A 113,375-nucleotide genomic window follows, 5' to 3' on the forward strand; every position below is an offset into this window, starting at 1 on the left:
CGCATACCGTGGACAACAAAGCTATCCGGGTCCAGCCCTCTGGTGCACCTGCCGAGATATCGGAGCAGATTGCTGAAAACAGGACCCACTCCCGCGAGTCGTTGGGGAAGTCAGCCGCAGTCCCTAGTCCGAAACTTGATTCGACCACAGTTCCCCCTAGCTATGTGACCCGCTCGATCTCGGACGTGGCAATCCAGCAATCCGAAGGGAGTCTACAGAATTCGCCCGACACCGATATCCGCTCATGCTGCTACCCGGGCGTTGGTCAGCCGTCCAAACGAGTTGGCCGACAGTGTTTCCGGTGCGCGGTAATAGCGCCAGTCGAGTGCGCTGCGGCAACCGAGCTGAATCGATACCGTGTGCTCGTGTATTGGGATCCTTTGCCGACTGTGGCCATCTCGCATGCTCTTCCGATCGCGGGCGGGAATCCAGCGAGTGTGTTGGGGCGGCCGAGTGAGTATCTGCTTGGTGTGTGGAGCGAGCGGGATTGGCGCAACGTTCCTGGTCCTTTCTATGGCGCGCAAACAGATTCGTGTGGGACGGGTCCGCTCGCCGCTCGCCTCTTCGGTGCGCGCCTATCGCCACTATCTGGAGCACGGGCTCGAAAGCGATCTGCTCGAGTACGGGTTCTGGCTCGAGCATCGCCGCGCGATCACCGAGGTGGAGACACTGCCCGAACTCGAGCTGTAGCCGGTGGGGTTCGCTTTCTCACACCGGAGTCATCGCACACCATGCTCTTACCGCCCGAGCCGGTCAGGTCCGGGCGGCGGGAAAGTCAAGGGGCTGTGCTGGTTTGAGGTCGCTCGCGTAGGATCGGCTGTCACCCTGGGCGGCCCAGCGGGCGATCGAGTACTGGCGGACCTCCGGCACGAAATGGCGGTCCGTGGCCTGGTTCGGCGCACTCGCCTGGGCCTGCTGCCCATCGCCCCGGCCATCCTGCCCGTGGTGGAGCACCCGCCCGCACCCCCCTTCTTCACCGATGGTACTGTGCGACAGCATGTTTCGGACGGCTCGGTGGTGATGGTGCCACCGTCCACCGCGGTCGACGTCATTGTCTTGCGTCGGCAACTCGACGCCGATTTCACCTTCCCCCTTGTCGGCGGCTATTTCGTCGGCCCGGCCGCCGCGGACAAGTCGGCCCACCACGGTGCCGAGCCGAGCCCACAGTGAACCAGCTCATCCTGGTCCGGATGTTCAATACGGTTCCGGTGATCGACCAGCCCGCCCGCGGCAGAACCCGCGCGGACCTGCGCTACTGGCGCGCCGACGTGCTGGTGCTGCCACCCACCGACAACAGCGATGCCCTGCGTGCCACCGTGGATCAACCGCTGGGTGGACGGCGTCTGGCTGTGGGACGTGCGCGGCATCGACTACGGGAGCGGTCCGGCAGGATTCGAGGATCCGTTCGCGCTCAGGGGATCTGGCGGATCGGGTCGGGTGTCGGCCGGGGTTCTCCGGGCCGCAGCGCACCCATTATTTCGTCGGCGAGCAGGAAGCCTGCCAGGCCGTGGCCGTGCTTTTCCCGGCGCACCAGAGAGACGACGTTATTGCTGAAAGCGTCGCGAACCTGCCGGAAGGCGAGTCGGCCGTCGCGCAGTTCCTCGGCGATATCGAACTCGCTGAGAAAGGCGATGGCCTCGCCCGAGATGGCGAGCCGTTTCATCGTCTCGATCGAGTTGGTGTGAAAGGCCGGTTCGACATCGAGACCGGCATTGGCGAAGGCTTCGGCGACAATGCCGTGAATCACCATGGAACGGTCGGCGTAGATCAGCGGGTACGGCGTGCACTGGGCGAGCGGAATCGTATCCATCTGGGCCAGTGGATGATTCGGGGAGACGACGACTCCGAGCCGGGTGTTCAGCTGCCAGCAGACCTCGATCTGCGCCGATGCCGGGATATTGAAGCCCAGACCAAGATCGGCCTCACTGTCCTCGATCGCCCGCACGATGTCCAGCGTCGTCATGGTGCGAATCGATATCCGGACCTGCGGATGGCGGGAGCGGAAGGTCGCGGCCGCGGTAGCGACGACGCTGCTGGCCAGTCCGGTCATCGTGGCGATCACGACTTCGCCTCTGCCGAGGGCGTGGAGATCGCGAATGTCCGCGACCGTCTCACGGTATTGCTGAAGCGTTCGCCGAATATGGGCGAGCAGCGCTTCGCCGGCCGGGGTGGGGCGCATACCGCGCGGTAGGCGCTCGAACAGCTGCTGGTCGAGTTCGGCTTCGAGAAGCAGGATTTGCCGGTTGATCGCCGAGGGCGCGACATGCAGCGCGGCACCGGCCGCGCGGATGGACCCCAGCCGTGCGACCTCGTCGATGTACTGCAACAACCGTGAATGGAGCACGGGGCACCTCCTCGGCAGAGTGTACGAAAATTCAGTACGCATTGTGCAAAAACGGATGCTTGTCAGCAACGGTGCCTATCGCGTTCCATCAATGCAAGGCACAACGGGCCGGGTATATCGGGCCTCGTTCGGTTGCCGAGTACGTGCGAAAGAACGTGAGGAACGCAATGCCAGAACATGATTCGATTACCGGCGCCGCGCGCACAGCAGCCGATGACGTGGCCGCTCAGGATGATCACGTGCGGACGATTTTCAGCATTCTGGAAGGCGAGCAGGAAGCCGATCTGCTGCTGCGCAATCTCAACATCCTCGATGTGCACAGCGAAACCGTCTATCCCGGAACGCTATTGGTCCACCGGCAGCGCATTATCGCGTTGAACCCAGACGAATCGATCGCGCGATTCCGCGAAGTCTTCGACGGTGAGGGCCTCTACGCCATTCCGGGCCTGATCGACGCGCACCTGCACTTCGAATCCCAGCTCGCGCATCCGGCGGCGTTCGGCGAGGCGATCGTGCCCAGCGGAACGACGACGGTCTTCGGTGAGACCCTCGACTTCGCCAGCGCGGCCGGCGACGAGGCGGTCGACGCGGTCCGAGCGCTCTTCGCCGATCATGACAAGCTGCCGTACCGACTCTATGCCTTCGCACCGGGGAAGAAGACCTCGACGGAAGTCACCGAGGCGATGCTGGCAATGGATCCGGTCATCGGGCTGGGCGAGCTGGCCCACCTGTCCTATATGACCGGCAACGCCGACGATTTCCGCAAGTCCGCGCTCGGACGGGCGAATGCGGGATTCGTGAATTGCCACTGGGGTGTCACCTCGCTGTCGGACATGCTGCTGAATTACATGCCCGCGATCGGTGTCGACAACAACCACGACGTCTGGAACGAAGACGATATCGAGAAAAGCATTCGCTACGGCCTGAATACCCAGATCAAGTTCGGCGTAGGCAGTCCCGAGGTCATTCGAACCATGTTGCGCGCCATAGTGAAGCGCCGCTGGCCCGCCGAGAACTTCCAGCTCTGTGCCGACAATATCTCGGTGGATCGCGTGCTGCGGCAGGGTCATATCGACTGGGTCATCTCCCTGGCCGTCGAAATGGGAATCCCGCCGATCAAGGCGATCAAGATGGGCACGCTGTACACCGCGCGCTCCTTCCACAAGGACCGCGACCTCGGTTCCCTGAGCCCGGGACGATTCGCTGACATCGTCCTCACCGACAGCCTGTCGAAGATCAACCCCCGCTACGTGTTCAAGGGCGGCAAGCTTGTCGCCAAGGACCGCAGGCTGCTCGAGCCGGTCGGCATCGACTACTCGGTCCTGGCCAGGGAACCCGAGCCCGGCCTCGGCGATCTGCGTGCCGAACAGCTCGATCTCACTCCGATCGACCTTTCGCCCGACGGCACGCAGGCGAAGGTGCTGCTGTTCGACGTGTACGGCCGCGGGCATGCCAAGTTCGCGCAGGAGGTGTGGGTGCCGTACCGCGAGGGGGCGGTCGTACCCGAGTACGAAGGGGTGCGGCTGAATCGGATCTCCATCGTGCAGCGCTACGCCGACGGTGCGCGGCATACGGTGAACGGACTGTTCAAGGGCGTGTCGATCGATCGCGGCGCGGTCTCCACGTTCTGGCCCGCGCCGTCGGCCTATTTCGTGGTCGTCGGCGGCGACAGCGCCGAGATGCGCGACAACCTGATGCAATTGGACGGTTTTGTCGGCGGCTGCCTCGTGACCGCGGACCGGGAGGTGAAAGCCGTTCTGCCGCTGGACTTCTACGGCGTGATGGCCGATATGAACCTCACCGAACTCGTCGATGCCACCCGTTCGATCGACGATGCCCTGCTGAAGCTGGGCAACCACAACGAAGGCGAACCGGTGGTCAACAAACTCCTCACCCTGTTCATCTCGCTCGACCGCTTCGGGTTCATGAAGTAGCCGGGCTGCTTCGGACTAGGGATGCGATCGTTATGCAGCAGGACAAGGACGCGGGAGTCATCGACACCGGAAACAAGGTGCGACGCTCGGTCACCTATATCGCCGGAATCTACATCCTGACACTGGGTCTGAGCCTGGCCGTCAGGGCGGGGATCGGCATATCCCCGCAGAGCAGTCTCACCCGCACCATGACGCTGGTGATTCCCTCGCTCAGCCAGGGCACCTTCAACCTCATACTCGAGGTCATCATGCTCATCCCGACCTTCCTGATCAGGCCCAGGGCATTTCGGGCCCGCAGTCTGCTCTCGCTGGTTCCGGCATTGATCCTGGCTTCGCTGCTCGACTTCAACCTGGGGCTCACCGAGGGGATCCGATTCGGGGCGTACCCGGCCAATGTCGCGCTGTTGTTCTGGGCCGACGCGATGCTGGCCTTCGGCCTCTTCCTCATGATCCGCGCCAACCTGGTATTGATGCCGATCGACCTGTTCGTCAACACCATTCAGCAGCGGACGGGCCGGAAGTGGGGGAACATCAAGACCGTTTTCGACTGCACCCTGCTCGCTCTCTCCGCGGGTATCGGCCTGTTGTTCCTCGGCGCACCGCATTTCATTCGCGAAGGCACGCTCATCAACGCGGTCCTCGTCGGACAGTACGTGAAGCTGTACTTCTTCCTGTACAAGAGGTTCGCGGTGCGGAAAGGACAACCGGCTCTTCCCGGCATGACGCCTTTGGTGTGATCGGCTGTCGGGCAACGTATTTCGACAGCGGCCCGGAACCATCAGGTTCCGGGCCCTTCGTCTCGGTGCCGAACTACTCGCCCGGGGCGGTCAGGCGGGTTTCGAGGTAGACGCGTTCGACGGGGGAGTCAGCCGTAGAGCCGAACGAACCGGTCGAGGGAGCGTTCGACATCGCCGCGCAGGGCACGGGCGACCGCCGAGCCGATCGGGCCGAACAGGGGTGCGCCGCCGAGTTCGAAATCGGCGGTGACCTTCGAGCCGGTCGCGATGGGCGCCACCCGGAGTTCGATGCCGAATTTGGTGCCGCCGATGCCGGAACCGTGCAGCACCAGGCGGTTCGGGGGTTCGGCGGTTTCGACCGTCCAGGTGACCCGATTACGGAAGCCTTTGACGGTGGCCACGCCGATGAGCCGGGTGCCGGGGGTGAGCTCGGCGGGAACGGGTCCGCGCCAGCCTTCGTGCAGGGTCAGCCATTTATCGAGTTCGGGCAGATCCGAGGCGTGCGACCAGGCTTGGTCGGGCGGGATCGGGACGTCTACGGATACCTTGAGCTTGGCCACGTCGCGATGGTATCCGTTACATGGCGTAGCGCTAAACCGGGCGTCCCCGGAACTATTCGAGACGTTTGGGCTCGATTGCCGAGGGCACGCCGCGCTCCTGCGCGAAGTTCGGGCTCGCTTCCCAGCAATCCATGAGCAGTCGCGGTGTCGTGTGGTGTGTGACGTGGTCGCGGTGGACCGTGGACCCGAAGATGGAGAGGCTGGTGATCGCCGTGGCGGCGCACGCGCCACCGGCAATCAGGGCCCAGCCGGCATATCCGCTGGCCGCAGCGGCCAATGCCATCGCGCAGGTCCCGAACGAGACGAGTATTGACGTATATCCGAACCAGGCGGCAAAGCTATTCCGTCTGACCCAGCCTGGGTTGGGGGGCATCCACCCAGCATACTTCTTTGTGCGCTGCGTCACACCCGGCGAAACGGGCGTGGGCTCACCGTGGCGCGAGCACGCGGTCGGAGAAGGTGCGGGCGACCCGGGCCCGACTGGTGCTTGCACCGCTCGGCGGTCTGCTGAACCGAACCGACTGATCGTCTCGCGGCGTGACCGGCGTTACAGTGGGGTGGGGAAGGTGAAGGACGTCGATTGAGCACTGTCGCGCAGGGCAGCCCGTGGGTTGCGGTCCGGCCGGATGACGATGTCACGCGGCTGGCGGAGCGGGTTTCGCTGGCGCACAGGTCATTTCTGGAGGGGGTGGATCGGCTGCCGGTGATTCGGCCGGATGGTCGGTCGGTGCGCTCGGTGGTGCTGGATTCGTGGCGGCGCAGTCGTAGCAGCGGGGTCGATCCGGATGGGTTCGGTGGGGCCGTGGATCTCGAGGGCCTGGAATTGCAGCGGTACCGGGCCGCGCATCCGACCGCGTCGATTCGGCCGGTGGTGCGCAAACTGCTGGTGGAGGATGCGGCCGAGGCCGGCCTGCTGGTGGCCATCAGCGATGCGCGCGGGCGGCTGCTGTGGGTGGAGGGCGATCCCAAGGTCAAGGATCGCGCGGTGGGGATGAATTTCGTGGAGGGGTCGGATTGGAGTGAGGAGCGGGTCGGGACCAATGCGCCGGGAACGGCGCTGGCACTGGATCACTCGGTACAGATCTTCGGAGCCGAGCATTTCAGCCGGGCCGTGCACGAGTTCAGCTGTACCGCCGCACCGGTGCATGATCCGTTGAGCGGCAAGACCATCGGCGCCATCGATATCACCGGTGGTCCGCGCGTCGCGGGGCCGGAGGTGCTGTCGCTGATCCGGGCCACGGTGCTGGCGGTGGAATCGGAGTTGCGCCTCGGTCTGCTCGGTGCGCCGGTGCGCAACGATTCGCCCACGGCGCATTTGCGGGTGCTGGGTACGGGACGGCCGGTGCTGATTCGCGGCGGTGAGCGAATTCGCCTGTCGCAGCGGCACGCCGAGATTCTGTTCCTGCTGGCCGATCATCCGGAGGGCTTGAGCGCGGACCATCTCGCCATGCTGCTCGACGAATCCGAACTCGATCCGGTGACCGTGCGGGCGGAGCTGTCCCGCGTCCGAAAGCTGGTGGGTGCGAACGGTTTCGGATCGCGACCGTATCGGCTGCTGATGGATGTCGAGACCGATGTGACCCGGGTGCGGCGCGCGCTCGCCCGGGGTGATGCGGCGGCCGCGCTGTGCGAGTATCCCGGACCGATTCTGCCGCGTTCGCTGGCACCGGGTATCGCCGAATTGCGTGCCGAACTCCACGGTCGGCTGCGCGCGGCGCTGCTCGCGGCGGGGGATCGTCGCCTGCTCGCGCGCTGGACCAGCTCGGTCGACGGCCGCGACGATATTGCCGCGTGGAGCGCGTATCTCGGTTCGCTGGACCGTAATTCGTCGATGTACGCGCAGGTGGAAGCCCAATTGTCGCTACTCGACCGCAAACTGGGCATCTGACCGACTTCTTGCAACGGTGCTGCAACAGCCGCGGCCATAGTGTCCTGGATCACATCTGACCGAAGTTTGTCAGCAGATCGAGGAGTATTCGATGACTGTCTTCGCCCGCCCCGGCACCCCCGATGCGGCCATGTCCTTCCAGTCCCGCTACGACAACTGGATCGGCGGCGAATGGGTCGCACCCGTCAAGGGGCGGTACTTCGAAAACCCGACTCCCGTTACGGGACAGACGTTTTGCGAGGTCGCCCGCGGCACCGCCGAGGATATCGAACTCGCCCTGGACGCCGCGCACGCCGCCGCACCCGCCTGGGGCAAGACCTCGGTCGCCGAACGCTCGGTGATCCTCAACAAGATCGCCGACCGTATCGAGGAGAACCTTCCGGCCATCGCGCTCGCCGAGACCTGGGACAATGGCAAGCCGATCCGCGAGACCATGGCCGCGGACATCCCGCTCGCCATCGATCATCTGCGCTACTTCGCGGGAGCCATTCGCGCACAAGAGGGTTCGCTCTCGGAGATCGACAGTGACACCGTCGCCTACCACTTCCACGAGCCGCTCGGCGTTGTCGGACAGATCATTCCGTGGAACTTCCCCATTCTGATGGCCATCTGGAAGCTCGCGCCCGCCCTCGCCGCCGGCAACGCGGTGGTGCTCAAGCCCGCCGAGCAGACCCCGGCCTCGATCCTGTACCTGATGGGCCTGATCAGCGATCTGCTGCCGCCCGGGGTGGTCAATATCGTGAACGGCTTCGGTGTCGAGGCGGGTAAACCGCTGGCCTCCAGCCCGCGGATCAAGAAGATCGCGTTCACCGGTGAGACCACCACGGGGCGTTTGATCATGCAGTACGCCTCGCAGAATCTCATCCCGGTCACCCTGGAACTGGGTGGTAAGAGCCCGAACATCTTCTTCTCGGATGTGCTGGCCGCCAATGACGATTTCCAGGACAGCGCCCTGGAGGGCTTCACCATGTTCGCGCTCAATCAGGGTGAGGTGTGCACCTGCCCGTCGCGGGCGATCATCCAGGCAGATATCTACGACGAGTTCCTCAGCGCCGCCGTGGTGCGCACCAAGGCTGTGCGCCAAGGGGATCCGCTGGACTCCGAGACCATGATCGGCGCGCAGGCCAGCAATGATCAGCTGGAGAAGATCCTGTCCTATATCGAGATCGGCAAGGGTGAGGGCGCGACCGTGCTCACCGGCGGTGAGCGCGCCGACCTGGGCGGCGATCTGGCCGGTGGTTACTACGTGCAGCCGACCATCTTCACCGGCAGCAATTCCATGCGGATCTTCCAGGAGGAGATCTTCGGCCCGGTCGTCTCGGTGACCTCGTTCGCGGATTACGACGATGCCATCAAGATCGCCAATGACACGCTGTACGGGCTCGGCGCGGGCGTCTGGTCGCGCGATGGGTCGGTGGCGTACCGGGCCGGACGCGATATCCAGGCCGGTCGGGTGTGGACCAACACCTACCACCAGTACCCGGCGCACGCGGCCTTCGGCGGTTACAAGCAGTCCGGTATCGGCCGGGAGAACCATCGCATGATGCTCGACCACTACCAGCAGACCAAGAACCTGCTGGTCAGCTACGCGGGCAAGGCCCAGGGCTTCTTCTGATGCCCACCCCCGCTCCCCGGCGGGTGCGTGCCACCGCGGCGGCGATGGATCTACTCCGTCGCCTCCGCGCCGCGCACGGCCCACTTATGCTGCACCAGTCCGGCGGGTGCTGCGACGGCTCGGCCCCGATGTGTTATCCCGCAGGCGAATTCGTCATTGGCGATCGAGACGTCCTGCTCGGAATGCTCGACCTGCGCCTGCGCACCGGGGAACGGCCCGCCACCGACCCGCCACCGGAGGATATCGCCCAGGTGTGGATCTCCGGGCCACAGTTCACCGCCTGGCAGCACACCCAATTGGTACTCGACATGGTCCCGGGTCGCGGTTCGGGATTCAGCCTGGAGTCGCCGGAGGGCTTCCGATTCCTCAGCCGCGGAAGAGTTTTCGAACCGGCCGAACTGGCGGCCCTGAACGACATCGACGTGATCACCGGCGCGGATTTCGAACGCGGTGAACGCCCCGCCCCCGCTACCGAACCGCAGGTGGTCGCGGAAGCGGTCGACGCCTGCCCCGTCCCGGGGCGCTAGACCCGCCCTTCTGTCTCGGATCGTCGCCGGGGACGGGCGTGCCGGGCATACCCGGATGACGGCGGGTGCTGGGGTGGGACAAATGGTGGTGCCGGGGTGCGGGTCGACATGCTGGGGCGGTATCGGAGGTGCCGTGGGTGTCCGGAATGTCGTGCCAGACTGTGGGCGTGAGCGAGCCAGTGAGTGATAACGGCGGCGATGACTTCACCACGTCTTCCGGCGGGGATACGGCCGGGGCGGCCTCGGACCGGGGTGTGGTGATCGGTCAGGGGTTGATCTGGCTGGCGAAGTGGTCGCTGTGTCTCGTCGCGATCGCGGCGGGGGTGTGGGTGCTCGGGCTGGTGCTCGGGAAATTGTGGGTGGCGGTGCTGCCGGTGTTGCTGGCGCTGGTGGTGTCGACCGTGCTGTGGCCGCCGACGCGGTGGCTGGTGGGGCGCGGGGTGCCGCCCGCGGCGGCGGCGTCGATTACGACGGTGGGTTTGCTCGCGCTATTGGCGGGGGTGATCGCGGGGATTGTGCCGTCCGTGGTGGATCAGTCGCCGGAGTTGGCCGACCGGGCCACCGAGGGTGTGCATCGGGTGCGGGATTGGTTGCACGGTCCGCCGCTGAATATCGGTGACGAGCAATTGAATTCGGCGGTCGACGCGATCGTCGGGAAGGTGCGGTCCAGCGCGGAGCGAATCGCGTCCGGGGTATTCGCGGGGGTGAGTTCGGCGACCTCGGCGATTGTCACGCTGTTCCTGGTGCTCATGCTGACCTTCTTCTTTGTCAAAGACGGTCCGCGGTTGCTGCCGTGGCTGCATTCGGTGCTGGGCCGCCGGAGCGGACGGCATGTCGAAGAGGTGCTGAACCGGGTATGGGTGATGCTCGGCGGATTCATTCGCACCCAGGCGTTGGTGAGCCTCATCGATGCCGTGCTGATCGGCGGCGGCCTTGTGATTCTTCGGATTCCGCTGGCCGCGGTGCTGACCGTGCTCACCTTCCTGGGCGGTTTCGTCCCGATCGTCGGGGCCTTCGTCGCGGGTGCGCTGGCCGTCCTGGTGGCCCTGGTGACCAAGGGGTTGACCAGCGCGCTCATCGTGCTCGCCATCATCGTGGTGGTGCAGCAGCTGGAAGGTAATGTGCTGCAACCTATTCTGCAGAGCCGCAGTATGCAGCTGCACGCCGTCGTGGTGCTGCTCGCCATTACCGTCGGCAGTGCGCTCTACGGAATCGTCGGCGCGTTCCTATCCGTTCCCGTGGTGGCGGTGGCCGCGGTGGTACTGCGCTATCTGGGCGAGCAGATCGACGCGCGCAGCACGCGGAGCGGAGGAGGCGCGGATCTCGGGCCGAGCGTCGAATAGCTTGCCGGGCGCGCCTTTCCGGTCCTCGATGACATCGATCAGTTGCTCCATACTCGGGCCGGGTCAGCGCCGACCTGATCCGCGACCGCGACCCCGTCATCGAGACGACCGCATTCCGGAAACCACGGTCCGGACCACCTATGTGCAAGGGCGGCGGATGTATTCGCGAGTTCCGGTCCTCGCGGTCCGGCGTCACAGCCTCGCAGACCGCCCGGCCCGACTGGGCCGCCGCGCTACGGTGATCGCGGCGGCCCAGATCGCGAAAGGGTCTTCGCCCGAAGGGGTTTCGGTCAGATGGCCGCGACGGCGTCCGGGATCGGGGTTTCCCCGCCGATCAACTCCAGAACGCGGCCCGTCCCCGCCCCGGAAATCACTAGTTCGGCCAGCACACCCGCCACATCCGAGCGCGGAATACGGCCCGCCGGAACACTTTCCGCGAGTCGTACCCGCCCGGTGGCGGCCTCGTTGGTGAGACTGCCGGGTCGCAGAATCGTCCAATCCAGTGCGCGCCCGCGAAGATCATTCTCCGCCTGCGTCTTCGCGTCGATATAGGCTACCCACGACTCATCCCCACCGGCGGCGGGCTGCCCCGCGCCCATGGTCGAGATCTGCACGAACCGCCCCACACCGGCCTGCTCCGCCGCATCGGCGAGCAGTACCGAACCATCCCGATCCACGGTGTACTTGCGCTTCGGCCCGCTTCCCGGTCCGGCGCCGGCCGCGAACACCACCGCGTCGACACCGCGCAAGGCCGAGACCAACTCGTCCCGTCCCCCTTGTTCCAGGTCCAGTACAACCGGCTCCCCGCCGGCCGTCTTCACATCCCCCGCGTGCTCCGGATTCCGAATGACGCTCAGCACCCGGTCACCCCGTCCGGTGAGCACCCCGGTGAGTGCGAGTGCGATCTGCCCATGTCCGCCGATGATTGCGATTCGCATGGCTACGAGCCTACGACGACCCGCCGCGGCAGCGGCCGCACCTCGCCCGGCGAGGCGGTGCCGCGTGCGGTGACCACGACGGCGATGGTCAGCACGAATGCGGTCAGGGCACAGGCTGTTCGGGCGAAATGGAATATTTCCCAGCGGTGCAGGATGGCGGCGTAGTCGGCGGGCGGGCCGCTGACGGCCCAGACTTTGATCTTCTGGTTGATGGGGACATTGCCGAGCCTGGTGATCAGGAATGAGCCGATCGCGAGAACGGACGCGGTGGCGGCGAGCCATCGATACCGGCCCGTGCGGTGGATGGCGAGTGCGAGGGTGCTCAGGACGGTCAGGGCCATAAGCGATTGCATGACCGGGCCGTTCACGCGCATGAGGGCGGTGTGGAAGGTGAATCGGACATCGAGGGGGACCTCGCGGAAGGCGTAGAGGACGTTGACCGCGCCATAGCCGAAGGCCCCGGCGAGCAGGCCGGGGAACAGCAGTGCCGCTGCTGGAACGACTCTCGACAGCATGGGTGACTCCCGTCGTTGACTATCGCAACATCATGTTGCGATACTGTCGAGCATGCCCCACCGCATCCAATATCGCACCAAAGAGTTGCAATGAGTCCTGGCGCACCCCTGGGGCGCGGACCCAAGGTCCGCGCCGCCGTATTGACCGCGGCCGTCACCGAATTGGCCGAGCAGGGGTACGCGGGATTCACCGTGGAGAATGTGGCGCGCCGCGCGGGCGTGCACAAGACCACCGTCTATCGGCGCTGGCCGGAGCGGGACGCGCTCATCACCGACGCGCTCGCGGACAGCGCCGAAGCCGAAATCCCCATCCCGGACACGGGTTCCATCGAAGCGGACTTCGACGCTCTCGCACAAGGTCTGGTCGCCTGGGTGAAAAGTCCGGGGGGACAGGCGGTCCTGGCGGTCATGCACTCCGAGACCGCGGGTTCGTCCCGCCCCCCGGACACGGTGCGCCACGTCTTCCGCGACCGTATCCGCCAGGCCCTGCCGGTGGTCGTGCGCGCCATCGAGCGCGGTGAACTACCCGCGGGCACCGATCCGGCGGAATGCGTCAAAGCCCTGGTCGCCCCGATCTACTTCCGCGCCTTGATAACTCGCGAGAAACTGACAGCCGACACCGCCGCCAACGCCGCCCGCCTGGCACTCGCCGGAGCCCGCGCGGGCGTATTCGGCTAGTCGATTGTCCGGTGCCGTCAGAGGGTGCGGCCGATGATCAGTTTCATGATCTCGTTGGTGCCGCCGTAGATCTTCTGGATGCGGGCGTCGGCGTACATGCGGGAGATGGGGTATTCGGCCATGTAGCCGTAGCCGCCGAAGAGTTGCAGGCATTCATCGGCCACCTTGCACTGCTGCTCGGTGAGCCACCATTTGGCCTTGGCCGCGGTCGGGACGTCGAGTTCGCCGCGCAGGTGCTTATTGACGCAGTCATCGGTGAAGGACCAGGCGATGGACTTGATGGTGTCGCATTCGGCGAGGGTGAACTGGGTGTTCTGGAAGGCGAAGACCGGCTTGCCGAAGGCTTCGCGTTCCTTGGTGTAGGCCAGCGTGACCTCGACGGTCTTCTCGATCGCGGCGGCGGCGATGACGGCCAGGATGAGCCGCTCCTGCGGGAGCTGCTGCATGAGCTGAATGAAGCCGATGCCCTCCGCGCTACCGAGCAGATTCGACCGCGGCACCCGGACATTGTCGAAGAACAGCTCGCAGGTGTCCTGACCGTGCTGGCCGATCTTCTCCAGATTGCGGCCGCGGCGGAAGCCCTCGCGGGCGGTCTCCACCAGGATGAGCGAGACGGTGTCCGCGCCCTTGCCCTCGGAGGTCTTGCAGGCCACGATCACCAGATCGGCCAGATAGCCATTGGTGATGAAGGTTTTCGCGCCGTTCAGGACGTACTCGTCGCCGTCCTTGACGGCCTTGGTCTTGATGCCCTGCAAATCCGATCCGGTGCCGGGTTCGGTCATCGCGATCGCGCCGACGATCTCGCCGGATGCCATGCGCGGCAGCCAATTCCGCTTCTGCTCCTCGGTGCCGTACGCGTTGAGGTAGTGCGCGACGATCCCGCTGTGCACCGGATTCCCGAGGCTGGGGGACAGGCCGCGCACCTGTTCGGTCAGCACCACGGCCTCGTGCGCGAACGTGCCGCCGCCCCCGCCGTATTCCTCCGGAATGCTCAGGCACAGCAGGCCCAATTCCCCTGCGCGATTCCAGATTTCGCGATCGACATGGTGCTGGCGGGCCCACTTGTCCTCATTGGGCGCGCATTCCTTCTCGAAGAACTTGCGCGCTAGATCGGACAGCGCGTCCAGGTCCTCATCCATCCACGGCGAGCGGTGCAGGGCCACGAGTGAACTCCTCTGTTCTAATCGGCTCTGCCGCGACGGTAAGTCGATTCGCGGGCCGCAACCATGACCGCCTCGCTCGACTTCTTGACCGGAACGCTCAGCGGGCCGGTTCAACGCTGATAGGAGCCCGGTGCGCTCCCGGTCCAGCGGCGGAAGGCGCGGGAGAAGGCGCTCGGTTCGGAGAAGCCGAGTCGGCGGGACAGCGCGGTCACCGTCTCCTCACCGCGCACCAGACTCGCGATGGCGGCATCGCGCAGAATCTGCTCGCGAATCTCCTTGAGCGAGGTGTGTTCCTCGCGCAGTTTGCGGCGCAGTGTCGGCGGGCTCATGGCGAGTTCGGCGGCGATATCATCCGCACCCGGCCAATCACCGTCCAGTCCGCGCTGGAGAATGCGCCGCACCCGCGCGGCCGGGGAGATGGAGTAGTCGCGCGGTCCGAGCACACCCGAGGGCGCATTGCGCAGGAACGCCTGCAACTCGTCCTCGCTGCGATCGATCGGCTGCTCCAGCAGCGCGGCATCGAAGACCAGCGTCGGGTCCGCGGCCGAAAAGACAACGGGCGCACCGAAAACCACGTCGTAGTCGTCGACTTCCGGATCGCGCGGGTACGGCACCTCCACCCGCCGCAACAGCAGCCGCCCGCCGATCGTCCACGCCATGAACCGATGCGTAATGGTCAACATGGTGTCGATGACAATGCCCGGCGGGCGGCCCGCATCGCTCATATCGAAGCTGACGCGCGCCTCACCCTCGTCTTGGGTGAGCCGCAACCGCGGCAATCCGGGCAGTGACCGCCGGAAACTCTCGAACCGGCGAATGGCCGCCCCGAGCGTGGGGGCACCCACCAACCCGAAACACACCAGCCGCAATGTCCCACGCGGCATCGGCCGCAAGCCGAGCCCCAGCAATTCGTCATCGGTGGCCCGCCACAACCCCTGCACCATCCGCACGGTCTGATCAATGGTGACCCGGGATCGCCCCTCCGCCAACAGATCCGGCGAAATCCCGGCCTCGGCCAGCAACCCGCCGATATCCCACCCACGCTGTCCGGCGAGTTCGACAATGGCCCGAACTCGCTGGATGGGCAGGGTGCTTCCGGCCTCGGCAGACATCCGCCCGACCGTATCAATCCGCCCCGGGCCGCCCGCCGAGCGGCTCACCGCACCGTATCCCCGGTGAGTCCCGCCGATAGCGACCGGTTTCCAAGCCTCAATCGGCGAGCCCCGAGCCCGTTTTGGTGTATCCGTCCCGCCCGTGTACTGTTCTGTTCACACCGACGCGGGGTGGAGCAGCTCGGTAGCTCGCTGGGCTCATAACCCAGAGGTCGCAGGTTCAAATCCTGTCCCCGCTACAAATGAGGGCGGTCCTGACCGGTAGGTTTCAGGACCGCCCTCAATCTTTGTCGAGTTTTGCGGCAACGAATTTGACAACCGTCCCGTATCTCGGTGCCCAGCGGCACCACGAAGACTGCGAAATCCATCGCTACCAGTTGTTCTCCGATGGACGCAGCGGAACGCATGGGACGACTGCGTTCGCTGGGGTGCCAGCCCAACGGTCATAGGACGCGGCGACGGCGACCCTTTCCTTGGCTGTTTGCTTGCACGAGGGTGTGGGTGTGGGGATCGGTGTCGTCGTGCTCGGCGACCGGCATGATCGTCTGTCGATCACGCGGCTGAACTCTTGCTTTGGGGTCGATCGTGGAGTCGGACGGGCAGCAAACCGTTCCGCAATTGTGTGGATAGTTCGGTCAATTGGTTCCGATTCTCGACGCCCAGCTTGGCGTAAAGCTTCGTGAGATTGTTTCTAACGGTCTTCTCGGCTATGCCGAGGGAGTTGGCGATCTGCTGGCTGGAATGACCTGTGCTGACCAGATCGAAGAGCGCCAGTTCGCGGGTGGTCAGTTCGCGCAGGGCTTTGCAGACCGTGGTCGATTGACGGACATGCCTGATGAGAACCTCGGTGACGCGCTGGTCGAAGGCGAGCTTTCCGGCGGCGACCGAGCGTATCGCCTGGGTGATGACCTCACCGGGCAGATTTTTCGTGAGACATCCGGCGGCGCCGGCCAGCGCGGCCTGCGCCATGGTCTCGGGATCGGCCGCCTCGGTGAATATGACGCACTTGATCCCCGGGGAGATCATCTGTATCCGGCGGCACAGGTCGATTCCGCTTCCGTCCGGCAGATTCAAACCCACGATGGCGATGTCGACGGACCTCGGATCCATCGATTCCAGTGCTTGTGCGGCCGCGCTCGCTCCTCCGACCACTGTCAGGGAAGGGGTGTTCTCGAAGAGGGATTTGAGGCCGAATCGGGCGATGTTGTTGTCGGCAATGAAAATTCGGATCATCTCTACTGATCCCTTCGGTTCTCCAGTGCGTGCGGTGGCAGGCCGAGTTCTTGTTCGGCGGTCGCGAGGACGAAGTCGGCTATGCGAAGGAATTCTTCGTCGTTCTGCAGGACGGCTTGGATCGTGACGGCGTGGGCGGTCGCGAGTATCCGGGAGGCTGATGCGTTGGCGTTGTCGGTCGAGAACTGGCCCGCTGCAACGCCTTCGGCAATAATTTCGGTCACGATGGTCTGGGCGTAGGTCATCTGCCGGACCACCTCGTCGCGCATGCGGGGCTCGCTGTAGGAGGCCTGCCAGCCATCGACCCACAGCAGTGGGACGGGGAATTCGGTGCGGTGGCGGCGGTAGTCGAGCAGGCGGCGAAGTTGGCCGAGGGGGGTCGATGCGACGCGGGCGTGTGCGCGCCAGGCGTCGAGTGAATTCGTGGACGCATGCGCGAATCCTTCGGTGACCAGATCGTCGACGGAAGCGAAGTAGTGGCTGATGAGTCCGGTGGCGACGCCCAGTGCGTCGGCCACGCTGCGGAGGGTGAGGCTGCGGATGCCGTGGGTGGCAATCAGTCGGCCGGCCGTGTCCACGATCTCGGTTCGTCGCTGCTCGGGTGGCAGTCGTCGCCTGCGTGGTTTCGTTGCGTTCGGAGGTGGGAGGTCCTTCGGCATCGTGCTCCTTATTGGCTGGGCAACCAATAAGGAGCACGCTATCAGCTATTGGTAGGGATGCCAATAGCGTTGGAAAATGCGTCGCCGGTGGAGCGTGTCGATGCCGTGGTTACCATGTAGCATCTGCCGAAAAGTTACTCATCGGTGATAGGAATGTGATCGCGTCGCGGCCTCTGCTGATCTTGACCGCTGCTGTGCTGGCAGCTGTGACGTTGACGGGTATCGACCGCACGGGTGCCGCCGTCGAGCGGAACGACTTCTACCTCAGTAACTCCGGCGATGACAGCGCCGACGGTCGCACCCCGACCACCGCGTGGCGGACGCTGGACCGGCTCGATCATCAGCCGCTGCGGCCCGGCGCTCGGGTGCTGCTCGATGGCGGAGACACCTTCGCGGGCACGCTGCGGGTCGGTGCGGGCGACGCGGGTGATGCGTCCCGGCCGGTGTGGATCGGGTCGTTCGGAAACGGGCGCGCGATCATCGCGGCCGGCGGCGGTCCGGGAGTGCTGATCCAGGACACGGGCGGAGTCAGGGTCGGAGATCTCGCGATCACCGGCGGTGGCGGTGGTACGGCCGACGGGGTCACGGTCTACACCGATCGCCCCGGAACCCGCCCTTCGGGAATCCTGGTCGAGGATCTGGAGGTCAGTGGCTTCCGCAACGGCGTTTCGATCGGCGCCACGTGTCCCGATGCCGGGTATCACGGCGTGCAGGTGCGCAAAGTGGTCGCCCGGGACAATCGCGAGTCCGGTGTCGCGACCTACGGACCGACCTTCGACGCGGGCCGCCCGGTGTACGTCAATACCGACATCACCGTGTCGGAGGTGGTCGCGTTCGGCAACGCCGGAGATCCGGCCGCGCACGTGAACACCGGCAATGGCATCGTGCTCGGGAGTGTGTCGGGCGGCCGAGTCGTCGGATCGGTCGCCTACGAGAACGGTGCGCACTCCCTGGCCCCGGAGGGACCGTATGGCATCTGGACCTACGATTCGACCGGCGTTGTCATCGAGCGCAATATCTCTCATCACAATCAGACCGGCGCTGCCGATGGTGGGGGATTCGACCTGGACCAGAACACCTCGAATTGTGTTCTCCAGCACAACCTTTCCTACTCGAACGACGGACCCGGGTATCTGCTGTTCAGCAATGTCGCCAACCGGGCCAATACCGGCAATGTGATTCGCTTCAACAGCTCCGTCGATGATGGGCGGCGCGGTGACTTCTACGGTGGCATCACGATCATGGGCGGCCTGTCGGGTCCGGCATCCGCCACGGGCGTGTTCGACGCTCAGGTGTACGGCAATACGGTGACGGTGTGCAGGTCCGCGGCGAAGACGCCTCCGGCGGTCCGGATCACGGGCACCCTGGGCGGAATCATGGTGCACGACAACGTGTTCACCGCGCGCGACGACGCTGAGCTGGTGTCGGCCGAGAACTTCACGATGGCGGGAATCATGCTGCGGGACAACGCCTATCACTCGCCTTCTCCGGTGGTGGGCTGGGCCGGTGGCCGGTTCACCACGGTGGCCGACTGGCACTCGGCCACCGGGCAACACTGACCGGTGGCCGAGCCGACTCGGAACGCCGGGTCAATGGCGTCCGAGGCCGCGATAGGTCCACCCGGCCGCGGACCAGAGCTGGGGATCCAGGCAGTTTCGGCCGTCCAGCACGCGGTTGCCACGGACCAGCCCGGTGAGGTCGGCGGGATCCAGCTCACGGAACTGCTGCCATTCGGTGAGCACCAGCACGGCGTCCGCGCCCTTGCACGCCTCGGCCACGCTGGTGGCGTAGTCGAGGGTGGGGAACAGTGCACGGGCATTGTCCATGGCATGAGGGTCGTAGACAGTGACACTGGCACCCTGCAATTGGAGTTGGCCCGCGACGTTGAGCGCGGGGGAGTCGCGGACATCGTCGGAATCGGGCTTGAACGCGGCGCCGAGCACCGCGAGCCGGGCGCCGATCAGCGAGCCGTCGAACACCTCACGAGTCAGCTCGACCATGCGGGTCCGCCGACGCATGTTGACATTGTCGACCTCGCGCAGGAAGGTCAGTGCCTGGTGCGCGTGCAATTCGCCCGCGCGGGCCATGAAGGCGCGGATGTCCTTGGGCAGGCAGCCGCCACCGAATCCCAAGCCGGCGTTGAGGAATCGGCGGCCGATGCGCGCGTCGTATCCGATCGCGTCGGCGAGCACGGTGACGTCGGCGTCGGCGGCCTCGCACAGTTCGGCCATGGCGTTGATGAACGAGATCTTCGTGGCGAGAAAGGAATTGGCGGCTACCTTCACCAGTTCGGCGGTGGCCAGGTCGGTGACGAGGAACGGGGTCTCGGCGGCGAGGGCGGTGGCGTAGATCTCCCGGGCGAGTTGCTCGGCTCGGCCGGGTCGAACCGGGTCGATGCCGATCACCAGCCGGTCGGGGCGCAAGGTGTCGCCGATCGCGAAGCCCTCGCGCAGGAACTCCGGATTCCAGGCCACTTCGAGTTGCTCGCCTGCCGGAGACAGCGCCCTGGCCCGATCCCCGAGGCGAGCCGCAGTGCCGACCGGGACCGTCGATTTGCCGTAGATGACGGCCGGTCCGGTGATGTGCGGCGCCAGTTCGTCGATGACCGACTCCACGTAGCGCAGATCCGCGGCGTACTCGCCGCGCTTCTGCGGAGTGCCGACACACAGGAAATGCGCGGTGCCCCAGGCAGCGGCCTCCCGATACGAGGTGGAGAAACGCAGCCGCCCGGCTTCGATGTTGCGCCGCAGCACCTCCTCGAGTTCGGGCTCGAAGAACGGCACCTGCCCGTCCTGAAGCTTGGCGATCTTGCCCGCGTCGACGTCGACACCGAGCACCTCGTGGCCGAGTTCGGCCATGCACGCCGCATGCGTCGCGCCCAGATATCCGGTTCCCAGGACTGTCACCTTGGTCATGCTCACTCCTCAGACAGCGCTCAGCGCTTGGTAACCGTGCGGGTTGGCACGGGTGAATTTCCATGCGTCGCCGCACATTTCGGTCAGGTCGTGACGCGGCTGCCAGCCCCATTCCCGGCGGGCTCGACCGGCGTCGGCGATGAGGGCGGCCACGTCGCCGCGTCGTCTGCCGCGCAGCAGATAGGGGATTCGCCGGCCGGTGACCATTTCGGTGGTCGTGCGCAATGCCAGCACCGAGGTGCCGATCCCGGTGCCCAGATTGATCACTCGGTGCCCAGGTATGTCGTCGAGATGATCCAGTGCCACCAGGTGGCCATCGGCGACATCGCAGACGTGGATGTAGTCACGCACCGCTGAGCCGTCGGCGGTCGGGTAGTCCTGCCCGAACACGGTCAGCTGGGCGCGCTGACCGGCGGCCACCTGCATCAGATAGGGCATCAGATTGCGTGGCTCGCCGAGCGGGTCCTCGCCGAGCAGCCCGCTGGGGTGCGCGCCGACGGGGTTGAAGTACCGCAGGCTGATCGCGCGCAACTCCGGATGGAACAGGCAGCCCTGGGCGATCACTTGTTCGCAGGCCCATTTGCTCCAGGCGTACGGATTGGTCGGGCGTGCCGGCGCGGTTTCTGCCAGGGGAGTGCCGTCGGGTGCGCCGTCGCCGTAGATGGAACAGGAGGAAGAGAACACCAGCCGGTGCACCCCGTGCTCGTGCATCACTCGCAGCAGGCTCGCGGTGCCGCCGATGTTGACATCGAAGTACTCGAACGGGATTTCGGTCGATTCGCCTACCGCCTTGCGGGCGGCGAAATGGATCACCGCGTCGATCCGATGCATGCTGAACACCCGGTTCAGCGCACCCCGATCGTTGAGATCGAGCGAGTACAGCAGCGGCCGGACGCCGCTGACCTCCGCGACCCGGTCGAGGGCTGCCGGTGAGCTGGTCGAATGGTCATCGACCACGATGACCTGAAGACCGCGCTCCTGTAGTGCGACGACGGTATGACTGCCGATGAATCCACCGCCACCGGTGACGAGAACGTAGCTGGGTGTCATGCCGAGAACTCCTTCAATGCGAAGACCGGAAAAGCGCCGAGGGTGAACGAAATGAGCGGTACCGCAACGGCGACCGCGAACAGCGGGCGCCAGATCAGAACCGAGCCGGTGCGGGTCGCGCCGACGAGCCGGGCGGCCTCGCGGGCGTGCAGGCTCACTACCGCCGCGCTGACGAGGAAGTAGGCCATCGCGCCGAGTACGCACAACCCGATGTAGCCGACTGGTCCGCCGGTCCGCATGCCGATGTTCGCCGCTGCCGCCAGCAGGCTTGCGAACAGCAGGTACGGAGCTGCCAGTCGTAGCGGCATCGACTGCACCGCACCGTCTTTCGGGGTGACCTTGAAGTCCAGGGGGCGCGGGCTGAAGCGCTGCGCCACTGCGGCGAGGACGCCCCAGGCGTTGAACGGCCATTTGGCGAAGATGTAGAGGGCCTGCTCCCAGCTCAGTAGCGGGGCGCGCACCGGTCGCAGCAACCGTGAGCGGCGGACTACTGCGACGATGCTCAACAGGCATATCCCCTGCGCCACAATGAATCCGATGAATGCGCCGTAGTTGATGCTGACCCACGATTTTCCGGTCACCGCCGCGACCGCGGGCATCAGCACACCGGCCGCCGCGGCGAGAACCGACAGTGGGTAATACAGCAGGGCGAAACCGAAGCGCACGCGCAGCCCCCACGGCAGCAGGCGCAGGGTACGGGGCATGAGTTCGAGCAGTTCGGTGGTCAAGCTGCGGGACCATTGGAATTCTTGGGTCAGCATGGCGGCGAAGGTGGGCGGACCTTCGCCGTGCGCCTCGGCGTCGATCGCGAACGCGCTGGACCAGCCCGCGATCGTCAGCAGGTAACTGGTCGAGAAATCCTCCGCCAGTTCGGGTCCGAGTCCTCCGATGCTCTGTAGTGCCGCGGTGCGCACGGCGTAGTGCGAGCCGATGCCGACCGGGGAAAGCCCGCCGTTGTGGCCCAGCTGATGCGGACCGTGGAAGGTGGCTTCGTGGAATAGCCGCCCGCGCACTGCCCAGGAGGTGCGGGCATTGGAGTCGCAGATGCTGGGAGCCGCGACATAGCCCACGGCGGGATCGGCGAACGGGCGCACCATCGCGGCGAGGTAGCCGGAATCCGGAACGTGGTCGGCGTCGAGCTGGCTCACCACGTCGTAGTCGCGGTAGCCCCAATTGTCGTAGAACCAGGCCAGGTTGCCTTCCTTGCAGCGCCTGCGCCGAGGCCACTGGGTGCGCTGGTATTCCCGCACCCCACGGCGGGTCGATATCCGAATCCCGTGCAGTCGTGTCCATTCCAGCACTTCTGGCTGCGGGTCCTCATCGGCCAGCCAGATGTCGAACCGGTGTGGATAGCGCTGGGACAGCATGGCCTGCAAGGTCTTTCGCACCATAGGCCACGGTTCGGAGGGAGCCTTGGTGACCACCATCGCGACTCGCAGCGGCGGCACGGCCCGGCCGGGCCACACCCGGCGCAGCCGATTGACGGTGAGCAGGAAATACATCGGCAACAAGGTCACGTAGGCCACCAGCACCGTGGTTACCACGAATCCGAAGAGCCCGAGTCGGTGCTGCGGCCGCATCCACCACATCCAGAACAGCACGATGACGATCGACCAGGCCAGACTGCCCACGGCCACGGCAAGCCTGGAGCGGATCCCGAGGGCGGGTTCGAAGGTGCGCCGACGGGTGCGCTGCCGCGCCGGAATCGGTTGTGCGAAAACGGGTCCCGACGGTTCGATCGTACGGACGAGGCCGCCCGAGATCCGCCGCACATAGGATTCCACGGACTCCGCCGCAGACGCCGAGCTGAGTGAATTCGTCATGACGATCCGATCAGCTCGCCAGCGGAATTGTGGCCGGGCGGATCGGGGCGGTCCGATGATTGCCGCGCTGCCACGCGATGGTCCGGCCGATGCCGTTCACCACCGAGGTCCTCGGCTGCCAGTCGAGTCTCTCGGCGGCGCGGGTGATGTCGGGCCGACGCCGGACCGGATCGTCGGTCGGCAGTGGCAGCCACTCGAGGCGTGAGCTCGATCCGGTCAGTCGCAGCACCAGGTCCGCGATCGACCGTACCGACATCTCGACCGGGTTGCCGAGATTGATGGGTCCGCGCTCGCCGCGGGCATCGATCATCGCGATCAGGCCTCTCACCAGGTCGTCGACGTAGCAGAGGCTGCGTGTCTGAGTGCCGTCGCCGTAGATGGTGAGCGGGCGCTCTGCGAGCGCTTGAGCGATGAAATTCGACACCACCCGCCCGTCCTCGGGACGCAGGCGGGGGCCGTAGGTATTGAAGATCCGGACGATCCCGGTATCCACGCCCTGACTGTCACCGAACGCGGTGGTCAGAGCCTCGGCGTAACGCTTGGCCTCGTCGTACACCGCTCGGGGGCCGACGGAATTCACATTGCCCCAATAGTTTTCGGTCTGTGGATGGACCTCCGGGTCGCCGTACACCTCGCTGGTGGAGGCCAGCACGACGCGGGCGTTCTTGCGTGCGGCGAACTCCAGCACCTGCTGGGTGCCGAGCGCGCCGGTAGTGAGCGTGAACACCGGACGGCGCAGGTACTCGGGCGGGGAGGCCGGACTGGCCAGATGCGCGACCGCATCGAATGGACCGTCCAGTAGGAGCGGAGCCCGGACGTCGGCATCGACGATCGTGAGACCGGGGCGCGGTGGGAGCAGGTTGGCTGGATTCCCGGTCGACATGTCGTCCAGGACGACCACGTCGTCGCCGCGGGCGAGCAATGCGTCGGTGAGGTGCGATCCGAGAAAGCCGGCTCCGCCGGTAACGAGAATTCGCATGAGATCCTCCGGATTCGAAATTGGATGGCGATTGGATCCAGAGTTTCAGGCTGTCCTGGCAACTGCTGGTATTCGCTCATCGAACTCCTGAACAAATTCGGTGGCAACGGAATTCGGTCGCCGTCACACGAAAGGGGGAGTGTGGCCTGAATAACTTCTCGGACCGATGGGAATTGGATGTACCAGGCCTCATCTAAAGGGGATGAGGATATATCTGAAACAGGAGTGACCCCGCGTGATGAAAACGTTAACAATGAGCTTCGAGTACGTCCCTGATTTGAGGACATGCCATTGTCGGCAACACATTTGTGGCTTGTAATGGAAATGTTCTGCCATATCTCAGAAGATCGAAAGAAAGGTCGTCCGCAATGTCGAACATCCGAGGAAGGACAGCCTGCCGCTGGATCGTGGCCGCAGCGGTCGTGGTCACCGGCGGGGTCGTCGCGACGGCGACCGCCGGATCATCGTCGGCGGACGCGGTGGCCGACAAGTCCCGCACCATTGTTACCGAGGACGGCTGGTCACTGACGGTATCCAAACTGGGCGAGACCGTGGACCGCTACCCGAACCTGGCCGCCACCCCGTTCACCAGAGAGGGCTTCGTCTCATTGCAGGCGGTCGGCGACATCGCCGGGAAAGGTAAATCCGACATCAAATGGGGAGTATTGGACACCGGCTATCAGATCGGCTGTCAGGTCGATGTATCCAACGGACTCCATCTGGGCCTCGGTTTCTCCATCGGCCCGTCTGTAGGACTCAGCATCATCGGCCCTGACGTCGGGGCGCACGCATCGGTCAGCCCTAATGTATCGACAACCCTCAAGCCCGGCTCGATTCAAACTGTTTCGTTCGCAAAAAAGTCGGTGATCGACAAGCGCGCTTCGATATACGACGATCAAGCGGAGGTCAAAGTCGACAATTGTATGGGGCCGGTTACTTTACGTTCGTTCGCGACCATTACCATATCCACCGACACGGCCGACAATGCGACAACTGTATACGGTGACCCCATTTGGCTGTAGTTATTTTTTGTCCGATTGGAGTGTAGGTCCGGAACTCGCCGTTCCGCAAAAGATCGAGACCGTTTGTCCTGCTATGAGGGACGATTTGTCCCGGAACTAGGGACATGCCCCGCGATCTGCGCGACATTCCCGACGGTGGTCGCGACCGTAGTACACCGTTGCAGCATCTCGGGAATGGTCACTTCGTCGAGGTGGCGTTGGTACCAACCCACCAGAGCTGACAGGATGCCCAGCCACACGTCGGTGAGGATCTCTCGATCCACCGGATCGACCGGGCCCCGAGGTCCGAGCAGCGCGTAGGTCCCATCCATGGCGAGTGAGCGGATCGCCGCCCGATAGGCCAAGGCGGCCTGGCCGCCATCGGTGGTCTCCGCGACGGTCGTGTCGTGTAGGAGTTCCCAGTCGTAGCGCCGCTCCCGCAACGACTCGAAGATGCATCGCAACGTGTCGGAGGCCATGAATTCGGCTGGGCTGGTCGCGATCACCCGGGTAATCGCGGACACCAGGACCTCACCGGCCTCTTGCACGCAGCGCAGATGCAAGCCGTCCTTGCTTCCGAACAGACTCAGGATCAGCGCCTTGGAGATATCGGTCTCTGCGGCAACGGCTTCCATCGAGGTTCGCCGATAGCCGTCGGTGCCGAAACGCAGGGTGGCCGCGGCCAGTATCCGTCGCTCCCGTTCTTGACGGGGCACACCTTTGGTCCCTGCACCGGTTGCGTGACGCACCGCCCGAGCCTACAGTCGGCGCACGGATATGACCGCACGGTCATATCCGTGCGAACGAATGGGGAGACATCGTGCACGCGCTGATCGGCTGGTTCGAGAACCTGGTCACCGCGACATTCCATGCCGCGTTTCTTGCTCCGCTGTTCTCGTACCTGCACTCGGCGGTCGACTATGTGACCGAGCCGATCGCGTGGGCGTTGCCGTTCTTCGGACTGTTCATCCTCATCGAATACGTCGGACTGCGCTGGGTTGCCCGTCATCACGACCCCGGCTCCGAAACGGGCCGGACTGGCGCTTCGCTGCGAGACTCCGCGACCAGCGTCTCCATGGGGGTCGGCTATCTGGGTGTGGCGGGACTGTTCCACGCCGCGTCGCTAATCGGGTACAGCGCCATCTACGAAGCGGTTCCGTGGAAGCTGGCGGCCGATGCCTGGTACACCTGGCTGTTGCTGTTCTTCGCCGTCGACGTTCTCTGGTATGCGGTGCACCGGTTCTCGCATCGCATCCGGATCGCCTGGGCGGCGCATCAGGCACACCACTCCAGTGAGCACTTCAACTTCTCCACCGCGCTGCGCCAGAAATGGAATCTCTGGTTCGAGACGCTGGCCTGGACGCCGCTGCCGCTGTTGGGGATTCCGCCGTGGATGATCTATGTCGGTTTCTCGCTCAACCTGATCTGCCAGTTCTTCGTGCACACCGAGACCGTCGACCGCCTCCCTCGGCTGGTCGAGTTCGTGTTCAACACCCCCTCGCATCACCGCGTGCATCACGGCAGTGACCCGGAGTACCTCGACAAGAACTACGGCGGCATTCTCATCATCTGGGACCGGATCTTCGGTACCTACGCCGAGGAGAAGCAGCGGCCAACGTACGGACTGACCACTCCGGTGGGTACGCACAATCTGCTGAGACTCCAGTTCCACGAATACATTTCGATCGCGGGCGACCTTCGGCGCGCCCGCACGCTGCGCGAAGTCCTCGGGTACACCTTCGGTCCCCCTGGCTGGAGCCCCACCGATGGCCGCGATCCGTCCTGACCGGCGACATCGTCAGGCGCTGATGCAAACGACCGAAAGGCTTATCCCGGTGATGAATTCGACCATCACGCCCGCCAGCTACTTCGAGCGGGTCGGTGCGCATCGCTTCGTGCCGACCGTGCACGCGCGGGGTGCGTGGGCGGTCGATGAACAGCATTTCAGCCCCCTCGGCGGGCTGATCGTGCACGAGATCGAACGGATGCGAGCACGCGAACGTTGTGCCGGGTTGCTGGTCAGCCGCATCAGTTTCGATATTCTTGGCCGAAACACATTTGAGGAGTTCGACATTCACGTCGAGGTCATCCGACCCGGCCGGACGATCGAACTTGTCGGGGCGACGGTCGTCATCGCGGGCCGCAGCACCGTTTCGGCCAGGGTCTGGCTCATGGCGGCCGAAGAGACCGGCCTCGTCGCGGGCGGTGAGCCCGATGGGATGCCCGCGCCGGAAACCTTGTCCTCGTGGCCACTCACTTCGGTGTGGCCTGGCGGGTACGTCGGCTCGCTCGACACCCGGCCGATCGGCATTCCGCAGCCGGGGCGCACCGCCGCGTGGCTTTCCACGCCGCATGGGCTGGTCGCAGGCGAACAGGCTAGCGGCCTCGCCTCGTTCGTGGCTCTAGTCGACACCGCCAACGGTATTGCCGTCCGCCAGGAGCCTGCCAAGTGGATGTTCCCCAACCTGGATCTGACGATTCATCTCTACCGTCAACCGGAGGCAGGGTGGACCGGACTCGACACCACCGTCACCTTCGGCCATGCCGGCCAAGGGCTGACGAGCACCGTCCTGCACGACATCCACGGCCCCGTCGGATCGGCCCAGCAGATTCTCACCGTTCGACCACAGCACGACGGCGGGAGGTGATGGATCAGCGGGCTCGCGTGCCGACCGGGTGCTGGTGGTCTCCGTCGTTGCCGCGAGCAGGGTGTCGGCGACCTGCTGGCAGACGGACCGGAGGCCGGTTCGCCGACTTCGACTACGGACCCGTGCTGCGCTCCATCCAGGCGGTGGTCGCTGATGCATGGTCGGGATGCTGTTGGACAACCCCGGTCGCTACCGCACGCTGCGCATCGTTCCGCTCGACCGCCCGGGGCGAACCGGAGTTGAATGCGACATCGCGGCGATCGAACGAGATCATGACCGCGGCAACGACACCAAGGTCCGTGTGACACGGTCTCTGCGAGTGGGCGCTATTCGCTGATCCGTGACCGAAGTCGGTGCACCAATTCGCGGTCCACCTCGACCGGTCACGTACGAACGGATTGTTGAATGTTGGCGGCCATCCGTCGGATTTGGCAACGGATTCGGCAACCAGACACGGCGGAATTCAACATGGCGGGTGGGGTGAAGGGACGAGTCCATTGACGGGCCCGTCCGTTCGGAAGCCGATTAGGGCTAGCTCTAGCAACTCAAGTGCACAGTATTGCCGATGTGCGGTGACACCGGCTGGGGTTACGCACCATTCGGGCGTCGGACTACGAAGACGTATTCTCGGATGTCCTCGGTCGAGGCGTTTGCGCGCCGCGGCGACCTAACCGCGGCCTTACAGCAATTCTGGTGCGAAATAGGTGGCGGCCAGGGCGACGAAGATTTTGGCATCCTCCTCCGATACGGCGTATTCGGAGGAGACGCGGCGGGCCACGAAAACTTGTGTCAGGCCGCGGTCGCTATCGGGATGGGCGGCGATTTCGGTTCGCAGGTCGGCGACGACGGCTTTGCCGAGGTCCACGCTTTCTCGCCGGTACTTCCACGCCATGACCGAGAGTCGGCCGTCGTAGGAGTCGAGCCCGTCGAGGAACAGCTTCTCCTCGGCGGTGTACTGCTGGATGCGCGGAATTCGGTCGCCGTAGACGTTGAGGGTCAGGCCCGCGGAGAAGCCGAGCGAAGCGCCGAAGAGGACGGCCGCCGCGGTGATGAGGAGACGACGGGTACCTGGTGAGGCTGTGATCACCTACCGAATGGTAATGAGTGACGGCGGGGGACCGAAGTCGAGTTGTAGCGGCTTCCTGGCGATCGCGGGTTCTGCTGTGCTGGGTCACGGCCGACACCTGTCGTGATTCGAGACGTCCGCTTCTGCCGATGACCGAGCAGTTGAATGGCTTTGCGTGAATCTTGGCGAGGGTTCGGGTGCACGGGCTGATCGTGGGGGTCGTCAACGACACGTGCGGCCGGTAGGAACAGCGGTATGGATGGGGAGACGAGTGGGCTGTATCGGCGGTTCGCGGAGTTCGAGGCTCGGGGTAGTTCGTCGTGTTATGAGTTGTGGGCGTTGGGGATTGCCTCGGATCCGGAGCTGGTGGGGCTGATCGATCAACTGCCGCTGGAGAAGCGGCAGCCGAACCTGGTGCTCACGGCCGCCCGCTTCCTCGGAGTCGGCGAGGTGTCGTTTGCCGAGTTCCGAGCATGGGTGGGGCGGCATTGGGATGCTCTCGTGCCGGAGATTCTGACGCGTAGGACGCAAACCAACGAGGTCGGCCGGGCTTCGGTGCTGTTGCCAGTATTGGCGCAACTGCCCGGTCCACTGGCGTTGATCGAGGTTGGTGCGTCAGCCGGATTGTGTCTGTATCCGGATCTTTTCAGTTATCGCTATGACGATCGGATCGCGCTCGACCCGATCGGTGGCGTTTCCGATGTGGAGTTGCGGTGCGCGACCACGGGTGAGCCGCCGGTTCCGGGTCGATTGCCCGAGGTGGTGTGGCGGGCCGGTGTGGATTTGAACCCGCTCGATGTCACCGATACCGAGCAGATGCGGTGGCTCGAATACTTGGTATGGCCCGGGCAGCCCGAACGGCTGCAGCGACTGCGCGCCGCAGTGACCATCGCTCAGAGGCAGCCTGTCGGTATCAAGGCCGGTGATTTGAACGAGACTGTGGCAGAACTGGTTTCCGCTGCTCCGGCCGAGGCGACGGTGGTGGTCTTTCATAGCGCTGTGCTGGCGTATCTGAGTGTCGAGGAGCGCGACCGCTTCGAGCGGATGGTTCGTGGGCTGCGGTGTCATTGGGTGTCCAATGAGGGTTGCAGTGTCATCGGTTCAATCGCGGAGCGACTTCCGGTGCCTGCCTCGGAGACGCCCGGCCGGTTCGTGGTGGCGCTGGATGGGGTTCCGCTGGGCTATGCCGGCGCTCATGGCCAGAGTCTGGATTGGTTCGCGCCTGCGCTTGCGTGGTGATGTGCAAGGACCAGGTTCGAGCGTCGCCCGCGCCAGACTTGAAACTGCGAACGCACCACCCTGCCGTGACCCGCGCGTTCCGATGCGGCCAGCACCGCGCCTCGGAAGATCAACGGCCAGAGGTGAACTCGATCCGTTTCAACGCACGCACATGCCGAGCGCGCTCGATGCGGCCTAGCCGGCTGGGACTGCTGCAAGATCAGGTGGCGGGTTGACACCTATTCCTGCGCCAGTCCCGGAGTCTCGGTAATTGATCGAGTGGCCGGATGACGGTTTGTGGTGATTCTGGGGGTCAGGGCTGCCAGTCGTATTTGGTCCAGGACGTGGGTGCCGTTTGCACGGATTGCAGAAGGCTCCAGTCGAACCGTGCCCAGTAGATTCGATCGTGGCCGGTGGCGGGGTCCTTGGCCGCGATGGCCGTGACGTCGCCGATTGAGCCGAGCCCGTCGACGTGAGCGAACGGTCCCAGAGTCGCACTGTCGTGGAACTCGAAGTAGGTGCACGACCAAGGAATCAGGTCGGTGACGGTTTCCAACTTCGGACGTGACAGCTCAGGTCGTCGCATGAACTGCCGGGATATCACTCTGGACTGATTCGGAATCTCGATCAACTCGACATAGAATGCGGGCCAGAACGTCAGATTCCATCGGGCATAACGGATTTCGGACCCGCCTCGGTTGACGGTCTCGGTGTGGTCGGGACTGCCCCAGCCCAACCCCTCGTAGTCCTCGACAGTCTTGGGCCGGTCGCTGTCTCTCAGCCAGGCGACCCAACGGCGTTCGGCCTCGGCGGCGTCGGAGCGAGTAGCGCCGATAGCCTGCAACAGCCGTGCCGCATGGTCGGGAGCGCTGTCGCACATCGGATGCAGCGTCGCAAGCTGATAGTCGTGCAGTGTCACTCGAGCGTTGCCGCTTGCCATTCGAACTCCCCCGCCAATCGGTTCGAATCGAACCTACCAGCGTCATCGGTGCCTGTCGCGTCTCCGAGGACCCCGGACGGTCGAGATTCGAACGCACTCATCTACCGCGTTGAGATGCGCTATTCGTCCGTTCGAGTTCAGTTCAGGTATGGATCTGTCAGCAGTACTACGCGGTCAGCGGCATGGTCGAAACCGGTGTCGGCCCATTGGTCCTGGGCGGTTGCTCAGGCTGAGTTTCGTTGACGTACATGATCTTTCGGGGCTGGGGGGCTTTCCGGTCGTCTCGCAAGGTCGGCGCGGTCAATGGCGCTGCGACTGACGAATCATCCTCGGCTTTCGGTGACGGGCCCGTGCGGGGCGGCTGCCACCGCGGCGAGCGCGGTCGCAAGCTCCTTGGTGGGGTCCGGTGGCGCGGTTGGGGTGCGCCAGGCGATGTAGCCGTCGGGCCGGATCAGGGTCGCGCCGGTGGATTCGATGCCGTAGGCGTCCTCTAGCGTATCGGGTTCGCTGATCTTGATGTTGGTGCCGATCTGCTTGAATTCGATTGCGATACCCAACTTTTCGCTTACGGCGGTGGCGGCGGTGTGCCAGCGGTCATCGCGGGCCAGCAATACCCAGTCGTGCCGGATGAGATCGAGCGTCGAGCGCTTTTCACCGTCGAGTGTGACCCATAGGTGCGGTGCGCGAGTACCGGGCTGGCCGGCCCACTGCTCGGGCAACGCGGCCGGCGGCAACGACGCATCCGCACCCAGGACCGCCGCGGAGCGGTAGAGCTGTCCCAGTTCGATCGCGGAATCGTCGAGCACCGAGGTGTCCGATGCCGGACCGGTCAGGTATGCCTTGTAGTCGGCGCGGGCGAACAGTTGGTCGTGGCGCAGGTCCGCGATCGGGCGGCGCTCGGCGTCGTAGGTATCCAGCAGCCGCGGGTCCGACCGCCCGGACAGTACCGCCGCCAGTTTCCAGGCCAGGTTGTGCGCATCGTCGATGCCGGTGTTCGCGCCGAATCCGCCACGGTTGGGCGGTAATTGGTGTGCGGCGTCACCGGCGAGGAAGATCCGCCCGTCCGAGAAGTGGTCGGCGATCAGGGCCGCCAGATTCCAGCGGCCGGTGGTGATCAGCTCGATCGGTATGTCGGTGCGGCCGAGCGCGCGCCGCACAACCTCGATCTGCTGCCCGGTGTCACGTTCGACATCGTCGGACAGCATCAGCACCCATCGGCCATCGGAGTAGGTGGTCAAAAACGCCCGGAAGTCCGGCTGTTCGATCTCGAACTGGACCACTCCGTGCTGCAGGTACTCCTCGAGCGGCGCCCGGAACAGGATGCTGCGCTGCACCGACAGCGGGCCGACGCCGTGACGCTCGATACCCAGATCGGTGCGCACGGCACTGTCGGCGCCGTCTGCGGCCACGACGTACTGTGCGCGCAAGCGGTATTCGCGTCCGTCCTCGCGGCGCCGGAGCATCGCGGTGACGCCCTCGTCATCCTGGGTGAGTCCGAGAAGCTCGGTGCCCAAACGCAGTTCGGCGCCGAGTTCGCGGGCCCGGTCGCGCAGCAGCGGCTCGAGCCGATCCTGCGTGATCGCGATCGCGTGCACCGGCGACTGGTCGGCGCCGTAGCTGCCGTCACCGCCGGGACTCCAGGGATATTCTTCGATCCAGGTCCCGGTCAGGCTCTCCACGCGGGCTCGGCGCGGCGGCTTCATGCCTTGCAAAGAGGCGGGTACCTCGACACCGACCTGGCGGAAGTGCTCGATCGTGCGGGTGGTGAATCCGATCGCCCGCGGGTGCGGCGAGCTGCCGTAGTGCCTGTCGATCACCACCACGGGCACGCCCTGCCAGGACAGGAACACCGCCGCGGACAGGCCGACGAGGCTCCCGCCGACGATGAGAACCGGTGTCGTGTCGTCGTTTTCGATGTCGAAGGTCATCTCGATCATCCCTCTCGGAGGTCTCGGTGGTTCGCGGACACCACTAGAAAAACATGACCGGATAAAATATGCAACTCGATTAGAATTATTAGTGAGTTAAGTCATGTGATAAGGTGAGCGCATGCCTGCTGAGCAGCCCGGACGCCGAGAACGCAAGAACGCCGAGACCCGCCGGGCTCTCGCCGAGGTGGCCGAGCGATTGTTTCTGGAGAAGGGTTACGACCAGGTCGGCATCAGGGAGATCGCCGACGCGGTCGACATCTCGGTCCCGACGATGTTTCGCCATGTCCCCGACGGCAAAGAGGCGCTGATATTCGACGACGGCGTCGAGCGCCGCGAGAGCCTGCTGGCGGCCGTTCGTGGGCGACCGGCGGATCGGTCGCTGCTGGCGGCCCTGCGCGAATTCATGGCCGGTCGGGGCCCGTTTCTTACCGATCCGAGTCCGGAGGTCCGCCGACGCACCGAGCTGATCATGGACACGCCCGCGCTGCGCGAATACTCCCGCCGGTTGTGGATCCGCTGCGAGGAACCCTTGGCCGCGGTCATCGCCGCCGAGCTCGGCCGCGAGCCCGACGACATCACCGCCCGCGCCATTGCGCGCTACGTGCTCGAGATCCCCCAATTCGTCGGTGGTGAGCCCGATCCCCGCGCCGCCCTCGACGCCGTCTTCACCCTGCTGGAACACGGCCTGCCCGGCACGAATTGACCCTCTGCCCAACGCAGCGCTACACGCCGCTTGCCGCAGGGTCGGCGCTGTGGTCGTTCGACCGCCCTGGGTAAGCCGGATGTTTGATCTGCGGTTGAATCGTTGTAGCAGGGAAGACCGACGCGGTCGCGATCATCAGGGCCAGTGAGCTTCTTCAGCGGCGATACCTCGGGCAGCCTCGCCGCTTACGACCGCACCGCGGGCTCAATTCATTCGGACTGCGTTGTGGGCGACGAGACGGTCGACAGGGCGGCAGCCACGAACGACGCGACCAGTGGTCGGCGATCGTGTTCGTTCCAGGCGAGGACCAGGCTGCTGGGTGGGGCGTCGGTCACCGGGACACACACCAACCCGGGCGGGACCGACTCGACCAGTGAGCGGGGTAGCACTCCGATCATCCGGCCCAGGGTGATCATGTGGAACAGCTGAACCGCATCAGCGACCTCGGGGCCGGTGCCGTCGCCGCCCGGGATGCCCTTCCAGCGGGGCAGCGTTTCGCCCGACAGCTCGGACAGTCGCACCGAATCTCCGGCGGCCAGCCGGTGTCCGGCCGGGACGATGACCACGCGTTCCTCGGTGTGCAGCGTCTCGTGGGCCAGGCCGTCGAGATCGTCGAACGGTGCGTAGAGCAGGCCGACGTCGGCGCGACCGTCGCGCAGGAAATCGGTGCGATCGGCGGGGCCGCTGAACAGGATGTCCACCCGGCGAGCATCCGGTTGGTGGGCGTACTCGGCCAGGATCGGGGACAGCAGCCCGGCGTCGCCGCCGGGCTTCAGCACCAATCGCAGGTGGGCCTGGGCGTCGGTGGCGCGCCGGGTGTTGCGGACGGCGACATCGACCGCGTTCAGCGCATGGCGCCCGTGTTCTCGCAGCGCCATCCCGGCCGGAGTGAGTTCGACGTGCCGGCTGGAGCGGACGAATAGCGGCGTTCCGAGCCGGGTCTCGATGCGCCGGATCGCTTTCGACAGCGCGGGCTGGGCGATCGAGAGCCGGACCGCAGCCCTGCCGAAGTGCAACTCGTCGGCGACCGCGAGGAAGTATTCGAGCTCGCGAGTCTCCAGTTCAATCATGCCTACAGGTTATCGCCGAATGTCGAATAGGTCTTGGACGCTTGCACACGAGGGCAAGAAGAATTGCTGCATGATCTACCACACGATGATCGTTTCCTTCGATCGACCGCTGCCGGATTCTGAACTGAATCAGTATCTGTCAGATATCGAACAGGTCATGGTCGACACCGGTTTGGTGCAGTCGTTCGCGGCCCGCCGCCATCTCCCCGTCCCCGGTGAGGAGGCCATTCCGGCGCTGATCGCCACCGCGATCGTGCATATCGGCGTGGCCGATATGGACACGCTGGCGAAGGCGTTCACCGCGCCCGGCCTGCACGAGGCCATCGGCCGGTGGCAGTCGCGGCACCCGTACCGGGTCGCCTGGGCGAACCACGAGGTGCTGGCATGAGCGGCACGGCATTCAACGACGGCGCAGTTCGGAAAGTGGGACTGGTCACCGGCGCCGGCAGCGGGATCGGGCGCGCGGCGGCAATCGAGTTCGCCCGGCAGGGTGCCGCGGTCGCGGTGCTCGATATCGACGTGAGTGCGGCGGACGAGACCGTCGAGATGATCGGTCGAGACGACGGGGAAGCAGTGGCGATCGCCGTCGACATCGCCGACGAAGAATCCGTGCGTGCGGCCGTGGCGCGCGCGGTCGCGGCCTACGGTGGTCTCGACTTCGCCGTGAACAACGCCGGTATGGCATCGCATCACCGGCGGCTCGACCAGATGACGTTGGACCAGTTCGAACGCGTGGTGCACGTCAACCTGGCCGGGACGTTCCTGTGCATGAAATACGAACTGCCCCTGCTGAAATGCGGCGGCGCGATCGTCAATATCGCCTCCAATGGCGGCCTGTACGCGATTCCGACCGCCCCCGCCTACGTGGCCGCCAAGCACGGCATCGTCGGGCTCACCAAGGTCGCCGCGGTCGACTACGCGCCCAACGGCATTCGGGTCAATGCCGTCTGTCCGGGCCCGACCCTCACGCCCGGGTTCGAGAAGGTGGCGGCAGCCGCGCCGGGCATCGACTTGATCGCGATGCAAGCGTCGACCACCCCGCTGGGCCGGCTGGCGACGCCGGAAGAGGCCGCCGCGGCGGCGGTCTGGCTCTGTTCGGACGCCGCGTCCTTCGTCACCGGGATTGCGTTGTCGGTCGACGGTGGGCGGCGAGCATGACGCGGGCCGGAAGCGTCGAGACCCTTCGATGGATCGCGTCGTCGACCGACGATCACCGAGGCTCGGGTCATGCGCCATGGTGAGCCTCGAGCAGCAACTTCGTGGTGAGCTCGATGTGGTCGCGAAGCGCTTCGACAGTGCCCGGTGGAACCGCGAATGTGCTTGGAGCCAGCGTTCATTGATCGCGCCGTTCTCGTCGCTGTATGGCGCGCGGGCCAGATTGTGATGCGCCGCAAGCAGATCGGACTCCCACTCCACCGTCCCGTGCGCCAGAGACTCGCGTACGACGTGCGTTTCGATAACCACGCGAGGCCGGGCGATCACTCCACGAACGGGGGCCGCCGCCTCCGTCGTTCATCAACCCCGAAGACCTTGCCGCGTACATGACCGGTGCGCACACGGAAATCAACTGAGCGCTACCCGATAGAAAGGCAAATGTCTTGGGCCTCATTGCGATAGAAGAAGCCTTCGGCATCCCTGAGCTGATGGGCAGGTACCCGGCACCCCGGACGATCACAGCCGCCGACTGGATCGAGGACTGGGCGAAGCGGCTGTGTGACTACACGACGTACCGACTGCCCGACATGGACGAGCACGGCATCGACATCCAGGTGCTCTCGCTCACCGCTCCCGGTATTCAGGGCGTGACCGACTCCCGGCATGCGATCACGGACGCCCGCATGGCCAATGACCATCTGGCCGAGGTGATCGCCGCCCACCCGACCCGATTCCGTGGCCTGGCCGCGCTGCCGCTACAGGATCCCGAGGCCGCCGTGACCGAACTCCATCGCGCCGTCGGTTCGCTCGGGCTCAGCGGCGCACTGGTCAACGACCACACGCACGGCAGCTATCTCGACGATCCGCGATACGACACGGTGTGGGCGGCTTTCGAGGAACTGGATGTCCCGCTGTATCTGCACCCGGGTGCCCCGCCCGCCGAGCCGTGGGGTGTGCTCGCCGGTCGTCCGGAATTGCAAGGGCCCCTGTGGAGTTGGGGTGCCGAGACGAGCGGGCATGCCCTCCGGATCCTGTTCGGTGGGGTGTTCGATCGCCACCCCCGTGCCAGGGTGATCCTCGGTCACATGGGCGAGTCTCTACCGTTCCAGCTGGCGCGGCTCGACTCGCGCTACGCCCCGCAGGCGGACCGGACGCTTGCCCGGAAGCCCTCGGCGTATTTCGGCAGCAACATTCTGATCACCACCAGCGGCGTCTGTTCACCGGCGGCTCTCGCGGGAGCGGTCCTGTCGATCGGTGCCGACGCCATCATGTTCGCCGTCGACTACCCATTCGAAGACACCGGCGAGGCCGTCCGTTTCCTCGACGAGGCCCCGATCAGCGACACCGACCGCGCGAAGATCGGCCACGGCAACGCCGGGCGAGTACTGCACCTGTCGGCGCGTCACAACCGACCGTGACCCGAACAGCAAAGGAATCGTCCGTGGGCACACCACAATCCAGCGAATCACCAGAGGGGCTGTCGGCCCTGCCGTGGAAAGCCTTGGTGATCGGGCTGGCAGTCATGACGCTCGAAGGCTACGACCTGGTCGCGTTCGGCGCGACGACGCCGCTGTTGCTCCGCTACGAGCGGTGGCATCTGTCGCTGTCGGAAATCGGCATGCTCGGCAGTCTCACACCCGTGGGAATGCTGGTCGGCGCGCTCCTCGTCGGTCAGCTCACCGACCAGTACGGGAGACGACGCATCACATTGGTCAGCCTCGCGGTCGTCTCTCTGGGCATGTTCGGGTGCGTATTCGCTCCCGCCCCAGAGCTTTTCGGCATCGACCGATTCATTGTCGGCCTGGGGGTCGGCGCGGTCTACCCCGCGATGGGACCGCTGATCTTCGAGCTCGCACCCGCGGCGCGAAAGAACCTGAGCGCGGCGATCGTTCAGTGCGGCATCACGATCGGTGGATCGCTGGCGGCTCTGGTGGCCAACGTCTTCCTGCACGGGCACAACTTCAGGCTCGAGTACCTCGCCGGCGGTTGCGTCGGGCTGTTGCTGGTACCGATGGCCTACCACTGGCTACCCGAATCACCGGCATACCTACCTAGCGCGTCCGAAGAGCCGAACGCACTCCGCGACGGTGGAATACGCCTCGTGCTGCGGCCACCGTACCTGGGAACGACAGCACTGTTCTGTGGCATGGTGGCCTGTTCGTTCCTGCTCATCTTCGGGATCAACACCTGGTTACCGCAGTTGATGCAGGCGGCGCACTACCCATTGGGTTCCTCGCTGACCTTCCTCATGCTGCTGAATCTCGGGGCGACCATCGGTGGGCTGGTGATCGCGGTGCTCGCCGACCGCATCGGATCCAACGGGCCGATCATCGCGTGTTTCGTCGTCGCCGCCGTCGCCGTTGCCGGGCTGAGCATCAAGTCCCCGACAGCGATTCTCTACGCGACAGTGATGATCGGTGGCGCTGGCGCGCTCGGTGTGCAAGGGCTCATCAACACCTACATCGCACGCACCTACCCGACGCGCGCCCGGGCCAGCGCCATCGGCGTCGCGTTGGGAATCGGCCGGATCGGCGCCATCGCCGGACCCACACTCGGCGGCTGGATCCTCGCCGCCGACTTCCCGCCGAGATGGAACTTCGTGCTCTTCGCGATACCGGCACTCCTGGGCGCGATCCTCACTCTTGCCAACCGCCCGCGAAAGTCCCTGGCGCACAAGCGTGATGCCCACATGATGCGGCCCGACAAGTCGGCTGAACCAGCACTATGAGAGAGGCCCTCATGCACACATACGACATCGCGGTTGTGGGCTGCGGACCGGTAGGACTGGCTCTCGCCCGGCTGCTGAGCGCGAAGGGGCTGCGGGTCGCCGCGATCGACCCGAACCGGATCGTCCGCCACCATCCGCGCGCCACCCACCTCGACGAGGGAATCGATGCGCACCCTGCGGGCGCTGGGCGCGGCCGATATGGAGCGGCAGTTTCTGCGCCAAGCCGGATGGACACTACAGCGGCCGGGCGGTGCGCCGTTTCTCGAATTCGCCACGCCCAAGGAGGAATCCGACCGGGGCTGGCGCACCGACTACCAGTTTTGTCTGCGGCGCGCGGATAACCTCGGTTGTGGACCCGGGCGATGGTTCTGCTGTCGAGCCGCGGACAGTGATGCGGTTCGCTTGGAAGGCGTCATCGGAACGTCATAATATCGGGGTCGTAATGCGCCGCTCCGTGTTCTCTTTCGAGAATTCATTCAGGAAGCGGTGCTGATCCGGGTTCGCAATTTCTCGGCGAAAGTGCGCGCTGCCTCCAGATCCACTGTATTCGGCCGTCCCTTCCGAACACCGCCGACGATCATCAACGGCAACCAGGTGTCGTATCCGAAACAGGAGAAGGTGTCCACCACCTCGAAGCCCTTTTTCTCGACCAGGTGCGTAAACATGCGCCGGTAGGGCCGGAACGGCGGCTCCGGGAATCCGCTGGTATTGAAAACGAATGCCTTGCGCCGTTGGTTTCCGGGCAGCGACTGAACGAATTGGCGCAGCTCGCGATAGAAGGTCATATTACGTACCCCCGAGCCGAATCCCACAAAATCATACTCTGCCAGTTCGGCCGCACTGATCTCGGCAGGATCGACGACTCGCGCGCCCAGGACCTCACCGATGACGTCGGCAACTTTCCTGGTGTTGCCATGGGACACCGACCTGCACACGATGATCGTTTTCATGCAATCCCCTTGTTACCTCTTGGTTCGGCCTCGGACGGTACACCAAACCTACTGACATTCAAGCAGTTCCGCGGTCAGTGTCGCCATGGCACCACGAGGTGGACATCGGCGGTGACCGGCTCGTCTCGACAGCGATGGACGTCGTTCTCGGTGGTAATCGCCATCTGGGACGGGCGTGCTGGCAAGCTACTGCTAATTCTGTTGTGAGCATTCGGATTCGGCGCTTCCGCCGGTATCGCCGGTCACGGTACGGCAGGGGCGAATTCGACAATGCCCCTGCATGTCGTTGCCACCTGGTCTGGAAATCGTGCGGCTTTGGCAGCCGATTGGAAGGCGCCGCAGCGAAGGTGAAGAAAATGGCTGACCGACGAACTCGAGCGCGAACCCATCACCGCCGATTGCGCGGCCATCATCGATGAGCTGTAGCGATAGCGAACCAACCGATACACGCGTTCGATCACAGGGCGATCCGCGTCAAGGTGTGCAGGGTCCACGCCTCGGGGTCGTTCCACGCTTGGGCCGGTGCCCTGATGACGTGGCGGCGGTCCGTCGACCATCGTCATCTTGCCGCGCTGACACCGGTCTCTCCGAGCCGGTGGCGATGCGGGTGTTGTCGTGCGCGGGTGTCGGTGCGGTTGGGTAGCGTCCCGGGTGTGGAAATTGGGGAACGTATTCAGGAGCTGGCGGGCCGGGTCGTGGAGTTGCGCGATGCCTACTATCGGGGGTCGCCGCTGGTCGCGGACGCGGAGTACGACGTGGTGGAGGATGAGCTGCGGGCGTTGATCGCGGCGCATCCGGAGCTCACGCCCGAACCCAATCCCTTGGATCAGGTGGGGGCACCCGCGATTCTGCATGCGCCGATTCGGCATTCGCGGCCGATGCTCTCGCTGGAGAAGGCGACCAAGCCCGAGCAGGTCGAGGCGTTCTTCAGCCGGTTTCCGGGGCAGTCGGTGGTGGTGATGCCCAAGCTGGACGGGTTGTCGCTGGCGCTGGTGTTCGAGGAGGGCCGACTGGCGCGGGCGGTGACCCGGGGTGACGGCACCACCGGTGATGACGTGACCATGCTGGTGCGGGCGCTCGTGGACGGCATTCCGGAGCGGATCGAGGTGCCGGGGCGGGTGGAGGTGCGCGGCGAGGCGGTGATGCTGCGGTCGACCTTCGTCGCCTACAACACGGCGCATCCGGACAAGCCGCTGATCAATCCCCGCAATGCGGCGGCGGGCACGCTGCGGGCGAAGGATCCGGCCACGGTCGCCGAAAGGCGGTTGCGGTTCTTCGGATTCGATCTGGATATCGCAGCGGGCGAGACCGCGATGGATCTGGAGGAGGGGCTGCTCGCGCTCGGGATCGCGGGAGCGCGGATGCGGCACTGCGCCGATGCCGAGCAGGCACAGGCGGCGATCACGGCGATCGAGCAGGGCCGCAATGATCTCGACTACGACCTGGACGGCGCCGTGCTGCGGCTGGCCGATCGGGAGGCGTACGCCGCGGCGGGGACGCGCTCGAACTCCCCGCGCGGCGCGCTGGCCTACAAGTTCGCCGCCGAGGAGAAGACCACGCTGCTGCGCGAGGTGATCTGGGATGTCGGCAAAACCGGCAAGATCGTCCCGGTCGCCTGGCTGGAGCCGGTCTTCGTGGGCGGCACCACCGTCACCAAGGCCACGCTCGCCAATCAGGAGGTGATCCGCGCCCGCGATATCAAGGTCGGCGATACCGTGCTGGTGCGCCGCGCGGGCGATGTGATCCCGTTCGTGGCGGGCGTTCTCGACGCCTCCAAGCGCACGGGCCAGGAGATCGAGATCCTCGCGCCGACGGTCTGCCCGTCCTGCGGACAGCCGGTCACCGAACAGGGCAACAGCCGAGAACTGTTCTGCACCAACGTGTCCTGCCCCGCGCAGACGGTACGCAGGCTCATCCACTGGGCCTCGCGCGCGGCCGCGGACATCGATGCCATCGGCGGGGTGTGGATCGAGCGCCTGGCCGAGGCGGGCATCCTGGAGAGCCCGTCCGACTTCTACGCCCTGACCAAGGAACAACTGCTCGAATTCGATCGGGTCGGTGAGGTCTCGGCCGGGCGCATGATCGAATCGATCGATGCCAGCCGTCAGGTCGGCCTGCGCCGCGCGCTCATCGGCCTGGCCATTCCGATGGCCTCCGACGGCACCGCAGCCCGTCTGGCCCGCGCCGGTTTCGGCTCGCTCGAGGAGGTCGCCGACGCGGGCGAGGAACGCCTGCTGGCGGTGGAGGATATCGGTCCGAAGGTCGCCGCCTCCCTGGTCGCTCATCTCACCCGGCTGCGCCCGGAGCTCGAGAAGTTGCGCGCGGCAGGGGTTTCCCTGGATGTGCGCGCGGAGGACCTGCCCCCGGTGATCGCCGCAGGGGCGCCGCTGGCGGGTAAGACGGTGGTCATCACCGGTGCGATCAGTGATCCGCGCTCCGGCGAAAAGGTCGCTCGCCCAACGTTTCAGCGCCTCTGCGAACAGGCGGGCGCGACGGCGGCCTCCTCGGTCTCGGCCAATACCGACATGCTCATCACCGGCGCGGGCGTCGGCGACAGCAAGCTGGCCAAGGCCGAGAAGCTCGGCGTCGAGGTCGTCGATCAGGGCGAGATCTGGAATTTGCTGATCGAAGCCAAGGTCGTCTAGCGGCTCGGCTCGCATCGTCGGCAGACCCGGCGTGGGGCGGGAGGTGTAGCGGCAGTGGATCGCTCACCTATTGGGCGAGGGGTGACGTATCGCTCGCAGTCGGACGACGTACCAATACGCGAGTGGTGCCGCCGTCCTCTTCTTCGATATCTCGGACGCGCTCGAAACCGATGCGGTCCAGCAGGGTCAGTGACGCCTTGTTCGGTGCGGCCACGGTGGCATACACCTCGGTCAGTCCCAGCGCGTCGAAGCCATAGGCGACGATTGCCTCGGCCAGTTCGGTTCCCAGACCGACCCCCCAGGCCGTCGGCACCAGAGCGTAGATGATCTCGTGGCCTCCGACGGCGTCGGTCGGCTTGATCTCGGCATGCCCGACCAGGAGTCCGTCGCGACGAACTGCCCAGACATCGAACAGGTCCCGGGCATAGACGTTCGTGAAGATCCGCCCGAACAGGGCCCGGTCCGCAGCTTCGGAAGCGGGCCCGTCGCCCATCCACCGCGTCACCCTGGTGTCCTGGAACAGCGCAACGAAGTCTTCTTCGTCCTCGGGAACGTACGGCTCCAGGAGCAACCGCTCGGTGCGCAGAGTCGGGGTCACGGACGGCGACGCTACCCAAGCAACGTTCACGTCGGCAAACCATTTTCACCTGCGCGGACATCGCGCAGAGGGTGAGAACCCTCGGGCGGCAAAGGATCTTGCCTACAACAGACTCTGCTCGGTGAGATGCGCCAGGCAGGTGTCGACCGCATCGGCGGCGGAGCCGGGCAGATCGCCCGCCGCCCAGCGCTCGATGGCAAGGCGCACAGCGGTATTCGCCATGGCGGCCACGATCGCCACCTCCAGATCGTCGGGGGAGCGGCCGGTGCGGGCCGCGATAATGGGGATGAGCTGGATTTCGCAGTCCTGCTGCACCCGCAGCCAGGTCGCGCGCAGGGCGGGGAGTTCGGTCGCGGCATGCAACAGCGGTCGCAGTAGCGTCTCGGCGATTCCCTCCTCGGCGAGCGCCGCGGCCGTGGCGGTGCGATAGGAACGCCCGATCGCCTCGCGCAGCGGCAATTCCGGCGGGCACGCGGCGAGTTCATCGGCCCAGGCCCGCGCACCGATCGACAGCAGCGGCGCGACCACGTCCTCCTTTCCGGGAAAGTACCGGTAGAAGGTGCGCAGCCCCATGCCCGCCGCGGCCGCGATGTCCTCGACAGTCGTTGCGGTGTAACCATTCTCGGCGAACAGATGCGCCGCGACCATGGCCACTTCGCGGCGGGTGGCCGCGCGTCTGGTCTCGCTGAGCGCCGGACGGCCCGGGGTGGGGGTGGTACGGATTCGCTCGCCGGTCACAGCCGCACTCTACCCACTCAGGAAACACTTAATGGCGCGCCGTGTCATTTATGGCATATCGTGTCAGAAACGATCCCATTGATCAGGAGAGCTCCATGAACCGTCTCGAACAGCGCCGCATTCTGGTAACCGGCGCGGGCTCGGGTATCGGCCAGGCCACCGTGCTGCGCCTGCTGTCCGAGGGCGCGGCCGTCGTCGGCGCGGATGTGAACGCCGAAGGACTCGCGCTCACCCGCAAGCACGCCGCCGAAGCGGGCGCCGATACCCGCCTGACCACCCTGGAAATGAATATCGGCCACGAGGCCGAGGTCATCGCGGGCGTCAAGAGCGCAGTCGAAACCCTCGGCGGGCTGGACGGACTGGTCAACGCCGCGGGCATCCTGCGCGCCGCGCACACCCACGAGACCTCCCTGGATCTGTGGAATCAGATCATCAATATCAACCTCACCGGCACCTTCCTGGTGACCCGCGAGGCGCTGCCCGCCCTGCTGGCGAACCCGAGCAGCAATGTCGTGAACTTCAGCTCCACCTCCGCGAACTTCGCGCATCCCTATATGGCCGCCTACTCCGCGAGCAAGGGCGGCATCCAATCCTTCACCCATACCCTGGCCCTGGAATACGGCAAGCGGGGCTTGCGCGCGGTGAGCGTCGCGCCCGGCGGCATCAAGTCCGGTATCACCGACGCCACCCCCGGCTACCTGCCGCAGGACTCCGACTGGTCGTTCCTGGGCCGCCTGATCGCCATTGTGCCGCAGGACAATCCGGCGGAGTTGGCGAGTCCGGAGAATGTCGCGGGCGTCATCGCCATGCTCATCTCCGATGACGGCCGCTTCATCAGCGGTACCGAAATCCGCATCGACGGCGCCGCCCACACCTGATTCGCGCTGACCGCTTGACCGTTTCGTGTCGCCCAATAGTATTGGCGCTGTTGGTTTTTGCAGGTCACCACGGGTGTGCAGGGTCACGGCGGAGGATATGATCGAATTCAGGTTGCTGGGCTCCGTCGAATTGGTGGTGGACGGGCGGACGGTGGATCTGGGGCCGTCCAAACAGCGCGGGATCGTTGCCGCGCTGCTCGCCGAACCGGAACAGTCCATCTCGACCGATACGCTGGTGGCGGGTGTGGGACGCGCCGCCGGAGACCATCCGAAATTCGGTCTACACCTATATGACCAGGCTGCGCCGCATTCTGCGCACGGCCACCGCGCATACCGGTGCACCGCCCGAGATTCGCCGCATACACGGCAGCTACCGGATCGAGGTTCCGCGCGGCACGGTCGATCTCTCGGTCTTCCGGGATCTGGTCGAGCGCGCCCGCGCCCTGTCGCCCGATGATCCGGCCCGTGCCGAAACCCTGAGCCGGGCGCTGAGCCTGTGGCGCGGTGAACCGCTGGCCGGGCTGGACAGCGATTGGGTCCGGCGGTTCCGGGACAGCCTGCGCCAGCTCCGGCACGAGGCCATCGCCGAATGGGCCGATGCCGAACTGCGGCGCGGCAATCCGAAACCGGTGGCGGCCGATCTGCGCAAGGCACTGCTGGAACATCCGCTGGCCGAGGATCTGCACGAGCGCCTGCTGCGCGCCTACCACCTGGACAATCGGGATGCGGAGGCGCTCGCGCACTACGACCGGCTGCGCCGCACCCTCGCCACCGAACTCGGCGTGGATCCCGGTCCGCGCCTGCGCGAACTGCACGCCCAACTGCTCGCGAGCGAGTCCGCACCGGAAACCGTTGCGGCGGAGCAGGTATCGGCGGCCTCGGCGGTCGAACCGGACCCGATTCCGGGCGCATCGGATCCACCGGGGGAGCAGCCGGTCGCCGAGTCGCCGGACCCGCGAGGTTTCCGCGGTCGGGCGGGCGAGATCGAGCGCCTGCGGCAGGCGCTCACCGAGGGTTCCGGGGTGCGCCCCGTGCTGATCACCGGCAGTCCGGGAATCGGTAAGTCCGCCTTGGCCGTTCGCGTGGCCGGGAGTGTGTCCGAGCACTTCCCCGATGGTGTGCTCCGGGTCGAATTGCACGGCTCGGCCCCGACACCCGCCGAACCCTTCGCGGTCCTCGGACATCTGCTTTCGGCCCTCGGTGTGCCCGCCGCCCTGCACCCGCGCGACCTGCCCGGCCGCGCGGCGCGCTACCGGGCCGAACTCGCTGATCGGCGCGTGCTGATCGTGCTCGACGACGCAGCCTCGCAGGCCCAGCTGGCTCCGCTGCTCACCGTCGGCGCGAATTGCGCGGTCTTGATTACCAGCCGTATCTCCCTGGACGACAAGGGAATTCGCAAGATCGTACTGCGCGAGCTGGCCATGTCCGAGAGTATGGAGATGCTCAGCGCCCTGCTCGGCGCGGAGCGGGTGCGCGCCGAGGAGTGGGCGACCACCGCGCTGGTGCGCTGCTGCTCCGGTATCCCACTGGCCCTGCACGCGGTCGGATCCCGGTTGGCCGCCCGCCCGCACTGGACCATTACCCAGCAACTCGGCCGAATGTCCGAGGAGCAGCGCCGCCTAGCGGAATTCGCCTATGGCACAGTGGATATCCGCGATGGCGTGGCAATGATGGTGGGCCGCCTGAGCCCCGCCGCCACCCGGGTCCTGCGTCATCTCGGCGCGACCCTGTCACCGCGCGAACACTTCACCACCGTCGCGGTCAGCGGCGTGGCGGACCCGGCGGCGGCACTGGCCGAACTGCACGATGCGCATCTGGTGACGCTCATCGAACAGGACGGCGGCTCGCCGCGGTACGTCATGCTCGAAATCCACCGTCTCTTCGCCAAACACCTCATGCCCAGCACTACCCGCGCGGCCCTGCCCGCGTGATTCCGGCGCTCCGAGACGGGCGCGGTGTACCCGCCCGGCGGAGTGCGGACGCGCTCTCGCCGCTCAGGTGGCCGCGTCGATGCGGCCGAGATCGATGGCGGTGCGCAGGGCGGTGTGGTCCGCGGCGGTTTGATCCGCGTAGGCGAGGGCGAAATCTGCTATGGCGCGGTCGAATACGTCATTGCTGCCGAGGTAAGCGGCGATGGCGACGCGATCGCCGGAGCGGGCGTGGCCGCGGGCCAGGGTGCGGCCGCACAGGTTGGCGTATTTGCGTAGCTGTTCCGGGTTCATATCGTCGATGGTGATGGTGCCCTTCATATCTCGCAGTTGCCGCCAGTAGTAGAAGCGGCCGTCGGGGCCGGTGGCCCAGCCCAGGAAGATGTCACCGGCAGCCTGGGTGAGGCGTTGACCGTGCACCACGCGGTGGCCCTGATGCCGGAATACGCTGGCGTGCAGGTGATCCGCGAGCACCGAGGTCTCGGCCTGCTTCACCTGGAGGAAGAGTGGATCGGCATGGGCGCGGCCGGTGAGCAGGGCGATGAAGCAGCGGGTGCCGACGCTGCCGACGCCGACCACCTTCATGGCCATATCCCGCAGCTGGTAGCGGTCTAGCAGTACGCGGCGCTCCTCGGGCAGGCTGGCGCGATAGTCGGTGAGCACCGAATCCAGGTCCGCCTCTTCGATTTTCGATATGGGCAGCACCAGCGGGGGATCGGGTTTGATGCGCGGGACACCGTCCGGGCCGGGTTCGGTGAGTTTGTCCAGGGCGTGCAGGCTGGTGCGGGATTTGGCCTTGTTGATGGCCTTCTCGACGGGCTTGCGGTCCTGTGGGCGCAGCACCGCCGCGGCCTCCTCGGCATTGACCATCTCGTACCAGACCTCGGTCTCGCCCAGAGTCGCCAGGTGCGCCATGGCCTCTCGATACGCGGTCGCCGATTCCCGGGCCGCGGCGCCGGCCTCGGCATCGTCGCAGCCATTGGCGCGGGCGGCGACGGCGACGCTGGCGGCGAGCCGCTTCACATCCCATTCGAACGGACCGGGCAGGGTCTCGTCGAAATCGTTGAGATCGAAGACGAGCGCCCGCTCGGGTGAGGCGAACAGCCCGAAATTCGACAGGTGCGCATCCCCGCAGAGTTGTACGGTCAGCCCGGTATCGGGTCCGGCGGCGAGATCGGCCGCCATGATGGCGGGTGCGCCGCGATAGAACGGGAACTGCCCGGCGGCCATGCGCGCGTACCGGATTCGCACCAGCTCCGGCACCCGGGTGGCGGCCTGCCGCTCCAGAATGTCGATGGGATCGGCCCGATCGGGCCCCGGCTCCCACACCCCGAGCGCGGTGCGCGTCACCTGTTTACGGGCGGCCCGCCCCGCCTCGGCGGTCGAGGTCTCGGCACTGTCCGCGCGCTCGGAAGTCGACATGCAGGGACTCTAGTGCGCACACGGCGTCCGTGGGCATATCGAATTGTCGGTGTCGCAGGCTAGGTTCGCGGTTATGACCGATCGCGCGACCTTCGACCCGCTGGTGTTCTTCGAATACGATCGCAAGCCGGGCAACTACTGCCTCATGCTCTCGGACCATCGCATGGTCGAGGTGCGGGAGCTGTTCACCGCGGCCGGATACGAGGGCGGTGGCTACGGCTGGGCCGGTGTCGCGCGGTCCGCGGTGGCATTGCGCGCCCCCGAGTTGGACGGCAAATTCGGTCTGGATCCGGAGGCTGGAACTTTTGTCGCGTACGGGGAAGATGCGCAGGCACTGCGGCGGTTGGGCCTATTGCTCCAGGAGGCTTTCCGGGAGCGGACGGTGCTCGCGGAATTCCTCGCGGGTGGCGACCCGGAATGGTTCGACTGACAGGGTGTGACGGTATGTGGACGGGTGGTGCGCGATGAGTAAGCGCGGTTGGGTGCTGTTTCTCGCGATGGGCGTGATCTGGGGCATCCCGTACGCCATGATCCGGGTCGCGGTGGGCGATTTCGATCCGGTGGTGGTGGCTTTCGGGCGCACCGCCCTGGGTGCGCTGGTCCTGCTGCCGATTGCCCTGTACACCAAGGTTTTCCTGCCCGCGCTACGGCAGTGGAAATGGGTGCTGGTTTACACGGTCGTGGAGATCACCGGTCCCTGGTTGTTGATCGGCACCGCCGAGACCACCCTGACCAGTTCCACCGTCGGGCTGCTGCTGGCGGCCGTGCCGCTGATCGCCGTGGTCGTGGTGACCAGGCTCGGCCATGAGCGGTTGGACGCGCGCCGCATCACCGGTCTGATGATCGGCCTGGCCGGTGTGGCGGCCCTGGTCGGGCTGGATATCGATGTCTCGGATCTGGGCGCGCTGGCCGCCATCGCGGTGAGCGCGGTGGGCTACGCCTTCGGCCCGATCATCATCGATCGCAAACTCACCGAGCTACCGCCGATCGGCGTGGTCACCGCCTCGCTGGTCTTCGCCGCGGTCCTATATCTGCCATTCGCGGTGTGGCGCAGGCCGTCCCATTTCCCGGCCGATGCCACCTGGTCGGTGGTCGGTCTGGGGCTGGTGTGCACGGCATTGGCCTTCGTGGTCTTCTTCGCGCTGATCGGTGAGGTCGGTCCGGCTCGGGCCACCGTCATCACCTACATCAATCCGGCGGTCGCCCTGCTCATCGGCGTCACCATGCTGGGCGAACCGCTGACCGCCGGTATGGCCATCGGTTTCCCGCTCGTCATTCTGGGTTCGATTCTGGGTACCGCCCGTTCGCGCGCCGTGCCGGCCGAACCCGCGCCCGCCTAGGGTCTGTCTCGAAGTGGTGAGGGTGGGCCAGCGGCTCGCCTGAACCGACTTCGTGCCGCGGGCTCAGGTGGTCCGGTCGATCGCGGCGGCCTTGCGCTGTCCGCGGCGGCGCACCAGTCGCACCGCCGCCCATACCAGCGCGAGTACCGCCAGCGCCGCGAGCACCGGCACCAGAATCGCCAGGAACACCAGCGCCACACTCGCAATGTCCTCGAGGGTGGACAGCACCGGAGCCGCCACCCCCGCCGTGGCCACATTGGCCACCGGTCGCACCGTCGACTTGGTGAGCGAAACCGCCAGTGCGGTAATCACTCCGATGACGACCGGCACCCACTGCCCGGACTGCGCGAACGCGCCGGGATCGGCCACCGCCGAGGTCTGCGCCGCGGTGCCGGAACCGAAGACGATGCCGCCCGCGGTCGGCCGCACCGCCGTTTGCACGATGTCGTTGACGCTGTCCAGCGCGGGAACCTTATCGGCGACGACCTCGATCAGCAGCAGTACCGCCACGATCGCCATCACCCAGCCGTTGCCGAGCCAGGCCCAGCCGTGCGGCAGGGTCACCAGATCGGTGAACCGGGAGAGCAGGCCCAGCGCCAGCAGCGGGATATAGGCGTTGAGACCCGCCGCGGTCGCGAGTCCGAACCCGGTCAGCAGTTCCATAGCTGCATTATCGGTCCGAGGGCGGGGGTGATTCGTCCGGGCTCGCCGGAACTCGCCGGTGGGCCTTGGCGATTCGGCGAGTACCGGTATCCGCCCGTCTTGTCGATGGCCAGATCCCAGGCATGCGGTACCGCACCTTGTTTGGCGGGCGGCAGCGGTGAGCACAGCGAGCGCCGCAGCTTCGGCCCGTCGGCGGTCAGGTACACGCTGAAGAGCGCGATGGTGACCATCTTGGCGAACCCGCCGAGCACCGTATTCGACAGTCCCCACACAGTGTTCGCCGCGCGTTCGGCATAGGCGCCGATGACGTCGGAGTCCTTGACGAGTCGGTCCCTGAGTTGATGCACGGTGAAATCCTGGTGAAAGGTGTGATTGACCCAGAGCGCCAATTCGTCCGGTACGCGCGGTAATTCGTCCAGGACGCCGCCGACCGTCTCCACCATGAGAACGCCGAGGGTCACCAGGAAGCCGATGGTGCAGGCGAAGACGATGACGAATATCGCCGCCGTGGCGAGTCCGCGATTGATCCCGCGCGCGGCCATGGCATCGACCGCGGGTTCCATTGCCAGCGAGATGAAGAAGGGGCCACCGTCATGATGACGGCAATGCCGATCAGCTCGTGGGAGGCCCAGTTGACCAGCTCGAACAGGGCGAAGGCGAGCACCATGGCGCGGGGGAGCCAGGCGGGCATGTGACTGCCCGGGGGTGGGGTTTCGACGGACGCGGAGTGGCCGGTCACCCCGCCAGTCTCGGGCACTCCGAGGGCTTTTCCGGGTTCGACCCACCGGCGTCCACCCAATGCTGCGACTTCGCAGATGAACACGACTGGTCGGTTGGTTATTTTCTGATGACATGACCGAGAGGCATTCGGGCGGAATGCTTTTGCCGCGATATTGTGCAGTTGTGCGGGCGGGCGGACAAGATATGCGAGTGCGGACGAAATTCTCCATCGAGCTCATGGCGCTGACCGATGAGCTGGCGAATATGGCTCGGCTGACTCACGAGTCGGCCGAGCGCGCCTGTGTGGCGCTGATGGGCAGTGACCTCACCGCCGCCTACGAGGTCTTCGCGCTCGAGGAGCAGGTGCAGATCGAACACGCCAAGTGTGAGGACCGGTCGGTACTGCTACTGGCTCTGGAAGCCCCGGTGGCCCGGGATCTACGCCATGTGGTGACCGCCATGCAGATAGCCGACGATCTCCTCGGCATCGCCGGTGCGCTCAGCCGGGTCGCCGATGTGGTGGTGCGCCGCTATCCGGAACCGGTTGCGGTACAACCCATCGCCGAGATGCTGACGGAGATGTCCACGGCGGTAACCGATCTGGTGGGCACCGTGGTGAGAGTCATCGCCGCGCAGAATCCGCCGCGCGATCAGGTGCTGGTGCCACGCGATGACGCCCTGGACCGGCTGCGCGCGCAGGCCGCCGAGGCCGCCGCCGATGCGGGCTGGCCGCACGGTTCGGCCATGGCCATCGATATCGCCATGATGGCGCATCACTTCGGGCACTGTGTGGATCACTCGGTGCGCATCGGCCAGCTCATTCGCTTCTTCCACAGCGGAATTCCGCTGTACGCACAAGTGGAGGCATAACCACCTCATAGCGGGGGTGACCGGTCAGGGGCCGGATCGGTAGGGGTACGCTGCCCGAATTGCTTCATGGCGAGGTCTTTTCGAGTAGCACCGCACTTTTACGGACACCCGAAATCCGACAAGGGCCCCAAACATGACGAATACCATCACCAAGCCGCGGGTTATCCCGGCGGCTGCGGAATCCGGTGCGAGAGAGGAACTCTCACACCGGCAGATTATGACCATTTTGTCCGGTCTACTGCTGGGCGTCTTTCTTGCCGCCCTCGATCAGAACATCGTCAGCGTGGCGATCGTGCGCATCGCCAACAGCCTGCACGGCTTCGATCAGCAGGCCTGGGCCACCACCGCCTACCTCATCACCGCCACCATCAGCACCCCGCTGTACGGCAAGCTCGCCGATATCTACGGCCGAAAACCCTGCTACCTCATCGCCATCGGAGTCTTCGTGATCGGCTCGGTGGCCTGCACCTTCGCCACCACCATGTATCAGCTCGCGGGCTTCCGCGCCCTGCAGGGGGTGGGCGCGGGCGGGCTCATGTCACTGGCCTTCACCATTATCGGCGATATCGTCCCGGCCCGCGAAAGGGTGCGCTACCAGGGCTATTTCATGATGGTCTTCGGTATCGCCACGGTGCTGGGCCCGGTACTGGGCGGCTTCTTCTCCAATGCCGATCACCTGCTCGGCCTGGAGGGCTGGCGGTGGGTCTTCCTGGTCAACGTCCCCATCGGCGTACTCGCCATGCTGGTGGTGGCCAAGGTCCTGGATGTGCCCTTCCCGCGACAGCGCATTCGCACCGATTGGCTGGGCGCGATCACGCTGACCGCCGCGACCGTGCCGCTGCTCATCATCGCCCAGCAGGGCCGGGATTGGGGCTGGCGCTCGGATCGCGCACTGCTCTGCTACGGCATTGCCGCGGCCGGATTCGTGCTCTTCCTGATCGTCGAATTCCTGATGAGGGACGCCGCGCTGATTCCTTTGCGACTCTTCCGAAGTGGCACCTTCAGCATTGCCATCATCGGCGGATTCATTGTGGGCGTTGCCATGTTCGGCGCGATCGTGCTGGTGCCGCTGTATTTCCAAGTGGTGCGCGGCTATTCGCCGACCCGTGCCGGATTGTTCATGCTCCCGCTGGTGGTCGGTATTATGATCGGTGCGCAATTGGCCGGACTGGTCACCAAATTCACCGGCCGCTACAAGGCGCTGCCCGTGCTGGGCTCACTCGTCATCGCGGTCGGCTCGGTGCTCTTCGCCCGGGTGCACTACGACACGGCACTGTGGTTGCCACTGCTGTACTGCGGGATCATCGGCTTCGGTCTCGGCGGGTGTATGCAGACCCTCGTCATCGCCGCGCAGAACGCCGGTCCGCGCGCGGATATGGGCGTTTCGACCGCCTCGGCCACGTTCTTCCGCCAGATGGGCGGCACGCTGGGGGTGGCCATCTTCCTGACCATCCTGTTCAACCTGCTGCCCAAGCGGATCCTGCACGCGTTCGGTGGCGAACTGCCGCCCGGTTTCGATGCCGAGCAGTTGGGTCGAATCCAGAGCAATACCACCGGGATCGCCGCACTCCCCGATGAGCTGCGGGTACCCATCCTGATGGGCTTCACCGACTCCATGGCGGGCGTCTTCTATGTCGCCGCGGCGGTCGCGGCGCTGGCCGCCTTCGTTCTGGTTTTCATGAAAGAGATTCCGCTGCAGGACAGCCCGGTTCCGGCGGTGGCGGCGGAGGTTGCGGAGATGGCCGCCGAACCCGAACCGGCGCTCCCGATCGAGCCCGAGGCGGAGCCGGAGCCTGAGGCGGAGCCGGAGCCCGAGGCGAGGGCCGAACTCGAAGGCGAGCCCGCGCCGGCGGACGAGCTCCGGATCGTGACTCCGGCGGGCCTGATCATCTCCGGTTGTGTACACCGCGAGGACGGCAATGCCGTCTCCGATGCCGTGCTGACGTTGATCGACCAACGCGGGCACCAGGTTTCGCGCGCGGTGGGCGATCCCGACGGTGTGTACGCCATCGGCGCTCCGCGCCCGGGCGGCTACGTGCTGATCGTCTCGGCGCACGGTTATCAGCCCGCCGCGGTGACTATCACGGTCGGCCGCCGCCCGCATCAACTCGATATCGCCCTCATCGGTTCGGGCGAGGTCTCGGGCACGGTGCGCACGGCCGGTCGCGGTGCGCCGCTGGCGGATGTCGCCGTCACCCTCACCGACTCCTACGGTGATGTCGTGGCCTCCGCGATCACCACCTCCGAGGGCGCGTACGTCTGCCGCGGAGTGCTGGCGGGAACGTACACGCTGGTCGCGGTGGCAGACCAGATGCGCCCCGCCGCAAGCACTCTCACCGTTCCCGACACCGGAATGCTGCGCCACGACGTGGAAGTGCTGCCCCGCGCCGTACTGGCGGGCTCGGCGAGCACCGATGCCGGACTCGCCGTCCCCGACGCGCAGATCACCGTCCTGGACGAGGCGGGCGACCTGATCGCGGTCACCCGCACCGACGACACCGGCCACTACGTGGTCCCGAACCTGGCAGACGGCCGCTACACCGTCATGGCCCGCGGCTACCCCCCGGTCTTCAGCCGCGTCACGGTCGTCGACGGCGAAGTCGCCCACGACGTCCTCCTGGGCTACGAACGCGACCGCGTCGATTCCGTTGCCGCATCCGGCGATTGGATGTGACGGGTATCGGCGGCGCGGCGGAGCGGCCCGCCGTATAACGCGACCGTGGGTCTCGCGGTACCGTTCCACGCCAACCGGTACCGCCACCGCCGCCGCCACCTGATTTCGTGTCACCTTCGCGACACGCCCTACGTGTCATGTGACGACACGCGGCCCAGGTCGCGGTAATCTCTGCGCGCGGCTAATTAGCGGCAACGGAGTTGCGGGGGCGGCCGGGATTTGGCCCGGCTGAGATTTTGCATGGAAGTGCGCGGTGGAAAGGGAGATTCATGATCGCCCCCTACCTGAGGCTCGTCGGTGTTCTGGGTGGATGCGCGGCTGTGCTGGCGGGATGTGCCCGGGCGGGTACGCCGACCGCGGCGGTGGACGGCTCCGACATCGCCGATTCGGCGCACACCAGAGCGGAGATGCAGCGCAGTGCGTTCGTCACCGGCTGCGGGGGCACCCCGGCGGGCTGGCAGGCCACCGCGGTGGTCAGTAACCGGGACGCGGTCGAGCATCGGTACCTGGTGGTGATCAGCTTCCTGACCGCGGAGTCGACCGTCCTGGACCGGACCAGCACCGAGGTGACCGTGGCGCCGGGCGCGACCCAGGATTTCACCACCGAGACCCCGCTCGATCCGGTCACCCGGCCTGAGAGCGTGCGCTGCGTGCTGCGCGGTATCGAACAACTGTGAGCCGCACTGTGAAACAGTGTCGTGCCGCACATGCGCGGGTGTCCCGGGCTCGGAAAGTTGCGCGTGTCCGGCGTTGTGCGCCTACGATCGGACCGCCGGCCATGCTCGGTGGGCCGCACGAGTCGGAATTGCCCATAGTTCACTGACCAGTGCGTCGGTGGCGGGACGAATTCTCCGGATATGGATTTGTCGGTGCCATGGGGCATGCTCTGTGCACGCTGATGTCCAACCGTCCGCCCGGAGAGTCCCATGTCGTCCCGTAGCACCAAGCCACTGCCCTTGTCGGAGACAGAGATTCGGCAGATTGCCGAGCAGATCGATGCAGGCCGTCCGCCGATGGTGTGGTTCACGGCGGCAGCGGTCGGTGTACCGGAAGGCCGTTCCGGCAAGGTGATCTCACTCGGTGATCCGTCCGAGGGGGATTTCCTGCAGGTCAAGCCGACCGGTTCCAAAGATGTGCTTTCGTTCGGCCCCACCGAGGTGACCCTGACCAAACCGGCCCGGCAGCAGCCCGCCGCCGGTGCGAAACAGAAAACGGCAACCAGGAAGGACCCCAACGTGACGATGCCGTCGCCCGCGACCATTGCCGCAACCCCGCCGACCGCTCCCAGCACGCCGCCTGTCCCGAAACCCGAAACCGCGCCCGACACTGCCGATTCCAGCGCGCCGGCGGCGCAGCCGGAGGCCGCCAAGGCCGCCGCCAAACCCGCCACCGCACGTCCGGCCCGCAACGCGGCCGCGGCCAAGAAGCCCAAGGAGCCCGAGGTCGTGGTGACGCTCAGCGGCACCGCCGACGGCGAATGGACCCTGGACGTGGTCAATGGCAAGAAGCGCACCATCAAGGGTCTGTCCGTACCCGGCTCGGCCGTCTCGCAGGCGGCCAAACTATTGCACCCCGAGGTCGCCGAGGTGGTCGACGGTGTGCTCGAGGCGGTGCGGCTGACCCAGCGTGCCAAGGTCGAGCAATTGCAGGCCGAACTCGAGAATGCCCGTCGACTCCTCGACGAACTGGCCGGTTAACCCTCGGCCGCAGGAGGTTCCGGCGCCGGGGCAGTGGGAACATTGCCCGGCCGGAATCCCAGCGCCCGCATGAGATTGTCCAGCCCGGCCGCGAGGCCCGGGCCCATGCGACCGATCCGGTCGCCCCAACCCGCCGAGCCGCTGTTCGGCGCGCCCGAACCGGTGTACGGCCAATACGGGTTGGAACTGCCTGTGCCCGAACCGCTTCCGGCCGAGCCGGACAACGCCGCAGAGGCCGAGCCCGGATCCGCCGAGAGCGAGGCCGATCCGGAGCCGATGGCGATATCCCCCGCCGCGGGTGCGGTCGCGGCATTCTCGGCGGCGGCCGGTACCGGTTGCAACTGCAGGGGTGTCGCGTTCGCGAACCCCGCCGCGCCGAGTGTGAGTGCGGCCGAACAGGTCACCGTCGCGGTGACGAGTCGATACCGATGTGCGGAAAGCTTCATTGAAATACCCGAATATCCGTGCGGTGACAGCGATTACGATGTCAGACCGCGGACTCCCGGCGCCACGTGCGCGGACCGGACTCCGGGTGACCGTGCCTGAGATCAGCATGGAAAACGTACCCCAGCGAATATTCTTTCGCATGGTACATAGCCGAATCAGCCTCGCGCAGAAGCTCATACACCGTGGTATCGGACCCGCGCGGACCACTGCAGGCAATTCCGATACTGGCCGCGATGCGCACCTCGGCGGCGCTGAGTTCGAACGGTTCGCCGAGGGTGGCCAGTAGTCGCTCGGCGAGCAGCAGCGCCTGCTGACGGCCGAGCGGGGCGAGCACCACGAATTCGTCACCGCCATAACGCGCGGCCGCGTCATCGCGCCGAATTATGCGCCGAATACGCGCCGCCGCATTGGCGATCAACTCATCGCCGACCGCATGCCCCCAATTGTCATTGACCCGTTTGAATCCGTCGAGATCGATGAAGAGCAGTGCCAGCGGCTGATCACCCCAGCGGTCCCGATTACGATGCAGCGCCCGCAGCAGGGCGGCGCGGTTCAGGAGGCCGGTGAGCATATCGTGGTCCGCCTGGTACTGCGCGCGCCGTTCGCTGCGGGCGCTGCGTTCGATGGCGCGTTCGCTGCGTAGCAGCACGCCCGCGAGTAGTAGGGCGAAGAGCGAGGAGACCACCACGCGGTCCATGAGATCCAGGCTGGAGCCGACCACCGGCACCAGTGCGGCCACGATCATCACGATGGCGATGATGCTGGCGCGCTGCCGGGAGCGGTGCGCGTGGATATCGCGCGGCCCGCCGAGCACCACCATGGTGGGGTGCAGCGCCGCGGCGCCGATCAACGTGTACGCCAATTGCAGTGGCATGAGCAGGATCTGGCGACCCAGATCGGCCGATCCGGCGGTCTCCAGGTTGTAGCCGAGATCCCCCGCCAGAATGACCAGCATGGCCAGATACACCAGGCGCAGTGACGTTTCCGAGCGCGGGGAGGTCACCACCGAATGCGCCACCACGGTGAGCAGCAGCGCGTCGATCACCGGATAGGTGATCGCGGTGGCGGTGGTGAAATTGAAGCCGTGCGCGCGATGCAGAATGGGTGAGATCAGGAAGGTCCAGGAGAGCAGGGCCGCACCGAGTCCGATCAGACCGGAGTCCAGCAGCAGATCATGATCGGTGCTGTTCTGTCGCGGCCGCAGCCAGAGCACGGCGGCCGCGCCGATACAGCAGTAACCGCTGAGGGTGAACAGATCGTCGAAGGGATGCCGATGCCAGTCGGTGACCTCGCGCAGGGTGGTGCCGATGGTGAACTGCACCGCCGAAGCCGAGAGCAGATACCAGGGCAGTGGGGAGCGCGGCCGGAAACGGTGCACGCCCGCGCCGATCATCACCAGTGCGATGCCGACCGAGGCGTAGAGGGTGATCAGCGCCATCAGGCGGTTCTCGACCACCAGGGGCAGCGCCAGGATCAGCACCCCGCAGCTGGACAGCAGTGAACGCCAACAGACTCGTAACCGTCGACCGGGACGACCGGCCGGTTGTTCGTCTGTTCCCACCAGCCCCCCTTGTCCGCTCCGTCCCCAGTGCATCCGCTTCTTCGAGACCGTGCCAATCGGTCTGTAATCGCCTGTGTCACCGTGGATCACGATCGAATCCACCGGCCCCGAACACGGCGATCACGAACCGAGTGTTGTACGAGCATAGGTCCCCGCCGACGGCGGCAGTATCCACGGGGGAGAGGCGCTGCCGTCGAGATCCGGGCAACCGAATCGATCATGGCACGAAATGTCGCATCGCGTACGGGAGTCCGATGAACCCGCAGGATCGCGGGGCGCTTGACTCACTATGCTCCCTGCTGATCGAACCCGACGTACCGCACGACTCTCCGGAGGGGAGCTGAAGTGGCCGGATCCCTCGAGAAATCCAAGGCCGGGCGCTGGCTCGCTCCCGGACGGGTCAATCTCATCGGTGAGCACACCGATTACAACGACGGTTTCGTGCTGCCACTCGCGCTGCCGATGGGGGTGACCTGCACCGCGGCCGTGCGCCCGGACGGCACGGTGCGGCTGCGCTCGCGCCAGGCCCCCCGCGATGGGGTCGAGATCGCGCTCTGCGCGCTGGCCGCCGCCGGCTGGTCCGAATTGCCCGCTTGGGCGCACTATCCGCTCGGCGTGATCAGCGAATTCGTGCGCCGCGGCCACGAGTTGCCCGGTGTGGAACTGGAATTGGACGGCGACCTGCCCATGGGCGCGGGGCTCTCCTCCTCGGCGGCGCTGTCCTGCGCGGTGGCCATCGCACTGCGGGATCTGTTCGCGCCCAGCGTCTCCGCCGCCGAGATCATCGATATGGCGCGCACCGCCGAGAACGTCTACGTGGGCGTGCCCACCGGAATCCTGGATCAATCCGCGGCCATGTTGTGCACCGCCGGACATGTGCTGTTCCTGGATGTGCGTACCCGGGCGTACGAGCAGATCCCCTTCGACCTGAAGCGTTTCGGATTGAGTCTGCTGGTCTTCGACACCGGCAGCTCGCATCGGTTGGTGGATGGTGAGTACGCCCGGCGGCGCGCCGAATGTGCCACCGCCGCCGTGGAACTCGGCGTGCCCTTCCTGCGCGACGCCACCGCGGGACAGGTGGGCAGGCTCGCCGATCCGGTGCTGCGGCGGCGCGCCCGGCATGTGGTGTCGGAGAACGCCCGGGTGCTGCGGGTAGCCGAGAAATTGCGTGGCGGCGGTGATCCGCGTCAGATCGGTCCGGAGCTGTCCGCCGGGCACGCCTCGCTGCGCGACGATTTCGAGGTCTCCGCACCGCAGTTGGATACCGCGGTGGCGGCCGCGCTGGTCGCCGGGGCGTACGGCGCGCGCATGGTCGGCGGCGGCTTCGGCGGCAGCATGATCGCGCTGGTGGATTCCGGGCGCGCCGACGGTGTGGTCCGCACGGTGCGAGATGCCTTCGCACGCAGGCGTTTCGCCGTGCCGCGGAGCTTCGCGGTGACGCCCGCGGCGGGAGCGCGCCGGATCGAATAGCGCACGCTCGCGGCGGTCCGGGATTAGCCTGAATACCGGACAGATCAAACTCGCAGACCAGGAACGAGCGAGCCCATGGAGAGCCTGTACGCATTCGCAGGAGGCGATGAGGCCCTGCACCGCCTCGAGGAGATCTTCTACGACAAGGCGCTGGCGGACCCCGTGCTGAGTCAGGTCTTCCCCGAACGCCGGCCCACCCACGTCGACCATCTGACCTGGTTCACCGCCGAATCCTTCGGTGGCCCAGGACGTTTCAGTCGCGAACTGGGTTTCGCGTACCTCATCGACCAGCATCGCGGTCTGAGGATCACCGACGAACAGCGGCAGCTCTTCGTCGAGGCGTATCTGGAAGCCCTGGACGAAGCGGGCATGCCGACGGATGAGAAGTTCCGCGAAGCCGTGCGCCGGCATGTGGAGTTCGGCTCCCAGGTCGCACAGCAGAACTCGCATGCGGAAACTGATGAGCAACTCCATCCACTACGTGAGGTCCCGCACTGGACCTGGTAATCAACGAACACGTGTGGTCGACGGGCCGCGCCTCCCGGGCGTCAGCGAACACCCCGCTAGTATTGCGCGCTACAGTCGTGCCCGCGTCATCTCGTGATCTTCTCGACAGGAGAGCCGTATGCCGTTCGACGCCAGCCTGCCCGCTGCCACCGCGGTGGCTTCGGCACAGCTGCGACTGGATGCCGATCCCATCGACTATGCGATGGTCGCAATCTATTTCGCGTTCGTACTGGGTATCGGCTGGTTGGCACGCCAGCGGGTCTCGTCGAGCATCGACTTCTTCCTCTCCGGGCGCTCCCTGCCCGCCTGGGTGACCGGCCTGGCCTTCATCTCCGCCAATCTCGGCGCGGTCGAGATCATGGGTATGTCCGCCAACGGCGCGGAGTACGGCATGCCGACCATGCACTACTTCTGGATCGGCGCGGTCCCGGCCATGCTCTTCCTGGGCATAGTCATGATGCCGTTCTACTACGGCTCCAAGGTGCGCAGCGTGCCCGAGTTCATGCTGCGGCGCTTCGGTCCCGGCGCGCATCTGGTGAACGCGCTCAGCTTCGCCATCGCCCAGGTGCTCATCGCCGGGGTGAATCTGTATCTGCTCGGCAGCATTGTGAATGTGCTGCTGGGCTGGCCGCTCTGGGTATCGGTGCTGGCGGCGGCGGCCATCGTGCTCTCGTACATCACCCTCGGCGGATTGTCCGCGGCCATCTACAACGAGGTGTTGCAGTTCTTCATCATCGTGGCGGCGCTGCTGCCGCTCACCATTGTCGGCCTGCACAAGGTCGGCGGCTGGGATGGCCTGCGCGACAAGATCATCGAGGGGCCGGGCGGGGCGGAGCAGCTGCACGCCTGGCCGGGCAATGAACTCACCGGATTCACCAGCAATATCGCCTCGGTCATCGGCATAATCTTCGGCCTGGGTTTCGTGCTCTCCTTCGGCTACTGGACCACCAATTTCGTGGAGGTGCAGCGCGCGCTGGCTACGCATTCGATCTCTGCGGCGCAGCGCACCCCGATCATCGGCGCGTATCCGAAGATGTTCATTCCCTTCATCGTCGTTATTCCGGGCATGATCAGCGCGGTGCTGGTGCCGCAGATCGCGGACTTCAAATCCCAGGTGGCCGCGAATCCGGATTACAAGGGCGATGTCACCTACAACCAGGCGCTGCTCTACCTGATGAAGGATGTGCTGCCGAACGGTCTGCTCGGGGTGGGGCTGGCCGGGCTGCTGGCGGCGTTCATGGCCGGTATGGCCGCGAATGTCTCGGCCTTCAATACGGTTTTCAGCTATGACCTGTGGCAGCGGTACGTCAAACCGGACCGTCCCGACCACTACTACCTCTCGGTGGGCCGCCTGGCCACCGTGGGCGCGACGCTCGGCGCGGTCGGCACCGCCTTCATCGCGGGCAACTTCTCCAACATGATGGATTACCTGCAGACGCTGTTCAGCTTCTTCAACGCGCCGCTGTTCGCAACCTTCATCCTCGGCATGTTCTGGAAGCGCATGACGCCCGCCGCGGGCTGGGTGGGCCTGGTCTGCGGTACCGCGGCCGCCATCTTCGTCTTCATTCTGAGCAAGACGCATGTATTCGAATTGTCCGGCCAGGGAACGAGTTTCGTGGCGGCGGGCATCGCCTTCGTAGTCGACATCGTCATCAGCGTCATCGTCACCCAGGTGTCGCGACCGAAACCGGCCGCCGAGCTCGCCGGCCTGGTCTACTCCGAAACCCCCAAGGCCATGCGCACCGACGCGGACGCCGCCACCCTCCCCTGGTACCAGCGCCCCGCCCTGCTCGCCGGTATCGCCCTGGTAATCGTCATCCTCCTCAATATTTTCGTCGGATAGGAAAGGCGTCAAATGCTGTTCGACATCCGCACCATCGTCGGCGGGCTCCTCGCCTGCTACGGCGTAATCCTCATAGTCGTGAGCCTCGCCTACAGCACCGACTTCCAACGCGCCAAAACCGGCGGCATCAACGTAAACCTATGGGCCGGAATAGGTATGACGGTCGTCGGCCTCATCTTCTTCGCCTGGGTCCGCCTCCGCCCCGTCCCCCAGCTCACCGGCGCGGACGACGACACAGAGTAGGTTCTCGCAGTCGGCGCGGTACCCCCCAGCTTCTCCATCGAACCCTTCGGGGCGGGACAGTAGCGGCCGAAGATCAACCTCCGCAGGAGAATTGAAATGATTCTGTTTCGCGTTGGTGCGGGTTGTCTGGTGCCGCAGGGTGATGGCCGTTGAGAAATCAGGCGATACCTTGCGGTCATGCGTGGATTGCATCGCGGGCTCGCGGGTCTGCTACTGGTTCTCGGCGTGGTGGCGATGGGGGCCGGAATGACCCCCCGGTCACCTGCGGCTGGTGGTCGGTGACCGGGGTCTGACGCTGCCGCCCGGTGAGGCCGCCGAATTCGACACCGCCCAACCGCATTGGCTGGGCAGCGCCGGCGGCGGTCCGGTCGAACTGCTGATCCTGGTCGGCCCGCGCGGGATGCGCGCGCACGTGCACCCCGCCCGGGCGTGACCACCGCCGAAGGTGAAAACCGTTGCGGGAAAAGCTACTTCGCCGGAGCGTTGAACGGCTGGTTGATCGTCGTGAAGTACTGCGCCGCGGCGAGAATCGCGACCGGCGCGGTCACGAAGATCTGACCCGCGACGGTGCCGAGGAACCCGACCACGCTCATACCGACGATGCAGCCGACCGCGACGCCGCCGAGCGCGCCGAACATGGCGGTGAGCACACCGGTGACGGTGCCCAGGGTGGCCCCGCCGATGAGGCAGCCCAGCGCCGCCCCGCCGATACCGCCGGCCAGGGTGCCGATGGTGGCGCCCAGTGAGATGGTGGCGGTCATCCGGCTCCAGGCCGCCTGCTCCCGGTCGTATTCGGTCTTCCACGGCGCCTTGTCCTCGAAGGGCAGGGCGACCGGCTGGTACCGCGCGTGCGCGAGATCGAATTCGGGGGTCAGGGTGGCGACGTGATCGGTGATCTCGGCCGCGATGGGGAAGACGAAATCGTCTACCCGGAAGGACAATTCGGTGCCCGCGACGGTAACGCCATTGGCCGCCTTCACCTTGAACACCCCGTCCTCGACCACCATCGAACCCGCGTCGGTCCGAATGATGGTGTTGGTCTCGCTGTTCGTCGCCGTGTAGTTGATGGCGTCGGCTTCGGCGGGCGCGGCGTGCGCGGTGCCCGCGCAGACGCCGAGCGCGCCGGACAGAACGAGGGATACGACGAACTTGTTGAGCTTCATGGAGATGAAAATCCTTGTCTCGGTGCGGGTCAGGTTCCGCACGATAAAGCCGATTCCGAACGCCGGAATCCGCGTCAAGCTATGGGTTACCGGCGGCGCGGCCCAGGGGCCGTGCCGCTCAGCGGTATTCGGGAATCAGACGGTAGCGCGACGGCGGGATGCCAAGCCCACCAGCACATCCAGGATGAGGAATCCGAGCAGCGGAATGCCGATCATCGGTGCGAACCAACCGGCGACCGCGGCCGCCGCCAGGAACGGCACCAGCACGATGAGGGGCGTCTGCCGGATCGCCCCGCGACGCGGCGCCCTGCCCAGCGCGACCTTGCCCGCCGCCTTGGTCGGGCGACGCCGCCACCACATGAGGTAACCGCGCACCACCACGGTGAGCAGTCCGATCATGATGGCGAGCAGCAGCAGCTGATTCAGCAGGCCGAACATCAACCCCATATGGAATTGGATGCCCCAGTTGGTCAGCTTGGCGGCCAGCGGCCAATCCGAGTAGCGCAGGGTATCGGTGACCACCCCGGTGCTGCCGTTCACCGCGACCGAATCCAATGTCAGCACACCGGGCCGGCGCAGCTCCTTGGCGACGAAGGCGGTGCCGTCCTTGGCCGGAACGCTGATCTCCAGCGGCCCCTCCAGCCCGTTGGCGCGCGCCACCGCGAACACGGTGTCGACCAGTGCGGCCTTGTTCGCGGCCGGTGCGGTGCTCGGCGCGGCGCTGCCGTGACCGTCGTGCTCACCACCGGCGGGCATGGCCGGACCGGTGGATCCGGGCAGCGTGGCGGTGACCGCGGGCGTGGTCCAGCTCAGCTCCTCGCGCAGCTTGGCGACATTCTCACCGGCGTATTTGGACCAGGTCATACCGGTCGCCGACAACAGCAGCAGCACCGGCAGAATCCAGATACCCACCACCGCATGCCAATTCAGCGTGCGCGCCCGCGGCCGGGACCGATCGGGCCGCAGCAGCCAGCCCGCCGACCGCTTCTCGCGGCGCGCCCGCACCCGGCGGAACCACAGCACCAGCCCGGCCAGCGCGATCACCCACAGCCAGGACGCGGCGATCTCGCTGTAGTAGCGGCCGACGTCGCCCAGGTGCAGATCCCGGTGCAGTTGATCGATCCAGGTGCGCGTGGGCAGCGCACCCGAACTGCCGTAGACGACACTGTCGCCCAACGGCTTCGCCGTCACCGGATCGATGAACACGGCCCGTCGCTCGGACGCACCGAGCGTGGGATCGCCGAAGATGATCCGGGTGGTGTCACCCGCGTGCTGCGCGGGCGCGACCGCGATCAGCGGCAGGTCCGGGCGCACCGCGGTGCCCGCGGCGATCTGTTCGGACAGCGTTTTGGCCGGTCCGGTCGAATCGGTGTGCAGCAGACCGCGATCGGTCACCGACTCCAGCGTGGGTGACATCGCGTAGAGCGCACCGGTCACCGCGGCAATGAGAATGAACGGTGCGACGAATACACCGGCATAGAAATGCAGTCGCAGCAGCAACGCCTGAAAAGCATTGCTGGCACTGCGTTTTGTCGATCTCCCCGGCGGGGGAGATTCCGAATTCAGGGCAGGCGAAATAGGCGGTGCCGCATCGGCGGCACCGCTCTCTGTGATTGTCACGAGCGGACTTTCTGATGTTCGAGGAGAGAAGAATTCAGACTCGAACGAAAGCCGGTGGACCACGGGTCCGGAAGGCGTCGGCCGCGAGCACGCGCAGCACGACCCGATCGCGATGGGCGATCGGCAACTGCGGCGGTCCGGAAAGGACCGGCAGGGAGATCGATACCGGCAGCGCCCAGGCCAGCACCGTGCTGGCAACCCGATACGCGGCCTCGGCCCCGAGGATCATCACCGCGGCCACACAGGCGGCGGAGACGTGCGCGGCCAGCATGGCCGGACTCCATGGGGACGCGTGGTGATGATGGTGCCCGCTACTCCCGGGCGACCCCCACATCATGCTGAAGTGGCCGAGCAACTGCCCGCCGATCAGCGCGACCACGAGTCCGAGCCAGGTGGTGCGCAGCGCGCCGATACCGGCGACCAGCGCACCCACCGCCGCCGAGGCGGCGATCAGCAGCGTCAGCGCACTGGATTCCAAAGGCGCTGCCCCGGAGATCCAGCCGTGCGCGGCGACCGCCAGCGCTCCGGAAAGCGAACCGGCCGAGCCACCACGCAATATCGCGGCATCACCGCGGATATGCGCCGTGGACCGGCCGGACTCGAAACTCACGCGCTGATAATAGCTGAGAATGCGGGGCCGATTCGCCGCCCCGGCATACTCGCTACCATCCGGAATTACTCGGCGGGAACACTCATTTCGATGAGCGGCTTGCGCAAGAGCTTGCCGGTGGCATTGCGGGGGAGTTCATCGAGGAAGATCACCTCGCGCGGCACCTTGTAGCGCGCCAGGTTCTCCTTCACATAATCCTTGAGCTCCTGCACATCGCGCTTGGAGTCCGGACCCGGAACCACAATGGCGCGCAGCCGCTTTCCGAAATCGCGATCCTCGACGCCGACCACGGCCGCCTCGAGCACATCGGGGCGGTTGGAGAGCAGGTTCTCCACCTCCTGCGGGAAGACGTTCTCGCCGCCGGAGACGATCATGTCGTCATCGCGCCCGTCGATGAAGAGCAGACCGTCGGTGTCGAAGTGCCCGACATCGCCGCTGGACATGAGCCCGTCCACATACTCCTTGGTGCGACCGTCGGTGTACTGCTTGAACGAGTGCCCGTTCTCGATGAAGATCGTGCCGGTCACATTCGGCGCGGAGATGCGCTTGCGGTTCTCGTCGTACAGCGCGATGCGGATACCGACCGGCGCCTTGCCCGCGGTGGTCGGGGCCTTGCGCAGTTCGGCCGGGGTGGCCACGGTCATGACCGCGCATTCGGTGGAGCCGTACACGTTGTAGAGCGAATCGCCGAAGTAGTCCAGGGTGCGGGTGACCACGTCCGGCGGGATGGCCGATCCGGCGGCGAAGAGTACGCGCAGGGTCTCCGAGGGCTGGTACTTGGCGAGGGTCTCGGGCGGCAGATCCAGGATGCGCTGCAACATGGTCGGCACCACGGTCAGGCCCTGCGCCCGATACTTCTGGATATTCGCCAGGGTGGTCTCGGGATCGAATCGCCGCTGCTGGAAGACGACTCGATTGCCCAGGGCGATGGAGATGGTGAACTGCGAGAGCCCGGTGGCATGGAAGATCGGCGCGGCCATCACCACGGTGCTGTTGCGCGGCATGGGAATTCGATCCAGGAACTGCGCGGTGATGAAGGGGCTGACCTTATCGCGGGGCGCGCCCTTCGGGGTGCCGGTGGTGCCGCTGGTCAGAATGACCATGCCGCCCGGCTTGTCGGGCGGGGCCAGCGGCGCGGTGGACTGCCCGGCCGCGATCGAATCGATGGTCGGGATGGACGGATCGGCATTGTCCTTCTCGTCCACCCAGGTCAGGATGCGCGGGATGTCCTCGGGAATGGCGCTCATGAGGTCGAAGAACTCGCTGTCGTGCAGCACCGCCTTGACCTTCTCGCGCGCGGCCACATCCGCGAACTGCGGTTTGGCGAAACCGGTGTTCATCAGCACCGCGCGCACGCCGAGCTTGCCCGCCGCGACCAGAGTGAGCACCATGCCGCGGTGATCGCGGGCGAGGACGCCGATCACGTCACCGGGATTCAAGCCCTGCGCCGAGAGTCCGCGTGCGAAGGCGGAGGACTGCTTGTCCAGCTGCTCGAAGGTCAGCTCACCGCGCTCGTCGACGATCGCCGCCGATTTGGGATTGGTATTGGCGGCGTGCACGACCGCGCCCGCGAAGGGCCCGAACTTGAGCACATTGACCGCCGACCGCACCGCCTGATCCGGGCGCAGTGGATTGAACAAACCTCCGCGCACCATGGCATTGACGCTGAGCGCCGCATCACCCGCTTTACGAAGAACCGTGCCTGCCGACGGAAGGGCTAGTGACATGGGTACAACCTTCCGCGATCCCCCGCCGGACGAGTCGGCTGTCGGACCGCAACCTCGAGATCCAGTGCACTGCTAACCCTAGCAAGCACCCGTGGGCCGGATGTGGCTGAGGTCTCTGATACCGCCGGTAGCGTATAAACCGCCCAGGTCGTGGCGCGGATGACATCAGGGGTGGGCGGGCTCCTCGTATTCGACCAGTACCCGGCGCAGCAGTTTCCCGGTGGCATTGCGGGGCAGTTCGCCGAGGAAGAAAACATCCCGGGGAACCTTGTAGCGTGCGAGATTGCCCTTGATATACGCCTTGATCTCCTCGGGCTCGGGCCGCTGCCCGGGCTCGGGGACGATGAAAGCCCGCAGCCGCTTGCCGAATTCGACATCGTCCACGCCGACCACCGCCGCGTCGAAGACATCCGGGCGTTCCAGCAGCAGGTTCTCCACCTCCTGCGGGAAGACGTTCTCACCGCCGGAGACGATCATGTCGTCATCGCGACCGTCCACGAAAAGCAGTCCGCGATCATCGAAGTGGCCGACATCGCCGCTGGACATATAGCCGTCGATGATCTGCTTGTGCCGTCCGTCGGTATAGCCCTTGAACGGCGCGCCGGAGCGGATGAAGATGCGGCCGGTGACATTCTTGGCCCGCACGCGCCTGCCGGCCTCATCGAAGAGCACCACCTCGCAGGTGGTGGGGGAGCGGCCCGCGGTGCCGGGCGCGATGGCCAGATCCTCCGGCCGCGCCACGGTCGCGATGGCGCATTCGGTGGAGCCGTACAGGTTGTAGAGCACCGGGCCGAAGGCCTCGGCGGCGCGGATCGACAGCTCGGGCGAGAGCGCGGAGCCCGCGACCACAATGCCGCGCAGGGCCGAGATGTCGTACCTGTCGCGAATTCCCTTGTCCAGCTCCACCATTCGATGCAGCATGGTGGGCACCGCGACCAGCATGTCGGCGCGGTGCTCGGCGATCAATCGCAGCGTGCGCTCGGCGTCGAAGCGGCGCGCCATTACCACCTTGTTGCCCAGGCCCGTGCCCACCAGCCAGGTGGCCAGTCCCGTGCTGTGGAAGATCGGCGAGACGATGACCATGGTGCCCTGGGCCGGGAAGTCGATGCGATCGACCATCTGGACGGTGGCCAGTGGCGAGGTCTTGTCGCGCGGTGCGCCCTTGGGCAGACCGGTGGTGCCGCTGGTGAGGATGACGACCCCGCCCGGCTTCTTGGGGCTGGGCAGCGGGGCCTTGGCGTTGGCCGCGATCAAGGTGTCGAGAGTGACCGCGTCCGAGGGTATTTCGGCGTCGCCGTCGACCCAGGTGAGCACCCGGGGCAGCGCGGCGGGCAGCGCGTCGAGCAGGCCGAGGAATTCGCTGTCGTGCAGTACCACCTTCACGTTCTCGCGCTCGCAGACCTGCGCGAACTGCGGTTTTGCGAAGCCGGTGTTCATCAGCGCGACGCGGGCGCCGAGTTTGCCCGCCGCGACCATGGCCAGGATCAGGCCGCGATGATCACGCGCGAGCAGGCCGATCACCGTGCCGGGGGTGACGCCCAGGCGCTGGAGTCCGCGGGCCACCGCGTTCGATTGCTCGTCCAATTCCCGATAGGTCAGTTCGCCGCGCTCATCGGCGATGCCGGGATTGTCCGGCCAGACCCGCGCGGCATGGCGCAGGGCGGTGGCGGGCGGGCCGAAGACCTGTGATTCGCGCATGGTCCGGAGCGTCTCCACCGGTTTGCGTGGATCGGTGATTCCCTTGTCCCGCAAGGTTTTCAAGCCCTGGAGCGCCTCGACGCCGTGGGTGATCCGCTGCTGCGCCGAATTCAGGACCGAGGCCATACGACCACCTCCGAGAGAGTGTGTGGCCCGCCCCCTCGCGCGCGGCGGGTAGCGTCACGGTAACAGCGGCCTGTGATGGGCGTTACACAAATTCGGTCACATCGGTCATTTGCCGCATGTGTGCAGAACGCACCGGGCTCTTCACCTTCCGGACACCCGCCGTACACGGGAATCGACAAGGCTGCGGTGTCCCACTTTCCAGCTTGATGAGGTCCCCGATGGAACTGCTCGAAGTTATCGCCAACATTTTCGCCACGATCATGTCCCAGGCGAGCGGCAGCGCCGCCTGATTCGAGGCGCGCGCCAGCTGTAGGAGATGACGGCCCGCCGGAGTATTCCGGCGGGCCGTCGCCATGTCACAGACCGGTGGTGAGCCCCAGGTGCGCGGTCGCGTCGAGGTCGGCGGCGACCGCCGCGATCTTGCCGCGAATCGCCTGCACCGCATCCGGGCCGAGCGCCAGGCGCAGCGGCGGATTCGCCTGGCCCACGGTGGCTATGACCGCGGCCGCCGCCTTGGCCGGATCGCCCTCCTGCTGCTGATCCGAGGAGGGCAGACCCTCGCGGATCGCGCCGACCGTCTCGGCATAGTCCGCGATCTCACCGCTGATGGCCAGCGCGGCGGGTTTGGCGAAACCGGTGCGGAAGGCGCCGGGTTCGACGATCAGCACCTGGATGCCCAGCGGTGCGACCTCGGCGGCGAGCGCCTCACTGGCCAATTCCAGCGCACCCTTGGCGGCGCTGTAGATGCCGACGCCCGCGAAGGACAAGAAGCCGCCCATACTGCTGACCTGCACGATCGCACCGCTGCGCCGTTCGCGCAGCTGCGGCAGCACCAGTCGGGTCAGGCGTAGCGGGCCGTGGAACATGACCTCCATGGCCTCGCGCAAATCCTGTTCGGTGGTCTCCTCGATCGCCCCGACAATGCCGTATCCGGCATTGTTGACCAGTACGTCGATGCGCCCGGCCTCCTTCACCACGCGTTCGGCGGCGGCCGCGTCCCGCACGTCCAGGGGCACCACCTGCACCCGATCCGGGTGCGCGGCAACGACCTCCGCCATGGATTCCGGGCGCCGCACCGCGGCGATCACCTCATCGCCCGCGGCCAGCACCGCCTCGGTGAAGGCGGCACCGAAACCGCTGTTGGCTCCGGTGATCAGCCAGCGGCGGGGGGTGTGCTCTGCACTCATGATCGATCCTTCTTCGCTGTCCCGGGCGGTCGCCCGGTTTCCCGGTACAAATAATGCCCGGCGCCTACCCGGCCCGGTATGGCCCGGAAGGTGGAATATGGATGCGTGACAGGCGCACTGGGCAATCCCTCGCGTGACCCCCGGCCATTGCCGCGCGGTGAGACGCTCTCGCCGGAGGACCGTCGCCGCCGGGCTCGGTATGGTCAGGGCGTATCGAAGCGGAGCCGCTCTACCGGCTGACCGGTGACCTCCGCAACGAGTTCGAAGTCTTTGTCGGCGTGTTTATCGATCCACTCGGGTCTGGCGCCTGGTGATGATCATGGGGAGTCCGAAGCGGGGGCGCAGGGAGATGAGGGATTGTTCGCGGATGGGGTGGGCGGGGTGGGGTGTGAGGCGGTAGCGCTGGAGGATCATGGCTACCGCCACCTGGATTTCCAGTTCGGCCAGGGGGGCTCCTATGCATCGGCGGGCGCCGCCGCCGAAGGGGAAGTAGGTGTAGGGGAGGGGTTTCGGGTGGTTCGGGGCGAAGCGGTCGGGATCGAAGGTGTCCGGATCCGGCCAGTGCCGGGGGTCGTGGTGGACGGTGTGCGAACTGATGAAAAGGGTGGTGGCAGCCGGGATTCGGTAGCCGCCGATCTCGATTTCGCGGGTGGTCTCGCGCGGGAACATCGGGATGGGCGGGTGCAGGCGCAGGGCCTCGTCGACCACCTGCGAAAGATAGGGCAGGCGAGCGAGATCCGCCGCTTCGGGCGTGCGGCCGTCGAGCACCTCGTCCACGTCGGCGGCCAGGCGCTCGGCCACCTCCGGGTGTGCGGCCAGTTCGTGCAGGGTCCAGGACAGACCGCAGCCGGTGGTCTCGTGGCCCGCGAGCAGATAGGTCTTCAGCTCGTCGATGATCTGCCGCCGGGTCAGCGGGGCTCCCGTCGCCGGATCGATGGCGTCGAAGAGCGCGCCCACCAGGCGATCCGGGGGTAGCCCGCCCTCCAGATGCGCCGTGATCAGCGAGCTGCCCACCCCGTCGAGGACGGCCTGGGTGGCGCGGACCCGCCGCCGCACCGGACCGGGTAGCCAGGCGGGTAGCAGCTGTTCCGGACTGCCGGGGAACATGGCGGCGAGCACATCGCGAATGGTCGGCACCACCTCCGTCGCGCGATCGCTCATATCGATACCGCACAGCACCCGGGTGACCACCTCGAAGGCCAGCCGCATCATCTCCGGCACGATATCGACCGATTCCCCCTGTGCTCCAGCGTCTTCCCAGCGCTGGAACATATCCCGCACCACCGCGGCGATGGTCGGTACGTGGGGGCGCAGATAACCCGCGCGGAAGAACGGCTGGCCCGCGGTGCGCAGCGTGCGCCATTGCTCACCGTCGGTGGTCAGCGATCCCTTACCGAAGAAGAGTTCGAAGCCGCCGTAGACCTTGCCGCGCCGATACGCTCCCGTCTTGTCGTGCAGCACCTGCGGAATCAGTGCCGGACCGGTGATCTGGTGCATGAGCTGCGGCCCCACCCGGAAGCGGGCGATATCGCCGTAGTCACGGTGCAGGCCGCGCATAATGCCCGCGGCATCGGCGCGATAGCGGCGGATGCCGATGGGCAGCCGTGGACCGGGTGCGATTTCGGGTCTGGTCATGGCGCTCACCGCCCCCGCACGCATTTATCGTAAAGATCGGGTAGTCGACCACCGGAGTCATAGGCGGCCTTCAACTTTCGATAGGCGTCACCGCCGTACAGCGCCCAGAACTCCGCCTCGGTGTAGTGCGCGGTGGAGTACAGCGGCTTATGCCCGCCCAGTTCGGTGATCTTGCGCTCGATCAGCCGGTTGTGATGATCGGCGGCCTGCCAGCGTCGCAGCGGCACCGGCCACCAGAAGCCCACGCTCACATACAGCTGTCGTGGTTCGATGGGATAGAGCAGCGCGGGTTCGCGTAATCGCATGGGACACAACCAGACCGGACTGATACCGACCTCGCGCCGGAAGAACTCCAGGAACTCCGGCACCGTCGAGACCGGCAGATCCGCATCCTGGAGCACCCATTCCACCGGCCGCCCCAGCGCCGCGCGCACCCGATCGGTGACCCCGCCGGCGCGGAACCACATCTGTAGCCGCCGCTGCACCGCGGCGGTGCGATACCGGCGCGGCCACACCCGGCGCAGCACCGGATTCTCCAGGCCGAACAGTTTCGAGGTCCAGTACAGGTCGGTATCCCAGCGCCACAGGTAATCCCGGGTGGACAGGTAATCCTCCGAGCGCGTGCGAATGGAGCGGTAGTACACCGCACCGCGCGTGTAGTCGGAAACGTACGGCGGTGCGTCGGTGAAGGTCGCGAGCACCAGATACAGTGCGCCGGAATCGAAGTAGACCCCGTCCACGAAATCGACCGGCTGCCCCTCGAACTGCCGCTCGGCATCGACCCGCCGTAGCGCGGAGACCCACTCCCGGGCCGAGTTCAGCCGCACATGCCGCAGCCGCACAAAGGGTTTCGCCGGTTCCAGCCGCACCCGCAACCGCACCGCGTAGCCGAGCGAACCGTAGGAGTGCGCCATACCGTGGAACAGATCGGCATGCTCATTGTCCCGGGTGGCGGTCACCACCCGCCCATCACCGGTGAGCACATCCATCTCGAGAATGCTGTCGTGCGGCAGTCCGGCCCGGAACGAGGAGGACTCCGCCCCGGTGCCCGCCACCCCGCCGCCGAGGGTGATGGTCTTGCAGTCCAGTACCACCGACGGCAGCATGCCGTGCGCCAGTGTGGCGTCGGTAATGGTCTCGTAGGTGGCCATGCCCTGCACCTCGGCGGTGCGGGCCACCGGATCGACGCTCAATACCCCGTCGAGTCCGCGTACCTCGAGGCTCGCGCCCCGGTGCCGCCGCCGCGGTCGATACAGATTCGAGCCGCGTTTGGCCAGGCGCACCGGCTGCTCGGCGGGCAGCGCGGCATACCGCCCCGCCAATTCCGCCACGGCCCGTTGATGATCCGCCATGCGCCGCTCATCGCCGCTGCGCCGCCGACCCGTCTCGGACCGGGAAGCCGGCCCCGCGCCGTACCCTTGCTCCGCCATGTCGACCCCTCGTGCGTGCCGTCCGAGCGCTGTGAATCCCGCACGCTCCCTTGACTTTCCACGCTATCGACGAAGCCCGCGAATATCGTCGGTCAATAGTGGAACTTCGCCCTCAACGACTGTTGAGCAGCCCGCTCGCATGCGCCAGCGCCACGGCCTGAAAAGCCCGATCCAGGTCCAACTTCCGCAGCATATGGTGAATATGCGATCGCACCGTCACCTCCGCCACCACCAGGCGTTCGGCAATCCCGCCGACCGTCATCCCACCCGCCAGCAGACTCAGCACCTGCACCTCGCGCGCGGTGAGCACCGACCGCAGATCCACCCCCGATCGCACCGTCTCCGGCCGCTCGGCGGGCATGAGGTGGGCGAGCAATCGCGCGGTCACAGTCGGCGACAGCAAGGCGTTCCCGGCCGCGACTTCCCGTATCCCGTAGGCGATCTGCGCGGGCGGATCCTCCTTCAGCAGAAACCCGCGCGCACCGGCGCGCAACGCGGCCGCCGCACCATCCAGACAGCCCCGATTCGCCAGCACCAGCACCGGAACCCCGGCCGCCAGCGATGCCTCCACCAACTCACCCGAGGCACATCCGGCCGCCCCCGTGAGCGCCGAGGTATCGGCCACAATCACATTCGGCTCCAACTCGGCCATCGCGCAGGCGGCCGTGGGCCCATCGCTGAACTCCCCGACCACCGCCATACCCGCCTCTGCCCCCACCACCGCCCGCAACCCCACCCGGACCAGTGGTTCCCGCTCACACAAGAGCACGCGAATCATCATGCGCCAGCCCTTCTTCCGCGACCCTGGACACTCCCGTCCAGCATGACACCGCCCACCGACACATTCCGGCCCGTGCGCAGCGCCACCGGATTCGGTGCGATTCGGCCGCCACTGGATCGCCGACCATGAGAAGGGCCGCGGCCATCGGGTCACTGCCGGGTGGGACCCGTCACGTCGCCGCGCGGAGTCGCCGCCCAGGACGGTCGCCACACCGGCTCCGCGACAGGCGTCAGACTGCCGAAATGGTCGATGACCGCCCGCAGTCTCGGATGCGGATTCACACTGGCCGCGATGATCGAAAGCGGGTATGCCAGTGCCGGATTCGTAATCGGTATGCGGCGCAGATCATGATTGGCCGGCCACAGGTACCGGTCGCGCGCACCCACCAGGGTGGCCACGTCGGCGGAGTCCGCGAGAATATCCAGCAGCACCTCATTGCCGAAATTCGGTCCCGCGGCGTCGATCCGGAGGTCGAACTCCGTCACGAGCTGATCGTAGAAGTCCGCCCATTCGCTGCGCGGCGCGATACCCGGCACCCAGATGCGATGTCCGCGCAGCCGGGCCGGGGTCAGCGTGCGCGCGGCGGCGAGTGGATGGCGCGGTCCGACAAGCAGTTCCAGCGGTGAGTCGAAGGCGTGGATCATGCGTACCTCCGGTGGCAGCGCGCCCGGATCGACCACCGACCGGAACGAGGCATCGACATCCCCCGCCCGGACCGCGGCCGCCGCCTCGCGCGGATCGTCGGCCCGCAGCGTCACCACATCGAGATCGAGTTCGGGATGCGCCCGCCAATACTCGTGCAGCACAACGGCCTGCGCCGAGCGCAGCCCCAGCACATCGATACGCAGCGCCCGCGACCCGGGCCTGATCGCGGTGATGGCGCGATCGACACCGGTGACGATGGTGCGCGCGTGCGGCAGGAACACCTGGCCGTCGAGGGTCAATGCGACCCCCCGCGCGGTGCGGGTGAACAATCGGATGTCGAGCGCGCGTTCGAGGGCGGCGATCCGCTTCGATACCGCCTGCTGGGTCACGCCGAGCTCATCGGCCGCGTGCTGCAACTGTCCCAGTTCGGCGGCGCGGACGAACGATCGAACGGCTTCGGTATCCATCGCTTCACCCTAGGGGTGCTCAACCGATGGTTGTGGCTCGCCGAAGGACGGTTGTTTGATCTCCTGGCAGCGCGACTGTTGTGATTGCCGGACCCGAACATCTGTTGTCGCAAGGGAGTGCGCGAGTGCAATTGGGGCGCAATTTCGGCTGGCTGTGGTCGGCCTACGCGGTCAGTACCTACGGGACGTGGGTAGCCTTCGGCGCCTTCCCGTTGCTCGCGGTGCGCGTACTGCACTCGCCGACCTTCGCGGTATCGCTGCTGGAGGCGGCGGGGCTCGCGGTGGCCGCGCTCGTGGCGTTCGGACTCGGGCCGTGGGTCGAGCATCGAGCCAAACGACCGGTGATGATCGCCATGGATCTGATCCGCTTCGCCGCGATGGTGAGCATCCCGATCGCCTACGTTCTCGGTCTGCTGTCCTACGGCCAGTTGCTGCTCGTCTCGGTCGTCGCCGGGACCGCGAATATCGCCTTCGCCGCAGCGTCCGGCGCATACCTGAAGTATCTCGTTCCGCGCGAACAGCTCTTGGCGGCGAACGGACGATTCGAGGGGACCGCCTGGGTGGCGACCGCGGCGGGTCCGCCGCTCGGTGGTGCGCTCATCGGACTGCTCGGTCCGGTTGTCACGGTGCTGGCCGATGCGGTCAGCTACCTGCTGTCGGCGTTCGGTGTGCTGCGCATTCGCGGCGGCGATATCGCGGCACCCCGCTCGGACACCGCACCGCGCCCGGCCGGTCTGCTCACCGGCTGGCGGGCCATCCGCGGTGATCGCACACTGCTGCGCCTGTTCCTCAATTCGATCCTGGTGGGCGGGCTGATCATGGCCACCGGCCCGCTGCTGGCCGTCTTACTTCTGGGTCAATACCACTATCCCGCTTGGCAATACGGGATCGCCTTCGGTATCCCGGCACTCGGCGGCTTCGTGGGCGCGCGGCTGTCGGCTCCCCTGGTGAACCGTTTCGGGCAGCACCGGGTCATGCTGGTCTTCGGCTGGTCGCGCTCGCTCTTCCCGCTCGGTCTCGCGTTCGTCGGACCCGGTGTCGCCGGACTGCTCACCGTGATCGTGGTCGAGGGCTTGCTGATCACCTGCATGGGGATCTTCAATCCGATCTCCGCGACCGAACGCCTGCAACGGATTTCGGCGGAACACGCCGCCCGCGTGCTCAGCACCTGGGGTGCGGCGAGCAAACTCCTGCACGCGCTGCTGATGGTGATCTGGGGTGTGCTCGCCACCCTCACCACCCCGCTCGCCGCCATCACGCTCTCGGGGGTGCTGCTGCTGTTCACCCCGCTGCTGCTGCCCAAGGCGCCCCAGTCTTCCGGCGGCGAGCGCACACGAGCACCGGTGCGGGCGTGAGATGTATTGTGCCCGTGTGGAACTAATCAAATGGTTCACACCCGAGCAATTCAACGACGCTTTGAGCTCATGGGCGTGGATCGGCCTGGACGGCAAGACACCCTTGTTCACCTCGGTCTTCGGCGACGTCTTCTTCGGCGCGCAGGACGGCGTGTGGTGGCTGGACACCATCGAGGGCGAGCTTACGCGGGAATGGGACAGTCTGGATCAGCTCGAGGCGGAGCTGAATACCGCTGCGGGACAGGAGAAGTACCTCATCGCCGAACTCGCTCACGCACTGGAGGAGAGCGGTCTGGTCCCCGGTGCGGACGAGATCTACGACTTCGCGCATCCGCTGGTGCTCGGCGGTGAACTCGAGGTCGAGAATGTCGAGGTCACCGAGATGTCGATGAGCCTCGATATTCTCGGCCAGATTCACGACCAGGTGCGCCGGATTCCGCCGGGCGCGCGGGTCGATATCCAGGTCTCCTAGCCGAGTCGCAGGGCCGCGCCGCGGAGTGTGATCCGCACCCGGTTGTCGTGGAAGACCGCGCCACCGCCGAAGTCCGAATCCCGTTCGGCGATGGTGGCATTCACGGTCGATCCACCCGAGAGTTTGGCCCAGCGGCCCTTGGTGGTGGCGGCCACGCCGGTGCGGACGCGGTCGGAGATCTCGGCGACGGCCTCGAACGCGCCGCGGTCATTGCCCACGGTGATCGGATCACCGTGGGCGATCCCGCGCGCGGCGGCATCCTCGGGATGCAGGACCACCGTGGGATCGCCCGCGCGGCGGCGCAATTCGATGTTGTTGCCGAATATGGTGTTCAGGAAGTAGTGCGAGGCCGCCGAGATCAGCACCAATCCGTCGCCGGGATCGGCGGGCGGGATGTACGCCGGAAGCGGGTCGTGGCCCGCCATTTCGGCCCGGTCCGAGACGAATCGCAGCTTATCGGTGGGCACCGGCCGCGCCGCCACCTTGAGGAAGCCCTCGGTGCGCAGCCGCTCGATATCGTGCCCCTTCAACAGTTGCGCGGCCAGATCCTCATCGGAGTCGTAGAGCGCGGGTTCGGTGAGCCCCATGGTCCGGGCCAGCCGCCGGAAAGTCTCGGTGGTGGGCAGACATTCGCCCGGGGCGGTCGTCGCCGGTTCATTCCACACCAGGTAGAGATTCCCGTACGCGGCCAGGACATCGAGATGTTCGGGCTGCATGGTGGCGGGCAGCACGATATCGGCGTAATCGACGGTATCGGTCGGAAAGTGTTCCAGCACAACGGTGAACAGATCCTCGCGCGCCAGCCCCCGAATCACCCTACCCTGCTCCGGATTCGAGCCGACCGGGTTGGCGGCGATGACGAACAGCGCCTTGACCGGCGGCTCATCCACCTCCAGCAACCCCTCGCCGAGCCGGGTCATCGACAGCGTGCGCACCGGATGCGGCAGCAGGTCGTAGCGCGCCAGTTCGGCATCGTTCAGATCGAAATGCCCGCTCGTCGAATAGTGCAGTCCGCCACCGGGAATCGCCCAATCACCGGTGACGCCCGGCAGACAGGCCAGTGCCCGCAGTGCCATTCCGCCGCCCGCATGCCGCTGCATCCCCTGCGAGGCGCGAATGGCGGTCGGCCGGGTGCGGGCGATGCGCTCACCCAGCGCCACAATGCGATCCACCGGCAATCCGGTGATCTCCGCGACCCGGTCCGGCGTGAATTCGGCTATGCGCGTGCGGAATTCCGGCCAGCCCACGGTATTGGAGGCGATGAACTCGTCATCCTGCGCGCCCAGCGACACGATCACATGCATGAGTCCCAGCGCCAGCGCCGCATCGGTTCCCGGCAGCGGTGCGAGGTGTTCATCGCAGCGCTCGGCCGTCCGCGATCGCACCGGATCGATGGCGACCGTGTACGCGCCACTGTCCTGAATGAACTTCCACCCGTGATGCCCGGAGCTGAGCGGATTGGTGCCCCACAGCAGGATCAGCTCCGATTTGACGAAATCCTCCGGATCCATCCCACCCGAGGTGCCGAGCGTGTACTTCACCCCGAGGGATCCCGCGACCGAGCAGATCGTCGGATCGTGCAGTGAGGCGCCCAGCGCATTGAAGAACCTGCGCCCCGAAAACCCTTCCAGCCCTTGGATATACCCGAGACTTCCGGTCCCGTGGAACGGCCAGATCGCCTCCGCGCCATACTCGTCGATAATCCCGGTCAGGCGCTCGGAGATCTCCGCGAGCGCCTCGTCCCAGGTGATGCGCTCGAAGCGACCCTCGCCCTTGGCGCCGATCCGCCGCATCGGATGGGTGATCCGCTCCGGCGACGCCACCTGTTCCAGGTACCGGTTCACCTTCACGCACAGCGCGCCCCGAGTGATGGGATGCGCCTTGTTCCCGCGCAACCCCACCGCGACGCCATCCTCGACGTCGACCACCCACGAGCAAGCATCCGGACAATCCAGCGGGCAAGCCCCGAGCACCTTCATTTCCCCGATCCTAGGCGGGGGCCGGTGAATCAGCCGAGGATACCGCCGAGCAGGCCACCGGATTGCCCGGCCTCCTGGCCGCCGCCGGTACCGCCGATGAGCCCGCCGGGCGGGAGTTCGGAGGGCTGCACGATGACGAAACCGCGACCGGAGAAGGACAGCGTCATCCCCTCACCGGTGCTGCGGCCGATGAGACGGGAGAAGCCGAAGGAGTCATTGCGTTTGATACCGGTCTGCAGGCTGGAGGACCAGGCCACGGCGGCCTGCGGGTCGGCGTAGGTGGGCTGGTCGACATTGAGCACCACGGGGGAGCCGTGCGTGGTGATGGCGATCCGGCCGCGACCGGTGAAGACACAGTTGAAGAGTCCGGCATTGCTGGCGAAACCGGCCGCGCCCTGCACCATCTTGATGTTGTAGGTCAGCGTCGGATCGAAGGCCAGCACATTCGCGCCATTGATGGTGAGACCGTCGGTGCCGTCCAGATCGACGGTATGCACATCGGCCGCGCCATTGGCCAGGAACAGATCCCCGCGCCCGGTGACCTTCATGAGCGGGACGCCCTCACCGGTCAGCCGCTGCTGGATCGCGCGCCCGATCCCGCCGGAGCCGAGTGCTTTGAATTGCAGATCACCCTGGTAGGCGACCATCGATCCGGCCCGCGCCAGCACCTCCCCATTGACGGCGACCTTGATCATCTTGCCGCCCTGCTTCTGAATGCCGATGCCGTTGACCTCGGCATGGCGGGGATCGAAGAGTTCACTCTGCATGGGCTGGGCTCCTTGCGAAAACGCGGGTGTGACCGGCGCGGAGTAAGCCGGTCCGGGTGACTGGGGTTGCGGTGCGGGCGGCGGATACGAACCCGGCGGGGGAGGCGGGCTGTACTGGCCCGGCTGGCTCGGCGGCGCGAATTGCCCGGGCGGCAGGGCATATTGGCCCGGCGGCTGGTACCGGCCCGGTGGCGGTCCGCTCGGCGCGGGCGGCGGGGCGGCGGGGTACTGTCCGGGTGGCGTCGCGACGGCGGCGGGACCGGGCGCGGGCTCGTCGTCGATATTCACGCCGAAGGTCTCGGCGATACCGGCCAGCCCGTTGTCATAGCCCTGCCCGACCGCGCGCACCTTCCACGCGCCACCGCGCCGGTAGATCTCCACGCACACCACGGCGGTCTCGGTGCTGAGCCCGGACAGGGGAAAGGTCAAGGTCCCTGAATCGGCGGCAATGGTCGCGGTCAGCGTCCCCACCCCGGCGAAGGTGGCGGGTCCGCTGCCGTCCAGGCTGGCAGTGACCACCACCTTGTCCACATTCGCGGGCAGCGCGCCGGTCTGCACATCGACCATATCGCCGCCGCCGCGCCCGTGCCGGTACGTAACCCCGGGCCCCGCAGGCTGATTGAAGAAGACGAAGTCCGCATCGGACCGCACCCGGCCGTCCGCGCCCAGCAGCAGCGCCGACACATCGAGTGCGGCCGAACTCGTGACCGTCACCGTCAATCGTTCCCCGGGCGCGGGGCGATTCTCTCCTCGGGCGAGTGTGCTCACGACGGCCCTCCCCCAACTGAGCTCAGCTTCACGCCACCGAGTGTGCCCCGTGCCCGGTCCTTCGCGCTACGTGGATTGCGCCTCGATCGTGTCGGCGGGCTCCGGCATGTCTGTCTCCGGCGGCGGTGCGGTACCGGGCAGGAATGAGCAGGCCGCGCACACCGCGCCGAAGAACAGGTAGCCGAGCGAGACCTGCGGCGCGGCCGCCCAGCCGACCTCGCTCGCGTGTATCAATCCGATCCAGGCCGGCACCGCACCCACCGCCGAGGCTGTCCTGGCGTGCCGAACACCTCGCGGACCAGGTCGCCGTCGACCTCGGCTCCGGCCGCGGTCTGCGTGACCGTCTCATCAGACTCGCGCGGGAGGCCGACGACGGCAACTCCCAGCTACATTCACCCTTCTGTCGCCTCTCGCTTGTCGAGGATCGAGCGGCGCGAGCGCGGGCGCGCTGTCACCGTTCCGGCTCAGTGGATGACATCGAAGACGTTCTTCTGCAAGCCGTTCGAATAGGATTCGGACTCCACCAGCTTCAGCTTTTGGGTGTCCTTGTCGGTGGTGCTGAACAGGCGCTTGCCCGCGCCGAGCAGCAGGGGGAAGACCAGCAGGTGGTAGCGGTCGATGAGGCCGGCGTCGGAGAGGCTCTGGTTCAGGGAGGCGCTGCCGTGCACGATGATCGGGCCGCCCTCGGTGTGCTTCAGCGCGGCGACATCGTCGAGGGAGCGCAGGATGGTGGTCTCACCCCAGTTGTCGACCAGATCGCTCTCGGTGAGGGTGGTGGAGACGACGTACTTGGGCATCACCTTGTAGTCGGCGAAATCGGCCATATCCGGCCAGACCGTGCTGAAGGCCTGATAGCTGTTGCGGCCCAACAGCATTGCCGTCGATTCCTGCTGTTCACGGCCCTTGATCTCGAAGGCGGCGGGGTCGAACTCGATATTCTTGAAGGTCCAGCCGGAGTTGCGGTAGCCGGGCTCACCGCCCGGACCCTCCACCACGCCGTCGAGCGAGATGAAAGCGGTGCTGATCAGGGTGCGCATGTGAATCTCCTTGCTATTGGGTGTTTGTCGCTATTGGGTGTTTGTCGAAGTTCAGGCGATCATGTCGCCGAGCCACCGCTGCCAAGCGGGTTCCGCGCCATCGGTATTCGGCCCGAACAGGTGATGGAACATGGCCGCCATACCGGTGGGGCCGTGATGGAAGGTGTAGAGCCCATCGGCGGTGCGGACCGCGAGCCGTTCGTCGTCGGCCCACACCACCTCGCCGTCGAGCGGGGGCAGGTCGGCGGGTTCCGCGTGCGCGTGAGCGCCGCGGGCGACGGGGGTGGCCAGCCCGAGCGCGCCGGTGATCGCGGTCCAGACCGCCGGGGCCGATTGCCCGAAAGCCACGGCGAATACCGGGATTCCGGTGCGACCGGCGAAAAGCGTCAGATACTCGCCGAGCGTGTGCGGGTGGAACGGCAAGCCGCGGCGCAGCGCGTCGTATTCGTCCTGCCAGTCGTGGCCGAGCATGCCGCTGTCCTCTACTCCTTCACCACCTTGCCGCTGGCCGCCATAACCGCCTATATCGTCCACGGCCTCCTGCGGGACACCGCCAACCAATTCCACAGCCAGACCGCCGAACTCGGCACCGAAATCTCGATGATCTCCCTCATCATCGGCGAAATACGTGGCTTCCTGGTCCTGTTCGCCGGCTTGCTCGCAGGCCAGTTCCGACCACCCCGCGAACGAAAACCGGTGTGACTCCTGGAGGGGAAGTCACACCGGTTTTTCGTTGTGCCAGAGGCTACTTCAGCTTGTCGCTGCCCAGGTTCAGGATGCGGCGGGCGACGATGAGCTGCTGAATCTGCTGGGTGCCTTCGAAGATGTCGAGGATCTTCGAGTCGCGGCCCCACTTCTCCAGGAGGGTGCGCTGGGAGTAGCCCGTCGCGCCGGCGAGTTCGACGGCCTTGAGGGTGACGTCGGTGCCCATGCGGCCGGCTTTGGCCTTGGACATGGAGGCCTCGAGGGAGTTGGGCTTCTTGTTGTCGGCCATCCAGGCCGCGCGGAGCGAGAGCAGGTAGGCGGATTCGAAATCCGCTTCCATGCGCAGGAATTCGGCGGCGGCGGCGGACTGGTTGTTGGCGGGCTTGTCGTAGTCGATCTCGATACCGGCCTCGGACAGGACCTTGCGGAGCTCTTCGAGGGCGGCGCGACCGACGCCGACGGCCATGGCGGCGACCAGGGGACGGGTGTTGTCGAACGTCTGCATGACGCCCGCGAAACCCTTCTCCACGTTCACTTCCGGCGAACCGAGGATATTGTCCTTCGGGATGCGGCAATCCTCGAAACGGATCTCCGCGGTGTCGGAGGCCTTGATGCCCAGTTTGTGCTCGAGGCGAGATACGGTCAGGCCCTTGGCATCGCGCGGCACCACGAACGACTTGATGGCCGCGCGGCCCAGCGACTTGTCCACCGTCGCCCACACCACGATGTGGGTGGCGCGCGAACCGGCGGTCACGAAGATCTTGGTGCCGTTGAGCACCCACTCGTCACCGTCGAGGGTGGCGGTGGTGGAGACCGCCGCGGAGTCCGAACCGAAGGATGGCTCGGTGATGGCCATGGCGGCCCACACCTTGCCGAAACGCTCCAGCTGCTCATCGGTGGCGACCGCGGCGATCGCGGCATTGCCCAGACCCTGGTAGGGGATGGACAGCATCAGACCGGCATCGCCCCAGCAGGTCTCCAGGGCGTTCATCAGCGCGGACATATTGCCGCCGTTGGTGTTTCCGAGCAACTCGGCCGCGTGCACATCCGGCTCGGCCTCGCCGCCCTTGGCCTTGCGGCCACCGGTCGCACCGGAGACGTCCTGCGTGCCCGAGTCGGACAGGCCCTCGATCATGGCGGCCATGGTGTCGAGCTCGACCGGGTACTCGTGCTCGGCGAGATCGTACTTGCGCGAAGCGGGGCGGAAGATCTCCGCGGCAACCTGATGAGCCTGGTTGGCGCTGGCCCGCAGCTTCTTGGGGAGTTCGAGATTGATCATGAGTGGTCTCTCCGTTGAGAAGTCGGGTCAGAGAAGGACGACGCCCTCGGCAACGCCGATGGCACGAAGGTCGCGGTACCAGCGCTCCACCGGATGCTCCTTGGTGAAGCCGTGACCGCCGAGCAGCTGCACGCCGTCCAAGCCGATCTGCATGCCCTTGTCGGTGGCCAGCTTGCGAGCCAGCGCGGCCTCGCGAGCGAACGACAGGCCCTGCTCCGCGCGTGACGCACCCCGCAGGGTCACGAGACGGAGACCGTCGAGCTCGATGGCCATATTGGCGACCATGAAGGCCACCGCCTGGCGGTGCGCGATCGGCTCGCCGAACGCCTCCCGCTCCTTCACATACGGAATCACGTAGTCCAGCACGGCCTGACCGGTGCCGACCGCCAGCGACGACCAGCCCAGGCGGGCCAGGCGCACGGCATCGGCGTAATCCTCGGAGCGCTGGGCGGTTTCGGCATCACCCAGCAGGGCGCTGGTGGAAACGGCGACATTGTCCAGCAGCAAACGGCCCAGACCCGCGGCGCGCAGACCCATCGAGGGATCGGCCTCCACGACCACACCCTGGGTATCCGACTCCACGATGAAGAACGCCGGGCGACCGTCGAGTTCGGCTGCGACGATGAACAATTCGGCATCGCCCGCGGCCGGAACCAGGCTCTTCACACCGTTCAGGCGGTAACCGCTGGGCGAGCGGGTGGCCTTGGTCTTCAACGCGAACGGATCGAACAGCGCCTGCGGCTCGGAGATGACCACCGACGCCTGCGGCACATTCTCACCGGCGAACGCACCCAGGTAGGTCTTCTGCTGCGCGTCGGTGCCCCACTGGGACAGCGCCACGGCCACACCGCTCGGCGCGAGCAGCGGCAGCGCCAAACCCATATCGCCGTGCGCGAGCGCCTCGGCCACAAGGGAATTGGTGACCGCGCCACGCTCGGAGGCGGCGCCCTCGAACTCCTCGGGCACATTGATCAGCGTGATGCCGAGCTCGGAGGCGCGCTCGAGCAGATCGCGCGGGGCCTTGGCGGCATTGTCGGCGTCGTAGGCGGCCGGGCGCAGGATCTCGGCGGCGAATTCGCGGACCGTCTCGACGATCATCTGCTGATCGTCGGTGGGGGTCAGGTCGAAGTAGTCCTTCTTCTTGGATTCGTTGGCGGGCAGTCGCTTGGGCGCGCCACCGCCGGAAACCTTCTCGAAGACGCGGGTCGCGGCGCCGAGGCTGCGGAAACCGGTCTTGGTGCCCTCGTACGTAATACGTTCGATGGGCTTGCGCAGGTTGTACTTCTCCGCGAGTTCGGACCCCGTGATGGTCGTCATTACCCGCATGGCCGCGCCCATCCAGTCGCGCTTGACCGGGTTCAGGCCCACGGCGGAGGTATCCGGACGTCGCGTCTTTGCGGTGTCTCGAGTGCTCATAATCACCAGTTTTCTTGAGTGTGGAGGGTGATCCTGCCCAGCAATCTTACTCCAGAGTAAGACTATCTTACTTCAGAGTAAGAACTGACGTCGAGGGTTGTCGAATCGGCTGGTCAGCGCGGTGGTTGCGCAAGTCTCCAATGCGCCACGGCGAATAGTGAAACAAACACCCTTCATATGGGTTGCGGGTGGGCTACGGTGTCGGCGCACCATTGCACCCATATGGAGGTCTCCTAAATGAAAACGCTGGTAGGTACCACCGGCGCGATTGCGATCGCACTGTTCATCGCCGCCGCCCCGAGCGCATCCGCCGAAGGCATCCCGCTGCAGGACATCGGCACCGTCACCGAGGGCGGGATCAACACCGGTTCCGGCAACGGCAATGGCGGCGGCGACTCCGGTTCCGCGGCCGGATTCGGCTCGGTCCAGATCGGCAATGGCGGCTCCAGTGCCGCGGGCACCGGCTCGGGCCAGATCAATACCGGTTCGGGCAACTCCGGATCCGGCTACAGCCCCATCGCGGGACCGTCCACCACCGGCTCGGCCGCGCCCACCGGCGGCACCTCCTCCGCGGGCTGACAGCACCATCTCCCGGCGTAGGGGACCGCAGCCCCGCGTCGGGCTCGCAGGGGAGGGTGAATCACACCCGGTGTTCACCGGGTTCGACGGGCTGACCGACCCATCCACCAGGGCAGACAGCTCCGAATTCCCTGGCAGGACAGCTGGACTGCACTGCGGCAGCTCGGGTAGTGCTTCTACCCAGTGTAATTGCGTACTAAACGCGTCAAAACCGCTTGTGTGCATAGGGATTCGCTGCGTGGCGAGTCTTGTATAAGCGGGAAGGCTATGCGGTTATTTCGTTCCGGTCACGCCAACTGTCAAGCCTCACTACGTTTTTCGATGAGACGAAAGGAGGATTGGTTATGTTGTCAGGACTCGTCTCTGTAGTTACCAGTCTGCTCAGCGGCCTCGTGGGGGTGCTCATCGGCACGCCGGGTGGTGGCGGTACGAGCGGTTCCGCCTAGATCTCGACGAATGAACACGAACGCCCCCGCACTGCAGGCGGGGGCGTTTCGTATGTTCGCAAGTCTCAGGCGGCCAGCGCGGCCAGCACCTGGTCCTGCAGATGGGAATTGGTCGCCACCGCACTACCGCCGTGCGGTCCCGGATTGCCGTCCAGCGAGGTGAAGGTGCCACCCGCCTCGCGAATCAGAATATCCAGCGCGGCCATATCCCACAGCGACAGTTCGGGTTCGGTGACGATATCCACCGCGCCCTCGGCCAGCAGCGTGTAACCGAAGAAGTCGCCGTAGCCGCGGGTCCGCCACACCTCATCGCTGAGCGCGATCAACTTGGCCCGCCGGCCGATGGCCCGCCAGCCCGACAGCGAGGAGATCGCCAGGCTCGCCGCACCCAGCTCGGCCACCGCCGACACCGAGATGGCCTTGGGCTCGGAGCCCTCGAAACTCGTCCACGCGCCCGCACCCGAGGCCGCCCACCAGCGCCGCGACAGCGCCGGGGCGCTCACCACGCCCACCACCGGCACACCGTCCTCGAGCAGTGAGATGAGCGAGGCCCAGATCGGCACCCCGCGCACGAAATTCTTGGTTCCGTCGATCGGATCGATCACCCACTGCCGCCCGGAGAATTCGGCATCCCCACCGAATTCCTCCCCGAGCACCAGATCCGCCGGGCGCTCGGAGCCGAGCACCTCACGCACCATCCGCTCCACGGCCAGGTCGGCATCCGATACCGGGGTCAGATCCGGCTTCGCGTCGATCTTCAGATCGAGCGCGCCGAAACGATCACGGGTAATGGCGTCGGCCGCGTCGGCCAGTCGCAGGGCGAGTTCGAGATCACTGGAGTAAGCGGTCACCCGGGAAACGTTAGCGGCCCCGGGTGAACCCCGCGCATCGGCGGCGACCTTCGCGTTTCAGACAGCGGCCGGGAGCTCCCGGGCGGCGGTAAGAGCGCTTGCCCACCAATGCATTTGACCCAGCATGCGCGCCGCGGTCTGCTCCGGCTCGGTCGGATCCAGCAGCTGCCCCTGCTGATCGAAGAGCAGGAAATAGCGCGGGAACGATACGACATCCTTCACCGTATGCGCGTTGAGCTCGCTGAACACCTGACGCAGATGCTCGATGGCCAACAACCCGCCGCTCTTACCGCTGTACCCGACGAAACCGACGGTTTTGCGATCCCACTCGGCCAGATGCCAGTCGATGGCGGTCTTGAGTGAGGCCGGATAGCTGCGATTGATATCCGGGGTCACGATGACCATGGCAGCGGCCGCCGCCAGCCGAGCGGTCAGATCGAGCATGCCCGCGGGACGCACCGGATTCGGCTCCATCACCAGCGGCACCGCGGGCAATTCGTGCGGCAGCTCGGCCTCGGCCAGATCGATCACGTCGACCTCGAAGCCACCATGCCGACGAGCCTGCTCCGCGAACCAGTGCGCTACCACCGGACCGAAACGGCCCTCCCGGACGCTGCCGATGATCACCGCGAGCCGTAGGGGCGTGCTGCTCATTGTGGTCTCCTTCGAGATGCGCTGGCGGCCGGTCGACCGCTGTGCACGACTCTGCTGGCCGCGAGATCGGATAGGGAGACCACGCTGAGAGTGGTAGTGGCAGGGACAGTCTCGGGCGCGTGAAGCTTGGTACCTTCGATACGTGAGCGACAACGAGCTGGGGCTGTTCCTGCGTACGCGCAGGGAGGCGACCACGCCCGCCGAGGTGGGGTTGCCCGCCGGCGCGCGTCGCCGCACCCCCGGTCTGCGGCGCGCGGAACTCGCCACCCTCGCCGGAGTCAGCGTCGAATATCTGATTCGCCTGGAGCAGGGACGCGACCGGAATCCGTCCGTCGCCGTGCTGTCCTCGATCGCCGACGCACTCCAGCTGACCAGGAATCAGCGCGTGCACCTGCATCAGCTCGGCAAAGCCTCCGATCCGGGCTTCAGCTGCCTCGGCGGCGCGGGGCCGAACCGGGCCGTGCGCCCCGCCATCCAGGCGATCCTCGAGCAACTCGAACCCGCACCCGCCGTGGTGATGAACCGGCTCAGCGAACTGCTCGCCAGCACCACCGGTTACCGGCGGCTGATGGAACCCATCGGCCTGCTCGATGCCGGATGGCCGGGCAGCTACGCCCGTTACGTCCTCACCGATCCGCGCGCCCGCACCGCCTATCCGGACTGGGAACACAAGGCGGACAAGGTCGTCGCCACCCTCAAACAGGGTCCGGGCCGCTCCGATCCCGAGGTCGGCGCGCTCATCGACGAACTCACCCTCACCGTCGGCGAGGAGTTCACCCGGCGGATGGAATCGATTCCGGGGCTGCCCGATCACAATGGCGTCGGCCGCCTCGACCACCCCGAAGCGGGCATGCTCCGCCTGGCCTACGAAACCCTTTCGCTCTCGGCCGACGATGATCAATACATCATGATCTATCTCGCGGCCGACGAGCCGACCGCCGCCGCCCTCGACGCCCTGATCGGCCGCACACCCGGCAGCCTGCGCGCCGTGGCCGGTTGAAGGACAGGCGAGCCTCGCAGGTGCGCGTCCGCCACAGCGCGGCCCCTGTACGACGCTGACAGTCCCGCGCGTCCGTTCACCGTCGCCGCCCCGACCCGCGCCTTTGTCATTCCGGCATGCTTTTGGCCGGGATCCATATCCGCTGCGCTGCACAGCGGCTCGACGGATCCCGGCCAACGGCGCGCCAGGATGCCGGGGAGGCTTCACGATTGCCGCGCTCGGATAGCCCTTCCGTCCGGGCGGATGACCGCGCCGGCCATGCCCCCTGGCCTCCGCCACGCCGCACCGACTTGATCGGGGCGCGGTGTGTTCACGCGTGTTCGTGACCGCCGCGCCAATCCCTCGGACTTCTCCGGCGGTATCGACCGCCCACCCGGCCGCGGCGCACGCGGCTGGTCTGCCTTTGTTTCATCGACCTTGAAAGGGGCGGTAGCCTTGAGCACCGTGCATCCTGACGTCTCCGCTGACCTTGCCGAACTCGACTCGACCCTGAAGACCATCGAGTCGGTGCTCGATATCGACGAGCTGGTCCGGCGCATCGACGAACTGGAACAGCAGGCCGCGGATCCCGAGCTGTGGAACGACCAGGACCACGCCCAGTCCGTGACCAGCGAACTCTCCCACGCACAGAGCGAACTGCGGCGCGTACGCGAACTGCGCCAGCGCCTCGAAGACCTCCCGGTGCTGTACGAATTGGCCGAGGGCGAGGAGGGTGAGGCGCGCGCCTCCGCCCTCGCCGACGCCGATGCCGAACGCGCCACCCTGCACGGCGATGTGGAGGCCCTCGAGGTCCGCACGCTGCTTGCCGGTGAGTACGACAAGCGTGAGGCGCTGGTCAATATCCGCTCCGGTGCGGGTGGCGTCGACGCCGCCGACTGGGCGCAGATGCTCATGCGGATGTACGTGCGCTGGGCCGAACGGCACAAGTACAGCGTCGAAATCTACGACACCTCCTATGCCGAGGAAGCGGGCATCAAGTCCGCCACCTTCGCCGTGAAATCGCCGTACGCCTACGGCACCCTCTCGGTGGAGATGGGCACGCATCGCCTGGTGCGCATCAGCCCCTTCGACAACCAGGGCCGCCGTCAGACCTCCTTCGCCGAGGTCGAGGTGCTGCCCGTGGTGGAGACCACCGACCACATCGAGATTCCCGAGGGTGAGGTGCGTGTCGATGTGTACCGCTCCTCGGGTCCCGGCGGCCAGTCGGTCAACACCACCGACTCGGCGGTGCGCCTGACCCATATTCCGACCGGCATCGTCGTCACCTGTCAGAACGAGAAATCGCAGCTGCAGAACAAGATTTCGGCCATGCGCGTACTGCAGGCCAAACTGCTCGAGCGCAAGCGACAGGAGGAGCGCGCCCAGATGGACGCGCTCAAGACCAATGAGGGCGCGTCCTGGGGCAACCAGATGCGCTCCTACGTTCTGCACCCGTACCAGATGGTCAAGGATCTCCGGACCAGCTACGAGGTCAACAATCCCTCCGCCGTGCTCGACGGTGACATCGATGGTTTCATCGAATCCGGAATCCGCTGGCGCATGCGGGAGCAGCAGACGCAGGCTTGAACCTTCACCCTGGTGTTCGCGGCCCGCCCCGGATCTGGACTGACGGAACGGGAGAGCGAAGCGCAGGAGTGCAGGAGGGAAGATCCGGGGTTACGAGGGCCGCGAACCGCCGGAGCGAAGCGGAGGCAAACAAAAATGAGCATCAGTTCGACTCTCGCTGCCGGCACCGGAGCCGACTTCGGAAACTGGTTCAGGTCCAGCGGGCTCGAGATCGTGCTGCTCATCGTCGGCGCGATGTTGTTCTCGCGCGCAGCGACTTTCGTTCGTGACCGGATCACCCGGAACATCGACGCCTCGTTCCGCAGCAGCGATTCGCTGGTGCGGACCGAGGCGGCCAAACACCGACATGCGTTGGCGCAGGTCATAACCTGGGTCGTACTGTCCATCGTGTACTTCCTGGTGGCGCTGGAAGTCTTGCAGCGCTTGGGCTTTCAGCTCACCGGATTGGTGGCTCCGGCCGCGGTGCTCGGTGCGGCAATAGGTTTCGGCGCGCAGCGCATCGTGCAGGATCTGCTGGCCGGATTCTTCCTGATCACCGAAAGGCAGTACGGCTTCGGCGATGTGGTGCGCATCGCGGTCACTGGATCCGCCGCCGACGCCGAGGGTACGGTCGAGGACGTCACGTTGCGCGTCACCACACTGCGCAGCGTCGACGGCGAAGTGATTACCGTGCCGAACGGTCAGATCGTGAAAGTGACCAATCTGTCGAAGGATTGGGCGCGTGCCGCCATCGACGTGCCCGTTCCCGCCACCGCCGATATCAATAAGATCAATGAGATTCTGCATGAGGTGGGCGCGAAGGCGTTCGCCGACCGAAAATTGAAATCACTACTGCTCGACGAGCCATCGGTCATGGGTGTCGAAGATCTCACAGTCGACCAAATGAATATCAAGATGGTGGCCCGGACATTGCCGGGCAAACAGTTCGAAGTCGGGCGTGAGCTGCGGGTGCGAGTGGCCGCGGCACTACGCCGGGAGGGTCTGAGTGAAAACACGTAAGTCCACGGCGATCCTGATGACGGTCTGGGTCGCCACGTTCGTGCTGTACCTGTTCGTGAAACCCGATACCACCAGCAAGCCGGAGTATCCGACGTTCGTGAATTCGGTACTCAGCAACCCGCTGTCTGGCCCAAGTGAGCCATCAGCCCGCTAACGGCGTGTCTGCGCGGCGTGGCCGGGTAACGGTCACGTCTCGGTAGACTGGATCTCCGTGATAAGCCTGCGGAAGGTCACCAAGTCCTACAAGACCTCGACGCGACCCGCGCTGGACAATGTCTCTGTCGACATCGAAAAAGGCGAGTTCGTCTTCGTGATCGGGCCATCCGGGTCCGGCAAGTCGACCTTCATGCGACTGCTGCTCAAGGATGAGAAGCCCACCACCGGACAGGTGTGGGTCGCGGATTTCCGGGTCGACAAGTTACCGGCCCGCAAAGTCCCCAAACTGCGCCAGCGCATCGGCTGTGTCTTCCAGGATTTCCGGCTGCTGCAACAGAAATCGGTCGAGCAGAATGTGGCCTTCGCGCTGGAGGTGATAGGCAAATCGCGCACCTTCATCCACCGCGCGGTGCCCGAGGCGCTCGATATGGTCGGACTCTCCGGCAAAGCCGATCGACTGCCCAGTGAGCTGTCCGGCGGTGAACAGCAGCGCGTGGCCCTGGCCCGCGCCTTCGTGAACAGGCCGCTGGTACTGCTCGCCGACGAGCCGACCGGCAACCTGGACCCCGAGACGAGCGCCGACATCATGACGCTGCTGGAGCGGATCAACCGCACCGGCACCACGGTGGTGATGGCCACCCACGACAACGCCATCGTCGATGCCATGCGCCGGCGCGTGGTCGAACTCGATCGCGGCCGACTGGTCCGCGATGAGGAGATGGGCGTCTACGGGGTGGGCCGGTAATGCGCCTCGGATTCCTTTTCGGTGAGGTGTTCACCGGCCTGCGCCGCAATATCACCATGACCATCGCCATGATCCTGACCACCGCGGTCTCGCTGACCATGCTCGGCGGAGGTCTGCTGGCGGTGCGCATGGCGGACAAGATTCAGGACTACTACGTCCAAAGGGTCGAGATCCGACTGTATTTGGATGACGGCGTCTCGCGGACGGATCTGGACTGCACGCAGGAACTGTGCAAAACGCTCATGTCCGATCTGAAGAAGCATGCGGATGTGGCGAGCGTGCAGTTCGTCAACAGCGCCGACGCGGTGAAGGAGGTCAAGGAGACCACCTTCAAGGATCAGCCCGGCCTCGCCGATGAGGTGAGCAAGGACGGGCTGCCCGCCTCGTTCCGGGTGAAGTTGAGCGATGTCACCAAATACCGGTCCATCTATGACGATTTCGCCAAGCGGCCGGGTGTGATGACGGTGCTCAACGATATGGATATCGTCGACCGACTGGTGAGTTTCTTTGTCGGACTTCGCAATGCGGCCTTCGGATTGGCGGCGCTCCAGGCGCTGGCGGCACTGCTGTTGATCGCCAATATGGTGCAGGTCGCGGCCTTGGCGCGCAAGACCGAGGTCGGCATCATGCGATTGGTCGGTGCGACGCGCTGGTACACCCAGCTGCCATTCCTGCTGGAGGCGGTGCTGGCGGCGGCGGTCGGATCGGCCCTGGCGATCGGTGGGTTGTTCATCGCGCAACCGCTGGTGATCAATCGGGCGCTGGGCAGTCTGTTCAATGATCAGGTGCTGCCGCGCATCACCGGTGACGATATCGCCACCGTGGCCTTGATCGTGACGCCGATCGGTATCGGATTCGCCGCGCTCGCGGCCTACGGCGCGCTGCGGTATTACGTGCGTGAGTGAAATCGCTCACCCCCGTCCTGTTTTCGCATAACTCGCGAACCGGGCGGGAGGGGGTGCGAAGTTGCGTGTGGTGTGCGGAAGGCGGAACGGGTGTCGGATACGGTCCGTAGGATTGCCCGCGTGAGTGCACCGGAGGTCGAGACCGTCGCAGGCAACGCATCCACCGTGGACGCGGGAAGCGCTGCGGCGCACCAGGTTCTGCGAAAGACATTCGGCTACGACAGTTTCCGCGGGCCGCAGCGCGAGATTGTCGAGCAGGTCATCTCCGGTGGCGACGCACTGGTGCTCATGCCCACCGGCGGCGGTAAATCGCTCTGCTATCAGATTCCGGCGCTGGTGCGGCCCGGGGTGGGCGTGGTGGTGTCACCACTCATCGCACTCATGCAGGATCAGGTCGATGCGCTCAACGCGGTCGGGGTGCGCGCCGGATTCCTGAACTCCACGCAATTCCCGGATGAGCGGCGGGCCGTCGAGGCGGCGTTCGTGGCGGGGGAATTGGATCTGCTCTACCTCGCGCCGGAACGATTGCGGTTGGAATCCACCGCACAGCTGCTCGACCGCGGGAAGATCGCGCTCTTCGCCATCGACGAGGCGCACTGTGTCTCGCAGTGGGGTCACGATTTCCGGCCCGATTATCTGGCGCTGTCCATGCTGCATCAGCGGTGGCCGGATGTGCCGCGCATCGCGCTGACCGCCACGGCCACCGCGGCCACGCGCAAGGAGATCGCCGAACGGCTCGATCTCACCGACGCCAAACACTTCGTGGCCAGCTTCGACCGGCCCAATATCCAATACCGGATCGAGGGCAAGAATCGGCCGGAACAGCAGCTGCTGGCGTTCATTCAGGGTGAGCACGCCGGGGACGCGGGCATCGTGTACTGCCTGTCCCGGAATTCGGTGGAGAAGACCGCCGCCTTCCTCAATGCCAATGGTGTCGCGGCCGTGCCGTATCACGCGGGTCTGGACAATCGGATCCGCGCGACCAATCAGGCGCGGTTCCTGCGGGAGGACGGCCTGGTCGTGGTTGCCACCATCGCCTTCGGCATGGGGATCGACAAACCCGATGTGCGTTTCGTGGCGCATCTGGATCTGCCGAAATCGGTGGAGGGCTACTACCAGGAGACCGGCCGCGCCGGGCGTGACGGGCAGCCCTCCACCGCGTGGATGGTCTACGGCCTGAGTGATGTTGTGCAGCAACGTAAAATGATCGAATCCTCCGATGGCGACGCCATGCATCGCCGTCAGCTGCAACTGCATCTGGACGCCATGCTGGCGCTGTGCGAGACGGTCGAATGCCGCCGCACCCAATTGCTCGCCTATTTCGGGCAGCCGGGACAGGCGTGCGGCAACTGCGACACCTGCATCAATGCCCCCGAATCCTGGGATGGCACGGTCCCCGCGCAGAAAGTGCTCTCCACCATCCTGCGGCTCAAACGCGAACGCGGGCAGAGCTTCGGCGCGGGCCATATCGTCGATATCCTGATCGGTAAGCGCAATCCCAAGGTGGAGCAGCACGCCCATCACGAACTCAAGGTCTTCGGCATCGGCACCGAACTCCGCGATATCGAATGGCGCGGCGTGATCCGCCAACTCCTGGCCCAGGGCCTGCTCGCCGTACACGGCGACTACGGCGTCCTCACCCTGACCGATTCCTCCAACGACGTGCTTTTCGACGGCCGCCAGGTCAAACTCCGCCGCGAACCCGAACGCGCCAAGGCCGCCCGAACCGCCAAGCCCGCCAAGGCATCCCGCCTCGCCGCCGACCTGGCCCCGGGTGACGCCGACCTCTTCGAACGCCTCCGCGCCTGGCGCGCCGCCACCGCCAAGGAATCGGGTGTCCCCGCCTACGTCGTCTTCCACGACGCCACCCTTCGCGAGATAGCCGCCCGCAAACCGGCATCTCTCGCAGACCTCGGCACCATCTCCGGCATAGGCGAGAACAAACGCGCCAAATACGGCGAAGGCGTCCTCGAGGTGATCGCGGGCGGCGCGTCCCCGGAAGGCCGGACAATCACACCCCCCGCGACACCGGTCGCGGGAGCCGCGGTCCTCGCTCCCGGATCGACGACCGCCTCCACCTCGGCAGCCGCTCCCGGCTCCAGCTCTACCCCGGTGGCGCGATCAGCCGGTACCGCCACGTCGAGCCGGTTCGCCGACACAACCCCTCGCGAGTCGGCTCCCGCAGTGCGGCGATCCGGTCGCCCCACCGGTCAGCCGCACGACACCAACCCGGTCGCGCCCAGCTCTCGACCGGCGGCCACGCGCGAATCCGGAGCGCCGACAAGCGGTTCCGCCGCCCCGGCCTACGACGACATTCCTTGGCCGGACGACATGCCGCCCGACTTCGACGAACTCCCGCCCGACTTCGGCTAGGACTTCGCGCTTGGAAGGTGGCCAAGCTCCTACCTCCTGGGCCCGCCCATCCGATAGTTGGATTCGGCCGTTGCCCTGTCGGCGTCCCGGATAGGGGTGGCCGACCCATGTGTTGATCCCTTGCGGAATGGTGTTGTAGCTGCTCAACCGGGCTGCAAAGCAGAACTGGCACTGTGGTTACGGCAGGCGACGCCACCAGCACTGCCGCGCTCGTCTTGTATTCTCCCGAACCCCGCTGGTACCGAGGGTGATTCGCCCGAATCTGCTACGACGGCCCCGGGTGGAATGCCCCATTCCCCGCTCGAGAATCCACGTGCATGTAATCACGCAGGAGGCGACTCGACGTTTACCAGCGTGAGTACATGCACGTTCGAGCCCCAGCCCTCCTGACAGCGGATTTGGTGGCTGGCCGCAGGCACGATAAGCTTTCGGAGCTGCCGCGGTTCGACCTTGGTCGGAGCGCAGCGAGCATCCTGGTCCCGTCGTCTAGCGGCCTAGGACGCCGCCCTCTCAAGGCGGTAGCGCGGGTTCAAATCCCGTCGGGACTACTTCGAAAGGCCCCCGGCCCTTGCGGCCGGGGGCCTTTCGCGTATCCAAGTGCGGAACCACCTCACGTGTGGGCGGCCACAGATCGTGGTGCTCGAATAAATCGCTGGCACTCCTCGGCTGTCGCTGGCTACCTTTGATCTCGGCCGCGAATCAGGGGCGTACCGGAATCTCCGGACTACGTTCCCCGCATCGATTGCGGTCAACTTTCTGGTGACGCGGGTCTTCGGCCCGTCGAGGTTCGACTCCTTATGTGATGCGCCCTGTCCGGCCGTCAACGTCAGCGAGGCTCTGCGAGCTCCCCGTCTTCGGGCGGGGGAGGCTCCCGCCGCGCCGCGTGGTCGGGCAGGGCGTATCCGGTCGTACCTGATTGCCGTGTGCGGCAAGGAGATTGATATGACGAAGAAGAAGCTTTTCGCCAATACCTATGCCACCGTGATGGATTGGCAGCGCACCCTGCTGTTCCGCGACGGCACCCTGGAGCGGGTGCTGGAGCCGGGCCGACACCGATACGACGCCGAGCGCTGCACCCTCGTCTGGGTGGAGATGCGTCCGCGCATGCTGCAACTCCCGGGTCAGGAGCTGCTGACCCGGGATGGACTCTCGGTGCGGGTGAGCCTGGTCGCCGACTGGGTGGTCACCGATCCGGTGGCCTTCACCACCGGCGCGCAGTCCGCCGAATCCGTCCTCTACAGCGCGATGCAGGAGGTGACGCGCGAGGTGATCGCCGCGCACACCCTCGACGAGCTGATCGCCGACCGTGCCCTGCTGACCGGCGGTACCGAGGAGGTCGCCGCCAAGGTCGAGCGCCTCGGCATCACGGTGAACAGCGTGCGCGCCAAGGATCTGATGCTCCCGGGTGAGCTGCGCAAGGCCGCGCTCGAGACCATCCTCGCGCGTGAGCGGGGTCGTGCCGAGTTGGAGCGCGCCCGTGCCGAGGCGGCCGCCCTGCGTTCGCTGGCCAATACCGCCAAGCTGCTCGAGGACAATCCGGTCCTGTTGCGCCTGCGCACCCTGCAGGTCGCGACCGCACCCGGCACCAAGGTCGTCCTGGACGCGACCCCGGGAGCATGACCGGGTGCGCCTGAAATAGCCGCTGAAGTGCCCTCGCGCCCGGTATGAACCACCCGTACCGGGCGCGACGCGTCAGCTCGCGGAATATTCGACGGGCCGGGGTGATTACTCTGGGTCGCACAAGTGCACAGGCGGATTCGACCGGGGCCCTGACGGGAGCCCGGGACACAGCTCGGCGCGGACCTTTCCGCGCCCGGGCGACGCGACGATAGAGGGAGCATGAAGGAGAAGGGGCGCAAGGTAATCGCCAGCAACCGCAAGGCGCGGCACAACTACGCGATTATCGACACCTACGAGGCGGGCATCGCCCTCGTCGGTACCGAGGTGAAAAGCCTGCGCGAGGGCAAGGCGTCATTGGTCGACGCGTACGCCACCATCGATGACGGCGAGGTCTGGCTGCGCGGGCTGCACGTGCCCGAGTTCTCGCACGGCACCTGGACCAATCACGCCCCGCGCCGCACGCGCAAGCTGCTGCTGCACCGCCGGGAGATCGACAAACTGGTCGGCAAGACCAAGGAGTCCAGCCTCACATTGGTCCCGCTGTCCATGTACTTCTCGGACGGCAAGGTCAAGGTCGAGTTGGCGCTGGCCCGCGGTAAGCAGGACTACGACAAGCGCCAGGACCTGGCTAAGCGCGATGCCGAGCGGGAGGTCACCCGCGAGATCGGCCGCCGCATCAAGGGCATGCGCTGACGCCGGGTTCGCGTTCGGCGAACACCCCGCGTGACGCGCGGATAATGGGATGATCCGCTGATTGAGCGGTGTTAGTATGAATCGTCCGGTGCGAGCCGGGCAGTTCACTCGAATCGGTGGACACAGACGGGGCTGAACGGTTTCGACTGCGTACGTTGATTCAGGGGAAGCGTGTCAGTGCAGGCAGGAGACCACTGTATAAGCGTCGCTGCAACCCTATAAGCGCCGATTCCAATCAGCGCGACTACGCTCTCGCTGCCTAAGCAGTAGAGCGTGTCTGTCAGCCCGGGTTCGCCCTCGACCCGGTCACTGGCATCAGCTAGAGGGCTTACCGTACTGCTCGGTCGCGGAGCGGTCACGGAACATCAAACAGCGACTGGGATCGTCATCCCGGCTTGTTCGCGAGACCGGGAGATCCAAGCAGAGGCATAGCGAACTGCACACGGAGAAGCCCTGAAAATGCGGCGGAGGACCCGGGTTCGATTCCCGGCAGCTCCACCTCAAGCCCCCTACCTGCCCCGCAGGTAGGGGGCTTTTTCATGTCCCAACCACCCTCAGGTCCGGCCGCGTGCCCACATTTTGCCCACACTTCGCAGCGGCCAGGGTGATTCCGACGCTCATCCGATCGGCCACCCCGTCGAGGTCGTCTTCGAACAGATGTCCGTAGTTGTCGAGAGTCATGGTCGCCGACTTGTGCCCGAGCTGACGCTGGATCGTCTTCACGTGCGCGCCACTGGCGATCATCAGGGAGGCTGCAGTGTGGCGCAGCTGGTGCGCGGTCAGTCGCGGGAAGCTCGCGGGCCCGTCCGGCTTGCCGTCGTCGTCCAGAGGTACCGAGGCGGCGATGCATCGGTCCACGGCCTTGCTGAACCAGTGTGTCGTTGTCGGTGGCCGGACCGGGTTCCCGTCCGGACGTGACCACAGGAGCCCGTTGGGATCGCGCTGGGTCGCGACGACGGGCGCCAGGAGATCGGCGACTTCGGATGGTATCGCCACCGATCGCAGCTCCCATGTCTTCGGCGTGCCGATTACCGTCCGGGAGTTCACCTTCGAGGCAGAGCGCACGATATGAATGCGCCGCCGACGCAGGTTCACATCCCGCGGGCGCAGTGCCGCCATCTCACCCCAGCGGATCCCGGAGTACGCGAGCAACATCACGATCTCGCTGTACCGGCTCACCTCGGCAGTCAGCGTGGCCACCTGCTCGTGCGTGAGATAGACGTGATCGACCGGTATCCGCTTTGGAATCTTCACGCCCCGTGCGGGATTGGCCGGTATGCGCTTCTGGATCACGGCGTCTTCGAGGATCGACACCAGCACCGAGTGGATGTCACCGACGGTTGAGGGGGAGCGATCGATACCCGCGATCCAGTCGCGCACCTCTGTGCCGTCGATAGACATCAGCGGCCGTCGACCCCAGAACGGTTCGACGTGCACACGCCAGATCGATTCGACGCGCGTCTCCCAAGATTCCTTGTCGAAGACCTGGCCCTCGAGCCATTTCGCGCCGAGCTCACCGACCGTCATGCGGCCCATCGACGGGGCGATGTAGTTTCCGGTTGCCTTGTCTACTTCGACTGTGGCGCAGAATAATTCGGCGTCTCGCTTGCGCTTGAAGCCACGCTTGTCGGTTTGCTTTCCATCGGGCTTGCGGTAGCGCACCCGGTATCTGAGAGTTTTCCCGTCGCTCAGGGTGTAGGGCTCAATAGTCGCCATCTGTGCCCCTAGTGGGAAAGGCTCGTGGCATTCTCCCGCTCACTTTCGGATTGGCTTCACATCTGCGGCTCAGGTTCATCGATTGCCGGTGGAGTTGACGTGGTCACTCGCGCGGGTTCGGCTCCGCGCCGCTTATCACCCGTTCGAGCTGTGCCTTCATCTCACGGGTGACGCGTCCACGCTTCTGGGCGTTCGCGTTTGATCCGGCGCGCAGGTCGCGCTCTTCGCTGAATGTCCTGCCCCACAGCTCCATTGAGGACGCCGCCACGGTATCGGGATCGACGGCAAGGTCCTTGGCCACCCGACGTTCAACAGTCGTGACCGTTGACCAAGCCCTGTAAACCTCGGACATCGGAACGAGTGCCGGCGGCCTGGAGGCTTCTGCTTCGGTGTCGGAGATATTCGAGCGGAGGATGTTCACCGGGTCGCCCCTGAGAGCGTGTTCGATCGTGGAACCAGGGACGACAAGCTTGGGATTCAATCGAACCTGGGAGCTTGTGCGACACAGGTCTGTGATCGCGACGTCTTGGTCCGCTACGCGAGATAGAACGGCCGCGACGGTGAAAAGTGTTGGGACGGTGGGGGATATACGTCCTGATTCAAGGTCGCCGACTCTTCCTGTCGACCACTTCAAGCCCAGTCTGTGGGCCTGTACGGCCACGTCGTCAAGAGTTGCGCCAGCTTCTAGGCGTATGCGGCGCGCATTTTCGCCGATCACCTCGGTCAAAGATCGAGTTTCGTCAGACACGACCTGACCCTACCTGACGTCACTAGATCTGTCGTGACTTGACATGAGTCCGCGGGCGGGCGCACAATCGCTCAAGTCACGCAAATCTAGCGACTTGAGGGAGAATGGATGTCGGAGACCGTGATTCGGCGCCTGTGGACGGCGCGCGAATATGCAGAGTTTGTGGGGATGACCCCGGCTGCTGCGAAGCAGCAGCGCTACATGGGCGGAGGTCCGCCCTACATCCGGCTCGATGGCCGAATTCGATACGACCCGGCCGACGTTCACGCCTGGCTCAATGCGAAGAAGCAGGGCGGGGCCGCCTAATGACACCCCAAGACGAGAGCGACCCGGGAGCGGTTGCATCCGCTCACCGGGTCATCGAAACCCATCCCTCGCTTAAAAAGAGAGTTCCTGAAGTGACCATACCAACCCAGCCCACCAGCGACAACGACGGCAATCGCGACCTCGACTACAGCCGCCCGCCGTTCGAAATGCCGCTGGCCGAAGTCATCGAATGGGCCACACGCAACGGCATCCCCATGGGCGCGGTTGTAGACGCCATGAGCGGAGTCCGCGATCTGACGGCTGATGAACAGTGGAACGCGCTGCGCGCGCTCGGAATCCCGTTCAACCGCCGACAGCAGCAATCCCAACTTGCTGACGTTCTGGACGTCGTGGGCATCACGGTTTCGGCTCCGAGCGGTCGCGTTCGCCGCACCGGCGATTGGTCGACGATCGGCGAGCTGGTTCTGTCGCCGACCGGGATGGTCGAGGTGGTCCCTCGTTTCGATTTGAAAGAGTGGCAAGACGATCGGCTTATCGCTGTTGCGGCCCAGATATGGCTTCATGGCCGCAACCCGCTCGCGGGCTGGCTGTGGATGCCGGAGCGGGGCGGCTGGTTGGTCCGGGTACAGGTGCGCGTCGCGGGTGGTGGCGGGCGGTGAGGCCAGCACTCGTAGCGTCCTCGCCCACGCTCGGGCGCCCTGTCTATTCGGCATCCGACGCCCGAGCGCTTTTCCGGGCACATTTGGGCGACGAGCACGACATGGCTTACGTACCCGAAATACGTTCGGCGAGCGCGATTCTCGTATCCCGCTTCCGTGCTGAGGCGGAGATGCTCGCGTTGCGGCTCGCGGAGTTGGCCGTTGAGATCAGTGACCCGCTGGAATTGTTCGATGCCTGGCAGACCTTCGGCCGTCAGATGCGCGTGCTCGACGCCGAGCTGCGCAAGACCGTCGATGAAATCCCTGGAGGTGAGGCCGAATGAGCGAGCATCCTCGACACCTGTTGCTCGTCGACGAAGACGGGTTGCCGCGTTCGGTGCTCGACTTGGCGAGAGCTCAATTCGACGCGACACGCCTGATGTGGAATCTCGCTGCCGCTTCGGGGGATAACGCCGAGCTGGATCGCATTTGCAACGAATGGGCTGATGATCATGACCCCGTCGAGTTCGGCCTCATCGCTGGCGCTGCACTGACCTTGATGGCTCGCTGCATCATTGAGCCGCTCCTGCAACTGCTCGATGAACTGAGGCCGGGCAACGACACCAGGGCCAAGCTCGCCGAGAGCCGCGACCACGCCGAGCGGACGCTAGGCGGTGGTCGTTGATCATCAGCAACGCAAGTTCCCGAGGCGCAGCCGGATCGGCTGCGCCTACGGGCGTGCCCATGACCGCTCACTGCTACAACCACAGCGTGTACGACCCGGTGTGCTTCTCCTGCAAGCTCGCGGCCCAAGAGCAGATCGACGAACTACGGCGGGACGCAGTTGGGACGCACCCCGGGACGCACCTGGACCCGGCCAAGGGGGAATTCGGGACGCGTCCCGCCCCTAATCCCGGGACGCGTCCCGATTCAGAAAAGCGCAGTTCAGGGCGCAACGATAGGAGTGGTGAGAGAGAAGCGCGTCCCGACTCTCGCGGCGAAATGGCGGGACGCAGTTGGGACGCACCCCGGGACGCACCTGGAGATGACGAACCGATGGTGAAGGTCCCTCGATACTTCGACTTCGCTGCCATGTTCGCGGGCACCCTCCCCGAGCCTCCGAGGCCGACCATCTGTCCTCGCAGCGACGAAGTTGGGCTGTTCTACCGCAGTCAGTACAACACCGTGATCGGAGATCCCGAGTGCGGAAAAACTCTGCTCACGGACCATGCGACGGTCGTCGAACTTCTGGCTGGCGGTCGAGTGCTGCGTCTGGACCTGGACCACAACGGGCCCCAGTCGACCGGGTATCGGCTGGCGGACATGGGCGCTGACCCGGCGCTGCTCGGTGATCCGAACCGATTCGTATATATCGAGCCTGAGGACAGGACCGATCTGTTCGAGGTTGTCGAGCACATGAAGGCATGGCGGCCCACGCTCATCGTGCTCGACAGCATCGGTGAACTGCTGCCCATGTTCGGCCACAGCTCGAACAGCGCCGACGACTTCACCGTCTGTCATTCAGCGGTCATCAAACCCTTGGTGCGAACGGGTGCATGCGTGATCGGCATCGATCATCTGTCCAAGGGCAGCGACTCCCGGGCATATGGCGCAGGCGGAACGATGGCCAAGAAGCGTGCCATCGGTGGCACTTCGATCCGTGTCACGGTCGATGTGCCATTCACTCCCGGCAAGGGCGGATCCGCGTACCTGGCCATCAACAAGGACCGTCATGGCGGACTGCGTGCCCAGTCACCAGTCGGCGACAAGGAACCCCCGGCGGGGAAGTTCGTCCTCTGGCCTCACAGCGAGCCCGGTTCCTCGGGCACTATCCGGGCGATGGTGAAAGCGCCGATGAAAGACGAACGAAATCCGGCCGAAGCTGCACCGTCCGAGGACATCGCCGCAGTGGCAGGACTGGAACCGCCACCCTCATCGGCCAACGACACACAGAAGCGGCTGAAGTGGCGCGCTGACCGCGCACGCATCGCCTTCAAGGCATGGAAGCTCTCACCGAAAGAAGAGGACAGGCTGTGACCGATTCAACGCCCTCGCAGGATCAACGCCCTCGAGTTTGGCGGGCACCCGAAATGACCGATAGTCCTGGGCCTGTCGATTGCGGCCCCTGGGCACTCGACCCTGAGCTACTCGTCCTGCGGATCGAAGGTGACTGGTACTCATACGAAGTCGACCTCGAGGAGTGCGTCGACTCCGCCGAAATCCTCGACACGATCATTCAGATTGCGCGCAAGAAATGGGCGACCGACGCCGTTATCGGCGGATTGGTACGAGCCATCAATTGGACATTGGATCCGCAAGCGCACCTGTGCTCGTTCGGGCGTAGCACAACCATCTCCTCCGGGAAGGTCCGCGAAATCGTCAATGCGCGAAGGGGGCACGCGCTTCATCGGGGTGGTGCGGTATGAGCGCCGATCCCGCTCGCGCTGTGCGCATCTTGGAGCGCAGATGTAGCGGACGTGGCACGCCCATGGTTCGTGTGCGCTGTCCTCATTGCAGTGCGCGCCACTGGATCGCGTCCGCGCTTACGAGTTCGGCCCGGTGCCCGAGGACCGATAAGCCGATCGCGATCGAAGGCATCGTCCGTCCCGCGCCCCAAGCGAACGACAAAGGGAGCCAATGGACGAGGAGTTCCTAGCCCGACTGACCGGGGGCGGCGACCCGTACCGCGAAGAACGCCATCGTTCCGGCACCGCGGCCGGGCGCCGGCGCGCGAAGTCCGAAGGCACCTTCGAGCAGTACTACCCCAATGAACAGCAGTTGGCTCCGTCCGTGCATCAGCAACACCTTGCCCGCCTGCGCCAGCAGGAGGAAGAACGTCAGCAACAGGAAGAAGGAGAACAGCCATGACCTACACCAATCCCGTTCTCGAAGCTCTCGACATGGTCGAGCGAGAACAAGAACGCGCCGATCGTGAACGTGACAACCGCCCCCCGGTGATCAACGTGGAGGGCCACGTCTACGAAGTCGGCCCCGATGGCGATCCCGCCGACGAACGGGACCGTGACCGCCTGATAGCCCATGCGCAGTATCGCGCCGACCGTGAAGTGAAGCGTGTCATCGACCAGCACAATAAGGGCCTGCACGTAAGTGAGCGGATGGCCTACCGGGAGGCCACCTCCAACGAGGTGCGGACCGTCTATCGTCAGCTCCTCGACGAAGGCCGTCACCGTGCCGACACGGGTCATTCCGCATGGACTGGGTTCGACCTGGGCGACGTCGTCAACGGCGCGTTGGGCTGAATTGTCTTCCGGCGGAAGGTGGCTCACCGACCTCGAGGTGCGGGCCGCCTATTACACGTGCGCCGAAATGGTGCGGCGCAGGAGGCGCACCGGTGAGCCGATCCCCGATCCGGTGCGGCGATTGTTCGAGCGTCTGGACCACACGATCAGGGAGCGGCCTGCCGACTCATCGTCGGTCGAGCACGGTGAGACGCGGCCCCAGGACGGAATCGGCAGCGGGCAAGCCGCGGTAATTCTGGGCATCCCTGAACGGCAGGTGCGGCGGATCGCGGCAGATCTCGAGGGCAGGCGCATCGGCCGCGATTGGGTGTACAGCCGCGTGACTGTGGAGGAATACGCCGCAGCACTGCACGAGCGGTAGATAGGCGGCCGGGGAAAGGGGCACGCGCTGAGCGCGTGCCCCTTCGTCGCGCCGTCAGCGGTCAGCTGCGGACTGCTCGATCTCGAGAATCGGAGCAGAGCCAGCAATGCGACCGAGGCAGGTACCCGTGAGAACACCGATATCGACCCTTGCGCCGACCGATTTCTTGGTCGATGCCGTAGTCGACTATCTCGCCGCGCTGTCGCCGAGGGATTTCGCCGCGATTGTCGCTCAAGCGCGACCGCCAGCAGAACTGGTGAAACCTGTTGCGGTGTTGGGTGTTTCGAAGGAGGTGAAGTAGTTGCCTACCTATGACGCCGGGACGGCAGCCATTCGCATCAAGGCTAGCTTCCGGGGCTTCGTTCGGGATGTCGAAGACGAGCTGAAGGCCATGCGTTTCAGCCTCGACGTGACTGTTGGGGCGAACACCACGCAGGCGGCTGCCGATATCGAGGCACTGCGCCGCGCAGCGCAGGAGAACACCACCTTCCGGGTGGACGCGAACACCAGTGTCGCCGCTGACGAGATCGCGGCGCTGCGGCGGGAAGCGGCCCGCAACGCCAGCTTCCGTGTCGACGCCGACACCGCGGCCGCTGCCGCGCAGATCGAGGCGTTGCGCCGGTTGGCGCGCCAGGGCGGGACGATCACGCCGGGGGTGAACGGGACGGCCGCGCGCGCCGGGGCAAAGGCACTGAGCACCGAGCTGAAATCGGCGTTGACGTTGCAGGCCAAGGTGATCGGTGTCGTCGGCGCTGCCGGACTCGTTGCCGATCTGCTCGCGGTCGCTGGCGCGGCGGCCAAGGCCACACACGCGCTTGCCCTGATTCCCGCTGTGGGATTCGGAGGACTCGCCGGAATTGGTTCCATCGCAACGGGTTTCAGCGGTATCGGTGGTGCTTTCAAGGCGTTCGGTGAGCAGTCCAAGAGCGCGGGCAGCGATGCCGGTGAAGCGATCGACAAGGCCAATCAGGTCTCCGACGCCAGATACGCCGAAGCGCAGGCGGATCGGGCCGCGACCACCGCGCAGAAGGCGCTGACCGACAGCTACCGGGACGCCAGCCGGGAGCTGCGCGACCTCAATGACCAGTTGACCGATCAACGGCTCTCGACCGAGGATGCCGCGCTGGGTGTCGAAGAAGCAGCGAAGCGGCTCGCGCAGATTCAGCATGACCCCAGTGCGGACGCCGACGCGCGCAAACGAGCGGACCTGTCGTACCGGCAGGCGGTGCAGCGGCTCAAGGAGCAGCAGCAGAAGACCTCGGATCTGTCCCAGGACACCGCGGCCGCGAATGCCAAGGGGATCGAGGGAAGTGCCCAGGTCACCGAGGCCAAAGGGCGGGTGCTCTCGGCCACTCATGACCAGGTCAAGGCCGAGCAGGATCTGGCCAAGGCCTTGCGTGATCAGGCCAAAGGCCCTGGCGGATCCGAGTCGTCGCTGGCAAAGGCCATGGACAAGCTGTCGCCGAACGCGAAGGAGATGGTCAACCAGATTCACGCGCTGGGCCCGGCATGGACGGACGCGCGCCTGGCCGCGCAGGACGCCCTGACCAACGGCATGGGTTCGGCCGTCACCAAGCTCGCATTTGAGCAGCTTCCCGGCCTCAAGGCTGGCATGGTCGGCATCGACACCGCGGTCAACACCGGTCTGCGCGCTTCCCTGGCCAGCCTGTCGAGCGAGGTCAACAGGGCCGACTTCCGAACCTCGCTGTCCAACACCGCGCAGGGGTTCCAGAACGCCGCCAAGGGCGCGGCCCCGCTCACCGATGCCCTGACCAAGTTGGTCACGGTCGGCACCGACTATCTGCCGACGCTGGGGCAGTCGTTCGACAACTTCGCTACCAAGTTCAACACCAGCATCCAAACCGGCGCGGCCGACGGCAGCCTCAAGCACTGGATCCAGGACGGAATCGACTCGGCGAAAACGCTTTTCGGCATCATCAGGGACGGCGGCTCGATCATCGCCTCGGTGTTCCGGGCCGCGGACGCGGACGGGGTGAGCAAGTCCCTGCGCGATAGCACGAAGAGCTTCGCCGACTTCTTGAAATCCGCTGAGGGACAGAACAAAATGCGTGACTTCTGGCGAGAGGCACGCTCGGATCTGGACAAGATCAAGCCCCTGCTCGCCGACCTGCCGGGGATCCTCAGCGGCGTCTACAGCGGGTTCCAGACCTGGGCGGGAATCGCGATGCCGTTCCTCAAGGCCGCGGGCGATCTGCTCGCGGCGCACCCGGCGCTGGTGAGTGATGTCGTCACCGCCTACCTGGCATTCAAGACGGTCGGCCCGATCTTCGACGCCGCCCGATCCTCCATAGCCAATTTCCGCACCGGCATGGCGGACGCGGGTACCGCCACGGGCACCACGGGCACCACAGCGCGTGGTCTGGGCACCCTTCTCGGTGCCGCTGGGCCGCTGGGTATCGGATTGCTGACCACGGGCGTCGGTCTCGGCCTGACCTACCTCATCAACAAACACAACGACGCCACGGCCGCCGCCGAGGCCCAACAGCGCGCGATCGAAGCGCTGGGCCGGACCTTGGACGCGCAGTCCGGCCGCGCGACCCAGGAGACGCTCAAGGCGACCTCCGATGAGCTGGAGAAGGGCGGCTACCTGCAGCGAGCGCAGACCCTCGGTGTCGACCCGCACGCCTTGGTCCTGGCGGCTACCGGCGTCGACCCGTCGGCCAGGGAGGGTATCAACGACTCTCTGGTCAAGAAGATCATCGAGCAGAAGGGTTCCTCTGGTCAGTGGCAGTTCGCGAACAATGCTGGCCTCACCGATCAGGACATCGCCCAGGCGCTGGCCGGTATCCCCGAGGCGGTCAAGAAGTACGCCGCGACCAAGAGTTCCAGCCGGGCGTATCTGCCTGACCTGACTGAACTCAAGTCCACCCTCAACGACATCGGCGAGAGTGCCGCGACCCTGGGCGGCGAGCTCAACAACACCAACTCCAAGCTGTCGCAGATGGGCGAGTCCATGCGGCGCACCAACCAGGCCGCGGTCGGTACCCATGAGCTCACCGAGCAGGGCGTCAAAGACTTCGAGAACCTCGGCGTCGCGGTTCTGTCGGTGCCCGATGAGAAGACAGTGTTCGTCAAGTCCCTCACCGCGGACCAGCAAGCCGCGCTGGAGAAGCTGGGCGACACGATCGTCAAGTTGCCGGACGGCACGTTCAAGGTCACCCTCAACGCCGACCAGATGCGCGCGGATATCCGAACGATCGAGACCACGCCCTACACCGCGACACTGAACCTCAACGTCAAAGCCGATGTGGATAAGCTCAATTCGGACATCGCCAATATCGACCGGCGGTGGGCCGACGCGACGAGCGCTGTACCCCCGCGCGCCACCGGCGGCCAGCTGCCCACCACCGGTCCGGGCACCGACCGCCGGGACGGCATCCTGGCGGCCACGCGCGCGGGACGCCCGGTCGCGTGGGTCGACGGCGGGGAATGGGTCGTCAACCGGGACAGCTCCAAGAAGTACGGTGCCGAGCTGGCCGCGATCAACGCCGGAACATTCCGGCAGCTGCCCGGGCACAAGGACGGCGGCATCCTCGGCGAGGACACTCAGCAGCCGAGCGACGACACCAAGAACAACCCCGCCAAGACACCGGTATCTCATGTCGCACAACTGATTTCGTACGCGCAGTCCTCCGATGGTCGCGCGTACGGCGGGGCGTGGGACTGCTCGGGCTTCCAGTCCAAGCTCGCCAACGTCTCGGTCGGGCGCGACGCCGACGCCGGGCGCTTCTCCACGGCCAACGAGGGAAGTTACTTGTCGGCGCTGGGCTTCCGGGATGGTGTCGGCAACTCCAGCACCTTCCGAATCGGCTGGGTCAACGACCCTTCGATGGCGGGCGGCGGACACACCGCTGGCACGCTCCCGAATTCGGCGAATGTCGAATCCGGCGGTGCCACATCGAAGGTCATGTACGGCGGCCAGGCCATCGGCGCCGCGGACACGATGTTCAACCAGCGCGCGTACCTGGTCATGGATTCGGCCGGCGGCAGCGGTGCCTATACCGCCGGCACTTCCGCGCCCGGCGCGACCACCTACAACACCTCCACCAGCACGGTGATCAACCCGCAGGCCGCGCTCCCCGGCAAGACCACCGACACCGAGCTGACGATCGCCGAGGACAAGGCCGCGGTCGACTCTGCCAACTCGGAACGTAATGCGGTGTATGCGAATCCGGCCGCGACCGATCAAGACAAGTTGGCGGCCGACCGCAAGTACCAGAAGGCGCAGAACGCGCTGGAGTCCGCGACGAAGACCAGCGACAACTCGGCGCTGTCGCTGAAGGGCATCTTCACCAAGGGCGCGGGATTCCTGGCCGACGCGATCCTGTCCGGGCTGGGGCTCGAGAACAGCATCTTCTCGGAGAACAACGTCTACAACAAGGCCGCGAACAGCATCTACAGCCACTACAACAACGGCTCAAGCCTCACCGGCGGGTACGCCTACACCCCGCAGAACCTGCCGACGATCGTCACCACCTCGACGCCGCAATCCGATGCGCCGGTGAGTGACCCGGCGCTGGCCACCCAGGTACCGGCCGCGACCGACACCACCGAGGCAACCAAGGTCTTCCCGGCCGCAGTCGAGAAGTGGCGGCAGGTATTCAAGTCGGTGCTCTCGGGCCTCGGTAAGCCTGCCTCCTGGCTCGAGCCCGGTCTGGCGCAGGCACAGACCGAATCGAACGGGAACGAGAAGGCCCGCAACGACAACGACAGCAACGGCCAGGGTGGTACCCAGACAGTTCTCGGCCTCATGCAGATGCTTCAGTCGAATTACGACAGGTACCGATCTGCGCTGTACGGCGGCGGAATCTTCGACGGCGCATCGAACTTCGCCGCCGCGGTGAACTACACCTCGGACCGATACGGCGACGCGACCCAGGTCTGGGGCAAAGGCCACGGCTACGCCGACGGCGGCCGGATCCGCGGCACCGGCGGCTCCCGCGCCGATGGTGTTCCGATCTGGGCCAGCCCCGATGAGTTCGTGGTCAACGCCTACGACGCGACGCGCAACAGCGCAGCGCTCGAGGCCATCAACGCGGGTCGCTGGTCGCCGGTGAGCATCGACCCGACCCAGCTACGCAGCACCGGCGCGACGACCAACAGCGGACCTATCCACAACACGACCGTGAACGCTCGCGTAGCCGACGTGCACGACCTCGCGGACCTGGTGGAGCGCCGCGCACACGTGGCATCCATGGGCCAGTTGGCGGCCGTCGGATGAGGACGCCGACGCGGTGCACCAGCCCAGCACACCGCTGCCCACCTCACGAGCGGAATGCAACCATGGCGGGAGCAATCAGCCTCGACCACCCAGCCTGGAACGATCCCGCGCCTGGTCGCCCGGCTCCTGCGGAAGCGCTGGCATCACAGGGGTTTGAACTGCATGTTGTCACGATAGGAGCGGCTTCGGCCCTACGTTCCACGGAGAGCTTCAGGGGTAGTCACGCACCCTCTCGTCCCGCCGCCGCCCGCCCCTGGTCCAGCCAGGCCGCGGCACGGACGGGGTGGGGGGTGCCTCCCTCCGCTGGTCGCCTGGTCAGTCGGGTCACATAGCGCCGACCAGTCTGCGCATCGCATCACCGAGAATCCAGAGGAGCGAACCATGCCCCGCAAACCCAAAACCGCCGGTGACCAGGCCGTCGATGCTCTGACGGCCGACCTCGGCGAAGGTATGGAATGGTCCCAGATCGAGCTGTTGACCCTCGAAAGCATCCGCACCGCGATCGATAGGAGCGCGAAACTGCGCGAATTGCTGGACGCGGAGACCGGTAAGGCGCTCCCCTCGAGCCGCCGCGTGACCGAGCTGGCCGCGGAAATCCGCCAGTGCGAAGCCAGCGTGATCCGATGGGCGCAATCGCTCGATCCGCGCGGCGAATCGGTCAAATCCGCGGCGCACCAGCACGCGGCGAACGCCCGATGGGGTCGACGTGGCACGGCCTAGGGGCAACCAGAAAGAGCAGGACATCCGCCGCCACCTGCTCGAGGAATCCACCGCGCTGCGCGATCGGTACGGGTGGCTCGACCCCGCCGCGTTTGCCGAACTATCCAAACCCGTCGACCAGTTGAGCGCAGGCGCCGCGTGGTCGCTGCGCCGGTACGAACTCCCCGATGATCACCCCGCGCGCACTGCCGGAGCTGCGGGGGATCTGCTCACCCTCGACGAATCCGATGTGCTGTATCTGCACGGTCATTGACCCAGTCCTCGCCGCTCGGCTCAGACGGGATGCCGGACTGAGGGGTGGGGGTGGGGTCGATCGGCTGCTTGGCTGGGAGATCGCGTCACATAGCGCCCCTTCTCTCCCCACCCGAAATGCCCCGGCAGCCTCGCCTACGGGTTTGGAGAATCGCAGGTCAGGACTCCTTCTACTAAAACCCGCAGGTCAGGGCGGTAGCGGTTGAGGAGGTGTCCATGGCTGGACGAGGTCTCGCACCGAAGGAACCCAGCTGGCGCGCCCGGACCCCTGGGTGCGGGAGAGTCCTGAACGCGTCCCCAGGGCAAAAGAGCCACCGGGGGAGTCTCGCTATTCGTCTGGCTCTGTCGGCTCGATATCGACCACGGATTCCGGATCGACATCGATAACTTCGCCGTCGTCGCCGAGCAGTTGCAGCGTCTCGCGTACGCCCTGATCGAGCTCTCGCATGTCCTCATCACTGGCAGGCCAGCCGTACGCGTCGATCGGCCGGAGGCCGTTGTCGCTGTGCTGGAATCCGATTGGTCCGCCGACGCGAGCATTCGCGTCCTTGTTCTGGTGCTCGTTCATGACTCTGTCCAGTCCGGCCGACATGAGTCCGGTACGACCTTGCCGGAGGCAACCAAGGCCGTCCACGCGGCGGACTTCGTTGCGCAGGTGTCGAGATGGCAATCGAGGTGGGTCTGCATCGCGAGCTTCGGATTGGCGCGCCCCCAGGCCGCATTGCGGTGGCTGAGGCAGGACAACTCGGCGCTCACCGCCGAACCTCCGCAGGCACGTCCAGTACCGCCCGGCCATGGCGGGTCTCGGCGAACGATGCGCCGAGCGGGGTGATCGCCCACGAGTCCCGCTGAATTCCGACGCAGGCGACGACCATGCCGGTCTTGAGCAGCGACCGGATCGCGCGGTCCGCGGCCCTGGAATGGATGCCCTCGCTTCGGGCGATCTGGTCCGCGGTCAATTGCCCGCCGGGTGCGAGCGCACGCAGTACGCGGGCCTCGTTCTGGTTCATCGCGGGAACCCCTCACATGCGTTGTGAACGCTGAAGTGGCTCCTGCGCCGGGATCGTATTGTGGCTACGAAGATCCGGCGCAGGGCCACAGCACTCACGGTATGAACGCAGGTCAGGGCTTTCTGTCCCCAGAGGACAAATCGGCGAATTCAGTTCGGTTTGCGATCGAGTTCCGGGCCGATGCCCAACCGCCAGGCCAAGCCGCGCAGCTCCCGACCGCCGGCGTCGCGCCGGGCTGCGCGCAGCTGGTCGGCCACAGCTTCCCGGACGAAGAAGTCACTGCGAAGACGTTGCGGCGAGAGGTGTTCGGCCTGCAACAGCACCGACAAGCCCTTGTCGCGCGTCTTGGGTTCGGCGAGCAGGACGCGGCCCGCTTCGGAGTAGAAGCCCGCTAGCCGCGCCGGGTCGGGGATGGTCGCGATAGGCATACCCGCCACGGCTTCGATGGCTTGGGGTCCGTCGCCGAGTTCCATTCCGATCGATGAGCGCCAGATGCCGACATTGAGGCGGCCGAACCACATTCGGCCGAAATCGCCTACATCGCTGTCCATTCGATCGGCTACCGCGGCAGCCTCATCCAGGTGGGTGACGGCGGTACTGCGGTCCGATTGCACGGCGGCCGCCAGCGACGCCGACAACTGGAGCATTCCGTATGCCTGGAGTACCTGCGGATCGTCCAAGCCTGGAGTCAGCTCGTCTGCCAGCGCTACCGCGCGGTTGTACTGCTGCGGCCTCGACAGCGAACCTGTGACGTTGCCCCGCATCCACATCGCGGCGCCGCGCCATGCGAGCGAGTCGAGTTCCTCCGAGCATTCCTGTGCGGCCTTCGCCGCGAGCAGGGGAAGACCGCGGACTCCGAGGCGTTTGGCCATCACCATCATGGCGAAGTAGCAGCCGATCATGCCGATCAGGATCGGTTCGCGGTACTCGGGTGTCCGCACGTACATCGCGTGCAGCTCGAGCAACAGATCTGGTGAGAGTCGGCCGATGGCCTGATAGTCACCCGCCCCGCGCAGTTCCTCGAGCTGGGCGAGATCCGCGCGCACAGGTGCCCATTCGCGAATCGGTGTGCCGGGATCGTCGCCGAGTTGGCACACGTCCAGGGCTTTCTCGACCGCGACCACGCCCGCATACGCGTCGGTACCCGGGCCGTCGGGTACCTCCCAGGGGCGGCCGGTGAATTCGGAGGGTGCGACGCGTAGTGCATGCGCCAGGGCTTCGAGGGTTCGTCGGTTTTCCAGTGTCTTCTCGCCGCGTTCGAGTTTGCCGAGGTAGCCGTAGGAGATGCCTGCCAGTCCTGCGGTCACTTCGAGCGATTGTCCGCGCCACGCGCGGATTTCGCGGAGTCGGCGTCCGAGCTCGTTCGGGGGCACGCCACTGCCCAAGTCCACCACACTCATGCATCCACGCTACGACCGTTCGGTCCGCTCAACCAGGGGATCGAGGCGATAGGCCGGGCGTAACATCGAGAACTGCGCCACCACACTCACCGGCGCATAGAAGCCGTCACCGGGTCGCCACCCAGTGACGGCTTCTTGTTGTCCGTGGCTCCGCCTGGGAGCCGGTATTCCCGCACCTCCAGGCGCGAATACAAGTCTAGGGTTTTCGTACGGTCTCGGGGGTTTCGGGTCGGGTCCGCGACGCGCCCACATTTTGCCCACAACCCTATGTGATTTACCTTGACTTGCCATGCCTCCGCATGACAATTTATGCAGCTCAGATGCCATTCTTCTTTCTTGGCCGGGTTTCGGAACGGGTTCGATTCCCGGCAGCTCCACCCATGACGGCCCCGCAGGTCAGAGACTTGCGGGGCCGTCGCGCTGTGTCCCTACTCGAACCGCCACGCCGGATAACCGCTATCAGCTCAAATGAATCAGCCCTGAGCAATGACAATGCGAACCAGGAGCTCGGGGTCGTCAGTGTTGAGATCGTGCTCGAATCCGGCTGGGTTGTCGATTCGCCGAGTTGGGTCGTAGACCACTACGACTAGCGCGGCGACGTTCTTCTGTCCTCGATAGCCGAACATATCGTCGACGAGTT

The 113,375-nt window shown here is 65.9% G+C and carries 113 protein-coding genes, 2 tRNA genes, 1 other RNA gene and 2 pseudogenes (1 of these 118 running past the window's edge); 65 read left to right on the forward strand and 53 right to left on the reverse strand.

The genetic code is table 11. The features are described 5' to 3' along the window. Nucleotides 1-513: 513 nt before the first annotated feature. Nucleotides 514-690: a hypothetical protein gene (locus NA10_RS36565; RefSeq protein ID WP_245677114.1), complete on the forward strand. Its 177-nt coding sequence runs from the start codon at nucleotides 514-516 to the stop codon at nucleotides 688-690. A gap of 183 nt (nucleotides 691-873) precedes the next feature. Further along, nucleotides 874-1,170: a hypothetical protein gene (locus NA10_RS09420; protein ID WP_067566160.1), complete on the forward strand. Its 297-nt coding sequence runs from the start codon at nucleotides 874-876 to the stop codon at nucleotides 1,168-1,170. 241 nt (nucleotides 1,171-1,411) lie between these two features. Here the strand turns inward: NA10_RS09420 and NA10_RS09425 are convergent, their stop codons facing one another. Further along, a complete protein-coding gene (locus NA10_RS09425) occupies nucleotides 1,412-2,344 on the reverse strand; it encodes a LysR family transcriptional regulator (RefSeq protein WP_067566162.1) in 933 nt (310 codons plus the stop codon). A gap of 167 nt (nucleotides 2,345-2,511) precedes the next feature. Between NA10_RS09425 and NA10_RS09430 the strand changes: the two genes are divergently transcribed. After that, nucleotides 2,512-4,278: an amidohydrolase family protein gene (locus NA10_RS09430; protein ID WP_067566164.1), complete on the forward strand. Its 1,767-nt coding sequence runs from the start codon at nucleotides 2,512-2,514 to the stop codon at nucleotides 4,276-4,278. 32 nt (nucleotides 4,279-4,310) lie between these two features. Further along, nucleotides 4,311-5,015 (forward strand): YczE/YyaS/YitT family protein, encoded by a 705-nt coding sequence (locus NA10_RS09435; RefSeq protein WP_067566166.1) that lies wholly within the window; start codon nucleotides 4,311-4,313, stop codon nucleotides 5,013-5,015. A 128-nt stretch (nucleotides 5,016-5,143) separates the two neighbouring features. On the opposite strand, the gene NA10_RS09440 is transcribed toward NA10_RS09435, so the two are convergent. Together NA10_RS09440 and NA10_RS09445 are read right to left on the reverse strand one after the other, a co-directional pair. Continuing rightward, nucleotides 5,144-5,575 carry a type II toxin-antitoxin system Rv0910 family toxin gene (locus NA10_RS09440; protein WP_067566168.1) on the reverse strand — a complete coding sequence of 144 codons (432 nt, stop codon included), beginning with the start codon at nucleotides 5,573-5,575 and terminating at the stop codon, nucleotides 5,144-5,146. A 52-nt stretch (nucleotides 5,576-5,627) separates the two neighbouring features. Beyond that, entirely contained in the window at nucleotides 5,628-5,858 is a 231-nt protein-coding gene (locus NA10_RS09445; RefSeq protein ID WP_067566171.1) for a hypothetical protein, read from the reverse strand. A 297-nt stretch (nucleotides 5,859-6,155) separates the two neighbouring features. On the opposite strand from NA10_RS09445, the gene NA10_RS09450 reads away from it, so the two are divergent. From NA10_RS09450 to NA10_RS09465, 4 genes are all read left to right on the forward strand, one after another. After that, complete coding sequence (locus NA10_RS09450; protein WP_067566174.1) at nucleotides 6,156-7,463, forward strand: sigma-54-dependent transcriptional regulator family protein; 1,308 nt, start codon at nucleotides 6,156-6,158, stop codon at nucleotides 7,461-7,463. Between the two features lie 91 nt (nucleotides 7,464-7,554). Continuing rightward, nucleotides 7,555-9,078 carry an aldehyde dehydrogenase gene (gene adh / locus NA10_RS09455; protein WP_067566177.1) on the forward strand — a complete coding sequence of 508 codons (1,524 nt, stop codon included), beginning with the start codon at nucleotides 7,555-7,557 and terminating at the stop codon, nucleotides 9,076-9,078. Beyond that, nucleotides 9,078-9,605: a DUF779 domain-containing protein gene (locus NA10_RS09460; protein ID WP_067566181.1), complete on the forward strand. Its 528-nt coding sequence runs from the start codon at nucleotides 9,078-9,080 to the stop codon at nucleotides 9,603-9,605. The genes adh and NA10_RS09460 overlap by 1 nt, the downstream gene beginning before the upstream one ends. Nucleotides 9,606-9,859: 254 nt before the next feature. Then, a complete protein-coding gene (locus NA10_RS09465) occupies nucleotides 9,860-10,948 on the forward strand; it encodes an AI-2E family transporter (RefSeq protein WP_245677125.1) in 1,089 nt (362 codons plus the stop codon). A gap of 290 nt (nucleotides 10,949-11,238) precedes the next feature. Here NA10_RS09465 and NA10_RS09470 read toward each other — a convergent pair whose 3' ends face one another. Together NA10_RS09470 and NA10_RS09475 are read right to left on the reverse strand one after the other, a co-directional pair. Next, entirely contained in the window at nucleotides 11,239-11,886 is a 648-nt protein-coding gene (locus tag NA10_RS09470; RefSeq protein WP_067566183.1) for an SDR family oxidoreductase, read from the reverse strand. A 2-nt stretch (nucleotides 11,887-11,888) separates the two neighbouring features. Continuing rightward, nucleotides 11,889-12,401, reverse strand: a complete 513-nt coding sequence (locus NA10_RS09475; RefSeq protein ID WP_067566186.1) for an anthrone oxygenase family protein — start codon at nucleotides 12,399-12,401, stop codon at nucleotides 11,889-11,891. 90 nt (nucleotides 12,402-12,491) lie between these two features. Here NA10_RS09475 and NA10_RS09480 point away from each other — a divergent pair, with 90 nt between their 5' ends. Continuing rightward, complete coding sequence (locus tag NA10_RS09480) at nucleotides 12,492-13,079, forward strand: TetR/AcrR family transcriptional regulator (RefSeq protein WP_067566188.1); 588 nt, start codon at nucleotides 12,492-12,494, stop codon at nucleotides 13,077-13,079. A 17-nt stretch (nucleotides 13,080-13,096) separates the two neighbouring features. On the opposite strand, the gene NA10_RS09485 is transcribed toward NA10_RS09480, so the two are convergent. Beyond that, complete coding sequence (locus NA10_RS09485) at nucleotides 13,097-14,218, reverse strand: acyl-CoA dehydrogenase family protein (RefSeq protein ID WP_067566517.1); 1,122 nt, start codon at nucleotides 14,216-14,218, stop codon at nucleotides 13,097-13,099. Nucleotides 14,219-14,352: 134 nt separating this feature from the next. Beyond that, the gene (locus NA10_RS09490; protein ID WP_067566191.1) at nucleotides 14,353-15,354 is read right to left on the reverse strand and encodes an AraC family transcriptional regulator; all 1,002 of its coding nucleotides are present in this window, start codon (nucleotides 15,352-15,354) and stop codon (nucleotides 14,353-14,355) included. A 165-nt stretch (nucleotides 15,355-15,519) separates the two neighbouring features. On the opposite strand from NA10_RS09490, the gene NA10_RS09495 reads away from it, so the two are divergent. Continuing rightward, nucleotides 15,520-15,593, forward strand: a tRNA-Met gene (locus NA10_RS09495). Nucleotides 15,594-15,906: 313 nt separating this feature from the next. Here NA10_RS09495 and NA10_RS09500 read toward each other — a convergent pair. Both NA10_RS09500 and NA10_RS09505 read right to left on the reverse strand, forming a co-directional pair. Next, complete coding sequence (locus tag NA10_RS09500) at nucleotides 15,907-16,587, reverse strand: response regulator (protein ID WP_067566195.1); 681 nt, start codon at nucleotides 16,585-16,587, stop codon at nucleotides 15,907-15,909. Nucleotides 16,588-16,589: 2 nt separating this feature from the next. Next, nucleotides 16,590-17,246 (reverse strand): TetR/AcrR family transcriptional regulator, encoded by a 657-nt coding sequence (locus tag NA10_RS09505; protein WP_084514463.1) that lies wholly within the window; start codon nucleotides 17,244-17,246, stop codon nucleotides 16,590-16,592. A 206-nt stretch (nucleotides 17,247-17,452) separates the two neighbouring features. Between NA10_RS09505 and NA10_RS09510 the strand changes: the two genes are divergently transcribed. Then, nucleotides 17,453-18,805, forward strand: a complete 1,353-nt coding sequence (locus tag NA10_RS09510; protein ID WP_169812555.1) for a right-handed parallel beta-helix repeat-containing protein — start codon at nucleotides 17,453-17,455, stop codon at nucleotides 18,803-18,805. Between the two features lie 30 nt (nucleotides 18,806-18,835). Here NA10_RS09510 and NA10_RS09515 read toward each other — a convergent pair whose 3' ends face one another. From NA10_RS09515 to NA10_RS09530, 4 genes are read right to left on the reverse strand one after another with little or no spacing between them, the layout of a single operon-like run. Further along, nucleotides 18,836-20,161, reverse strand: a complete 1,326-nt coding sequence (locus tag NA10_RS09515) for a UDP-glucose dehydrogenase family protein (protein ID WP_067566204.1) — start codon at nucleotides 20,159-20,161, stop codon at nucleotides 18,836-18,838. A gap of 9 nt (nucleotides 20,162-20,170) precedes the next feature. Next, nucleotides 20,171-21,211, reverse strand: coding sequence for a UDP-glucose 4-epimerase GalE (gene galE, locus NA10_RS09520; protein ID WP_067566207.1), 1,041 nt, complete (start codon nucleotides 21,209-21,211; stop codon nucleotides 20,171-20,173). After that, the gene (locus tag NA10_RS09525; protein WP_084514464.1) at nucleotides 21,208-23,034 is read right to left on the reverse strand and encodes a glycosyltransferase family 2 protein; all 1,827 of its coding nucleotides are present in this window, start codon (nucleotides 23,032-23,034) and stop codon (nucleotides 21,208-21,210) included. Before NA10_RS09525 ends, galE begins: the two co-directional genes overlap by 4 nt. Nucleotides 23,035-23,044: 10 nt before the next feature. After that, nucleotides 23,045-24,013, reverse strand: coding sequence for an NAD-dependent epimerase/dehydratase family protein (locus NA10_RS09530; RefSeq protein ID WP_067566210.1), 969 nt, complete (start codon nucleotides 24,011-24,013; stop codon nucleotides 23,045-23,047). 368 nt (nucleotides 24,014-24,381) lie between these two features. Here NA10_RS09530 and NA10_RS09535 point away from each other — a divergent pair, with 368 nt between their 5' ends. Then, nucleotides 24,382-25,035 carry an MspA family porin gene (locus NA10_RS09535; RefSeq protein ID WP_067566213.1) on the forward strand — a complete coding sequence of 218 codons (654 nt, stop codon included), beginning with the start codon at nucleotides 24,382-24,384 and terminating at the stop codon, nucleotides 25,033-25,035. Nucleotides 25,036-25,106: 71 nt separating this feature from the next. On the opposite strand, the gene NA10_RS09540 is transcribed toward NA10_RS09535, so the two are convergent. Then, nucleotides 25,107-25,730 (reverse strand): TetR/AcrR family transcriptional regulator, encoded by a 624-nt coding sequence (locus NA10_RS09540; protein WP_169812556.1) that lies wholly within the window; start codon nucleotides 25,728-25,730, stop codon nucleotides 25,107-25,109. 173 nt (nucleotides 25,731-25,903) lie between these two features. Here NA10_RS09540 and NA10_RS09545 point away from each other — a divergent pair, with 173 nt between their 5' ends. Continuing rightward, nucleotides 25,904-26,800 carry a sterol desaturase family protein gene (locus NA10_RS09545; RefSeq protein ID WP_067566523.1) on the forward strand — a complete coding sequence of 299 codons (897 nt, stop codon included), beginning with the start codon at nucleotides 25,904-25,906 and terminating at the stop codon, nucleotides 26,798-26,800. Next, on the forward strand, nucleotides 26,781-27,662 hold the full coding sequence (locus tag NA10_RS09550) for a thioesterase family protein (RefSeq protein ID WP_245677115.1): 882 nt from the start codon (nucleotides 26,781-26,783) through the stop codon (nucleotides 27,660-27,662). The genes NA10_RS09545 and NA10_RS09550 overlap by 20 nt, the downstream gene beginning before the upstream one ends. Nucleotides 27,663-28,341: 679 nt before the next feature. Here NA10_RS09550 and NA10_RS09555 read toward each other — a convergent pair. Next, the gene (locus NA10_RS09555) at nucleotides 28,342-28,749 is read right to left on the reverse strand and encodes a hypothetical protein (RefSeq protein ID WP_067566221.1); all 408 of its coding nucleotides are present in this window, start codon (nucleotides 28,747-28,749) and stop codon (nucleotides 28,342-28,344) included. 234 nt (nucleotides 28,750-28,983) lie between these two features. On the opposite strand from NA10_RS09555, the gene NA10_RS09560 reads away from it, so the two are divergent. After that, a complete protein-coding gene (locus NA10_RS09560) occupies nucleotides 28,984-29,967 on the forward strand; it encodes a DUF2332 domain-containing protein (protein WP_067566225.1) in 984 nt (327 codons plus the stop codon). A 292-nt stretch (nucleotides 29,968-30,259) separates the two neighbouring features. Here the strand turns inward: NA10_RS09560 and NA10_RS09565 are convergent, their stop codons facing one another. Together NA10_RS09565 and NA10_RS09570 are read right to left on the reverse strand one after the other, a co-directional pair. Then, entirely contained in the window at nucleotides 30,260-30,886 is a 627-nt protein-coding gene (locus NA10_RS09565) for a hypothetical protein (protein WP_157556297.1), read from the reverse strand. Nucleotides 30,887-31,209: 323 nt separating this feature from the next. Continuing rightward, nucleotides 31,210-32,814, reverse strand: a complete 1,605-nt coding sequence (locus NA10_RS09570) for an FAD-dependent monooxygenase (RefSeq protein ID WP_067566525.1) — start codon at nucleotides 32,812-32,814, stop codon at nucleotides 31,210-31,212. Nucleotides 32,815-32,935: 121 nt separating this feature from the next. On the opposite strand from NA10_RS09570, the gene NA10_RS09575 reads away from it, so the two are divergent. Further along, the gene (locus tag NA10_RS09575; protein WP_067566230.1) at nucleotides 32,936-33,520 is read left to right on the forward strand and encodes a TetR/AcrR family transcriptional regulator; all 585 of its coding nucleotides are present in this window, start codon (nucleotides 32,936-32,938) and stop codon (nucleotides 33,518-33,520) included. Between the two features lie 209 nt (nucleotides 33,521-33,729). On the opposite strand, the gene NA10_RS09580 is transcribed toward NA10_RS09575, so the two are convergent. Beyond that, nucleotides 33,730-34,590, reverse strand: a complete 861-nt coding sequence (locus NA10_RS09580; RefSeq protein WP_067566233.1) for a LysR family transcriptional regulator — start codon at nucleotides 34,588-34,590, stop codon at nucleotides 33,730-33,732. Nucleotides 34,591-34,660: 70 nt separating this feature from the next. On the opposite strand from NA10_RS09580, the gene NA10_RS09585 reads away from it, so the two are divergent. The 7 genes and pseudogenes from NA10_RS09585 to NA10_RS38560 all read left to right on the forward strand — a co-directional run bounded on the left by NA10_RS09585 (nucleotide 34,661) and on the right by NA10_RS38560 (nucleotide 38,902). Then, the gene (locus tag NA10_RS09585; RefSeq protein ID WP_067566236.1) at nucleotides 34,661-34,978 is read left to right on the forward strand and encodes a hypothetical protein; all 318 of its coding nucleotides are present in this window, start codon (nucleotides 34,661-34,663) and stop codon (nucleotides 34,976-34,978) included. Further along, entirely contained in the window at nucleotides 34,975-35,748 is a 774-nt protein-coding gene (locus tag NA10_RS09590) for an SDR family NAD(P)-dependent oxidoreductase (protein WP_067566238.1), read from the forward strand. Before NA10_RS09585 ends, NA10_RS09590 begins: the two co-directional genes overlap by 4 nt. Nucleotides 35,749-35,824: 76 nt before the next feature. Then, a complete protein-coding gene (locus tag NA10_RS36570; protein WP_157556299.1) occupies nucleotides 35,825-35,974 on the forward strand; it encodes a hypothetical protein in 150 nt (49 codons plus the stop codon). 214 nt (nucleotides 35,975-36,188) lie between these two features. After that, a complete protein-coding gene (locus NA10_RS09595; RefSeq protein WP_157556301.1) occupies nucleotides 36,189-37,163 on the forward strand; it encodes an amidohydrolase family protein in 975 nt (324 codons plus the stop codon). Between the two features lie 23 nt (nucleotides 37,164-37,186). Next, nucleotides 37,187-38,473: an MFS transporter gene (locus NA10_RS09600; RefSeq protein WP_218021489.1), complete on the forward strand. Its 1,287-nt coding sequence runs from the start codon at nucleotides 37,187-37,189 to the stop codon at nucleotides 38,471-38,473. A gap of 11 nt (nucleotides 38,474-38,484) precedes the next feature. Further along, nucleotides 38,485-38,622: pseudogene (locus NA10_RS39460) on the forward strand (FAD-dependent monooxygenase); the annotation flags it as partial. A gap of 16 nt (nucleotides 38,623-38,638) precedes the next feature. Beyond that, nucleotides 38,639-38,902: a hypothetical protein gene (locus NA10_RS38560; RefSeq protein ID WP_067566244.1), complete on the forward strand. Its 264-nt coding sequence runs from the start codon at nucleotides 38,639-38,641 to the stop codon at nucleotides 38,900-38,902. 47 nt (nucleotides 38,903-38,949) lie between these two features. Here the strand turns inward: NA10_RS38560 and NA10_RS09610 are convergent, their stop codons facing one another. Next, nucleotides 38,950-39,423, reverse strand: coding sequence for a flavodoxin family protein (locus tag NA10_RS09610; protein ID WP_067566247.1), 474 nt, complete (start codon nucleotides 39,421-39,423; stop codon nucleotides 38,950-38,952). Nucleotides 39,424-39,665: 242 nt separating this feature from the next. Then, nucleotides 39,666-39,884, reverse strand: a complete 219-nt coding sequence (locus NA10_RS36580) for a hypothetical protein (RefSeq protein WP_157556305.1) — start codon at nucleotides 39,882-39,884, stop codon at nucleotides 39,666-39,668. 192 nt (nucleotides 39,885-40,076) lie between these two features. On the opposite strand from NA10_RS36580, the gene ligA reads away from it, so the two are divergent. Next, nucleotides 40,077-42,068: an NAD-dependent DNA ligase LigA gene (ligA, locus tag NA10_RS09615; protein ID WP_067566251.1), complete on the forward strand. Its 1,992-nt coding sequence runs from the start codon at nucleotides 40,077-40,079 to the stop codon at nucleotides 42,066-42,068. A gap of 67 nt (nucleotides 42,069-42,135) precedes the next feature. Here ligA and NA10_RS09620 read toward each other — a convergent pair whose 3' ends face one another. Further along, entirely contained in the window at nucleotides 42,136-42,666 is a 531-nt protein-coding gene (locus NA10_RS09620) for a GNAT family N-acetyltransferase (protein ID WP_067566254.1), read from the reverse strand. A gap of 102 nt (nucleotides 42,667-42,768) precedes the next feature. After that, nucleotides 42,769-43,404, reverse strand: coding sequence for a TetR family transcriptional regulator (locus tag NA10_RS09625; protein ID WP_067566257.1), 636 nt, complete (start codon nucleotides 43,402-43,404; stop codon nucleotides 42,769-42,771). Between the two features lie 95 nt (nucleotides 43,405-43,499). Here NA10_RS09625 and NA10_RS09630 point away from each other — a divergent pair, with 95 nt between their 5' ends. Then, the gene (locus NA10_RS09630) at nucleotides 43,500-44,282 is read left to right on the forward strand and encodes an SDR family NAD(P)-dependent oxidoreductase (RefSeq protein WP_067566259.1); all 783 of its coding nucleotides are present in this window, start codon (nucleotides 43,500-43,502) and stop codon (nucleotides 44,280-44,282) included. Nucleotides 44,283-44,524: 242 nt separating this feature from the next. After that, a complete protein-coding gene (locus NA10_RS09635; RefSeq protein WP_067566262.1) occupies nucleotides 44,525-46,213 on the forward strand; it encodes an AfsR/SARP family transcriptional regulator in 1,689 nt (562 codons plus the stop codon). A 63-nt stretch (nucleotides 46,214-46,276) separates the two neighbouring features. On the opposite strand, the gene NA10_RS09640 is transcribed toward NA10_RS09635, so the two are convergent. Beyond that, nucleotides 46,277-47,632: a DUF2252 domain-containing protein gene (locus NA10_RS09640; protein WP_067566265.1), complete on the reverse strand. Its 1,356-nt coding sequence runs from the start codon at nucleotides 47,630-47,632 to the stop codon at nucleotides 46,277-46,279. 73 nt (nucleotides 47,633-47,705) lie between these two features. Between NA10_RS09640 and NA10_RS09645 the strand changes: the two genes are divergently transcribed. After that, on the forward strand, nucleotides 47,706-48,062 hold the full coding sequence (locus NA10_RS09645) for an Imm51 family immunity protein (RefSeq protein ID WP_067566266.1): 357 nt from the start codon (nucleotides 47,706-47,708) through the stop codon (nucleotides 48,060-48,062). A 34-nt stretch (nucleotides 48,063-48,096) separates the two neighbouring features. Then, entirely contained in the window at nucleotides 48,097-48,972 is an 876-nt protein-coding gene (locus NA10_RS09650; protein WP_067566532.1) for a DMT family transporter, read from the forward strand. A gap of 63 nt (nucleotides 48,973-49,035) precedes the next feature. On the opposite strand, the gene NA10_RS09655 is transcribed toward NA10_RS09650, so the two are convergent. Both NA10_RS09655 and NA10_RS37500 read right to left on the reverse strand, forming a co-directional pair. Further along, nucleotides 49,036-49,635, reverse strand: a complete 600-nt coding sequence (locus NA10_RS09655) for a DUF4126 domain-containing protein (protein ID WP_067566267.1) — start codon at nucleotides 49,633-49,635, stop codon at nucleotides 49,036-49,038. Further along, the gene (locus NA10_RS37500; RefSeq protein ID WP_067566268.1) at nucleotides 49,623-50,198 is read right to left on the reverse strand and encodes an AI-2E family transporter; all 576 of its coding nucleotides are present in this window, start codon (nucleotides 50,196-50,198) and stop codon (nucleotides 49,623-49,625) included. Before NA10_RS37500 ends, NA10_RS09655 begins: the two co-directional genes overlap by 13 nt. A 367-nt stretch (nucleotides 50,199-50,565) precedes the next feature. On the opposite strand from NA10_RS37500, the gene NA10_RS09665 reads away from it, so the two are divergent. The 4 genes from NA10_RS09665 to NA10_RS09680 all read left to right on the forward strand — a co-directional run bounded on the left by NA10_RS09665 (nucleotide 50,566) and on the right by NA10_RS09680 (nucleotide 55,596). Beyond that, nucleotides 50,566-51,225: a phosphate signaling complex PhoU family protein gene (locus NA10_RS09665; protein WP_067566535.1), complete on the forward strand. Its 660-nt coding sequence runs from the start codon at nucleotides 50,566-50,568 to the stop codon at nucleotides 51,223-51,225. Nucleotides 51,226-51,358: 133 nt separating this feature from the next. After that, nucleotides 51,359-53,899: an MFS transporter gene (locus NA10_RS09670; RefSeq protein ID WP_067566269.1), complete on the forward strand. Its 2,541-nt coding sequence runs from the start codon at nucleotides 51,359-51,361 to the stop codon at nucleotides 53,897-53,899. Nucleotides 53,900-54,168: 269 nt separating this feature from the next. Then, entirely contained in the window at nucleotides 54,169-54,576 is a 408-nt protein-coding gene (locus NA10_RS09675) for a hypothetical protein (protein WP_067566270.1), read from the forward strand. A gap of 249 nt (nucleotides 54,577-54,825) precedes the next feature. Further along, nucleotides 54,826-55,596 (forward strand): DUF6319 family protein, encoded by a 771-nt coding sequence (locus NA10_RS09680; protein ID WP_067566271.1) that lies wholly within the window; start codon nucleotides 54,826-54,828, stop codon nucleotides 55,594-55,596. On the opposite strand, the gene NA10_RS09685 is transcribed toward NA10_RS09680, so the two are convergent. Both NA10_RS09685 and NA10_RS09690 read right to left on the reverse strand, forming a co-directional pair. Beyond that, a complete protein-coding gene (locus tag NA10_RS09685; RefSeq protein ID WP_067566272.1) occupies nucleotides 55,593-56,042 on the reverse strand; it encodes a hypothetical protein in 450 nt (149 codons plus the stop codon). The genes NA10_RS09680 and NA10_RS09685 overlap by 4 nt on opposite strands. 41 nt (nucleotides 56,043-56,083) lie before the next feature. Further along, a complete protein-coding gene (locus tag NA10_RS09690; RefSeq protein WP_245677117.1) occupies nucleotides 56,084-57,604 on the reverse strand; it encodes a GGDEF domain-containing protein in 1,521 nt (506 codons plus the stop codon). Between the two features lie 345 nt (nucleotides 57,605-57,949). Here NA10_RS09690 and galK point away from each other — a divergent pair, with 345 nt between their 5' ends. The 5 genes from galK to NA10_RS35415 all read left to right on the forward strand — a co-directional run bounded on the left by galK (nucleotide 57,950) and on the right by NA10_RS35415 (nucleotide 62,100). After that, the gene (gene galK / locus NA10_RS09695) at nucleotides 57,950-59,074 is read left to right on the forward strand and encodes a galactokinase (RefSeq protein WP_067566273.1); all 1,125 of its coding nucleotides are present in this window, start codon (nucleotides 57,950-57,952) and stop codon (nucleotides 59,072-59,074) included. 75 nt (nucleotides 59,075-59,149) lie between these two features. Then, nucleotides 59,150-59,581, forward strand: coding sequence for a group II truncated hemoglobin (locus NA10_RS09700; RefSeq protein WP_067566274.1), 432 nt, complete (start codon nucleotides 59,150-59,152; stop codon nucleotides 59,579-59,581). Nucleotides 59,582-59,699: 118 nt separating this feature from the next. Beyond that, nucleotides 59,700-61,424 (forward strand): sodium:solute symporter family protein, encoded by a 1,725-nt coding sequence (locus NA10_RS09705; protein WP_067566277.1) that lies wholly within the window; start codon nucleotides 59,700-59,702, stop codon nucleotides 61,422-61,424. Nucleotides 61,425-61,436: 12 nt separating this feature from the next. Beyond that, nucleotides 61,437-61,667 (forward strand): hypothetical protein, encoded by a 231-nt coding sequence (locus NA10_RS09710; protein WP_067566280.1) that lies wholly within the window; start codon nucleotides 61,437-61,439, stop codon nucleotides 61,665-61,667. 271 nt (nucleotides 61,668-61,938) lie between these two features. Continuing rightward, entirely contained in the window at nucleotides 61,939-62,100 is a 162-nt protein-coding gene (locus tag NA10_RS35415; RefSeq protein WP_307188384.1) for a cupin domain-containing protein, read from the forward strand. A 34-nt stretch (nucleotides 62,101-62,134) separates the two neighbouring features. Here NA10_RS35415 and NA10_RS09715 read toward each other — a convergent pair whose 3' ends face one another. The 10 genes from NA10_RS09715 to NA10_RS09760 all read right to left on the reverse strand — a co-directional run bounded on the left by NA10_RS09715 (nucleotide 62,135) and on the right by NA10_RS09760 (nucleotide 74,756). Beyond that, a complete protein-coding gene (locus NA10_RS09715; RefSeq protein ID WP_067566540.1) occupies nucleotides 62,135-62,830 on the reverse strand; it encodes a DUF8020 domain-containing protein in 696 nt (231 codons plus the stop codon). Nucleotides 62,831-62,965: 135 nt separating this feature from the next. Then, the gene (locus NA10_RS09720) at nucleotides 62,966-64,450 is read right to left on the reverse strand and encodes a PepSY-associated TM helix domain-containing protein (RefSeq protein WP_084514466.1); all 1,485 of its coding nucleotides are present in this window, start codon (nucleotides 64,448-64,450) and stop codon (nucleotides 62,966-62,968) included. 34 nt (nucleotides 64,451-64,484) lie between these two features. After that, nucleotides 64,485-65,060 carry a hypothetical protein gene (locus NA10_RS09725; RefSeq protein WP_084514467.1) on the reverse strand — a complete coding sequence of 192 codons (576 nt, stop codon included), beginning with the start codon at nucleotides 65,058-65,060 and terminating at the stop codon, nucleotides 64,485-64,487. Between the two features lie 65 nt (nucleotides 65,061-65,125). Continuing rightward, nucleotides 65,126-66,787, reverse strand: coding sequence for an acyl-CoA synthetase (locus NA10_RS09730; RefSeq protein ID WP_067566283.1), 1,662 nt, complete (start codon nucleotides 66,785-66,787; stop codon nucleotides 65,126-65,128). Nucleotides 66,788-66,952: 165 nt separating this feature from the next. Continuing rightward, nucleotides 66,953-68,611, reverse strand: a complete 1,659-nt coding sequence (locus NA10_RS09735; protein WP_067566287.1) for an acyl-CoA synthetase — start codon at nucleotides 68,609-68,611, stop codon at nucleotides 66,953-66,955. Nucleotides 68,612-68,967: 356 nt separating this feature from the next. Then, nucleotides 68,968-69,798 (reverse strand): SDR family NAD(P)-dependent oxidoreductase, encoded by an 831-nt coding sequence (locus NA10_RS09740; RefSeq protein WP_067566291.1) that lies wholly within the window; start codon nucleotides 69,796-69,798, stop codon nucleotides 68,968-68,970. Nucleotides 69,799-70,080: 282 nt separating this feature from the next. Further along, a complete protein-coding gene (locus NA10_RS09745; RefSeq protein ID WP_169812558.1) occupies nucleotides 70,081-71,433 on the reverse strand; it encodes a cytochrome P450 in 1,353 nt (450 codons plus the stop codon). A 5-nt stretch (nucleotides 71,434-71,438) separates the two neighbouring features. Then, nucleotides 71,439-72,785, reverse strand: a complete 1,347-nt coding sequence (locus NA10_RS09750) for an FAD-binding oxidoreductase (protein ID WP_067566297.1) — start codon at nucleotides 72,783-72,785, stop codon at nucleotides 71,439-71,441. A gap of 190 nt (nucleotides 72,786-72,975) precedes the next feature. Further along, the gene (locus NA10_RS09755; RefSeq protein ID WP_169812559.1) at nucleotides 72,976-73,632 is read right to left on the reverse strand and encodes a LuxR C-terminal-related transcriptional regulator; all 657 of its coding nucleotides are present in this window, start codon (nucleotides 73,630-73,632) and stop codon (nucleotides 72,976-72,978) included. Nucleotides 73,633-73,793: 161 nt separating this feature from the next. Then, nucleotides 73,794-74,756, reverse strand: coding sequence for a LysR family transcriptional regulator (locus tag NA10_RS09760; protein WP_067566303.1), 963 nt, complete (start codon nucleotides 74,754-74,756; stop codon nucleotides 73,794-73,796). A 125-nt stretch (nucleotides 74,757-74,881) separates the two neighbouring features. Between NA10_RS09760 and NA10_RS09765 the strand changes: the two genes are divergently transcribed. Together NA10_RS09765 and NA10_RS09770 are read left to right on the forward strand one after the other, a co-directional pair. After that, the gene (locus tag NA10_RS09765; protein WP_245677118.1) at nucleotides 74,882-76,111 is read left to right on the forward strand and encodes an MFS transporter; all 1,230 of its coding nucleotides are present in this window, start codon (nucleotides 74,882-74,884) and stop codon (nucleotides 76,109-76,111) included. Nucleotides 76,112-76,127: 16 nt separating this feature from the next. Then, nucleotides 76,128-76,583: a T6SS immunity protein Tdi1 domain-containing protein gene (locus NA10_RS09770; protein WP_169812560.1), complete on the forward strand. Its 456-nt coding sequence runs from the start codon at nucleotides 76,128-76,130 to the stop codon at nucleotides 76,581-76,583. On the opposite strand, the gene NA10_RS09775 is transcribed toward NA10_RS09770, so the two are convergent. From NA10_RS09775 to NA10_RS09795, 5 genes are all read right to left on the reverse strand, one after another. After that, on the reverse strand, nucleotides 76,580-78,562 hold the full coding sequence (locus NA10_RS09775) for a molybdopterin-containing oxidoreductase family protein (protein ID WP_067566309.1): 1,983 nt from the start codon (nucleotides 78,560-78,562) through the stop codon (nucleotides 76,580-76,582). The genes NA10_RS09770 and NA10_RS09775 overlap by 4 nt on opposite strands. A gap of 29 nt (nucleotides 78,563-78,591) precedes the next feature. Continuing rightward, entirely contained in the window at nucleotides 78,592-80,097 is a 1,506-nt protein-coding gene (locus NA10_RS09780) for an AIM24 family protein (protein ID WP_067566312.1), read from the reverse strand. A gap of 66 nt (nucleotides 80,098-80,163) precedes the next feature. After that, nucleotides 80,164-80,358, reverse strand: coding sequence for a hypothetical protein (locus NA10_RS09785; RefSeq protein ID WP_067566314.1), 195 nt, complete (start codon nucleotides 80,356-80,358; stop codon nucleotides 80,164-80,166). A gap of 203 nt (nucleotides 80,359-80,561) precedes the next feature. After that, nucleotides 80,562-81,134: a dihydrofolate reductase family protein gene (locus NA10_RS09790; protein ID WP_067566317.1), complete on the reverse strand. Its 573-nt coding sequence runs from the start codon at nucleotides 81,132-81,134 to the stop codon at nucleotides 80,562-80,564. Nucleotides 81,135-81,185: 51 nt separating this feature from the next. Continuing rightward, entirely contained in the window at nucleotides 81,186-81,605 is a 420-nt protein-coding gene (locus NA10_RS09795; protein WP_067566320.1) for a Rossmann-fold NAD(P)-binding domain-containing protein, read from the reverse strand. Between NA10_RS09795 and NA10_RS09800 the strand changes: the two genes are divergently transcribed. Continuing rightward, nucleotides 81,594-81,836, forward strand: a complete 243-nt coding sequence (locus NA10_RS09800) for a hypothetical protein (protein ID WP_157556307.1) — start codon at nucleotides 81,594-81,596, stop codon at nucleotides 81,834-81,836. The two genes, NA10_RS09795 and NA10_RS09800, sit on opposite strands and share 12 nt — an antisense overlap. 43 nt (nucleotides 81,837-81,879) lie before the next feature. On the opposite strand, the gene NA10_RS09805 is transcribed toward NA10_RS09800, so the two are convergent. Together NA10_RS09805 and NA10_RS09810 are read right to left on the reverse strand one after the other, a co-directional pair. Continuing rightward, nucleotides 81,880-83,118 (reverse strand): acyl-CoA dehydrogenase family protein, encoded by a 1,239-nt coding sequence (locus NA10_RS09805; RefSeq protein WP_067566326.1) that lies wholly within the window; start codon nucleotides 83,116-83,118, stop codon nucleotides 81,880-81,882. Between the two features lie 27 nt (nucleotides 83,119-83,145). After that, the gene (locus NA10_RS09810) at nucleotides 83,146-84,540 is read right to left on the reverse strand and encodes an acyl-CoA dehydrogenase family protein (protein WP_373862353.1); all 1,395 of its coding nucleotides are present in this window, start codon (nucleotides 84,538-84,540) and stop codon (nucleotides 83,146-83,148) included. 231 nt (nucleotides 84,541-84,771) lie between these two features. Between NA10_RS09810 and NA10_RS09815 the strand changes: the two genes are divergently transcribed. After that, the gene (locus tag NA10_RS09815) at nucleotides 84,772-85,113 is read left to right on the forward strand and encodes a hypothetical protein (protein ID WP_067566331.1); all 342 of its coding nucleotides are present in this window, start codon (nucleotides 84,772-84,774) and stop codon (nucleotides 85,111-85,113) included. 511 nt (nucleotides 85,114-85,624) lie between these two features. Here NA10_RS09815 and hisN read toward each other — a convergent pair. Both hisN and NA10_RS09825 read right to left on the reverse strand, forming a co-directional pair. Further along, nucleotides 85,625-86,410, reverse strand: coding sequence for a histidinol-phosphatase (hisN, locus tag NA10_RS09820; protein ID WP_067566336.1), 786 nt, complete (start codon nucleotides 86,408-86,410; stop codon nucleotides 85,625-85,627). Nucleotides 86,411-86,467: 57 nt separating this feature from the next. Beyond that, a complete protein-coding gene (locus tag NA10_RS09825; RefSeq protein ID WP_067566339.1) occupies nucleotides 86,468-87,064 on the reverse strand; it encodes an NADPH-dependent FMN reductase in 597 nt (198 codons plus the stop codon). A gap of 142 nt (nucleotides 87,065-87,206) precedes the next feature. On the opposite strand from NA10_RS09825, the gene NA10_RS09830 reads away from it, so the two are divergent. The 11 genes and pseudogenes from NA10_RS09830 to ssrA all read left to right on the forward strand — a co-directional run bounded on the left by NA10_RS09830 (nucleotide 87,207) and on the right by ssrA (nucleotide 97,622). Then, a complete protein-coding gene (locus tag NA10_RS09830; protein ID WP_067566342.1) occupies nucleotides 87,207-88,064 on the forward strand; it encodes a helix-turn-helix domain-containing protein in 858 nt (285 codons plus the stop codon). A gap of 444 nt (nucleotides 88,065-88,508) precedes the next feature. Then, nucleotides 88,509-89,630 carry a peptide chain release factor 2 gene (gene prfB, locus NA10_RS09835; RefSeq protein ID WP_067566560.1) on the forward strand — a complete coding sequence of 374 codons (1,122 nt, stop codon included), beginning with the start codon at nucleotides 88,509-88,511 and terminating at the stop codon, nucleotides 89,628-89,630. 135 nt (nucleotides 89,631-89,765) lie between these two features. Continuing rightward, complete coding sequence (locus NA10_RS09840; protein ID WP_067566345.1) at nucleotides 89,766-90,629, forward strand: mechanosensitive ion channel family protein; 864 nt, start codon at nucleotides 89,766-89,768, stop codon at nucleotides 90,627-90,629. Then, entirely contained in the window at nucleotides 90,616-90,783 is a 168-nt protein-coding gene (locus tag NA10_RS36585; protein ID WP_157556309.1) for an Rv3103c transmembrane domain-containing protein, read from the forward strand. The genes NA10_RS09840 and NA10_RS36585 overlap by 14 nt, the downstream gene beginning before the upstream one ends. Before the next feature lie 57 nt (nucleotides 90,784-90,840). Beyond that, nucleotides 90,841-91,530, forward strand: coding sequence for a cell division ATP-binding protein FtsE (ftsE, locus tag NA10_RS09845; protein WP_067566348.1), 690 nt, complete (start codon nucleotides 90,841-90,843; stop codon nucleotides 91,528-91,530). After that, a complete protein-coding gene (gene ftsX, locus NA10_RS09850; RefSeq protein ID WP_067566352.1) occupies nucleotides 91,530-92,435 on the forward strand; it encodes a permease-like cell division protein FtsX in 906 nt (301 codons plus the stop codon). The genes ftsE and ftsX overlap by 1 nt, the downstream gene beginning before the upstream one ends. A gap of 165 nt (nucleotides 92,436-92,600) precedes the next feature. After that, nucleotides 92,601-94,418 (forward strand): annotated as a pseudogene (gene recQ / locus NA10_RS09855) (DNA helicase RecQ); the annotation flags it as partial. Between the two features lie 865 nt (nucleotides 94,419-95,283). Continuing rightward, a tRNA-Glu gene (locus tag NA10_RS09860) sits at nucleotides 95,284-95,356 on the forward strand. Nucleotides 95,357-95,750: 394 nt separating this feature from the next. Continuing rightward, nucleotides 95,751-96,428, forward strand: coding sequence for a slipin family protein (locus NA10_RS09865; protein ID WP_067566566.1), 678 nt, complete (start codon nucleotides 95,751-95,753; stop codon nucleotides 96,426-96,428). Between the two features lie 219 nt (nucleotides 96,429-96,647). Further along, nucleotides 96,648-97,121, forward strand: coding sequence for an SsrA-binding protein SmpB (smpB, locus tag NA10_RS09870; protein WP_067566355.1), 474 nt, complete (start codon nucleotides 96,648-96,650; stop codon nucleotides 97,119-97,121). A gap of 128 nt (nucleotides 97,122-97,249) precedes the next feature. Then, nucleotides 97,250-97,622: a transfer-messenger RNA gene (gene ssrA, locus NA10_RS09875) on the forward strand. 36 nt (nucleotides 97,623-97,658) lie between these two features. Here ssrA and NA10_RS09880 read toward each other — a convergent pair. After that, on the reverse strand, nucleotides 97,659-98,837 hold the full coding sequence (locus tag NA10_RS09880; RefSeq protein WP_067566358.1) for a site-specific integrase: 1,179 nt from the start codon (nucleotides 98,835-98,837) through the stop codon (nucleotides 97,659-97,661). Nucleotides 98,838-98,940: 103 nt separating this feature from the next. Then, the gene (locus NA10_RS36590; RefSeq protein WP_157556311.1) at nucleotides 98,941-99,564 is read right to left on the reverse strand and encodes a helix-turn-helix transcriptional regulator; all 624 of its coding nucleotides are present in this window, start codon (nucleotides 99,562-99,564) and stop codon (nucleotides 98,941-98,943) included. Nucleotides 99,565-99,693: 129 nt separating this feature from the next. Between NA10_RS36590 and NA10_RS09890 the strand changes: the two genes are divergently transcribed. From NA10_RS09890 to NA10_RS09945, 13 genes are all read left to right on the forward strand, one after another. Then, nucleotides 99,694-99,891: a helix-turn-helix transcriptional regulator gene (locus NA10_RS09890; protein ID WP_067566364.1), complete on the forward strand. Its 198-nt coding sequence runs from the start codon at nucleotides 99,694-99,696 to the stop codon at nucleotides 99,889-99,891. Nucleotides 99,892-99,983: 92 nt separating this feature from the next. Continuing rightward, entirely contained in the window at nucleotides 99,984-100,511 is a 528-nt protein-coding gene (locus NA10_RS09895) for a hypothetical protein (RefSeq protein ID WP_067566368.1), read from the forward strand. Nucleotides 100,512-100,612: 101 nt separating this feature from the next. Next, nucleotides 100,613-100,834, forward strand: a complete 222-nt coding sequence (locus NA10_RS09900; RefSeq protein WP_157556313.1) for a hypothetical protein — start codon at nucleotides 100,613-100,615, stop codon at nucleotides 100,832-100,834. Further along, complete coding sequence (locus tag NA10_RS09905) at nucleotides 100,831-101,175, forward strand: hypothetical protein (protein ID WP_067566374.1); 345 nt, start codon at nucleotides 100,831-100,833, stop codon at nucleotides 101,173-101,175. Before NA10_RS09900 ends, NA10_RS09905 begins: the two co-directional genes overlap by 4 nt. A 407-nt stretch (nucleotides 101,176-101,582) precedes the next feature. Beyond that, nucleotides 101,583-102,527 (forward strand): AAA family ATPase, encoded by a 945-nt coding sequence (locus NA10_RS09910; protein ID WP_084514471.1) that lies wholly within the window; start codon nucleotides 101,583-101,585, stop codon nucleotides 102,525-102,527. Beyond that, a complete protein-coding gene (locus NA10_RS09915; RefSeq protein ID WP_157556315.1) occupies nucleotides 102,524-102,916 on the forward strand; it encodes a hypothetical protein in 393 nt (130 codons plus the stop codon). The genes NA10_RS09910 and NA10_RS09915 overlap by 4 nt, the downstream gene beginning before the upstream one ends. Nucleotides 102,917-103,127: 211 nt before the next feature. Then, the gene (locus NA10_RS36595; RefSeq protein WP_157556317.1) at nucleotides 103,128-103,358 is read left to right on the forward strand and encodes a hypothetical protein; all 231 of its coding nucleotides are present in this window, start codon (nucleotides 103,128-103,130) and stop codon (nucleotides 103,356-103,358) included. Then, nucleotides 103,355-103,750, forward strand: a complete 396-nt coding sequence (locus tag NA10_RS36600) for a hypothetical protein (protein ID WP_157556319.1) — start codon at nucleotides 103,355-103,357, stop codon at nucleotides 103,748-103,750. The genes NA10_RS36595 and NA10_RS36600 overlap by 4 nt, the downstream gene beginning before the upstream one ends. Further along, nucleotides 103,680-104,111 (forward strand): hypothetical protein, encoded by a 432-nt coding sequence (locus tag NA10_RS09930; RefSeq protein ID WP_169812561.1) that lies wholly within the window; start codon nucleotides 103,680-103,682, stop codon nucleotides 104,109-104,111. The genes NA10_RS36600 and NA10_RS09930 overlap by 71 nt, the downstream gene beginning before the upstream one ends. 127 nt (nucleotides 104,112-104,238) lie before the next feature. Further along, on the forward strand, nucleotides 104,239-104,412 hold the full coding sequence (locus NA10_RS36605; RefSeq protein ID WP_157556323.1) for a hypothetical protein: 174 nt from the start codon (nucleotides 104,239-104,241) through the stop codon (nucleotides 104,410-104,412). Beyond that, nucleotides 104,413-109,353 carry a transglycosylase SLT domain-containing protein gene (locus NA10_RS09935; protein ID WP_157556325.1) on the forward strand — a complete coding sequence of 1,647 codons (4,941 nt, stop codon included), beginning with the start codon at nucleotides 104,413-104,415 and terminating at the stop codon, nucleotides 109,351-109,353. Nucleotides 109,354-109,734: 381 nt separating this feature from the next. Next, on the forward strand, nucleotides 109,735-110,073 hold the full coding sequence (locus NA10_RS09940; protein ID WP_067566394.1) for a hypothetical protein: 339 nt from the start codon (nucleotides 109,735-109,737) through the stop codon (nucleotides 110,071-110,073). Beyond that, complete coding sequence (locus NA10_RS09945) at nucleotides 110,060-110,326, forward strand: hypothetical protein (protein WP_067566400.1); 267 nt, start codon at nucleotides 110,060-110,062, stop codon at nucleotides 110,324-110,326. Before NA10_RS09940 ends, NA10_RS09945 begins: the two co-directional genes overlap by 14 nt. A gap of 327 nt (nucleotides 110,327-110,653) precedes the next feature. On the opposite strand, the gene NA10_RS09950 is transcribed toward NA10_RS09945, so the two are convergent. From NA10_RS09950 to NA10_RS09965, 5 genes are all read right to left on the reverse strand, one after another. Beyond that, nucleotides 110,654-110,893, reverse strand: coding sequence for a hypothetical protein (locus NA10_RS09950; RefSeq protein ID WP_218021490.1), 240 nt, complete (start codon nucleotides 110,891-110,893; stop codon nucleotides 110,654-110,656). After that, entirely contained in the window at nucleotides 110,890-111,081 is a 192-nt protein-coding gene (locus NA10_RS38145) for a hypothetical protein (RefSeq protein ID WP_218021491.1), read from the reverse strand. The genes NA10_RS09950 and NA10_RS38145 overlap by 4 nt, the downstream gene beginning before the upstream one ends. Continuing rightward, nucleotides 111,078-111,335, reverse strand: coding sequence for a helix-turn-helix domain-containing protein (locus NA10_RS09955; protein WP_067566406.1), 258 nt, complete (start codon nucleotides 111,333-111,335; stop codon nucleotides 111,078-111,080). The genes NA10_RS38145 and NA10_RS09955 overlap by 4 nt, the downstream gene beginning before the upstream one ends. A gap of 149 nt (nucleotides 111,336-111,484) precedes the next feature. After that, nucleotides 111,485-112,735: a helix-turn-helix domain-containing protein gene (locus tag NA10_RS09960; RefSeq protein ID WP_067566408.1), complete on the reverse strand. Its 1,251-nt coding sequence runs from the start codon at nucleotides 112,733-112,735 to the stop codon at nucleotides 111,485-111,487. Nucleotides 112,736-113,208: 473 nt separating this feature from the next. Next, nucleotides 113,209-113,375, reverse strand: partial view of a PD-(D/E)XK nuclease domain-containing protein gene (locus tag NA10_RS09965; protein WP_067566410.1) — the 3' portion only. It continues 76 nt past the right edge of the window; the window shows 167 of its 243 coding nt (coding positions 77-243); its start codon lies off the right edge, out of view — the gene reads right to left on this strand; it ends in the stop codon at nucleotides 113,209-113,211.

It is taken from the genome of Nocardia acidivorans NBRC 108247, assembly GCF_001625085.1.
Lineage (GTDB): Bacteria > Actinomycetota > Actinomycetes > Mycobacteriales > Mycobacteriaceae > Nocardia > Nocardia acidivorans.

Excerpts from the sequence above, each read along its gene's own strand:
- NA10_RS36565 (WP_245677114.1), top strand. The coding sequence starts at position 514 with ATGGCGCGCAAACAGATTCGTGTGGGACGGGTCCGCTCGCCGCTCGCC.
- NA10_RS09420 (WP_067566160.1), top strand. The coding sequence starts at position 874 with ATGGCGGTCCGTGGCCTGGTTCGGCGCACTCGCCTGGGCCTGCTGCCC.
- NA10_RS09430 (WP_067566164.1), top strand. The coding sequence starts at position 2,512 with ATGCCAGAACATGATTCGATTACCGGCGCCGCGCGCACAGCAGCCGAT.
- NA10_RS09435 (WP_067566166.1), top strand. The coding sequence starts at position 4,311 with ATGCAGCAGGACAAGGACGCGGGAGTCATCGACACCGGAAACAAGGTG.
- NA10_RS09445 (WP_067566171.1), bottom strand. The coding sequence starts at position 5,858 with ATGGCATTGGCCGCTGCGGCCAGCGGATATGCCGGCTGGGCCCTGATT.
- adh (WP_067566177.1), top strand. The coding sequence starts at position 7,555 with ATGACTGTCTTCGCCCGCCCCGGCACCCCCGATGCGGCCATGTCCTTC.
- NA10_RS09460 (WP_067566181.1), top strand. The coding sequence starts at position 9,078 with ATGCCCACCCCCGCTCCCCGGCGGGTGCGTGCCACCGCGGCGGCGATG.
- NA10_RS09470 (WP_067566183.1), bottom strand. The coding sequence starts at position 11,886 with ATGCGAATCGCAATCATCGGCGGACATGGGCAGATCGCACTCGCACTC.
- NA10_RS09475 (WP_067566186.1), bottom strand. The coding sequence starts at position 12,401 with ATGCTGTCGAGAGTCGTTCCAGCAGCGGCACTGCTGTTCCCCGGCCTG.
- NA10_RS09480 (WP_067566188.1), top strand. The coding sequence starts at position 12,492 with ATGAGTCCTGGCGCACCCCTGGGGCGCGGACCCAAGGTCCGCGCCGCC.
- NA10_RS09485 (WP_067566517.1), bottom strand. The coding sequence starts at position 14,218 with ATGGATGAGGACCTGGACGCGCTGTCCGATCTAGCGCGCAAGTTCTTC.
- NA10_RS09490 (WP_067566191.1), bottom strand. The coding sequence starts at position 15,354 with ATGTCTGCCGAGGCCGGAAGCACCCTGCCCATCCAGCGAGTTCGGGCC.
- NA10_RS09500 (WP_067566195.1), bottom strand. The coding sequence starts at position 16,587 with ATGATCCGAATTTTCATTGCCGACAACAACATCGCCCGATTCGGCCTC.
- NA10_RS09505 (WP_084514463.1), bottom strand. The coding sequence starts at position 17,246 with ATGCCGAAGGACCTCCCACCTCCGAACGCAACGAAACCACGCAGGCGA.
- NA10_RS09515 (WP_067566204.1), bottom strand. The coding sequence starts at position 20,161 with ATGACCAAGGTGACAGTCCTGGGAACCGGATATCTGGGCGCGACGCAT.
- galE (WP_067566207.1), bottom strand. The coding sequence starts at position 21,211 with ATGACACCCAGCTACGTTCTCGTCACCGGTGGCGGTGGATTCATCGGC.
- NA10_RS09525 (WP_084514464.1), bottom strand. The coding sequence starts at position 23,034 with ATGACGAATTCACTCAGCTCGGCGTCTGCGGCGGAGTCCGTGGAATCC.
- NA10_RS09530 (WP_067566210.1), bottom strand. The coding sequence starts at position 24,013 with ATGCGAATTCTCGTTACCGGCGGAGCCGGCTTTCTCGGATCGCACCTC.
- NA10_RS09535 (WP_067566213.1), top strand. The coding sequence starts at position 24,382 with ATGTCGAACATCCGAGGAAGGACAGCCTGCCGCTGGATCGTGGCCGCA.
- NA10_RS09550 (WP_245677115.1), top strand. The coding sequence starts at position 26,781 with ATGGCCGCGATCCGTCCTGACCGGCGACATCGTCAGGCGCTGATGCAA.
- NA10_RS09560 (WP_067566225.1), top strand. The coding sequence starts at position 28,984 with ATGGATGGGGAGACGAGTGGGCTGTATCGGCGGTTCGCGGAGTTCGAG.
- NA10_RS09565 (WP_157556297.1), bottom strand. The coding sequence starts at position 30,886 with ATGGCAAGCGGCAACGCTCGAGTGACACTGCACGACTATCAGCTTGCG.
- NA10_RS09570 (WP_067566525.1), bottom strand. The coding sequence starts at position 32,814 with ATGACCTTCGACATCGAAAACGACGACACGACACCGGTTCTCATCGTC.
- NA10_RS09575 (WP_067566230.1), top strand. The coding sequence starts at position 32,936 with ATGCCTGCTGAGCAGCCCGGACGCCGAGAACGCAAGAACGCCGAGACC.
- NA10_RS09580 (WP_067566233.1), bottom strand. The coding sequence starts at position 34,590 with ATGATTGAACTGGAGACTCGCGAGCTCGAATACTTCCTCGCGGTCGCC.
- NA10_RS09585 (WP_067566236.1), top strand. The coding sequence starts at position 34,661 with ATGATCTACCACACGATGATCGTTTCCTTCGATCGACCGCTGCCGGAT.
- NA10_RS09590 (WP_067566238.1), top strand. The coding sequence starts at position 34,975 with ATGAGCGGCACGGCATTCAACGACGGCGCAGTTCGGAAAGTGGGACTG.
- NA10_RS36570 (WP_157556299.1), top strand. The coding sequence starts at position 35,825 with ATGGTGAGCCTCGAGCAGCAACTTCGTGGTGAGCTCGATGTGGTCGCG.
- NA10_RS38560 (WP_067566244.1), top strand. The coding sequence starts at position 38,639 with ATGCGCACCCTGCGGGCGCTGGGCGCGGCCGATATGGAGCGGCAGTTT.
- NA10_RS09610 (WP_067566247.1), bottom strand. The coding sequence starts at position 39,423 with ATGAAAACGATCATCGTGTGCAGGTCGGTGTCCCATGGCAACACCAGG.
- NA10_RS09630 (WP_067566259.1), top strand. The coding sequence starts at position 43,500 with ATGAACCGTCTCGAACAGCGCCGCATTCTGGTAACCGGCGCGGGCTCG.
- NA10_RS09640 (WP_067566265.1), bottom strand. The coding sequence starts at position 47,632 with ATGTCGACTTCCGAGCGCGCGGACAGTGCCGAGACCTCGACCGCCGAG.
- NA10_RS09645 (WP_067566266.1), top strand. The coding sequence starts at position 47,706 with ATGACCGATCGCGCGACCTTCGACCCGCTGGTGTTCTTCGAATACGAT.
- NA10_RS09650 (WP_067566532.1), top strand. The coding sequence starts at position 48,097 with ATGAGTAAGCGCGGTTGGGTGCTGTTTCTCGCGATGGGCGTGATCTGG.
- NA10_RS09655 (WP_067566267.1), bottom strand. The coding sequence starts at position 49,635 with ATGGAACTGCTGACCGGGTTCGGACTCGCGACCGCGGCGGGTCTCAAC.
- NA10_RS37500 (WP_067566268.1), bottom strand. The coding sequence starts at position 50,198 with ATGGAACCCGCGGTCGATGCCATGGCCGCGCGCGGGATCAATCGCGGA.
- NA10_RS09670 (WP_067566269.1), top strand. The coding sequence starts at position 51,359 with ATGACGAATACCATCACCAAGCCGCGGGTTATCCCGGCGGCTGCGGAA.
- NA10_RS09675 (WP_067566270.1), top strand. The coding sequence starts at position 54,169 with ATGATCGCCCCCTACCTGAGGCTCGTCGGTGTTCTGGGTGGATGCGCG.
- NA10_RS09680 (WP_067566271.1), top strand. The coding sequence starts at position 54,826 with ATGTCGTCCCGTAGCACCAAGCCACTGCCCTTGTCGGAGACAGAGATT.
- NA10_RS09685 (WP_067566272.1), bottom strand. The coding sequence starts at position 56,042 with ATGAAGCTTTCCGCACATCGGTATCGACTCGTCACCGCGACGGTGACC.
- NA10_RS09700 (WP_067566274.1), top strand. The coding sequence starts at position 59,150 with ATGGAGAGCCTGTACGCATTCGCAGGAGGCGATGAGGCCCTGCACCGC.
- NA10_RS09705 (WP_067566277.1), top strand. The coding sequence starts at position 59,700 with ATGCCGTTCGACGCCAGCCTGCCCGCTGCCACCGCGGTGGCTTCGGCA.
- NA10_RS09710 (WP_067566280.1), top strand. The coding sequence starts at position 61,437 with ATGCTGTTCGACATCCGCACCATCGTCGGCGGGCTCCTCGCCTGCTAC.
- NA10_RS09715 (WP_067566540.1), bottom strand. The coding sequence starts at position 62,830 with ATGAAGCTCAACAAGTTCGTCGTATCCCTCGTTCTGTCCGGCGCGCTC.
- NA10_RS09730 (WP_067566283.1), bottom strand. The coding sequence starts at position 66,787 with ATGTCACTAGCCCTTCCGTCGGCAGGCACGGTTCTTCGTAAAGCGGGT.
- NA10_RS09735 (WP_067566287.1), bottom strand. The coding sequence starts at position 68,611 with ATGGCCTCGGTCCTGAATTCGGCGCAGCAGCGGATCACCCACGGCGTC.
- NA10_RS09740 (WP_067566291.1), bottom strand. The coding sequence starts at position 69,798 with ATGAGTGCAGAGCACACCCCCCGCCGCTGGCTGATCACCGGAGCCAAC.
- NA10_RS09745 (WP_169812558.1), bottom strand. The coding sequence starts at position 71,433 with ATGACCAGACCCGAAATCGCACCCGGTCCACGGCTGCCCATCGGCATC.
- NA10_RS09750 (WP_067566297.1), bottom strand. The coding sequence starts at position 72,785 with ATGGCGGATCATCAACGGGCCGTGGCGGAATTGGCGGGGCGGTATGCC.
- NA10_RS09760 (WP_067566303.1), bottom strand. The coding sequence starts at position 74,756 with ATGGATACCGAAGCCGTTCGATCGTTCGTCCGCGCCGCCGAACTGGGA.
- NA10_RS09775 (WP_067566309.1), bottom strand. The coding sequence starts at position 78,562 with ATGAAGGTGCTCGGGGCTTGCCCGCTGGATTGTCCGGATGCTTGCTCG.
- NA10_RS09790 (WP_067566317.1), bottom strand. The coding sequence starts at position 81,134 with ATGCGCACCCTGATCAGCACCGCTTTCATCTCGCTCGACGGCGTGGTG.
- NA10_RS09795 (WP_067566320.1), bottom strand. The coding sequence starts at position 81,605 with ATGCTCGGCCACGACTGGCAGGACGAATACGACGCGCTGCGCCGCGGC.
- NA10_RS09805 (WP_067566326.1), bottom strand. The coding sequence starts at position 83,118 with ATGATCAATCTCGAACTCCCCAAGAAGCTGCGGGCCAGCGCCAACCAG.
- NA10_RS09815 (WP_067566331.1), top strand. The coding sequence starts at position 84,772 with ATGAAAACGCTGGTAGGTACCACCGGCGCGATTGCGATCGCACTGTTC.
- NA10_RS09825 (WP_067566339.1), bottom strand. The coding sequence starts at position 87,064 with ATGAGCAGCACGCCCCTACGGCTCGCGGTGATCATCGGCAGCGTCCGG.
- NA10_RS09840 (WP_067566345.1), top strand. The coding sequence starts at position 89,766 with ATGAGCATCAGTTCGACTCTCGCTGCCGGCACCGGAGCCGACTTCGGA.
- ftsX (WP_067566352.1), top strand. The coding sequence starts at position 91,530 with ATGCGCCTCGGATTCCTTTTCGGTGAGGTGTTCACCGGCCTGCGCCGC.
- NA10_RS09865 (WP_067566566.1), top strand. The coding sequence starts at position 95,751 with ATGACGAAGAAGAAGCTTTTCGCCAATACCTATGCCACCGTGATGGAT.
- smpB (WP_067566355.1), top strand. The coding sequence starts at position 96,648 with ATGAAGGAGAAGGGGCGCAAGGTAATCGCCAGCAACCGCAAGGCGCGG.
- NA10_RS09880 (WP_067566358.1), bottom strand. The coding sequence starts at position 98,837 with ATGGCGACTATTGAGCCCTACACCCTGAGCGACGGGAAAACTCTCAGA.
- NA10_RS09890 (WP_067566364.1), top strand. The coding sequence starts at position 99,694 with ATGTCGGAGACCGTGATTCGGCGCCTGTGGACGGCGCGCGAATATGCA.
- NA10_RS09900 (WP_157556313.1), top strand. The coding sequence starts at position 100,613 with ATGGCTTACGTACCCGAAATACGTTCGGCGAGCGCGATTCTCGTATCC.
- NA10_RS09905 (WP_067566374.1), top strand. The coding sequence starts at position 100,831 with ATGAGCGAGCATCCTCGACACCTGTTGCTCGTCGACGAAGACGGGTTG.
- NA10_RS09910 (WP_084514471.1), top strand. The coding sequence starts at position 101,583 with ATGTTCGCGGGCACCCTCCCCGAGCCTCCGAGGCCGACCATCTGTCCT.
- NA10_RS36595 (WP_157556317.1), top strand. The coding sequence starts at position 103,128 with ATGGACGAGGAGTTCCTAGCCCGACTGACCGGGGGCGGCGACCCGTAC.
- NA10_RS36600 (WP_157556319.1), top strand. The coding sequence starts at position 103,355 with ATGACCTACACCAATCCCGTTCTCGAAGCTCTCGACATGGTCGAGCGA.
- NA10_RS09940 (WP_067566394.1), top strand. The coding sequence starts at position 109,735 with ATGCCCCGCAAACCCAAAACCGCCGGTGACCAGGCCGTCGATGCTCTG.
- NA10_RS09950 (WP_218021490.1), bottom strand. The coding sequence starts at position 110,893 with ATGAACGAGCACCAGAACAAGGACGCGAATGCTCGCGTCGGCGGACCA.
- NA10_RS09955 (WP_067566406.1), bottom strand. The coding sequence starts at position 111,335 with ATGAACCAGAACGAGGCCCGCGTACTGCGTGCGCTCGCACCCGGCGGG.
- NA10_RS09960 (WP_067566408.1), bottom strand. The coding sequence starts at position 112,735 with ATGAGTGTGGTGGACTTGGGCAGTGGCGTGCCCCCGAACGAGCTCGGA.